This is a genomic window from Secundilactobacillus silagei JCM 19001 (assembly GCF_002217945.1).
Taxonomy (GTDB): domain Bacteria; phylum Bacillota; class Bacilli; order Lactobacillales; family Lactobacillaceae; genus Secundilactobacillus; species Secundilactobacillus silagei.
On record NZ_BCMG01000011.1, the window covers coordinates 1 to 115,343 of the forward strand.

A 115,343-nucleotide genomic window follows, 5' to 3' on the forward strand; every position below is an offset into this window, starting at 1 on the left:
TTTAAGAATTTCCGTTTGCGCGTCCTTGTTATGTTAAGGACAAAAACAAAACACCCAATCATCAAATAATGATTGAGTGCATTATGGTCGTTACCAACAACAGTTGACAGAGAACCTTAATTTTCCTCTGAAGGAGATTGATTCGGCTTTTTGTTTGCGTTTTCATTTTGAAGATGACCAAGTTTTGGAGGGTATATCTAATGGAACATAGTCAACCATTTAGCATTCGCCAGGTCGTTATCATGTCGTTATTTGCCGGTATCTCGTTTTTGCTCTACTTCATTTCATTTCCCATTTTACCGTTCGTCTCTTATATGAAGGTCGATTTTTCAGATATCCCGATTTTATTGGGGATGATCATGTTTGGTCCGCTGGGCGGCATCATCATTGCAGCTATTAAAGGATTGCTTTACTGGCTGCTGACCGGCGTGGACGTGGCTAACCTGATTGGGGTCGGTGCGGGTTTTGTCGCTTCGGTCAGCTTCCTGCTCCCAATTTATTGGGTGTTAAAGTACGTTCGTAAATATAGGACGGTGACCCGCTTAATCTTGGCGGTCATTGCGGGGACAATCAGTCTGTCAATTATCATGGCGTTACTGAACTCAACGGTGCTGATTCCGCTTTACATGGCGGTTTTGCACATGAAGATCACAATTCCGCTGTCCAAAATGTTACTGTTTGGCGTGATCCCGTTCAACCTGATCAAGGGTGTGCTGGTCGGCGCGGTGTTTGTTTTAATAGCTGACCGTATGAAGACGTTTTTGCGCCAGCAATCAGATCTGCTTTAAAAATGATTAATGTGATATGAATCGGTAACAACAAGGATGGCAATTGCGCCATCCTTTTTATTTGCCAATTTCTGCTACTAGACAGTCAAATTACGGTGTGGGAGAATGAATGCAGTTAGCAAAAAAACGGACTTTGAAGACGGGGGATATCGACGATGGATGCAGCACAGTTAATCATATTTTTATCACCGACAGCCCCAAGACGTTTACGGGTGATCGAAAATATTTTAGTGGGTAAGCGAACCGTTTCCACCCTTTACTGGGGGATGCGCTACCACCAACTATCCTGGTTAGGTTACGAAAAAAGGCTGACCCGCAAAGTGATGGATCAGACGGTTTTAGAACTGAAAAATAAGGGCCTAATCACCGTTGTCAAAACCGATGCCCAGTTAACTGAGCTTGGTGTGGCTGAGCAGCAGCGACTGTTTAAGCAGCAATATCAGCCCCAACACTTAAATATTCGGCTGGTCGTGGATGTTGAGACCTTCTGGCAGCGGTTGTTACTGGCAACCCAGGTGGTTTCGGAACAGGCCTACCAGAACAAGCACTATTATCCACTGCAGGTGAACTGGCAGGTCAAGCAGTTTATTAAACGCTGGTTTCGCCAATTTTACACGACCAATCTTAAAGGTGAATTTCAGGCTTTTTGGCAAACCTTTTTGACCCAGCTGCCTAATGACCAGGCGTTATTGATGAGTCGGCTATTAGTCGGTCATCAACGTCCAGGTGAGACGCTGATGCAGGTGGGACATGATTTTGAGTTGACTGAGACAGAGGTTAAGGTGATGACAACCGATTTGATCTGTCAGCTGGCTAAAATGGTTTCCCATACTAAGATTGATAGTTTCAGATCACTGTTAACGGGATTGAGCCGGTCACTGATCAGTACTAGCGCGCAGCAGACCCTGCACAGCTTTATGGCGGGAAAGTCACTAGAAGTTATCAGTCACCAGCGTCAGCTTAAGTTAAGCACGGTGCGGGAGCATTTACTGGAGGCGGCCATCATGCTGCCACCGGAGCAGTTTGATTTTCAGCGGATCTTACCGGCACAATTAGTAACACAGATGCAGGCACGGTTAGCAAAGACGCCGCTTGATCAGTGGCAATTTACGCAAGTAGCCGATCTATCAGTAGAGTTCTGGCAGTTTCGGCTGCTGGAGATTTTAAGGAGCAAACAAACGGATGATAAGCACTGAACAACTCTATCAGACCCTTCAAAAACGGTTCGGCTTTAGCCATTTTCGAGCCGGCCAGCTGGAAGCTTTGACCGCTTTAACAGCTGGTCAAAATACGTTAGCCGTCCTGCCAACAGGTGCGGGGAAGACCCTTATTTATGAGCTTTACGGGGCAGTGACTCAGCAGTTAGTCCTGATCGTGTCCCCCTTGATCTCGCTGATGCAAGACCAGGTGACGACTTTAAATGTGAAGGGTGAAAAGCGGGCGGCTGCCCTGACTTCGCTCATGACTTATCCGGAGAAAAACTGGGTCTTACAGCATTTGGCGGCGTACCGGTTCCTATTTGTGTCACCGGAAATGCTGAGCCAAGACGCGGTCCTCAGCGCGCTGCAAAACGTCTCGCTTGGGTTACTCGTCGTGGATGAAGCCCACTGCATCTCCACGTGGGGGCCAGACTTTCGGCCGGAATACCTGTTATTAGGACAAATTAGGCACCAGTTAAATGATCCGCTGACACTGATGACCACGGCGACGGCGACTCAGCACGTTAAAACCGATATTAAGCAAAAATTACAGTTGCCGGATGCCACTGAGGTCGTTTTACCGATCGACCGGCAAAATATTTTTTTGGATGTGGCGCAGTTTGAAACCCAGCCCGATAAGGATGATCGTTTGGTTGAACTGGTAACCACCCTTAAAAAGCCGGGCGTGGTGTATTTTTCCAGTAAAAAGAAGGCCAACGAAACGGCCGAACTGCTGGCATTAAAAACCCATTGCCGAGTAGCCGCCTACCACGCGGATCTTGATGCTGAGACGCGCTTTAAGGTGCAGCAGCAATTTATGCAAGACCAGTTAGACGTGATTTGCGCGACCAGTGCGTTTGGCATGGGCATTGATAAGAATAACGTGCGCTTCGTGATCCATTACCACGTCCCCAGTGACCTGGAAGCCTATTGGCAGGAAATTGGTCGGGCTGGCCGGGATGGCAAGCAAAGCATCGCCATTTTGCTTTATCAACCCGGTGACGAACAGATCGCGCAGTTTTTGAGCGATGCAACCGTCCCGCAGGAAAACGAAATTCACTATTACTTTCAGCAAAACGAACCGCAAGTAGCTGGTGATGAAAAGGCGAATTTGATCTGGTTTTACAAGCAGCATCACTACCGAGAAAACCAGGTCCAAGTCCTGTTTGAGCGTCGCCGCGAACAACGAATGGTGGCGTTTCAAAAAATGATGGGGTATTTGCGTACCCCAACTTGCAAGCGGCAATATGTTCAGCGTTATTTTGACCAGGCAGCCACGTTGGATGAACTGCCAAAAGACTGTTGCAGCAGCGATCAGCCAGACATTGATCTCGCAGCGTTAGGGCTGATAGCTGCAGATGACAGTGCAGCAACTGGTCAAAGCGAAGATTCAGCCAGCTGGCAAGCTATTTTGACCCAGCTGTTTAATGGTGACAGTGGCGCGGATGCAGTTTAAAAAAATTCCCACTCTCGTGCCAGCTATGGTACAATTCGTAATGAAAGTTTTTGAGGAGGTTACATGATGGATCCAAAAAAGGACGATCACTCATCCGAAACAAAACCTTGGGACCAATCGTTTGGGGACGATCGGGACGACCAGGGCAATTTGTCACGGACTAAGCGTCATAAACAAAGTCACAATAATCGGCTGGTCACGATTATCTTAGTGGCCATTATTATTCTCATTGCGGTAGGCTCTTTGATCTACGGCTTGGCACGTCAAAGTGCGATGAATAAGCCTGATAATTCAATGAGCGTTGCCAGTGAACGGACCAGTTCAGTCAGCCAGCCGCACCGTAAGAAAGCTGCTAAATCGGTCTCTAAAAAGTCGGTTTCTAAAAAGCCAGCTTCAACGTCTGTTTCTGAAAAAAAGACGCCCGCTGCCGATACTAATGCCAGCTCAAAGGTCAGTGAGCACAGTTCTGCAAAAGCAACTTCTGCGGTCACAACTTCTTCACAGACCCAGCAGACAAGTGAACCAGCAACCGCCAAGCAGCCGACTACGCACGCGAAACCTGCTAAGTCGACCGCTTCGCAGCATGCAACGAGTTCAACGTCGGGTTCCGGCTCAAAGTACGCGACTGTTGGCCAGGGCCAAGGTATCTATCGCGTGGCTGTGAATAACGGGATCTCAGTTGAGCGGCTGAAACAGTTGAATGGTGGTTTAACGGGGCAGACGCTGCGCCCAGGACAAAAATTACGCGTCAAATAAGTTGATACAGGTGGACAGAATGTCAAAAAAAGAGTTGCAAGTTGCAATTGATGGACCAGCTTCTGCTGGTAAAAGTACGGTGGCCAAGAAAATTGCGCACCGTTTTCGTTACGTTTACTGTGATACTGGTGCCATGTATCGCACGGTCACGTTAAAAGCGATGCAGCAAAACGTGGCGCTGGATGATCCGGCTGCTTTAGCAGCAATGCTGAAAACAACTGAGATTGCGTTTAAACCAGGAAATCCCGAACAATTAGTTTTTCTTGATGGTCAGGAAGTGACCATGGCAATTCGCCAGCCAGACGTGACCAATCAAGTTTCTACAGTGGCTGCGCAAGGCACTGTGCGGGCCGATTTAACGGAACGGCAGCGCAAAATTGCTGAGGCGGGCGGTATCGTGATGGACGGCAGAGATATTGGCACGTCAGTATTGCCAAAAGCCGAAGTTAAGATCTTTTTAGTGGCCAGCGTTGAAGAACGGGCTCAGCGGCGGTTTAAAGATAACGCCGAAAAGGGGATCCACACCCCAATGGATGTGCTTCGTGATGAGATTCAAACGCGGGATCATAAAGACTCCACGCGGGCAATCTCACCCCTGACGCAAGCAGCGGATGCGGTCCGTTTGGACACCACTTCATTGTCAATTGATGAGGTTGTTGACCAGATAAGTGCCATAATTACTAAAAAACAACAAGAATTTACATAAAACTTGGTCATGCTACTGGTATTTATGTTAATTTTCGGATAAAATATAAGTTAGAGTTGTCGCAAGGAGGAAAAGTTCGTATGAGTGAAAACAATAGTAATGATAACAATGATTTGTTAAATGCTTTAAATAGCATTGAAACGGTGAAAGTTGGTGACGTCGTTAAGGCTGAGGTATTAGCCATTGACGATGACAAACAAGCCATCGTGGGTATTGAAGGCACCGGTATCGAAGGTGTTGTACCACAAAAGGAACTTTCAACAAAACCAGTTTCAGATATCAATGATGTCGTTAAGGTTGGTGACACCCTTGATTTAGTTGTTATCTCAAAGATTGGTAGCGATAAGGAAGGCGGCAGTTACCTATTATCTGTTCGTCGTCTTGAAGCCCGTAAAGTTTGGGACGAAATCCAAAAGAAGTACGAAGCCGGTGAAACCATTGAAGCACCCGTTACCCAAGTGGTTAAGGGTGGCTTAGTTGTTGATGCAGGCGTTCGTGGTTTCGTACCTGCTTCAATGATCAGTGATCACTTCGTTGAAGATCTGAACCAATTTAAGGGTCAGACTTTAACCTTTAAGATTATTGAAATTGAACCTAGTGAAAACCGTTTGATCTTGTCACACCGTGCCTTAGTTGAACAAGAAAAGGCTGCTAAGCGTGATGAAATCATGAGTACCCTTAAAGCCGGCGAAACAGTTACCGGTAAAGTTGCTCGTTTGACCAGTTTTGGTGCCTTTGTTGACCTTGGCGGTGTTGACGGGTTGGTTCACGTTTCTGAAATTGCTTACGAACGGGTTGAAAAGCCTTCTGATGTTTTGAAGGTCGGCCAAGAAGTTAAGGTCAAGGTCTTATCAGTTGACCCAGACCGTAACCGGATCTCACTTTCAATCAAGCAGACCTTACCAGAACCATGGGACGGTATTGAAGAAAAGGCGCCTGAAGGTTCCGTACTTGAAGGAACTGTTAAGCGTTTGACGAGCTTTGGTGCCTTTGTTGAAGTCTTCCCAGGTGTTGAAGGTCTAGTTCACATTTCACAAATTGCCCACGAACACATTGCGACACCAAATGATGTTTTATCAACTGGTGAAACCGTTAAGGTCAAGGTTTTGGAAGTTCACCCAGACGCTCACCGTTTGGCACTTTCAATCAAGGCTTTAAAGGAAAAGCCTGCTGGTAGTGAAGAACGTCATGAACAACCAAAGCAGCAACAACGTGCACCAAGAAAGCAAGCCGCACCTACTCAGATGTCAACTGACGATGACGATGAAGGCTTTACGTTAGGTGATTTGGTTGGTGACCAACTGAAGAACGCTCAAAAGAAAGCCGATTCAGATAACAAGTAATCGATACAATGTTTCAAAACACAGATTTTCTTTAAATTAATTAAAATGTCATTTTGAAACGGAATGCCAGTTTCAAAATGACATTTTTGTTGTGATTAAACCGTTACTATCCAAGAACAGAAAAGAGGGATGTTGTATGAGTATGCCAACAATTGCCATCGTGGGCCGTCCTAACACGGGTAAATCAACCATTTTTAACCGGATTGCCGGTGATCGAATTTCCATTGTTGAAGATACCCCCGGTGTGACCCGTGATCGAATCTACGCGCACGCTGAATGGCTGGGAACCACTTTTAGTTTGATCGATACTGGTGGGATCGACATGGGTGATGAACCCTTCATCAAACAAATCACGCAACAAGCTGAGGTGGCAATCGATGAAGCCGATGTGATCGTGTTTGTTGTTTCAGTCAAAGAAGGCATTACTGATGCCGATGATAAAGTTGCGCAGATTCTTTATCGCGCCAATAAGCCAGTTGTCCTAGCCGTCAACAAGGCTGATAATCCAGAATTACGTCAAGAAATCTACGACTTTTATTCATTAGGTTTTGGCGATCCATACCCGATTTCGGGGGTCCATGGCTTGGGCCTCGGGGATCTATTAGATGCTGCTATTAAAGCCTTTCCAGATAAATCTGGCGAAGTTAAAGACGACTCCATTCGGTTTAGTCTGATTGGTCGGCCTAACGTGGGTAAATCTTCCTTAGTGAACGCTTTGCTGGGTGAAAACCGGGTGATCGTTTCTGAGATTGCCGGGACTACCCGTGACGCGATCGATACCAAGTTCATTGCCGACTCAACTGAATACACCATGGTTGATACCGCTGGGATCCGTAAACGTGGAAAAGTTTATGAAAACACGGAACGGTACAGTGTGATGCGTGCCATGAAAGCCATTGATAATTCGGACGTGGTTTTGTTTGTACTCAACGCTGAAGAGGGCATTCGTGAGCAAGATAAACGGGTCGCAGGTTACGCCCATGAAGCTGGTCGCGGGATCATCATTGTGGTAAACAAGTGGGACACCCTGAAAAAGAATAACCAGACGCTGCACGATTTTGAAGTGCACGTGAGAGAAGAGTTCCAGTACCTCGCTTACGCCCCAATCGTGTTCGTGTCTGCCAAAACCCATCAGCGGTTAAAGGAACTGCCAGCAATGATCAAGACGGTTGCGACTAACCACACTAAGCGGATTAAGTCATCAACACTGAACGAAGTGATCATGGATGCGATCGCGATGAATCCGACGCCAAATGATAATGGGCGCCGACTGCGGGTCTATTACGCGACTCAGGTTGCTATTCAGCCGCCAACTTTCGTACTGTTTGTCAATGATCCAGATCTGATGCATTTTTCATACGAGCGTTATTTGGAAAACCAGATCCGGGAACACTTTGATTTTACCGGGACACCAATTCATCTGATCGAACGTCACCGAAAGTAGTCTAAACCGTGATTGGGCCTTGGATTACGCTCATTTTTCGGATTTATACGGTGAAAATCGGTTTTTTGGTATAATTATTGGCCGTAAACCGCAAAAAACCTTGCTATGATAGGCTTTGTGTGCTATCTTGGAAACAGAAATGATACGGAACACCGCTATTATTTCAGTGGCCTGATTGACTTGTTGATCGGCTAGGTGAGATGAACTTGTACTCATCATATTTTATCCAAGGAGGCGAATCATTCATGGCAAATAAAGCACAACTTGTTAACGATGTCGCAGCTGCAACCGGCTTAACTAAGAAGGACGCAACTGCTGCAGTAGATGCAGTATTTGACTCAGTTCAAGCAACTTTGGCTAAGGGCGAAAAGGTACAATTGATCGGCTTTGGTAACTTCGAAGTTCGCGAACGTGCAGCTCGTAAGGGCCGTAACCCACAAACGGGTGCAGAAATTCAAATTCCTGCAAGCAAAGTACCAGCATTCAAACCTGGTAAAGCTTTGAAGGACGCTGTTAAATAATTTATTATTGACGGTGAGGCCAATCCTTAGGGGGTTGGCTTTTTTATTTGCCTATGAGTGATTAACCTCGCAGCCAGTGCGAATGCTTGTTTACCGACTTTTAAAGTGCTAACATATAAGCTTATGATTTAACGAAACGGAGGATCTCAATGAGTTACTCACAAAAAGCCCTTGACCAGCTAGAACGCGGTCAACTGGATGAATTTAAAAAAGCCTATGCCAGTGCCTTACGCCATGATGACGACGACACCCTCTATAACTTGGCAGAGGAACTCTATTCACTAGGGTTTTTAAACCAGTCAAAACGAATTTATAAAAAACTGTTAGAACGTTATCCAGATGAAGACGATATTCGGGTCAACCTGGCAGACGTGCTAATTGACGATAATAAAAATGATGAGGCACTCACCCTTTTAAGTGAAGTGCATCAGGGTTCAGAAGCCTATGTTCGCTCGCTGATGGTGGCGGCTGATCTGTACCAGACGCAAGGACTATTTGAAGTCAGTGAGCAAAAATTGCTAGAGGCGCGACGGCTGGCACCTGATGAACCAGCTATTCAATTTGCGCTGGCGGAACTTTATTTTGTGATGCGAGAATTCGAAAAGGCGATTTCACTGTACCTTGATTTGATCAAGCAGGGGATTCCCGAATTCAGTTCGGTTAACTTAGTGGAGCGGCTAGGCGTGGCGTACGCTAACGCGGGCCGCTTTGAGCAGGCCATTGGTTATTTAAAGCAGATCCATTCGGGTGATATGACGCCCGATGTGAAGTTTGAGACGGCCTTTACTTACTTGCAATTAAAGGACTATAAACCGGCGATCTCACTGTTTGAAGAACTCAAGGAGTCCGATCCGCAATACACCAGCCTTTATCCGTATCTGGGGCAGGCGCTGGTTGCTGAAAACCGGCTAGAAGACGCCCTGAAGGCCTTACAAGAAGGACTGGGGGTCGATCAGTACAATGAGAAACTCTGGTCATACGCGGCTGATATTGCGGCGAGATTAGAGAATGAATCACTGACTGAAACTTACCTCAAAAAGGGCCATGATCTGAACCCGGACGATTTAGACATTGTCATTAAATTATCGAACCTTTACGTCAAACAGGAACGCTTTCAAGAAACGGTGGACTTTTTGGCGGATTACGTGGGGCAGGACAACGTGGATCCGCAGCTGTATTGGAACTTAGCGGTGTCTTATGCCCGGCTGGAGAAGTATGAGCAGGCGGACCGCTATTATCAAGCAGCGGTACCGTACTTTATGGATCAAGCTGACTTTTTGAAACCCGCCGTTTACTTCTTCCGGGAAATGGGCGAGCATGAACCGATGATGAAAGTCTTAAAAGCCTACGTCAAAGTCGTTCCTGACGACATGGAAATGGCTGAAATGCTGGAAAATGAACAGGAAAATGATTTTTAACGAAAAAAAGGTCGTCAGATTGACGATCTTTTTTAATAAAAGCAAATAATAAGTTACTTTAACTTAATTAATAAAAACAAAAAAACACACCCCTAACCAGTGTGCTTGAACAGATTATGCGATGGCCGAGCATAAGTAAACCCTTCGCCAATGGCCTCGTTGACGTCAAAAATCGTCATAAAGGCCGATTTATCAAGTTCACTAACAATCATCTGCAGATCATGCAATTCACTGGGACTGACAACAACGTACAGCACGGGACGGTCTTTATGCGAATAGCCGCCTTCACCGTGGAGGATGCTGACCCCACGTTCCATGACGGTCATCACTTGATCAATAATTTCCTGTGACTTCGAGCTGATAATCAGCACACCCTTAGCGGCGTAGGTTCCGCTGAGGATGAAGTTGACCAGGCGTGAAAAGACGTAAGAATAAAGAATCGTGTAGGCCATGTGGCGAACGTCGATGTAAACCAGGGAGACTACCAGAACTAAAATGTCTAACCATAGAAGGGTCTGGCCCATTGGAATCCCCCGAAAGCGTTCAAAAATGCGGGCGATAATATCGGTTCCGCCAGTGGTTCCGCCATAGCGATACAGTAAGCCACTGCCTGCGCCACCGGTAATACCAGCAGCCATTGCGGCTAAAAATAAATCATGGTGGAGATCAATGCTTAAGGGGACTTGCTGCCAGATCCATAGGAATACTGACAGCATGACCGTTCCGTAAAGCGTATAAATAATTGCCCGACGTCCTAAAAACCGGTAACCGAATAAAATTAATGGAATATTGATCAAAATTGTGGAATAGGCCGGATTAAAATTAAACAAACCCTTTAAGATCAGTGTCACACCACTAATCCCACCATCCGCTAGCTGATTAGCAATGTTAAACTTGATGAGTGCAAACGCGTAAGCTGCACAGCCAATAGTGATCATCAGTAAATCAATGAAGCGCACTTTTTCTTCAACGTTATTGGTCAAATTAATGCCTCCAATTTTTTCAATTTTTATCTTGGCCCGCCAAGGTCGATCTCTTGATAATCATAGCATATCCAATTGAAGTGCAGTTGGTTATACTTAGGGATATCTGGTAAAATTGAATAGGCTAAAGATTGGAAATGCAGTATAACTCACACAAAAGGGTCGATCAAAATGAGAATTGAAACATTACCGGAAGAATTTATAAAAGCACAGCCCATCATTGACACTATCGAAGCGGCTGGCTATGAAGCCTACTATGTCGGTGGCTCAGTACGCGACACCCTGCTGAACTTGCCGATCCATGACGTGGACATTGCGACCAGTGCCTATCCGGAAGAGGTTAAATCGTTATTTAAGCGAACAGTGGATACTGGCATTGAACATGGTACCGTCATGATTTTAGACCACGGGACGGGGTATGAGACGACCACGTTTAGAACTGAATCCGGGTATCAAGATTACCGGCGGCCAGATTCGGTCAAATTTGTTAGATCGTTAAAAGAAGATCTGAACCGGCGCGACTTTACGATCAACGCGCTCGCATTAAAAACGGACGGGACGATCATCGACTACTTCGATGGTTTAGGCGATCTTAAAAAACACCGGATTCGCGCGGTCGGTGATCCCGAAAAACGGTTCAACGAAGATGCCTTGCGTATGATGCGGGCGGTTCGGTTTGCCAGTCAACTCAACTTCGATATTGATGCAGATACCGTTGCTGGCATTGAACATCATGGCCGTTTGCTGACCAAAATTGCGGTGGAGCGAATCCACGTTGAATTTGTGAAAATGCTGTTGGGCAATTGGCCGGCGAAGGGGCTTGATGTTTTCATGAATACGGGCTTATACCAATACTGCCCGGACTTTGAGCCGTATAAAGACCAGTTCAACCAGCTGCGGAGCCAGTTAACCCGTGGTATGAGTAATGAGACCGCGGTTTGGACTTTATTGGCAGCTGTTTTTGAGCTATCCAGTAAGCAAGTCAACCAACTGCTGAAAGACTGGAAGTCAGCCAATCAGTTGATCGACGATGTTCAGGTGGCAGTTAAAGCCTTCCACGCTATTACTACCCAGACAGTTGATGCTTGGACACTTTATCAAACGGGTCATGATCTGATTGCTATCGCTAATGAAGTGGCTGGACAGCTGGGATCTGCAACGTATCAAACAGCGGACCTGTTAGCGCAGTACGATGCCTTGCAGATCCATTCCAAAAAAGCGCTAACCATCACTGGTCAAGACCTCATGGCAGCGGGCATCAAACCTGGACCGCAACTAGGCCAGGCGTTAAATTATCTAGAACGACAAGTCGTTGAAGGTCAATTAAACAATCAAGAAGCAGATTTATTGACCGCAGCAATTAATTATTTAAACGAGAAAGCGTGACCAAATGCAAACACTAAGAGCAGAAGGATTGACCCGAACTTATGGCGAAAAAACGCTATTTGATAAGGTCGACTTCATTATTAATGAAAATGATCGAATTGGTTTGATTGGAACTAACGGCAGCGGCAAGACGAGTCTGCTGAATACCTTAGCAGGAATGGCGCAGTATGACGGAGAGATCATTACGCCAAATGAGTATTCCATCGCTTATTTAATGCAAGATCCCGAATTTAACGATCAGCAGACCATTATGGATGCCGTTTTTTCCGGATCGCAAAAAGTCTTTAAAATTATTCGTCGCTATGAAGATACATTAGCAGCTTACAGTACCGATCCTGAAGACAAGAAGAAACAGCAGCAGTACATGGATGCTGAAGCACAAATGAATGAAGCCGATGCCTGGACCGCGGAAAGTGACGTCAAAACGATTTTGACGCAGCTGCACATTACTGATCTGACCCAGCAAATGGGTACCTTATCTGGTGGTCAACGTAAGCGGGTCGGATTGGCACAGGTCCTGATTCAGTCACCAGACTTATTATTGCTGGACGAACCGACTAACCACTTGGACTTTGATTCCATTGACTGGTTAGAGAATTACTTAGCGAGTTACAAGGGTGCGCTGATCGTCGTTACCCATGACCGTTATTTCTTGGATCAAGTTGCTAACCATATCTGGGAGCTGTCCTTTGGGCGCTTATTTAATTACGATGGTAACTACCAAGACTACGTTGGCCAAAAAGCCACTCGGGTTGAACAGGAAGCGACTGCTGATCATAAGCAGCAACGGCTTTATAAACAGGAACTGGCTTGGATGAAGGCCGGTGCGCATGCTCGGACAACCAAACAGCAGGCCCGGATCAACCGGTTTAATAAAATCAAGGAACAAGTGGGGACGACACCCACGGAAGAAGACGTTTCCATTGATTTAGGCCAAACCCGGCTAGGCAAGCAAGTCATTGACGTGAAAGACGCTAATTTAAAGTTAGATAATCACGTTTTGCTAAAAGATTTTAACCTCTTAGTTCAGGCTGGCGACCGAATCGGTATTTCCGGTGAAAATGGTGCGGGAAAATCATCACTGTTAAACGTCATGGCGCAGCGGCTGCCACTTGATTCCGGTACCGTGACCATTGGTGAAACGGTTAAGATGGCATACTACACGCAACGCACGGAACCAATCCCAGAAGATAAGCGGATCATTAGCTACCTCAACGAAGTGGGGACTAACGTCACTGATAAAAGCGGCCATTCGATCTCCGTTTCCGAACTGCTGGAAGAATTCCTATTTCCAAGTTTTATGCATGGCACGCTGATTCGGAAATTATCCGGTGGTGAAAAACGGCGGCTGTACTTATTGAAACTCTTGATGGAACAGCCCAACGTACTCTTCTTGGACGAACCGACTAATGATTTGGATATTTCAACACTGACAGTGCTGGAAGATTACATCAAGCACTTTAACGGGACGGTCATCACCGTTTCTCATGACCGTTACTTCCTTGATAAAGTGGCCGACAAACTGCTGATCTTTGATGGCAACGGTCAAATTGAACGGTACAGCGGTTTATTTACGGATTATTTGGCGACCCAGAAAAAGGCTCAGTCTAGTCATAAAAAGGAACCGGCTAAGCAGCCAGCACCAACAGCAGAAACACCAACACCGGCTAAAAAGGCTAAAACTAAGTTGACCTACAAGGAACAGCTGGAATGGGACGGCATTGAAGACGAAATTGACGCCTTAGAAAAGAAAAAGGCTGATTTGCAGTCACAAATGACCAAAAATGGCAATAATTATGATAAATTAGCTACATTACAGGCTGACTTTGAAACCACCGATCATCAATTAGATCAAAAAATGGATCGCTGGGATTATTTGAGTCAATACGCGGAATAGGAGAGCTGTTCAATGCTAGAAGACGCATATTTAAACTTAGAACGCTATGTTTTGGAAAACGGCCATCGCAAAACTGACCGGACGGGAACGGGTACCATTAGTACCTTTGGTTATCAGATGCGCTTTGATCTGAGTCAGGGATTCCCGTTATTAACCACTAAAAAAGTCCCGTTTGGGTTAATTAAAAGTGAGCTATTATGGTTCCTGCATGGTGATACCAATATTCAGTTTCTACTGAAGCACCATAATCACATCTGGGACGAATGGGCCTTTAAAAACTTTGTTGAATCAGCTGACTACCACGGCCCGGATATGACCGATTTTGGCCGTCGTTCACTGGTTGACGAGGCATTTAATAAAGCCTATCAACAAGAAAAGAAAACTTTCTGCAAACGAATTGTCGAAGATGATGCCTTTGCTGCTAAGTATGGCTCATTAGGTAATGTTTACGGGGCGCAATGGCGTACTTGGAAGACCAGCAAGGGTGATACCATTGATCAGATCAGCAACGTTTTGGAGACGCTGCGGACCCATCCGGATTCACGCCGAATGATCGTTTCAGCGTGGAATCCGGAAGATATCCCGGGCATGGCGATTCCACCCTGCCACACGATGTTCCAGTTTTACGTGAATGATGGCAAGTTGAGCTGCCAATTGTACCAGCGTTCAGCTGATATTTTCTTGGGTGTGCCGTTCAACATTGCCAGTTACGCATTGCTGACGAATTTAATTGCCAAAGAAGTGGGGTTAAAACCCGGTGACTTTGTTCACACATTGGGTGACGCTCACATTTACAGCAACCATATTGAACAAGTGAAAACGCAATTGTCACGGACGCCGGCTGAAACACCGCAATTAGTGCTGAATCCGGATAAATCCAGCATTTTTGATTATGACATGGATGATATTAAAGTGACTAATTATCATCCAGCACCAGCTATCAAAGCGCCAGTAGCCGTTTAGGGGTGATCTGATGATATTTATTTGGGCCGAAGATACTCAGCACGCGATTGGTCATAAAGGGCAATTACCGTGGCATTTACCAGCTGATATGGCGTTTTTTAAACAGCATACGATCGGTAAAACACTGATTTCTGGTAGCCGGACGTTTGCCAGCTACAAGAAGCCGCTGCCGCATCGCAAAAACATTGTTTTAACGACCCGGACTGCTACGGATTATCCCAGCAGTGTTGAAGTGCTGCACAGTGCTTCAGAAGTGGCGGCCTATGAACAGGCTCATCCGCAAGAAACGGTGATCGTCAGCGGTGGGGCGAAAGTCTTTAAAAGTTTGTTACCCTACGTTGACACGTTACTACGGACCCGGGTGCAGCACACCTTTAAAGCGGACACCTACATGCCAAAAATCGACTATGACCAGTTTGAACTGATTTCGTCTACCACACACCAACCTGACGAAAAGAACCCATATAGCATGATTTTTGAGCATTGGCAACGTCGCTGATTTTAATGATTGAAAATGAGATAAAGTGAAAAGCCGACTTTCCTGAAACAGAGGAAGGTCGGCTTTTTGATTAATGGCAACGCTTGTCACGCTTTAAAACGCTTAGCATATTCTAAGAATATTATTCCAACAATTTATCAAAAAAATATATCAGATTTTAAAATAAATTTTTTAGTTAGATAATCGTTGATATAGAAGCAATTATGTGGAATCAGCAATAGCAAATCTTAAGCAAAATTAATTAAAAGTAAAAATAATTGTTGACGAATTATGAAATTATGATTATAGTTATTGCATTCACCAAGTTAAAAAATTCTGACAGGAGGTTACATCACATGACTAATTCAATCGTAAAACAATTTAACGTAACCTCTGCAAGTCAGAGTTTAGTCTTATTATTAAAATCCAAGGACGCAACGATTAGCTAGTAGCTTAGCCTACTAATTAAATTCAGTTGAGCCCTTATTTATGTATTTTAATGATGAGGGCTTGATGATCAAATTCTGACTTTAGACCTCATTCATTAAATTGAATGAGGTTTTTTTATTGCTTTGACACGGGGAGGGAAGCTCGTCAGGCAAGTTGTACCATACATAACACAAAAAAATATTTGGAAAGCAGGAGAAATTTATGAAGAAATCAACGATCAAACGCATTACAGGATTCGCCGCTATCGCAATGTCAGCCGCTATTTTTGCGGGGTGTACCACCGCTAAAACCACCACTCAAGGTAATGACCAAACCGGCAACACCGTTAAAATTGGGGTCAACATGGAGCTTTCCGGTGCCGCTGGTGGCTACGGCAACCAAATGAAACAGGGGATTCAGATGGCCACTAAAGAGATCAACAGCAAGGGCGGCGTGAACGTTAACGGGAAAAAGAAGAAGATCAAGCTGATCATCAAGGATGATAAGACGTCGACCAGTACATCCGCTTCGGTGGCCGCACAACTGGTCAACAACGATAAGGTCAACGCCATTATCGGGACTGCCACGACCAACGCCGGGACGGCTGCCATTCCAAACGAAACTAAAGCTAAAGTACCAGCTTTGAGTCCATCCGCTACCGACCCCAATTTCACTCTGCAAAAGGATGGCAAAGTTCAGCCATACGTCTTCCGGGCATGCTACCAAAACAACTTCCAAGGCGGTACCGGCGCCAAATTCATCTATAACAATTTGAAAGCTAAGCGGGTCGCCGTGCTTGGTGACAACTCAACGGATTATGGGACTGGCCTTGCTAAAGCCTTTAAACAGCAGTTCAAGGGTAAAGTCGTTGATACCCAGTACTTCTCAGGTGGTGATAAAGACTTCAACGCGATTTTGACCGCCTTTAAGAACAAGAAGATCGATGCCATCTACGCGCCAGGTTATTACTCCGAAATTGGCCTGATCATCAAGCAAGCGCGTCAAATTGGTTTGAACGTGCCAATCGTTGGTTCTGATGGCATGGCCGACGCTAAGCTGGTTCAAATTGCTGGTGCTAAGAACGCTTCTAACATCTACTACACCACACCATTCTCCAAAACGGTGGCTAAGCAAAACCCAGTCGCAGTTAAATTCATGAACGCTTACAAAGCCCGTTACCACACTGAGGCACCAACCTTCTCAGCCTTGGCTTACGATTCAACTTACATGATCAAGCAAGCTATCGAAAACGAAAAATCAGCCAACTCAGTTAAGATCACCAAGGGCCTCGCAAACATCAAAGACTTCAACGGTGTCACTGGTAAGATCACCATCGATTCTAAGCATGATGCCACTAAGCCAATTGCCGTTGAACACTTGAACAACGGTAAGGTCGTTGGTTCAACACAAATTAAATAATTAATCAAGAGCTGCCCACTAGGGGGCTCTCGTGAGCAAGCCAAGCTGTCTGTTGACGAGAACTTCCTAATTGGTACGCTACTACATAAAGGAGGGTGACACCTTGACAACACTCTTTCAACAACTAATAAACGGCCTGTCGTTGGGCAGTATCTACGCGCTGCTGGCACTGGGCTACACCATGGTTTACGGCATCATCAAACTGATCAACTTCGCTCATGGTGACATTTATATGCTAGGCGCCTTCTGGGGCTATTACACCATTAACTATTGGCATTTTAATTTTATCTTCGCTCTGTTATCCGCCATGGTCGTTTGCGCGGCCAGTGGTGTGATCATTGAATACTTCGCTTACCGGCCACTGCGCCACGCACCACGCATCACCGCTTTGATCACCGCAATCGGTGTCTCATATTTTCTGGAAAACGGCATGTCATACCTCTACGGTGCTGATACCAGAGACTTTCCGCAAGTGATCAAGCAGGTCAATTACAGTCTGTGGGGCGTTCGAGTATCTAATATTCAAATTTTGATTCTTGCTACTGCTTGTCTCTTGATGATCTTGTTGCAGCTGATCATCAAGAAAACCAAAATGGGGCGGGCCATGCGGGCGGTTTCCGTCGATCCCGATGCCGCTGAACTGGTGGGGATCAACATTAACCAAACGATTTCATTTACCTTCGCATTAGGGTCTTCAATGGCTGGTGCGGCGGGTGTTCTGATTGGCCTGTACTACAACTCGATTGACCCGCTGATGGGAATGACACCAGGTATCAAGGCTTTCGTGGCTGCGGTAGTTGGTGGGATTGGTTCAGTTCCAGGTGCTTCACTAGGTGGTTTCCTGATTGGTCTGCTGGAAACGGCCGTTCAATCGGTTGGCCTTTCAGCCTACAAGGACGCCGCGGTCTATCTGGTTCTGATTATTATCCTGCTGGTATTGCCATCCGGGATCTTCGGTAAAAACGTCAAAGAAAAGGTTTAGGTGATGATTTTGAAAGCAAATTGGAAATACAATCTTTGCTGGCTCATTTTGATGGTCGCTGGCTTTTACTTGATGAACACGCTGATCTTAGTTGGCGTCATCAATTCGTTTCTGGAAAACATGATGGTCACCATTGGCATCAATATTATTCTAGCGGTTGGTTTGAACTTAGTGATTGGCTTTGCGGGCCAGTTCTCGCTGGGTCACGCGGGTTTTATGGCTGTTGGCGCCTATGCCACGGCGATCATCATTAGTAAAACGCCCACGGCTGGTGCCTTTTACGGCTCAATTATTGTGGGAGTCATCGTCGCCATTGTCGCAGCCTTAGTCGTGGGAATTCCCACGCTGCGGCTACGCGGTGACTATCTGGCAATTGCCACTATGGGCGCTGCCGAAATTATTCGGATCATCATTAATAATCTGAAAATCACTAACGGCCCATCCGGGATGTTCAACATTCCCCAATTTGCCACTTGGCCAGTCATCTACATCATGGCCTGTGTGACAACGCTCATTATCGTGAACTTTATTCATAGTCGTGGTGGCCGGGCTGCCTTGGCGGTCAGAGAAGATGAGATTGCGGCTGATTCAATGGGCATTAACGTTTTCAAATGGAAGCTGGCCGCCTTCGTTTTAGGCGCGGCAACGGCTGCCGTAGCTGGGTCCATGCAGGCCTCCTATCTGCAGACCATTGCGCCAAGTAACTTCAACATCATGGAGTCCATCGCCATTTTGATCATCGTGGTTCTTGGTGGCGTTGGCAGTATCACGGGTAGCTTTGTCGCCGCTGGAATTTTAGGCGTGGTGGACGCAGCACTGCAATCCTTTGGGGCACTGCGAATGGTGATCTACGCTTTGGTCTTGATCTTGATCATGATCTTCAAGCCATCCGGCATTATGGGCGCCACCGAACTGTCATTTAAACGGCTCTTTAATCGCAAAAACAAAAAACAAGAAAGTGGGTGCTAAATCATGACAACCTTGCTCAATGTCGAAGAACTGGTAAAAAACTTCGGCGGACTAACTGCTGTTTCTGATGTTAATATGCACCTCAACGATGACGAATTGGTCGCCTTGATCGGTCCAAACGGGGCGGGGAAAACCACGTTGTTTAATCTATTAACGGGCGTGATTGGGCCTAGTTCTGGTTCGATTACTTTCCGCGGCACTGACGGTACCATTTCACTGAACGGGATGAAGGCTTATAAGATTGCTAACCTGGGCATGGCCAGAACGTTTCAAAACATCCGGCTTTTTAAGGAGTTAAGCGTTTTGGATAATGTGTTGATCGCCATGACCGCCCACTATAAAGAAGGTTTTTTTCAATCGGTTTTCCGACTGCCAAAATTTTATAAAACAGAGAGCCAGATCCGCAAAGAAGCCATCGAACTGCTTAAAATTTTTGATCTTCAAAATGACCTTGATAAATTAGCCAAGAACTTACCCTATGGGATTCAAAGACGTCTGGAGATTGTTCGAGGCTTGGCTATGAAACCTAAAGTACTGTTTCTCGACGAACCAGCCGCTGGGATGAACCCGGAAGAAACGGCGGACTTGACCCGGTTGATTCGCCAGGTTCAGCGGGACTTTCACATTACGGTCTTATTGATCGAACACGATATGTCACTGGTCATGAACTTGGCCTCACGCATCTACGTACTGGACCATGGTTCATTGCTAGCGGAGGGCACTCCAACTGAAATTCAGCAAAACAAGGCGGTTATCAAAGCCTACTTGGGCGAGGAGGCGTAACTATGACAATGCTTGAAGTAAAAGATCTCGCCGTCAACTACGGTGTGATCAACGCGGTAAAGGGCGTTAGTTTTCACATTAATAAAGGCGAAATTGTGTCTTTGATCGGCGCTAACGGTGCTGGAAAGACGACGATTCTAAAAACGATTTCCGGCCTGTTAAAACCGGTCAGTGGCACGATTACTTATGAAGGCAAAACCATTCAAAAACACAAGGCGCCGAAAATCGTGGCAGCCGGAATCTCACAAGTCCCAGAAGGTCGGCATATTTTCGCCGGCATGTCCGTACGGGAGAACTTGCAGATGGGGGCTTTTTTACAAAATAACCACGCTGAGATCACTAGCAGTTTCGAAACGGTGTATTCCCGCTTCCCGGTACTGAAAGAACGGATCAATCAGGATGCCGCCACGTTATCCGGTGGTGAGCAGCAGATGCTAGCCATGGGCCGGGCACTGATGTCCAAGCCAAAGTTGTTACTGCTAGATGAGCCTTCAATGGGACTGGCACCGATTTTCATTAACGAAATTTTTGAAATCGTTAAAGCCATCAAAGAGCAGGGCACTACGGTACTCTTGATCGAGCAAAACGCGAAAAAAGCACTGTCGATTGCTGACCGTGGCTACGTTCTGGCCAGTGGCAAGGTGAAGATGACGGGAACTGGTCAGGAACTGCTGGCCAATCAAGATGTCCAAAAAGCATACCTAGGGGGTTAAAAATATGAGTGTTGCAGATTATATGACAGCAAAGATCATCACGATTTCACCAGAGACGAAGGTCAACATGGCTATTAACCTGATGAAGGACCATCAGATCCACCGGTTACCAGTGATCGATGGTGACAAGTTAGTCGGAATCGTAACGGAAGGCATCATCCGCGCGGCGTCACCATCTAAAGCGACCAGCCTATCGATTTACGAGGTCAACTACCTCTTAAATAAAATGACGGTCGCAGATATTATGGAAAAAAACGTCAAAACGATTGCTAAAGATGCCCAGTTAGAAGATGCCATTTCGATGATGCGTCACCACGACATTGGCGTGTTACCGGTCATGGATACGGATCAAGTAGTGGGAATTATTACCACGAATGATATTTTAGACGGTTTCTTGGATATTACGGACTATTTTGTGGATGCCACCGTGGTGCAAGTCATGATCGAACATGACCGCACGGGTGTCATTTATGAGATTGGTAAGCTCATGGCGGATAACGGGTTTAATATTCAAACGCTGATTGTCACCCGTAACCTGGGTTCAATCATGATTGAAATGCACGTGGATAAAACGGCCGGTGATGGCGTTAAACAGGTGTTAGAGGATGCCGGCTATTCAGTCCGGCTAGTCGTCAATCAACAAGTCAATTAGCCAAATCAAAAGGGCGATAAACTCCTCAAAGTAGGAATTTATCGCCCTTTTGATATTTAATATTTTTAAGCGTACAGCAACACTGAAAAGTACATTAAGATCGTGCCTAACAACACAAACAAATGCCAGATCACATGGCCAAATTTAATCCCCTTAAAGCTATAGATCACGGCACCCACGGTAAAGGCAACGCCACCTAAAACGAGTAACGTGAAGCCACGGACGCCCAGACCGTAGAATAACTGTTTGAAGCCCAGCACGCAAAACCAGCCCATAACGACGTAAATAATGGTGGACAGTTTCTGAAATTTACCTAGCCAAAGACACTTGTAAATCACACCCAAGATAGCCATTGCCCAGATCACACCAAAAATCACCCAACCTAACGTGCCCTTAATCACCACTAGACAATAGGGTGTATAGGTACCCGCAATTAACAGGTAAATCGCACAGTGGTCAAAAATCTGAAACAGGTGGCTGGCACGGGTAAAATACAGACTGTGAAAAAGCGTTGAGGCTAAGTAAAAAATCACTAGGATAGCACCGTAGATCGTGTAAGATGTGATCCGCATGGCGCCACCTTCTTGGACACCACGAATGATCAGCAGCACTAACCCGGCAATGCTTAGACCAACGCCAATGCCATGGGTCACAGCATTCAGAACTTCATTGACGATCTGATACCTTCTTGAAGGCTGTGATCGTGTTTTAAGGTGTTTTGATTGAATCATGGGAAACCCTCCTTGACGGAAATAATGGTTTATTTTAAGTCTGAAAAAATCGCTAATAGTCATGAAATAAGCTGATTACAAGCGTTTTCGCGCCTTGTTACACATTGGTTCATCTGCTATACTATTATCGAATAGTTTTCATGCGCTGCAAATAATTGTAGCATGAAAACACCTACAATGGGGAAGAAAGCGTGGTTATAAATCAATCATGGCAACTGTCAAAATAGTAACTGATTCTTCAGCCGGATTAACCGATGAAGAGGAAAAAAAGTACCATATTACAATCGTGCCTTTAACGGTCATGATCGATGATGTGGTTTATGTTGAACGCCACACCATCACTAATGATGAATTTATTGATAAAATGGAACATTCCAAGGCATTTCCGAAGACCAGTCAGCCGCCATTAGGCGATTTCATTAAAGTCTTTGATGAACTGGGTGCAGATGGCAGTTCAGTCATCTGCATCAACATGATGGAATCCATCAGTGGGACGATCCATACCGCCGAACAAGCAGCGAAGATCTCAAAGACTGACGTTACCGTCTTTGACAGCGGCACAACTGACCGGGCACTGGCCTTTCAATGCATTGAAGCCGCTAAGTTAGCCCAAAAGGGTGCTTCCGTTGATGAAATTTTGGCGCGAGTTAAGAAGGTTTCCGACAACACCCGGCTTTACATGGGTGTGATGACGCTGAACAACTTAGTTAAGGGCGGCCGGATCAACAAAATGACCGGTGCTATTTCATCATTGCTGAACATTAAGATCGTGCTGCAAGTGGGCCAGGGTAATTTGAACATCCGGACCAAGGGCCGTGGCATGAAGACTATTGATCGGTTTTACGACAAGGTCTACGAACAAATGAAAAACACGCCGAACATTAAGGCTATCGGTATTTCACACGTTCATGCTGAAGGTATGGTGGATAACATTTTGAAGCATATCCAACCGATATTTCCTAACATCGATATTCTAGTCCGTGAAACGGTACCGATCATTGCGACTCATGGTGGCCCAGGAGCCTTTGCGCTAGTCTATTATTTTGATGATTAGCAGGTTTCAATCGAAATTTAATTAAAATTTAGTCCACTAGCGGCAGTTAGCCGTTTAGAATAAATGAGATGGCCCAGCTGGTCATCTCATTTGTCATTTTAACTGGTGAATCAGTAGCTTATACAATAATGCGTACGCGCTTAATAAGGGAGTTTTGATATGCAGCGATTTTTAAAATGGGTCTTAGCTCTGCTCCTAGTGGTGATTATCATTGGTGGCGGGTGGTTTTGGCTTCAGCGTCAGCCAAGTTCAGACAGTGCGTCGCCTAGAAGACCAATCATCCAAAAAACGGTCAGGGTAGTTGGCGTTGGCGATTCACTGACACAGGGAATTGGCTATGATGATGATCATCAGGGCTACTTACCGATTTTGAAGCAGCAGCTGCGCCGGGATTACTACGTGAAACCTAAGACCGCTAATTATGGCATTGGTGGCCAGCGCAGTGACCAGATCGATCGGCGGGTGCAGACAAATAAAAAGTTACGCCGTTCTTTACGGCATGCAGATGTGATCGCCGTCACGGCTGGCGGTAACGATCTGTTGCAGGGACTAGAGAAAAATATTTTAGTGAACAGCGATGAGCAGATGGCGCGAAAAATGCTGCCGCTGAAAAATGAGTATCAGCAGAAACTCACGCAACTGATTGCCGATGTCCATGAAGTGAATCCCCGAGCTCAAGTTTATTTATTTGGGATCTATAATCCCGTGTATGTCTACTTTACTAACGCCACGATGATCAGTACGGCAGTTGATCAGTGGAACCAAGTCAATCGCCGAGTGGCTACAGAGCAGTCGAAGACCCACTTTGTCAACGTGAATTCAACGCTGACGCATGGGCAGTACCGAACAGCTGATGCGCAGGCCAAGCTGAAAGCTGAAAATCAGTAAAATGATCAGGCCTTCATCGATCCCACCACGGTGGAAAAGCTGCTGAAGACCCAGAACAACAAAGAAAAGAACGCTTATTTATCAACCGAAGATCATTTTCATCCTAATAAAAAGGGTTATAATGTGATGGCAACTCGGCTGAGTCATGAGATTCAAAATAACGTGAAGTGGCAAAAACGGTAATGAGAGATTTTGAGGTGATGTTTTGAACACAGAAAGTCGTCAAGAACATGTTTCAACTAAAAAAAGCAGCAACCCATGGAAATGGGCGTTCATTGTGCTGGTTGCACTTTTATTGATCGGTGCTGGGACAACGGCAGTTAAGCTGTTTTCCGCGCCTAAAAATAACACCACGCAGACCAGTGCGCCAGCCACTGCTGCCAATTTTAACGTCAAGCTGGATAAAAAGCAGTTTAACGCGATGGCTGCGTATTATTTAGGCCAGTTTCAAAATGAAAGTAAGCAAAAGGTCGACTATCAGTTTGAGGTTCACAATGATGCAGTCTTGACCGGGCAAACCAAATTACTGGGGTTGCCAGTAAACTTTGGGTTGTCATTGACCCCTAAAGTGTTAGCGAACGGTAACGTCCAGCTGACCGCAAAAAAATTAGCTGTTGGTCAATTAAACGTGCCAGTCAGCGCGGTATTGGGCTACATTCGCTCACAGTATAATGTTCCCAGCTGGATTGAATTAGACGTGCATCAAAAAACGATTACGATGAACTTGAAGAAATTTAGGACGAATGGGGTACAGTATCGTGCCGAAAAGATCGATATGAACGGTGCTGGCCAATTCGAGTTTAAGGTGCTAGTACCAAAGCCGAAGTCATAAAGGGGTGATCATCAATGCGACAAAGTTTTTACCAATTTTTGATGACGCAGCGTAATCCTGAAGATTATGAACCAGTGGCGCAGTTTGCCAATAATGCCTTTTATGATCAGTCGTTTCCAAAACAGGAGACCCACTTTGAAACTTTGTCAAAGTACCTGGAAGAAAATGCCAGTTATTTACCGTCAATGACGATTTTTGACGATGCCTGGGCACTGTATCTGGAACAAGATTAAAATAGCGTCAATAAAGCCCCTAACTTTGGCTGATTCGTCCAAGGTTAGGGGCTTTATTTCGCTGTAAAAGACACTTTTAGTTTATAATGTGCTAGATAACTTACATTCCCACAACAAGTCTCAAAAAGCCTAGTGAGATAACACCAACTACCACGGTGACCAGTAAGTTTTTGGAAATTACCGCGCTCAAAACGGTTGGTAAGGAAGCCAGTAAGTTAGGCACGTTTAATGACGGCAGATGGCCTAAATGCTGGATAAATAAGTTTTCAAACCATAACACCGACATAATGGAAATCGGCACAAAGCTTAAGAACTCAACTACCCGGGCAGACAATCTAAACTTCTTTAAAATCACAAAGGGTATAATTCTTGATAGCCAAGTGGCGAGTCCGGAGCCTAAAATCGTCAATAGAATAAAGCTAGAAGAAGGCATGTTTGATCACCACCCCAAATTCACAAGCGATTAATGTGATGACTAACGTTAATAGATTTGCCGGAATAAAAATAATCCCGATAAACGTTGCGACTAACACAAAGCCGACCACGAGTAGCTGTAAATTAAATTTAATTGATTTATCACTCACCAACTGCAGGTAAAGCAGGCCAATAAACATGGCAACTAAGGCAAAGTCCAGACCGAATTTATCGGGATTACTAATAAAGTTTCCTAATAAGGCACCCACCAAAGAAGCAATTGCCCACACGATATAGGCAAAAAAGTTCACCGTATTGAACCACGTAAAATTCAATTTTCGGTCGGTATAATTGACCTTATTCATGCCCAGGGCAAAGCTTTCATCCGTTACCAGTCCGCCTAAAATAATATTTCTAAACAGGCTTTCCTTGCGAAAATAAGGGGCTAAAGTGGTACTCATCAGGATCATGCGAGAATTTACCAAAAAGGCTGATAAAATGATCGAGATCATCGGGCTATGTGTTACCAACATGCTAATAATGATAAATTGTGAAGCACCGCCATATGTAATCAACGACATTAAGGTGATCATCAAGGGAGTCAATCCGGAAGCCCTGCCGACGATACCATATGCTAGACCAATTCCGATATAGCCAAACACCGTTGGTAATGTTTCCTTTGCTGCGCTTGAAACCGTTAACTCATTGTCCACGTATCAATTCCTCCGTTCTTTAATTTATTGTTAAACAATAAGTTTGCCATAATTGACTTTGGTCTTGCTTATCGTTTAAAATACTATACAGACGTATAATATATTGAACACTAATAAAACTTTAATGCATTTTTAATTCTATGTCAATAACAGTTAGGAGGTTTTGTAATGGATATTGGAGTGATTGTGAGTAAGAATCTGAAAAGGATCCGTCATGAAAGAGGGTTAAGCCTAACCGAACTTGCTGAGCTTTCTGGTGTGAGCAAGGGGATGCTCTCGCAAATTGAAAATAATGGGACCAGTCCCACGATCAATACCATTTGGAAAATTTGTATTGGACTAAACATTCCTTATACAACGTTACTGGAGGGGGATAATAAGCCTACCAATAACGTGATTAAAAAAGCTGAAATTAATCAGCAGCAGTCGCTAGATGGCCACTATCGGATTTACGGCTACTATTCCGATTCGCCGCACCATAATTTTGAACTTTTCCAGATTGAATTGGATGAAGGGACTAGCTACACTTCAGTGGGTCACGCTAAGACCAGTCAAAAACTTGATTCAGAAGAATACGTAATGGTTTTAGCCGGCCAATTAACGTTGATAAGCGGTAGCAAACAATTAGTTTTAAACCAGGATGATGCCACTCGCTTTGATCCAACCAACCAGCATATTTACCAGAATTCTGGTCAGGGTACCTTAAAAGCGATGATCATTAACTTCTATCCAGTTTAAACCAGTCTAAAAATTAATAATGACTAAAGCTATCAAGTTTTCTGAGTTTTGGCACGCGATTAGACTATATTGAAGTATTGAATAAATAGACACTTTCTTGCTATCTTCAGTTAAGAAGTTAGTTGAAATACTTACCAATATCGACTTATGCCACAGGTCCATTTTTACGCTCTTGGTGGCTATGATATGACGATTCAATAGCAGGTTTAAAGAAATAACTGTGGTAGAATGGGAGTGCTGATTTTCAAAATTCATTAGTAAAAAACTGGATGATGAGTAGCAAAATATGATTTAAAAATAGTGTCTCTAAAAGTAAAAGCTAAGCAACAGGGTGTTATCTCCCTTGGTATGAAAGGAATTTAAACATTATGGCAACAATTCAATGGTTTCCCGGGCATATGGCAAAGGCCATCCGTCAACTGGAAGAAAATTTACACGTGGTGGATATTGTGTTTGAGCTGGTTGATGCCCGTATCCCGCAAGCGTCACGTAATCCTGAGATCGAACGTCTGATCAAGGAAAAGCCGCATCTGGTGATCATGACTAAAAGTGATCTAGCTGATCCAGAAGAGACGACTAACTGGATCAAGGCATTTAAAAAACAGGGTCTGCCAGCAATTGCGGTAGATTCCAAAGCCAATATCACCACTAAGACGATCACGCGCATTACGCAGTCTATTTTGGCAGACAAATTGGATAATGAACTGCAAAAAGGCCTGAAAGAACGGCCCATTCGTGCCATTACGGTGGGAATTCCTAACGTGGGTAAATCAACGCTGTTAAACCGGTTAGTCAATAAACGGGCGGCTCAAGTTGGTGACCGGCCTGGTGTCACTAAGGGTCAGCAGTGGCTGCGGTCATCTTCAAAATTACAGTTATTGGATACCCCAGGGATCCTGTGGCCTAAGTTTGAAGATGAAAGAACTGGTCAAGCGTTAGCCTTAACCGGTGCGATCAAAGACCAGCGCTTCGCCAGCGACGATGTGGCCCTGTTTGCCTTAAAATTCTTTCGCGCCTATTACGAGGGTGCCTTACGTAAACGTTATAAATTAACCGATGATGATCTAGTTTTAAGCGATGTTGATCTCCTGCTTAAATTGACCAAACAGTTCGGGATGAAGGATGATTACGACCGCGCCAGTGACCGGCTGATCTTAGACATTCGTAAGGGAAAGCTGGGCCGCTATACGGTAGATCGTACGGAGGAAGAGTAATGAGTAAACCATTATCAATTCGTGAATTGACCCGGTTATTTCATGGCATTACGGCGGAAACGGATTCTTTGTTTCAGGAGTACGCTGATGATCCACGGGCGGGCGTTCAAAAATTGATGCAAACCACTCATCATCGGCTAGCTAAACTGATCGAAGAAAAGCGCGCCTTTGAGCAGCGCTTTTTTTATGAACGCAAATACCGGCAAGAAGGGCATCAATTAATTGCTGGTGTTGACGAGGTGGGTCGTGGCCCGCTGGCAGGACCGGTGGTGACCTGCGCGGTGATCTTACCCGAAGATTTTGACGTGATCGAAGTCAATGATTCTAAGCAACTTTCAGACCATCAGCGAGAACAGTTATATCCGCAGATATTAGATCAGGCGATTGCAGTGGGCGTTGGGATGCAATCGGCCCAGCAGATCGATCAGTTGAACATTTATCAGGCCACCCGAGTAGCAATGCTTCAAGCGGTTACTCAGTTGCGGGTGCAGCCGGATCAACTGCTGATCGATGCCATGCAGATCGATAGTGATATTCCACAGCTAAAGCTGATCCATGGCGACGCTAAGAGTGTCTCTATCGGCGCTGCTAGTATTGTGGCTAAGGTTTTCCGGGATCATCTCATGCAAAGCTATGACGTTTTATATCCGGGCTACGAATTTGCTCATAACGCCGGTTACGGCACCAAAGCGCATTTGCAGGGTCTAAAAGACCTTGGGCCGTCTAAAATTCACCGCCGGACCTTCGCACCAGTTTCAAACTATTTTAACTAATTCACCGTAGTTTGCTGAAACTAACTATGAGGTGATCTAACCATGAATTTGAACCAATTTTTACTGCGTCTGCATTTAACTCCCGGCATTGGTATTAAAGGGGAATATCGGATCGTCCAGTGGTTAGCTGAACATCCGGGACAATTGAGAAATTTACTGCCAGCCAAAATGAGTGAAATTGCCGGCATCTTACCCCAGCACCGGTCAAAATTCGAGCAGGGGGTTATTTCTGATACAGTGAGTCAGGTATTAACGCGACACCAAAACGAGTCGCAGTACCTGACTTTTTTTGATCCCGAATACCCGTTAATGTTAAAGGAAAGCTGGTTGCCGCCGATTGTCCTGTTTTATCAGGGTAACCTGGATCTACTGAATGCACCACAGTTACTCAGTATTGTTGGCAGCCGTCGCAGCAATGCCTATGCTGAAACGGCGTTAAATACCATTTTACCCAAGATTACCGAAAACGGACTGGTCGTGGTTTCGGGCTTAGCCGCTGGGGTGGACAGTTTGAGCCACCAGTTCGCGCTTCGTAATCACGGCCACACGATCGGCGTGATCGCCACGGGCTTAAATCTCAGCTACCCGGCTAGTAGCCAAAAATTACAGCAGTATATGGCCCAGCATGAACTAGTGTTATCTGAATATCCGCTGGACGCGGTAGGTAAACGCTACCACTTCGTTGAACGGAATCGCATTATTGCTGGTTTAAGTCAGGCCACTTTGGTGGTGCAGGCACAAGAAAAAAGTGGCAGTCTGATCACGGCTAATCTGGCGCTGCAAAATAACCGGGATGTCATGGCGATTCCTGGCAGAATTGATGACCCGCTTTCCTGCGGGTGCAATCAGTTGATCCAAGCCGGTGCCAAAGCGGTTCTGTGCGCCGAAGATATTTTGGATGAATACCCATCACTAAAGACTAAATAACCGGCATGAGACCGTTTATAATTTGGTAAAACGACATCCATTTGACATATAATATAGTAGTTTTTGCGAACTTTTTCAGTTGACAATCTAATTTTTATGAAATATGATGTGAAAGATTTAGTAATCTCGCATCAATCAATATTTACAACTCGATAGAAGGGGTAATTAGATGGCAGCAACAACAACTAAAAAGACTAAAACCACTAAAACTAAAAGAAGAAAAAACCGTAAAAAGCTGGTTATCGTAGAATCACCAGCCAAAGCCAAAACGATTGAAAAATATCTTGGCCGAACTTATAAAGTCATGGCTAGTCTGGGCCATGTGCGGGACCTGCCCAAGAGCAAAATGGGTGTGGACGTTGAAAATAATTATGAGCCCCACTACATTTCGATTCGTGGTAAGGGTGACGTGATCAAGGAATTGCGTTCCGAAGCCAAAAAGGCCAAACAAGTTTACCTCGCAGCCGATCCGGACCGTGAAGGAGAATCCATTGCTTGGCATTTATCTCACTTGCTGAATCTGGATCCCACCGAAAAAAACCGGGTCGTGTTTAACGAAATCACCAAAGATGCCGTTAAAGACGCGTTCAAGACGCCCCGGACCATTGATATGGATCTGGTGGATGCCCAGCAGGCTCGCCGGATTCTTGATCGACTCGTGGGTTATTCCATTTCGCCACTGCTCTGGAAAAAGGTTAAAAAGGGGCTCAGTGCCGGCCGTGTACAATCCATTGCCTTAAAGCTGATCATTGACCGCGAAAACGAGATCAAAGTCTTCGTGCCTGATGAATATTGGACAATTGACTCAGAATTTAAGCTTAAACGGACCAAGTTTGCGGCGAGTTTTTACGGTCTAGCCGGTAAGAAACACGCGTTACCCGATAACGATGAAGTCCAAAAGATGTTAGCTAAACTGGATCGTGACCAGCCGTTTGACGTGACTAAAGTTACCCGTAAGGAACGTAAACGGACACCGCAACCACCATTTACGACTTCGGCGATGCAACAGGAAGCCAACAAGAAGCTGAACTTTAGAACCCGTAAAACCATGATGGCTGCTCAGCAGCTGTATGAAGGGATCAACATTGGTAAGGAAGGCTCTCAAGGGCTGATCACCTATATGCGGACCGACTCCACTCGGATCTCGGTGATTGCGAAGCACGAAGCGTCGTCCTTTATTCATGAAAAGTACGGGGCCGAATACGCGGCAACTAAGCCGATCAAAGGTAAGTTACCAGAAGGGGCCCAAGACGCCCATGAAGCTATTCGGCCATCATCCGTCTACCGGACACCAGCCGACCTGAAACAGTATCTGACCAATGACCAGTACAAACTCTATTCATTGATCTGGAACCGGTTCATGGCTAGTCAAATGACCAACGCCATGATGGACACCATGGCAGTCACCATTGAACAAAATGGTGTCACGTTTAGAGCTAACGGTTCTAAACTGAAATTTGAAGGCTTCTTGAAGGTCTATAAGGACGGTAAGGAAAAGGATAACCTGTTGCCTGATTTAAAGGAAGGCGACCAGTTGACCTTATCTAAGACTGATCCGGCGCAACACTTTACCCAGCCACCGGCACGTTTCTCTGAAGCCAACCTGATCAAAGCGCTGGAAGAAAATGGCGTGGGCCGGCCATCAACGTATGCACCAACCTTGGATACCATTCAGCGTCGGTACTACGTCAAATTAGTGGGCCGTCGTTTCGAACCTACCGAACTGGGTGAAATCGTCAATACGATTATTCAAGACTACTTCCCAGACATCGTTGACATTAACTTTACGGCGGGCTTGGAAAAGCAGCTGGATGGCATCGAAGAGGGCGAGCAGGATTGGGTCAAGGTTGTTGATACTTTCTACCAGCCATTCTCAAAGGAAGTCAGCCACGCCCAAGATACCATCGAAAAAATTCAGATCAAAGACGAACCAGCTGGCTTTGACTGTGACATCTGCGGTGCACCCATGGTGATCAAGATGGGCCGCTACGGTAAGTTTTACGCTTGCTCGCGGTTCCCAGATTGCCGGAATACTAAACCGATCGTTAAAGAAATTGGTGTGGTTTGTCCGAAGTGTCATAAGGGGCAGGTTATCGAAAGAAAATCCAAGAAGAACCGGCTGTTTTACGGCTGTTCCCGCTACCCTGACTGTGATTTTGTCACTTGGGATAAGCCAATTGGCCGTGATTGTCCTAAGGATGGTCACTTCTTAGTTGAAAAGAAGATCAAGGGCGGCGTTCAAGTTATTTGTCCAAACGGCGACTACGAAGAACCCGTTCAAAAATAGTTACAAGAAAATTAAGTTTGACCAACCTTGACCAAATGTATTGCATCGGGGTTGGTTTTTTGTTAAATTATCATCATGGAGGTGGTTAACATGGCAACACCAGTTGAATTGTTTATCACCTACCTGGAAAGCGAACGGCAATATTCACCAGAAACGGTTAAGGCTTATCGTGAGGATCTGGCCGCCTTTCAAAAATTCTTAACTGACACCGGTGGCACGACTGATCTATTAGCGGTATCAAAGCTGGACGTCCAAGTGTATCTCAGTCAGCTATATGATGAACACAAGGCCCGGACAACGATTGCCCGTAAAATTTCCAGTTTACGGTCTTTTTACGACTTTCTGATCCGCGAAGACCAAGTAAAGGTCAATCCATTTGCCTACGTCACGTTAAAGAAACGTCCGCAGCCGCTACCGCGATTTTTTTACGAAAAGGAAATGACGGCGCTGTTCAAAGCAGCTAAGGAAAATCCAGATGCCGCGTTAGCCAAGCGGGATTCCGCCATTTTGGAAGTCCTGTACGCCACCGGTATTCGGGTCAGTGAGCTGTGCGGGTTAACGTTAACGGCAGTTGATTTTGACGGTCAGCTGATGCTGATTCATGGGAAGGGTAACAAGGAACGTTACGTGCCCTTTGGCAACTATGCTAAGAACGCGCTGCTGACCTATTTAAAGTCGACCAGAGAGTCGCTAATGGCCCAGTACCATAAGCAGCATGAGCTCGTCTTTATCAATCATTACGGTGATCCCATCACGCCCACGGGAGTGGAATACGTGCTGAATCAAATGATTGACCGTAGTACTTTGACCGGTGACATTCATCCGCATATGCTGCGGCACACGTTTGCCACGCATTTACTGAACCATGGTGCTGATCTGCGGACGGTACAGGAGCTTTTGGGCCACAGCAGTTTGTCGACGACTCAGATCTATACTCACGTGACCAAGTCGCAGCTTCAACGGGATTATCGCCGTTTCTTTCCACGTGCTACTCATGATTAAAGAAAGCAGGGGTTTTATACATGCCAGTAAAATTTGAGGCAACCACCATCGTTGCCGTGCGTCATAACGGGCACAATGCCATGGCCGGCGACGGTCAAGTTACGATGGGTGAAAAAGTCATCATGAAGGGAACTGCACATAAAGTTCGCCGGATTTACAACGATAAAGTCGTTGTTGGTTTTGCGGGCAGCGTAGCAGATGCCTTTAAACTCGAAGAAAAATTTGAAGCCCGCTTGAACGAATTTAGCGGCAACCTGGAACGGGCTGCCGTGGAACTGGCTCAAGACTGGCGTTCAGATCAAAACTTACAAAAACTAGAAGCACTGCTGATCGTCATGAACGACAAGGACATGTTGCTGGTCTCCGGTTCTGGTGAAGTGATCGCCCCAGACGACGACATTTTAGCCATCGGTTCCGGCGGTAATTTTGCCCAGGCGGCCGCCACTGCTTTGCACCACCATGCCAAAGACATGAGTGCCAAAGAAATTGCGGAGACGGCGATCGGCATTGCCGGTGACATCGATATCTTTACCAACCACAACATTATTTCTGAAGAATTATAAACCCAACAGAAAGCAGGGATTTGATTGGATCCAATTACAAAAACACCACGCGAAATCGTTTCGCTTCTTGACCAGTACATTATTGGTCAGGACGCTGCTAAAAAGTCGATTGCGATTGCGTTACGTAACCGTTACCGCCGGATGCAGCTTTCACAAGACATGCAAGATGAAATTACACCAAAGAACATGCTGATGATCGGCCCGACTGGGGTTGGTAAGACTGAACTGGCACGACGGTTAGCTAAAATTGTCAAGGCACCGTTTGTGAAGGTCGAGGCCACTAAATTTACCGAAGTCGGCTACGTCGGCAGCGACGTTGAATCGATGGTTCGTAACTTAGTTGACGTTTCCGTGAAGATGGAAAAGGATTCCCAGTTCGAAAACGTCCGGGCAGAAGCCACCAAACGGGCAAACAACCGGTTAGTTAAGTTGTTAGTCCCAGGTAAGAAGCCCAAGCAAAACCAGCAGGCTGATTTCTCCAACCTGATGAACATGTTTTCTCAGATGCAAAAGGGGGATATGCCCACTGCTGAACAGCCTAAAGAAGAAATCACGGACGAGATCAAGAACCAGCGAATGTCCGTTTCTGACCAGCTAGCTCACGGGCTATTGGAAAACTCCGAGGTCACCATTGAAATGGATGATCCGCAGCAGTCAATGGCCGGCAGCAATCCTATGATGAACCAAATGGGGATTGATTTAGGCTCAACTTTAGGCCAAATGATCCCTAAGAAACGGATCAAGCGCACGGTACCGGTTTCTGAAGCGCGTGAAATTTTGATTCAAGAAGAGTCCGAGACTTTGGTAAACGATGCCGATATCAACCACGCTGCCATTGAACGGGCGCAAAACACCGGGATCATCTTTATTGATGAAATCGATAAAATTACCTCAACGTCAAAGCAAAATAGCGGTGAAGTTTCCCGTGAAGGGGTTCAGCGTGATATCTTGCCAATCGTTGAAGGCACTCAAGTTCAGACCAAGTACGGTGCCATCGATACGGACCACATTTTGTTCATTGCCTCCGGTGCCTTTGCCGAAAGTAAACCCAGTGATCTGATTGCTGAACTGCAAGGCCGCTTCCCAATTCGGGTGGAATTAGATGAATTAAGCCAAGAAGACTTTGTTAAAATTCTGACAGAACCGAATAACGCCTTGATCAAGCAGTACATTGCTTTGATCGGCACGGATAATGTGAAGGTCACCTTTACGATTGAAGCCATCAATCGAATTGCTGAACTGGCTTACCAGTTGAACCACGAGAACCAAAACATTGGTGCCCGTCGTTTGCATACCGTACTTGAAAAATTACTGGAAGACCTGCTCTATGAGGGGCCGGATATGCAGATGGGTGACATTACCATTACTGAAAGTTACGTGAACGATAAAATTGGCAACATTGTTAAGAACAAAGATCTGTCACGTTACATTCTTTAATTCTTGTGACTTTAAACTAAAAACGCCTAATTACTTCAAAAGAGTAATTAGACGTTTTTGTTAACTAATCAATTCAATTTTTTATCACTGAAACTTGGGACTAATCCTCTCCAATCTTCAAAACACAGGCACCGCGGATATCGCCCTTCTTAACGTAACGTAAGGCTTCATCCGCTTTATCGAACGCGTATGGTGTGGTTTCTGGATGAATGTCCAGCCGATCAGCTAGCTTTAAGAACTCCTCGCCATCGTGTCTAGTATTACTTTCAACACTGGTCAAGTTCTTTTCGTGGAAAATGTGGTTCTGATAATTCAACGGTGGAATATCAGTCAGGTGAATACCAGCTAAAGCGAGTGTGCCACCGGGTGCCAATCCTTCCAAAGCGGTAGGAACAATATCACCAACTGGTGCGAAGATAATCGATGAATCCAGTTTGACAGGTGGCAGATCATAGGCACCAGCAGCTGATTTAGCCCCCAGTGACAGTGCAAATTTACGGGCATCCTTACCACGGGTCAGGACATGAACTTCAATGCCTTGGTCAATGGCTAGTTGCGCGGTGATGTGCGCCGAACCGCCAAAACCATACAAGCCTAGCCGACCGCCAGTTGGTACGTTAGCTCGCTGAAAAGCCCGGTAGCCAATGATTCCAGCGCAGAGCAGTGGTGAAGCAGTTTGCGAATCGAACCGTTCTGGAATGCGATAGGCAAACCCTTCTGGCACCGTGGTATATTCCGCGTAACCGCCATCGTGATCCCAGCCCGTATACTTAGAGTTCGGGCAGAGGTTTTCACGCCCTGAACGACAGTACTGGCAAACGCCGCAGGTCCATCGCAGCCACGGCACACCAATCCGATCACCCAGTTCAAAACGATGGGCGTCAGGACCGATTGCGACCACTTCACCGACGATTTCGTGTCCCGGGGTCACATGGTCTTGATGGACCGGCAAGTCACCCTCAGAGACATGTAAATCGGTGTGACAGACACCGCAAGTCAATACCCGTACTAAAACTTCACCGCGCTGTGGGGTTGGAACCGGTTTCGTGGTAAATTCCAGTGGGCTTTTTTCACCATCGATGGGGCCTGGTTCAGTAACGGCCCAGGCACGCATGGTGGTTGGTAAATTAGAAACAGATGTAGTCATCATTATCGCCTCGTATGAAAGATCAACTTTCAATTTAGTTTAATTGTAGTCAGGTTGACACCCCCGCGCAAGCGATGCCATCGCCAACCCTAATTACGGCGGGCAAACTATGTTAATCGGTTGAAAGAAATTAGCCAATGGTCTATACTAATCTTGAAGATTGGTCAGAAATGGGGTAAAAAACGTGATTGAACTTAAAAATGATGATTTACGCGTTAAGGTAAATGAACATGGTGCTGAGCTAAGTAGCGTTCAGAGTGTGGACGATAAGATCGAGTATATGTGGCAGGCGGACCCGAAGTTTTGGGGCCGTCACGCACCGGTCTTATTTCCCATCGTTGGTCGCTTAAAGGATGATCAGTACACGGTTAACGGCAAGACCTACCATATGACCCAGCACGGCTTTGCTCGCGACATGGACTTTATGGTGATCGAACACGAAGATGATCACGCCGTTTTCCAGCTGAATGCTACTGATGAGACCCGCGAAAAGTATCCCTTTGATTTTGATTTAAGGGTATCCTTTACCCTTGAAGCACACACGCTGTCGGTTCATTATACGGTGACTAACCCCAGCAGCGATGTCACACTGCCATTTTCCATTGGCGGTCATCCGGCCTTCAACGTTCCTCTAGAACCGGGTCAGGGCGACTTTTCAGACTACTTTGTGACCGTGGCACCCAAGAAGGCTTACCCGCAAATTCCGTTAGTGGGGCCGTACAATGACGTGAAGCACGAAAAGACGTTGAATTTGACGACGCCCATGACCCTTGACCATGATCTATTCGACCGGGACGCTTTGATCCTCGATCTAGACCACGTTGAAACCACGTTAATGTTAAGCACACAGTTGAATGATCACGGGGTAGCCTTAACCCTTCAAAATGCGCCTTACGTGGGAATCTGGTCACCCTATCCTAAACGGGCACCATTCGCTTGTTTGGAACCATGGTGGGGCATCGCTGACAACGTTGACAGTGATGGTCAATTTACCCACAAGATGGATCTCCAGACGGCTGGACCGAAAAAATCCTTTAACGCCGGTTTTCAGATTCGTTTCTTCTAAAATTTAAAATTAACCTAAAAAAGGAGCTATGCCAAAAAATGATTTTGACATAGCTCTACTTTTGCCTATAAACTAGTAATTATGATGCTGCCGGCACTTAGTCTTGTTTTTGTTGTTGTCGCTGCCGGCGTTTGTTGCCTAGACCAAACGAGACCATACTTTCCGTTCCGTTCTTGATGCGTACGATGTTCGTCCGGTGTCGCCAAAACACGAAAATCGTGAGGCAGACGGCTAAGACTGACAGGTACCAATCTTGAATGACGAAGCATAAAATTGTGATAATCGTAAAACTAATCATTGACGCCAGGCTAACCATGCTGGTTAAATAGATAAGGCTAACAAAACAAGTTGCCGCGATCACAAAGAGCAACGGATTGTAAGCGAGTAACATCCCCGCACTGGTTGCAACGGCCTTACCGCCTTTAAAATGATCAAAGATCGAGACCGTGTGGCCAAGGATTGCCATCAGGCCAAACAGTAGCAGCATTGGTGAATGCGGACTAACGTGCAGAAACCAGACTGGTAATAGCGTGGCAACCGTGCCTTTGGCGAGATCTAAGACCAAAACGGCACTGCCGGCAACTGGGCCGAGTACCCGAAAGGTATTGGTGGTGCCAATGTTGCCGGAACCGGCTTTTCTGATATCGGTGTGAAAGAATCGTTTACCGATCCAGACACCGTTTGGAATCGCGCCTAAGAGGTAGGCAATTAATAATAAAAGTGCGAGTTTCAAGTTCCATTCCTCCATTGTTATAATGACGTGTCACGGCTAATATTTTAGCATGTTTCCCAGGACTTAACAGAATAATTTTAGCGGTCGCATGCTTTTAAAGTCAATCTCAAAATATAAAAATTGAAAGGGGTCTTTTTGGTGCCGAGTAAAAAAACAACTTATGATGATTCATCGATCCAGGTTCTAGAAGGACTTGAGGCTGTTCGTAAACGGCCAGGAATGTATATTGGTTCGACTGATACCCGGGGATTACACCATTTAGTTTATGAAATCGTTGATAACGCGGTCGACGAAGCCTTAGCTGGTTTTGGTAAAGAGATCAACGTGGTCATTGAAGCGGATAACAGTATTACCGTCACTGATCAGGGGCGCGGCATGCCAGTGGGGATGCACGCGTCTGGCAAGCCCACACCGGAAGTCATCTTAACGGTGCTGCATGCCGGCGGTAAGTTTGGCCAGGGCGGCTATAAAACGTCTGGTGGCCTGCACGGGGTCGGTGCCAGTGTCGTTAACGCGCTGTCTTCTGAACTGACCGTTAACATTGTGCGTGACGGCAAGATGTATGAGCAGCAGTTTAAAGATGGCGGCCATCCGATGACAACGCTGATCAAAAAGGGCAAGACTCGCAAACCGACTGGCACCAAGATTCACTTTAAGCCGGATAGTACCATTTTTACCACCACGGTCTTTAACTTTAATACGCTATCTGAACGGCTCCGTGAATCGGCCTTTTTGCTGAAGGGCGTTAAGATCACGCTGACTGATAAGCGAAAGGATCAAGAACGCGAAGAAATTTATCATTTCGAAGACGGGATCAAAGAGTTCGTCGCTTATTTGAACGAAGATAAGGAGACCTTGGGCGACGTCATGTACTTTGATGGCAGCAAACAGGGCGTTGAAGTGGAAGTAGCCGCGCAGTATAACGATGGCTACTCGGAAAACCTGCTCTCCTTTGTTAACAACGTTCGGACACCGGATGGCGGGACTCACGAAGCTGGGATGCGCAGCGCCTGGACTAAGGCCTTCAATGAATATGCCCGCAAGGTCGGTTTGTTGAAGGAAAAGGATAAGAACTTAGACGGCTCCGATGTGCGTGAAGGCCTTTCAGCCGTCATTTCATTACGGGTTCCTGAAGAGATCCTGCAGTTTGAAGGTCAGACCAAGGAAAAGTTGGGCACACCAGAAGCACGGGCCATCGTTGACAGTGTTGTCAGCGAACAGCTGGGCTATTATCTAATGGAAAACGGTGAATTTGCCCAGATGCTGGTTCACAAGTCTCTGCGGGCCCGAACTGCCCGGGAGGCTGCTCGTAAAGCCCGTGATGAGACCCGTTCCGGTAAGAAACATAAGCATAAGGAACGGTTATTATCCGGTAAATTAACACCAGCACAGTCTAAGAATGCTGATAAGAACGAGCTCTTCTTAGTCGAAGGTGATTCTGCCGGCGGTTCTGCTAAACAGGGCCGAAACCGTAAATTCCAAGCTATTTTACCCCTACGCGGGAAGGTTTTGAACACTGAAAAGGCGAAGTTGGAAGACGTCATGAAAAACGAAGAACTCAACGCCATGATCTACACGATCGGTGCGGGTGTGGGGTCGGAGTTTAACATTGAAGACGCTAACTATGACAAGATCATTATTATGACCGATGCCGATGATGATGGAGCCCATATTCAAATTTTGCTGTTAACGTTCTTCTACAAGTACATGCGGCCAATGATCAATGCCGGTCGCGTTTATATCGCGCTGCCACCACTGTACATGATTCAAAAGGGCAGCGGTAAAAAGCAAGCCGATGAATACGCTTGGACTGATGAAGAGTTAGCTACCAAGACGAAGAATTTGAAGGGTTACAAGTTGCAGCGGTTCAAGGGGCTTGGTGAAATGGATGCCGAACAGCTCTGGGCAACCACGATGAATCCGGAAGGCCGGACGCTGGTGCGTGTTCGAATCGATGACCCAGCACTGGCTGAAAGACGAGTCACGACGCTGATGGGGGATAAAGTTGAACCTCGGCGGAAGTGGATCGAAGCAAACGTGGCTTTCACCATGGAAGAAGACGGCAGTATCCTCGATAATAATTTAGCGAATGAGGCGCATCACGAGCCGACATCAACGACGAAATAGGTATGAAAGGAGTCTTTTGAGTGGCGGGAACTAAGATTCAAGAGCTCACATTAGAAGAAGTTATGAGTGACCGGTTTGGTCGCTATTCAAAATCAATTATTCAAGAACGGGCACTTCCCGATATTCGCGACGGCTTAAAACCGGTTCAACGGCGCATTTTGTTTGCCATGAATAAGGATGGCAACACCTACGATAAGCCGTTTCGAAAATCAGCTAAGGCGGTAGGGAACGTCATGGGTAACTTTCACCCCCATGGTGACAGTTCCATCTACGAAGCCCTTAACCGCATGAGTCAGGACTGGAAAGTGCGCGAACCGTTGATTGAAATGCACGGTAACAACGGTTCCATGGACGGTGATCCGCCTGCTGCCATGCGGTATACGGAAGCCCGCCTAAGTAAAATTGCCGGTGAAATGCTCCGCGACATCGATAAAGAGACCGTGGATATGGTCTTGAACTTCGATGACACGGAGTACGAACCAACCGTTTTACCAGCTAAGTTTCCCAATTTGCTGGTCAACGGTGCAACGGGGATTTCCGCCGGTTATGCCACGGATATTCCGCCGCATAACTTAGGTGAAGTGATCGATGCCTTGCTTTATTTACTGGACCATCCAAAAACTGACCTTGAGCATCTCATGCAGTTTGTGAAGGGCCCTGATTTTCCAACTGGCGGGATCTTACAAGGCATTGACGGCATCAAAAAGGCTTACGAAACTGGTCGTGGCCGGGTGGTTGTCCGGTCAAAGACCAGTATTGAAGAGTTACGTGGCAACAAACAGTTGATTCGGGTCAGTGAGATTCCTTATGAAGTCAATAAAGCCGTTCTCGTGAAGCGCATCGATGAGTTACGGTTGCTGAAAAAGGTGGACGGTATTTCAGAAGTGCGCGATGAATCTGACCGTGATGGACTATCCATTGCGATCGAACTTAAACGTGATGTGGATGCCCAGGGAATTTTGAATTACCTATTCAAAAATACCGACCTGCAGGTAACCTATAACTTCAACATGGTGGCCATCACCCATAAGCGGCCAGAACACGTGGGCCTAAAGACGATTTTGTCAGCTTATCTGGAACACCAACAAGATGTGATCACTCGGCGAACTAAGTTTGATCTGGACAAAGCTTTGAAACGCCAGCAGATCGTTGAAGGCCTGATCAAAGCTTTGTCAATCTTAGATCAAGTAATCGCCACGATTCGGGCAAGTAAAAACCGCAAAGATGCCCGTGACAATTTAGTCGCCAGCTACGATTTTTCCGAGACGCAGGCCGACGCCATTGTGGCTTTACAGCTCTACCGGTTGACGAATACCGACGTCACGGCGTTAGAAAAAGAAGCCGCGCAACTCGCGAAAAACATTACCGGCTACAAAGAAATTCTGGCTGATCCTAAAGCGTTAAACAAAGTCCTGCGAAAAGAACTGCGTGAGATCAATAAGCAATACCGCAATGATCGTCGGACCGAGATTCAAGCGGAAATTACACCGCTTAAAATTTCAACTAAAGTCATGGTTCCGGACGAAGATGTTGTTGTACTGGTCAGCCGCGATGGTTATTTGAAACGCAGCGGGGTCAGATCTTATAAAGCTTCTGATCCAGAAGATAATGGCCTTAAGGACGAAGATTATCCGATCTTTACGGAAAAGCTCAGTACGTTAGACCACTTGTTTATGTTTACCAATAAGGGTAATTTAATTTACCGGCCGGTTCACGAGATCACCGATGCCCGCTGGAAAGACACGGGTGAGCACATTTCTCAAACCATTGGCCTGGCTGATGATGAAGAAATTATTGCCACCTATGCGTTTAACACGCTGAAGGCACCTGGTGAGTTCCTGATTGCCACCGACGATGGCTACATCAAGCGCACGGTCTTTAAGAATCTATTACCAGGGCGGACGTACAAGTCCAGTGCTAAGATCTTTGAAAAATTAAAATCTGATCAAGCGAAGGTTGTCAATGTGACCTACCTGCCACAGCCGGCTAAAGCCTCCGTTTTACTAATGTCTCGATTCGGTTTTGCTTTACGCTACGATCTGGCAGAAGTATCGATCAACGGGGCTAGAACGATTGGCGTTAAATCGATGAACCTGAGTGAGGGTGATTCGGTAGTTGATCTGCAGTTGGTTAACGATGACGATACGGTTGCCTTGATTACCCAGCGGGGCGCCTTTAAGAAGATGCCAGCTAGTGAAATATCCGTGACGAGTCGGGCACGAAAAGGGGTACTAGCCCTGCACGCGCTTAAGTCTAAGCCGCACGAAATCGTTGATTTTATTAAACTTAAGGATGAGTCGTCACCACTAGAAGTCATTACTGATCGACGACGGCTGCACGATATCTTACCAGCGGAACATCCCATGAATAATCGTTATTCAAACGGGTCATTTGTGATCGATACCGAAGTAGAAGGAATTCCGGAAATGTTACGAAATAAGCCAACTATTTTAACTTTATCTTAATTTTTATTAGTAATTAGTTATTTTTAGATTACAATAATTGCGTATTTCGCCAAAGATGGTTATTATGGTTTTGATAATAAAACATTTAGGACAACCTATCTAGGAGGTTCCCACATGAAAAGTAAACAAGAAAGTATCTTTTCGTCTAAAACACTGACTTATTTCTTACAATTGTCGGAGACTATGAATTACACGCAGGCCGCACAGATTTTGGGTATTACGCAGCCGGCGTTGACCCAGCAGATCAAAAAATTGGAACGGACAGCTGGCGCTCGGCTATTTTATTCCGTGGGTAAGAAACTGCGGTTGACTGACGCCGGGTATACCATGTTAGATGCAACTCATCGAATCTACGATGTTTTAAACCAGGCATCGGATGAGATTCAGCAATCGACTAGTGCCACTCAGGGTGATATTAATATTGGGATGCTGGCATCGGTTGAAGATAGCGTTTTTGAAGACTTTATGATCCAGTCATACCGCGAAAATCCTGAAGTTAAGATTACGCTGCACATGCTGACCCGTAAGGAAATCTGGGACAAGCTGGAAAACAACCAGATTGATCTGGCCATCATGTACCTGCCGGATGAATCGATCAAGAATTGGAAACCATACGAATCTAAGCGCATTATCAGTGATGATCTGCTCTTTATTCACCATGATGAAAAACTCAGCAAGAAGAAACGGATCAAGTTTGCTGATACCCCCAACAAGCCGTGGGTCACTTATCCCGTTGATTACTACTTGAACCACGTAATGCGTGAATCCTTTAAGAACGCAATGGTCGATCTGCCAACCAGTGTGGCGCAATTTACCACACCGGGACAGCTATTGCAGTTCTCCGAACAGACCGGTGCCTACACGGCATTGCCGAACTCATTCGTGGTTGGTCAAGGCGAACAGCCCGATACTTGGACGGCTCGGTTTGAACCCAATATTCGGTTTGAATTAGCCTTTGTCTTCAGAACTGGGAAGGATAAGATTCCCCGTATTGGTCATTTCTTAGCACAATTTGATCAATATCTGAAAACCAAAGATTATTTGGCCCGTTTGCAGGAAATTCAGCAGAATTAATAGTATGATTAATATGTAAAATCATAAATCATAATTGATATGAGGAGCGATAATTTTATGTCAAAAGAACTTGTTTTTGGACACAAAAGTCCCGATACTGATGCCATTGTTGCCGCTATGGCATACGCATATTTACAATCAAAATTAGGCTATGATGTTGAAGCCGTTGCACTTGGCGAACCTAATATGGAAACTAGCTTTGTTTTAAAGCATTTTGGCGTTGCTGCACCACGAGTCGTCAAGACGGTTTCAAACGAAGTCGATTCTGTCATGTTAGTTGATCACAACGAACCACAGCAATCTGCAGACGACATTGATAAAGTAACGGTTACCCACGTGGTTGACCATCACCGGATCAATGGTTTCAACACGGCTGCACCATTGTATTACCGTGCAGAACCAGTTGGCTGTGTCAGCACCATCATTACCAACATGTTTGCTGAAAACAAGATCGACATCCCAGCTCAATTAGCCGGTTTGATGCTGTCAGCCATTATTTCTGACACCTTATTACTCAAGTCACCAACAACGACTGACAAAGATCGTGAAGCCGTTAAAGCACTGGCCCAAATTGCTGATGTGGATTATCAATCTTACGGGATCGAAATGCTTAAAGCGGGGACTAATTTATCAGCTAAGTCTGATGCTGAATTGGTCTCAGGCGATGCTAAGTCATTTACCATGGCTGGCAAGAACATTCGTATCGACCAGATCAACACGGTGGACTTGAACGATGTTATCAGTCGTGAAGATGGCATTAAAAAGGCGATGAGTGACGAAGCTGCTAAGGAAGGCTACGACTTATTCTTAGTCTTAGCTACTAACGTTTTGGACAGCAACTCTGAACTATTCGTCTTTGGTGAACCAAAGGACATCGTTGAAAAAGCCTTTAACACGACTTTGAAAGACGATCGTGCTAACTTGCCTGGTGTTGTCTCACGGAAGAAGCAAGTGGTGCCACCATTGCAAGAAGCTTTTGAAGGTTAATTGAAATCCTGAATCGTACGTTAAAAGAGCAGTCCAAGTCATTGGATTGCTCTTTTTGTGTTACTAAATGATGATTCAAAAGGGTTGTTATGAGGCAATAAATTGGTATAATGGGGCTAATAAATTGTACACAATTTATTTAAATTGAAAAGTAAAGGAGCTGCTAATAATAATGACAGAGAACGATAACAAATTACGTGAACAATTATCTCAGACAGCGTATGAAGTGACCCAGAACGCAGCCAGCGAAGCACCATTTAGCGGTGAATATGATCAATTTGATCAACCGGGAATCTACGTTGACGTGGTCAGTGGCGAACCACTGTTTAGTTCGCTTGATAAATATGATGCCGGCTGTGGCTGGCCATCATTTACTAAACCAATCGAAAAGAAAGCAGTCAAACGCCATTTGGATACGTCACATGGTATGTTTAGAACTGAAGTCCATTCAACGGATGCCACGTCACATTTAGGCCACGTGTTCACTGATGGTCCACAGGCTGCTGGCGGTTTAAGGTATTGCATCAATAGCGCAGCTTTAAAATTTATACCAGCCAATCAGCTGAAACAGGCCGGTTACGAGCAATATCAACCGCTATTTGAATCGTAACGATTACAACCGCTATTTGAATCGTAACGATTACAACCGCTATTTGAATCGTAACGATTAGTAGGACGGTTGCAAATCCCATAAAATCACCGATAATAGAATATAAGTAGGTATCTACGTTATTGGTTATTTAGGGAGCTGAGCCTTGTGTATAAAAAAACGGTTATTACGTCATGGATCACGGGCATCTGTCTATGTTTAATTACGGTAATTTCAGCATTGAGTCAACATCATTTATCGTATCAGAGCCTAGTGAGCGTTTTAAGTTACCTTGGCGTCTATGCAATTTCGCTGTATCTAGCAAAGCATAATGGGACTGAAAAAATCATTCTCACATTCGTTAACATTTTAGCTGTTGCCATGTTAACCGCAATGATGATCAACGCTGTAAGAAAGTATTCGGGATTAGTTACAGTGTCATTATTAGTGATTTGCGTGGTTGGTACGGTTACAGGCATCATGGCAATTTGGTTTAATAATCGGTTTGCAAAAGTTAATTCTGGAAAATCTAAAGAGCACTAATCATGGTGCTTTTTTATTTTGGCTATTTTGATTTAATTCAAGATGTTGAAATTAAGTTTGAAAAGATAAGCAAAGAAAGATTTATTACTGATGACATGTTAATGACTTGGTACGAGCATGAAAGTGACGACAAAAACGACGATATTAATTTGTAATCATTTAAGCGCACATTTAGAAGCTATTCAGGAGTAGTCATTTGCTCTTTATCACTACTTTGAATAATACATATTATGTAAAGTAGAGCAAGTAATCAATGAGGTAGCACTATTTAACGATTTAATAACTTCCCTATTTTGTTTACTGCTTTCTAATTAGTTAAATAAAAAATGCACACAGATTCGTTAAATGAACTCAGTATTTAAATCACGTGTCTGAACACACGACTCGTAGAACTACACATTAAATAAACGAACGTGTGTCGTATGAACGTCGAATAATAACCTATTTTGTGACGGTATCAGATCTGTCCTTATCAGATCTGTCCTTAATTGAAAGATTTAAGCAGCAAGCCGTTTTTTTAATTTGCTCACGATAGTCATTTTCTGTGACCCATATGATTCGAGCGATTATAGCTATGAAACTCGTTGATTTCTAGACGACCGGCAAATATTGATCTCAGACGCAACACGTCAGTAATCATATGCTTGCTGAACTTAGTATTTATAAATTTATGCTACTGGATACTATTGCTCATTTAAAACTTTGTTGATTTAGCGGTCATTAACCAGTTAAACCAGTTAAAAATACACTATTAATTAGTCATTTATTAGACTAAAGCAACCTCTAAAAGCTGATTTTACAGGCTTTCAAGCAATTAAACTCATTAATTAAATTAACTCCATTTACTAGCAATATAATCTTAAGAAACTACCTTTTATAGTCATTAAATACTGTTATCATGCACTTTCAAGCGCTTTTTATCTGATATGGTTAACCGCTATTTATCCCCCCTCAAAAGCATTTTACGCTAGGGGAAGGGTTAATCATCTTTTTTGAGTAAACTTAATAAAACCTATATTTTATTAAGTTTACTAATTAGCCTACTTTATCACTGATTTATAGCTAAATTACCTCCATTGTATTGAAACCGGTTGCAAAATATTCCTAGCATGCTAAGATATAGGTAATAAATCCTAGCTAGCTAACTATTCTGATTTATAATTTGCTTTTGGGGGGTAATGACTTGCTGAACCAACGGAATCGCATTGGTATCTACTTAAAAGAAGCGGCAATTGAATTTGATAAAAAGAGCAATCACCTCTTGGCACAGTACCATTTAACCCAACCGCAGTTTAACCTGCTCTCCTGCTTGTTTGTCAATCAGGACCGAGTTGTTCGCCAAGTGGATCTAGAAAAGCAATTTGGCCTTTCCAGTCCTACGGTGACTCGCCTTTTACATCAGTTAGAAACTAAGGGCTTCATTCAACGTGTGCCCAATCCGGACGATGCCCGTAGCAAACAAATTGCACTGACGCCGCAAGCATTAGCTAAACAGACGACCCTCCTTGGCTCAGCTGACCAATTAGAGGCTGAGATCAGAACTGGTCTGAGTGATTCTGAATTAAAATCGGGAATCAGCTTCATGAAGAAGATCTTGAAGAATCTCGAAAATTAATTAAGTCTAGGAGGAAGTTATTATGTTACTCATTACAAGTGCTTGTGGATCTGTTGGCCGCCAAATTGTCCCTTATTTGGCAAAGCATGGTGTTGATATCCGTGCAGTGGATATCAACCCTAAGGTAGCCGACTATAAGTCACAAGGTGTCAAAGAGACGATGGTCATCGATGCCACTAAAGCCGACCAGATGGAAAAGGCAATGACGGGTGTTGACCAAGTTGTTTACATCCCTACCCTGTTCTCATTTCAAGAATATGTCATGGGCAAAATTGCCATTGATGCTGCCATTAAGGAAGGCGTTAAGCAATTCATCGATATTTCAGTACTCTTCCCTAATCTGGATACTAAATTACACCACATGATGAAGAAAAAGGTTGAACATTACTTGTTATACCGTGGATTTGAAAGCCATATGTTATGGACAGTTCTGCAGCCATCGGGCTATAACCACGATGTCTTCTTGAATCAGTTTTACAAGTTGGGTAAGTTCCCGAACTACACCCCACTTGATAAGCGGATGTCTTGGTTTGATGCCTTGGATGAAGCTGATATTATCTTGAAGGTTATGGCTCGCCCAGAATACTTTGATAAGGGTGTTTACCAACTTTGCAACGAAAAACTAAACAGTTACGAAGTTGCCGATATGATGACTGAAGTTACTGGTAAAAAGATCACTGCTGAATATGTCGATGAAGATCATCTTGCCGATTACTTCCCACAGTATTTCCACGGCGGTGACAGTTATTCATACGAAGCCTTCATTCGTTTAGTACGTACCATGCGTAAATGGGGCTGGGACAGTTCTTCATTTACCTTGGAAGCCTTATTGGATCACAAGCCACGGACGATGCATCAATATCTGGAACGGGAATCAAAACGTCTGGGTATTTATCATCCTGCTACTAAGTAAAAAATAAGTAAAAAAATTTCTCAATGCTTGCTAGATAAGTTTATCTAACAGACATTGAGAAATTTTTTGTGTCATTTATTTATAGATTTTACAGAATTGGTGCTAACAAACGGGAAAAAGCCTGTTTAAACCGTAACCACAGGGACATATTTTCAAAGTCTTCCGCAGAAATTAATTGGCTCTTTTCGATATCAGCGTCAAAAATATCACGTAGTTCTTTGGCAACCTTAAAGTCGTAAACAAAGGCGTTGGCCTCGAAATTCAGTTTAAAGCTCCGGAAGTCTAAGTTAGCGGAACCCACTGACGAAATTGCGTCATCGATCATGACCACCTTGGCATGGATGAAGCCGTCTTGATAGAAATAGATTTTAGCGCCATCTTCCGCCAAAATCCGTGCGTAGTACTGTGTCGCACGATAGACGAAGGGATGATCGGGCATGTGCGGTACCATGATGCGAACATCAACGCCTGACAGAATGACACTTCGTAAGGCGTTTAAGACACTATCATCTGGAATCAAGTAAGGCGTTTGAATATACAGCCGTTTTCGGGCACTGTTGATCATGCGCAGATAGCCCATTTTAATTTGTTCCAAATCGGAATCAGGACCGCTAACCACGATTTGCATCATCGTATTGCCAACAGCAACATCATTGGCCTTAGGGAAATGCGTCATCTTGCGGTCCAGTTCATTTTCAGGGACTGTCGCGTTCCAATCGGCCACGAAATGCTGTTGCAGCGCTAGTGCTGCGTCGCCAGTAACCTTCATATGAGTATCGCGCCAATGCCCAAACTTCTTAGACCGATCGACGTATTGATCGCCGATGTTAAAACCGCCAATGTAGCCGGTCCAGCCGTCAATTGCCACGATCTTACGGTGGTTTCTAAAGTTCAACCGGAAATCACGCCAGTTGGAGTGAATGCCCAGGAAGGGTTCAGCAAACCCGCCAGCCTCACGCAATGGTTCGAAAAAGTCGCGTTTAGTGCCCATGGATCCCCATGAATCATACAGAACGCGGACAGTCACCCCTTCTTGCGCCTTTTCAACTAAGGTACTCAGGATTTCTTTACCAATTAAATCATTGTAAAAAGTGTAAAATTCAACGTACACCACGTGCTGAGCATTTAAAATTTCCTGCTGCATATTTTTAAACAATTTAGGACCATCAATAAACAGCTCAGTTTTATTATTTAAAGTCACAAAGGACTGGTCAATATTTTGAAACAGCCTGATCATATTCTTAACGGATGATTCCTCGTGAGTATCACCGGCGGAATACGATGGTAGAGAAGATTGCTGCAGTGCCAGAGCATCCGTTAATTCAACGGGTGGCTGCCGCTGAATTTTGTGTAATTGCCGGTGAGTCAGTTTACGGCCAAAGAAGGCGTAAAATAAGAACCCGATGACCGGTAATAGGTTTAAAACAAGTAGCCAAGCCCAAGTGGCCGCAATATCACGACGTTCACGGAATACCGTAAACACAGCCGCCACGGTGTTTAAAAGAATAATAATGATAAGAAACGAATAAAATAGCGTCCAGTTCATACGTTGTCCCCCATTTTTTTGATACTTTTACATTAACGCATAAATGGTTAATAAAACAGGGAAAATATCATTTTAACAACGAAAACTGGACGCTACGTTTAATTTTTTGATACGTTACCGAACCGTTTCAAGTATTTTTCGATTCGCAAGTTTAGTTAATTCAAGGGTCTGCTGCATGAGTGACGTGATCGTCATGGGACCAACGCCGCCTGGTACAGGTGTAATAGCACCGGCCACCGTTTTGGCGTGGTCGTAGTCCACATCCCCCACTAATTTACCATTTTCATCGCGGTTCATGCCCACATCGATTACGGTAGCCCCCGGTTTAATATCGGTAGCTTTGATCAAATGAGCAACCCCGGTTGCCACGATCAGGATATCGGCCGTTCGGGTATAGGATGATAGGTCTTGCGTCAAAATATGGGTGTAGGTCACCGTGGCGCCCGCGTTTAGCAGCAGAGCCCCCATTGGCCGGCCGACAATGTTGGAGTCGCCAACGATGACCGCGTGCTTATCCGCTGGATCAATGTCATAGTGTGTGAGCATGGTCATGATTCCTTTGGGTGTGCAGGATACGGAATAGTGTTCGTCGCTGTTGCTGAACAGCTTACCAACGTTTTCGGGACTGAAACCGTCAACGTCTTTTTTGAGGTCAATGGCCCGGATAACGGCAGATTCATCGATCTGTTTGGGTAACGGCAACTGCACTAAGATGCCGTGAACGGACTCATCTTGATTATACTGTTCGATTAAGGCTAATAGATCAGCCTGTGAGAAGTCTTCCGGCCGACGCTCGATAATCGAGGTGATTCCCAGCTTAATAGCTTTACGGTGCTTATTACGGACGTATATTTGACTTGCTGGATCATGGCCGACAATAATCACAACGAGTTTTGGTTCAATGCCTGCTGCGCGGAGGGCCTTGACCTCCGCTTTCATACCGCTGTCTAACTGATTGGACAATCCCTTACCATCAATAATCAATCTTCTCTTCACCCTTTCGGATTCTACGTTAAAAGCAATCTCACTTATGCCTGTAAGTTAATACATTAGTTAAAAATCGGAACAATGTTCTAATTAATATAGCTATTATTCGTATTATAACTGATTTTTAGTGAAAATGGCCTGTTATCGTGCTTAAACTTTTTTAATTTTTTGAAAAGGAGCTTAAAATTTGTATTCAAAACGGTTGATCTCGCTTATTTTAAGCTAAGATTAAACTGTTGCTAAAGCCATTTTATAGTTGAAAAAAGTGGCACAATATCAGATTATAGCTAATAGACATTTAAAATTCAACAGATAGGAACTGAGATGATGCACATGCGACAACAAGCCAACCGAGTTTGGTGGCTGATAGCAAGTTTAGCCTGGATTGGGTTTTTGATCTTAGCTGTCAGTGTTTGGATTCAGGCACCTTGGGTAAGTCATTTTGATCAAACCCTTCAGCAGATTGCGATAACCGTTAGGCAACCAAGTCGGACAATTTTTTTTGCGAAACTGGCCTTTTGGGGCACCGCCACGTTTAACTTGCTGATCTGCGGTGTGATTGCGCTATGGTTATGGTTAACGCATCATCATTTAGCAGCTGGTTTTGTACTAACAGCCCAAGTGGGCATCAATATGCTGACCACCATTTTCAAACTGCTTATTCAGCGTGCCCGTCCAGCAGGTAAGTTAGTCGCTCAGGGAGGGTATAGCTTTCCTAGTGGTCACACGACTGCCACCGCCATGCTGGTCTTAATCCTGCTCTTAGTTGTGATTCCACTTTGCCACCACCTATCCTGGCGATTATTATTAAGTGTACTAAGTTTAGCCTGGCTGGTGATGATCGGTTTTGACCGCATTTATTTGTTTGTTCATTATCCCAGTGACGTACTAGCGGGGCTATGCCTAGCATTAGGCTGGTGGAGCATTTTACAGCTGACGATTGGCAAAACGGTAGCAAAACAGCCAGAATATCTTTGATTAGGAGTTAATCATGCGAATTAAGAAAATCAGTATGACCGCCATTTTGGCGCTATTATTAGCCTTGATGATGGTCATCGGTATTATTTCAAATCTTTTAATGCCCGCCAATTTAAAAGCCACTTGTCTGGTATTGGCAGGCGTACTCATTATCTGGTACATCAAGCCCCGCTTCCTTAAATGGAACGAACGGCTTTCTGAAGCCAACACGACTCGGATCCTCACCGTCATCATGCTGTTGATCATGGTGATTCAGTTACTGGTCATCCGGTTCTTACCCGCTTCCGTCTATCATGATCCGTTCCGGGTATTGGTCCAGGCTGAGCAGCTGAGTCATGGCAACTTAAGCTGGAATGATTCAGTCTATTTTTGGCGCTTTCCCAATAACGTGTCTTTGACCATTCTCCTGAGTGGCTGGCTGAAGTTCACTAATCTGCTCCATCTGGATACGTATTGGGGTGTTCATTTATTATCCTTTACGTTATTAGATATTTTTATTTTTGCGATCTTACGTTCTGTGCGCCGCTTGAGCCATCAGCACGGTGTCACGCTCTTAGCTGCCCTGTTCTTTTTGGTCAGTCCGTTTGCTTACACGTATTATCTGCAGGTCTTTTATTCTGATCTGCCAACGCTGCTGTGTTTAGCCATTGTGTTTAACGTTCTGATTGGCTGGTCCACTTTTAGCCACGTGAAGAAAATCGTCACGGGTGTCGGCCTGGTTTTATCCGTCGTGGTCGGTGAAGTGGTTAAACCAAATTTGATTGTTTTATTGATAGCCGCGGTATTAGTGACGGTTTGGCTCCTTTTGAAGGATCGCCAACAGCTTAATTTAATTAAAATGCCGTTGATCCTGATCATTTTAGGTTTTGTTCTAGCAGTTCCCACTTCTGTAGGACTGAAGTCAGCCAGTCATTTTCATAATAATAATGAGTACGCTTTTCCGGCGACACATTGGATCTGGATGAGTTATAATCCGCAAGGTGACGGTCGCTACCAGTCTAGTGACGTGCAATTACTAAGCTCAATTCAAGGCAAGCAAGCCAAACAGAACTACCTTAAAAAGGCTTTGCCACAGCGGTTAGAGACATTAGGCCCCGTGGGTATTGGTCGGCGCTGGATTGAAAAAGCAGGGATTTTATTAAACGTGTCGTTAATGCCCCAAGCTTATACGGGTGGGTTTGTCGCCGCACCGAAACTCTACCAAAAATTTGAGCCCCAACTATCCGCGTTAGGAATGGTGATCATGCGGGTCGGGTTTATCCTGCTGTACGCCGAAACGCTGTTACGCTGTTTGCGGTTATGGCGCCGACGCTCACAATTGACGGATGATCCGCGGATTATGCTAACGGTGCTGACCGCTTTAGGGTACATCGCATTTCATACGTTACTATGGGAAACCGAAAGTCGTTATGGTCAGGTCATGATTCCCTTACTGGGGATATTGTGTGCGATTCCTAACCTAGCCTTAGATTCTGATAAACGTAACCAGTTCCGTACAAAATCAGAAAGTTGGCTGACCTTTGGTGCTTTGGTGTTAATCGTAGGAACTTACGCCACTGCGCCCCACGCGCTGTATAACAATAGGGGTCACGACGTTGCCGAGCAGCAGAGCCAATTATCACTGCAATTTGATGCCAAAAAAACTCAGATTCGGCCCTATGATACGCTCAGTCAGCAAGTTACACTGAACCATCAGGCCCGGTATTTTGAGGTGTCACTAGCCCCGGCTGCCGAGTTCAGCGGGACGCTTATCAATGAACGGACCCAGCAGCATTATGAACTGTTTCGCGCCTATAAAGCCCTCACCTTAAAGCGAACTTTACCGACCGGTCAGTACCGAATTCAACTGAGGAATGACTTGCAGCGTTCACAGTCGGTGCTCATTACTAAAACACAATCATACCGTCTGGCGCCCTATCCTCTGGAGATCGACCAGCATCCGCATCCTTACTGGTCTTTTGTTTATAAGTTTGCCCGGGCACGCTGATTTCTGTGGCGTAACATGCTATAATTAGAACGTATGTTCTTAGCTCTAAAGGAGGTGTCTGCATGGATCAGTCCGATTACGTTACCCATAATGAAAAGCTCGTGCATCAGCTACCGGATTACGTTGCCGATTATTATTTGGCAAAGTCCACTGTGCCGTTGTCACCAGCGACTTTGTACCAATATTTAAACGAGTTCAACCGCTTTTTTGAGTGGCTGATCGAAACAGGCGTTTCCTCGGCGACTTCAGTGAAGCAAATTAAGCTTCAGGAACTTGAAAATTTAAAAAAACAAGACGTTGAACTGTACAAGGCTTATTTACTTAATCGCGGTAAGCAGACCTCCCAGAATCCTAAGGGGGTTCTGTCTCACCGCACAGTGAACCGGTCTTTAAACGCGCTGTCAGCACTGTTTCGTTTCTTGACGGTGGAATCAGAAAACAGTGAGGGTGAGCCCTACTTTTACCGTAACGTGATGAAGAAGATTTCGCTGGTTCAAGACAGCGAGACCTACGCCACACGCGCCCGTCATATTAAGGATAAACTGATGTTAGGTGATCAGGATAAGGCTTATTTAAACTTCATCCAAGACGAGTACGGACAACACTTAGATGCCAAGCGACTGCGGTACTATCAACGTGACCGTGAACGGGATGTCGCCATTAACGCCTTGATGTTAGGGACTGGCATCCGAGTGTCAGAACTGACTAATATGGACGTTGCTCACTTAAGTCTCAAGGCCGCCAGTGTGTCGGTTCGGCGAAAAGGCGGTAAATGGGATTCCGTGCCGATTGCTAAATGGGTCCTGCCCTATTTAGCCAGCTATGTCAGTATCCGCCAGTCACGCTACCATGCGACTGCAGCCACCCCAGCGCTATTTCTCACTAGGGGGACGGATGAACCCCGGCGAATCACAACGGCCACGGTGGAATTACTCGTGGCAAAATATTCGACGGCTTTTAACCACGTCCGGATCACGCCACATAAATTACGGCATACCTTGGCTTCCAAGTTATATTTAGAAACTAAAAATGAACATTTGGTAGCGACTCAGTTAGGTCAAAGCTCGACTTCAGCTACTGGATTGTACACGCATATTATTGATACTAAGCAGCGTGAAGCGCTTAATCAGTTGCATGGTGATGAAGACGATAAGTAAAAAAATTTACTTTTATTTTGGCCTTTTTATAAGTAAAAAAATTTTTTAGCTATTTTTCGTCAAAAATGTACTTTATTTTGAATTTTATTTAAAATTATCGACCAAATTTTAGAAAAACCAGATTTCCTTATAAAAGGAGATCTGGTTTTTTAGTTTAAATTCGCACAATTATTGTGTGTTTTTCAGTTCTCAGATTAAATTAATAGGTCCTAAAACCCTGTATACCATAGAGAGTTGCCAGCGTCAGACTACTGCCATTAAAATACCGTAGCTCATATTTGAAAATTGAGTAATGGCTTGCTGCGAAACATGAAATTAAGTGTTACTTCAATAGCGAGTAGTTCAACTGAGACTTAAGAAGCAGTTGATAGTTAGATAGGTACTTTTTCTTGACTAAAGTATCTACATAGTAGATACTTTAGTCAAGAAAAAAGGAGGGTTTGCTATGGATCAAACTAGAAAACAAGAAACTAAGATCACCCAGTGGGGCCATTCAAAGGCAACTCGTATTCCCAGTAGTGTAATCAAACAACTCAACCTTGAGAATAATGACAAACTTTCCATCTCGATTGAAAATGGTTCGATTGTGCTCACACCGTTAAAGAAGAAACCCAATAATATTCATGAACTTTTCGATGGTTGGATCGATGATGGTGTCAGAGATACCGAAGTTGATTGGGGCAAGCCTAAAGGAAACGAATTTAAATGGTAAAACAAGGCGATATTTTCTACGTGGACTTCAATCCAAGTCTAGGGCATGAACAAATGAAGCGGAGACCAGCAATTGCTTTGAGTAACGACATACTTGCTCAAACAAGTGGTATGACGATTGTTGCCCCAATCAGTTCTACTACCCGTAATTATCCTGCATATTATAAGTTACCAAAGTCTCTCAAAACACATGGTAAGATTCTATTAGATCAAACAACGGCATTTGATTTAAAAGCCCGAAATGTTTTTGATGGTGATGTGGTTGAACACCTCGCTAAATCACAATTGAAAGATATTATTGATACTTATAAGCTCCTATTTAGTATCGATTAACTGCCTAAAGATTGAAAGTTAGAAAAATTTACTTTCCCATTTTTCGGTAAAAACGTACTTTATTTTGGATTTAGTTTAAAATAATCCTCTTAATTTTAGAAACCCAGATGTCCACTTTTAAGGATATCTGGGTTTTGGTCTGATTTAAATCCGGATGTCCATCACCCAAAAGATTGAATTTATATGTGTAACTTTGCAGGAAGCAAAACGAAGTACCCCGCCCAAGTTTAAAAGATTTAACAAACTTCAATCACTAGAACAGACTATTCCCTGAAAGTGTGAAATAATGAAGCTTCAAAAAGAAGGGACGAAATTAAAATGATTAAAGCTCGGTTGCATCATTGGACATTAATTCTTGGCCTAGTTTTTCTGCTTGCTGGCGTGATCTGTTTTATTATTCGACTTTTCATGCCTGGTTATGTTGGTGCGAACGGGATTTTACATGAACCCTTTTACTTGGTAATTCTTGGTTACTTCGGTCTGTTTGCCGGCGTGATTTTCTCGTGTATTTCATTTCTAACGCGAAATAATACAAAGTAACTAGTATTCAAAAAGGCATTCCAGCTGATATAGCTAGAACGCCAATATTCAAACAAGTACCCGATTAGACAGATACTTGAATGGTTAATTTAAATTGATTATTAGGCCCTGCCAGCTGGCGTATAGAAAAGATTGTGACTATTTCCAACCGAATAGACAAGAGGTGAATTTGTCACGTCCGCGGTTTCTATACCGTTGAAGTGCACGGTTAAACGATAGCGATAGTTACCCTTATTGCTAATTTTCTGATCAGGTAATTTGAGCATGTTGTTCTTGGCATAAACGTAAGTTGTATTACCGGAAGCCTTTGATTTAGTTACTTTAGTTGATGAGATAGGTTTTATATTAGTCTTGTCATCTTTAAAATATTCTACATACCCATCTGTGGTAAAACGAATTGTAGCAGCTTGGTACTGGTTAGCCTTTGTTCTAGGTTTCCACATGCCCGGTAACTGATCCATTGCTACGGCTTTAGATGCTTTAAAGTCATGGTTGACACGGACTTTTAGGTATTTAGCTGATGTTTCGTGTCTAATGCGATAGCGTAAAGTGCCTAATTCAACGTTAGCATATTGTTTGTTACCTTTTTTCGTAAAATAAGAGACATACACACGCGTATTAGCTGGAATGGTTACCCTACCAACTTTTATGGTTTTTGTGATTACTCGGTAATTACTCTTAGCAGTTGTTTTAGTTGCGGCATTGGCAGTGCCAGAAAAGCCAGCTACCCCTAACGCTAAACTAAGACCTACAATGATTAATCTTTTTAATTTCACTGTAATTCGCCCCTTCCACCCAAATTATAGCACTCAAGAAGGAATGAATAGATAATGTGATTTTAGCAGTGCTTCGAGGTTGATTCCAACATTTGAGGGTACACGTGATTACTGTATTCTTTATCTTATGAGTCCTAAGTATTAGATATTAATTTTGATACCTAAACTGGCATAAAAATAAAGAAGCGCCCTGGCATTGCTGTCGAGGCGCTTCCTATTGGCTGCTATTAGGCTTACTTTGCAAATACACGCTCGTTACACTTGGGAGCATATATAAGCTAACGTAGCCGCCTTTGAAATTAAACGTGGTTCGCTATTTTGAATCTCCAGTTTCTAACTGGTAATTACAATTTTTACACTCGCTCTGACAATTCAAATACATATTTTAAACAAGTTTTTATTGCGCAGTTGCCCCGCCATCAAGCACGAACTCGGATCCGGTTGAAAAGCTTGAATCATCAGAGGCTAAGAACAACACCATCTTGGCAACTTCTTCTGGTTCTGCAACCCGCTGTAGAGGCGTTTTAGCAATTCCAGCTTCAAGTACCTTGGCAACGGCGGGATCATCAAGCATTGGTGTTCTTACAGCGCCAGGGTGAACTGAATTAACCCGAATATTGTAATGACCGAGCTCAACCGCAGCAGATTTAGTCATCCCACGAACTGCAAATTTGGTATCCGTATACACCGGAAGTGCCCCAACTAAGCCAGCAATTGAGGAAATATTGATAATGCTGCCGCCGTGCTGTTTCATTTCCGCAGCTGCGTACTTGATTCCTAAGAAGGTCCCCAACTGATTAACTTTGATAATCTTTAAATAGTTATCAGCCGTAATATCAAATAAGCTCTTGAAGTTATCAATACCAGCATTATTCACCAATATATCGAGCTGGCCAAATTGATCAAGTGTCGCTTTAATAACTTTTTTCCAATCGGCTTCACTGCTGACATCTTGCTGTACGAATATCGCATTGTCGCCAAGTTCATCGGCCAGTTTTTGACCTTCAGTGACTTTAGAATCAGTGGTGATCACAACTTTGGCGCCTTCGTCAACGAATAGCTTTGCATCTGCCGCCCCCATACCTTGAACACCGCCAGTGATAATAGCTACTTTCCCAGTTAATTTTCCCATTTAATCGAGCTCCTTTTCTTGTGTAGTGTGTTTATCGTAAACGTATCGTTAATTAGAATTCTTTTAAGCGAAGAACCACTTGCTGGCATCGCTGTAAACTTTCTCAACCGTTTCCGGCTGGTCTTCACCAGGCAGATCTTGGCTGCTGGGCAGATTGGTGCGCTTGAGGACGTAGCAAAGTCCTTGGTAGCTTTCGCGGTACGATGCCAGTTCTTTAGTGTCGATTTGAATCGGTTGACCGGGCACCACTGGAATCAGTTCATCACGTTCGTAAATGCAATCGCCGTCAAGAATCTTCCAGGTACCATTCTTCTTTTCCAAACGCATGAAAATCCGTGCGTAAGAATGCAGATCAACTGCTTGACCGCCGAGTTTAACGCGTGGTGACAACATCATGACCGGCATTTCGCTGATGGCTTTGTTGCCGTTGACCCAAACAGCGGTGTAAAAGATCTTATGTTTAGCGCCGCCACCGTTAGCTTGAGCGACCTTTTCAAAATACCCCTTGGCAGGACCGTCATACCAAGAGACGTGCATCTGAGCGTCATCACTGTAACAGGCGCTTTCTTGGGCATAAAGGTTGTTATCCCGAGCGTAGCGCTCATACTCCAGCAGTTCGCGAATCTCCGCGCGGTCGGCGAAGGCCTGTTTATCCGTTTGATCCAAAGGTGCGTCATAGAATTTTTTATCAGTCATGATAATTCCTCCTTAAAAGTTAAGAACATGATATCTAGTCACAATAAGATACAACGTGTTTCTTATTTATGATTAGTATACACGCCTATAGCTTATTTTCAATAAGAAACAGGTTGTATCTTATTTGTTTTACGGTACAATTAGGCTAACATCGTTTCTAAGGAGGAATTTTCATGCCAAAAAGACGTCGCGGTGATAATCTTGATGAACAAATATTTCAGGCAACTTATGATCTAATGACTGACATTCCACTAGAAAAACTGACTTTCTCAGCCATTGCCAAACAGGCTAACACCAGCCGTTCGGTTCTTTATCGCCATTGGGATACACCGTTAGACCTGATTATCGACGCAATTATGTACGAAATTAACCAAACGGAGCACCCATTCGGAACACCCACTTTCGATTACGGGTCGCTCAAGAATAACCTCGTGCATTTAGGAAAAGAATTCATGACAACGACGCAAACACCGCCGGCTAAATATATCCGCCCACTTTTCAATATGGCACAGGAAAAACAGCAGAAGCGTGCCAGTAATCAAATTTTAAAAGCAGTCGAAGTTTCTAACCTGCAACTGATCGACCACGTCATTGAACTTGCTATTCAAAATCACGAACTGAACCATGAACCTTCACAGACGGTCAAACTCGCCTTTTTCGATCTTTTGCGCTCTTCATCTATGACCGGTGAACCCGTGTCGAATGATTGGGTCACGCGCTTAGTTAACGAAGTGATTTATCCTGCTATGCGTTTTCAGGATGAACAAACCAAGGATTAACAGTATTGCATCGGACTCATATGTCAGGGACCTATGTGACGGACACTTTCTAAAATGAAATAGACCCGAATTGTTAAATCAAGTGCGATACCCGTAGCTACAAGATAAGAACTGGAGACTCCTAAAACTGATCACAGTTCAATTGGTGCCAAGCTAGTAACTCAAAGGTTGCTTGCGCACTTAGATAAATAAAACTCTTACGTAAACGATTGTTGAGCACCATTTGAATTTAGCAATATAGGCATCAGTGAGACCGCTCCTTAGGGAGATAATTGTTCTACATTTTAAATAGCCACTAAATAGCTCCAGCCAGATTCACACTAATACACGTGTGAATCTGGCTGGAGCTTTCTTAATTTTATAGAATTGCAACTCAGGGTGATCCAATTCAGCTGCGAATTCTCTATTTTAATCCATTTAATCGCCTAAACTCTCGCAAGAACGCTGCAGTTCTATTACCGGGAAATTTGGTGCTCAGTAGCCCATATGGCACCGTGATATCTGTCTTCAAGGGTATTGTCACTAGATTCGGGTGAATCCTTTTCCAAGGTGTAAGCGAGATTAGTGCGATGTTTTCTTCAACTGCTTTATTGAACGTATTAATATCATATCGGCCTTCCGTATCGATTGCTTTAATACTTGGGGTAGCAGCCAATAACTGTTTACGTAACAGATCATTTTTCTCACTGATTCCCCGTGGCACCATTAAAATTTTTTGATTAACTAAATCCGAAAACGTAATTTCGTCCAATTGAGCCAGTGGATTATCACTGCGGACGGCAATACCAAAATGATATGCACCTAATTTAATTGCACTAAATGATTGCTTTAGCGTGGTGCTGTCGAACGTTCCTACAATCAAATCACTACTCCGACCAAGCATTGCATACTCTCGATTACTAGAATTCAAGTCTTCTGTTAGCTGAACTAGGTGAATCTGAAATTCTGGCATTTTTGGAGAAAGCTGTTTCCACAATAACATGAAAGGATCAGCTGGGTGTAACAGCGAAGTCCCTAGCCGAATCAACAGCTTGTCATCGATGCGAACACGCCTAGTTTCTTCAATTGCCGTATTCAGTATGCCCAATATTTGATTGACGTATGGCTTAAATTTTTTGCCTTGTGGTGTCAGCGTCACACCGTTAGCGGTACGAACAAATAGTTTTAAGTTTAGTTCACTTTCTAATCGGTTCATCTGTTTCATGACTGCCGTTCCAGAGATGAAACCTTGTTCACCTGCCTTGGTAAAGCTACCAAATTGACTAACTCGCAAAAAGGTTTGTAATTGATTGATATCCACTTCAACACCCCCTCTCGATTAGTATAAACCAACAGTTGATACTGTTACAACTGAATGACGCTTCTCAGACACATTTATCCGCCATATACTAAGACTCGTAAACAAGACGTAGCCACATAAACATTATGAGCTACCGTCACATTTTAAACAAACTAAATTAAGGAATGGAGCGGATTAATATGACAATTGAAAACAAGATCGTAGTTATCACCGGAGCATCATCAGGAATTGGTGAGGCCAGTGCCAAACTGTTAGCGAGTCATGGTGCCAAAGTGGTACTCGGTGCTCGGCGCAAAGAACGGTTGGAAAACATTGCAGCTGACATTCAAGCCCAGGGCGGTCAAGCGGCTTATCGGGTTACCGATGTCACAAAACCAGCGGATCTTATCGCTCTGGTTGAGTTAGCTAAGCAAGCGTTCGGCGGCATCGATGTCATCTTCAACAATGCTGGTATTATGCCAACATCACCGATCAGTGCACTAAAAATTGACGATTGGAACGCCATGATTGACGTCAATCTCAAAGGTGTGTTGAATGGCGTTGCCGCAGTGATGCCGAGTTTCACCCAACAAAAGCACGGACAGATTATTACCACTTCTTCGGTTGCCGGGATTAAAAGCTTCATTGGTTCTGGGGTGTACGGAGCCACTAAATTTGCGGTTCGCAACTTCATGGAAGTTATTCGAATGGAGAGTGTCAAAGAGCAGACCAACATCCGGACAACTAGCCTGTACCCTGCCGCAATCAATACAGAATTGTTGAACACGATCACCGATGCCAATTCTTTAAAAGGAATGAACGCACTCTATGAAGCAGTTGGTATTAGTCCGGAAGCTGTAGCTCGGGTAGTTGACTTTGCGATCGCTCAACCAGACGATGTCAACGTCAATGAATTTACTATCTATCCAACAGCACAAGCCTAGTCACCACTGAAAAAATAGAAGCCAATCAAACAACATATAAGAAAGAGGATTTTAAATTGAAAAAAGTTATTTTATTAGGCGCTACCAGTAACATTTCACGATATCTAATTCCACGTCTCTTAAAAGAAGACGATATTGAACTAACGCTATTCGCCCGGCAGGCAACAAGTCGTCTTGCCCAGTACGCCAATCAACCAAGAGTAACCCTTGTCAACGGTAACTGGAACGACGAGCAAGATCTAGTGACGGCAATTGAGGGCCAAGATATCGTCTATCTGGCAACCGGTCACTTTACCATTGCCAACCAGAAAATTGTTACTGCCATGAAGCAGACCGAAGTGGACCGGATTATCATTGCCGGTGGCCTTGGCATCTACGATGAAGTAACTGGTAAATTTGGTTCCTGGAACGCCCGAATGATGGGCGATTATACCGAGATAAAACGGGCAGCTTTAGTATTTGACGATAGTCATCTCAACTATACGTTTCTACGCATGGCCTGGTTGTACAACAATGATCAGCATCTCGACTACAAAATAATTCCCAAAGGTGCAGACTTTGTCGATACCCAAGTCACCCGACAAGCGGTTGCCAGATTGATCACTGAAATCATTTTGGACCCCACACTTTACGAGCGAACCAGCATTGGTGTGGCCGAGCCCAATACTGCTTGGGACAAACCATCATTTTACTAGGAGGTGCAAAATGAAAATCAAAGTTGCACTTGAAAACGGGTATTTACCACAAATTTACACCCGCAAAGCATTAATCAAACAAAGCGGTCAGCCAATTGTCTCCTTTCCAATTTCCTGCGTTTATTTGCCGAAATAGACCAACTCATTGGCAATCAGTCTGATTGACTATGATGCTGTTCCGAGAACTGGCTTCCCCTTCATTCATTGGCTTGCTGCAAACATTCCAGTGAGCCAAGAAATATCCGCGGATTTTAGTCGCCGGTATAAGGGACCACAAGGCCAAAATTCCTGGATGTCTCGCTTTTATGCTTTAGATGATTCATACTTCATGGACCATTATGCTGGACCAAATCCGCCAGAAATCCCTCATCGTTATACCCTAACTATGTATGCACTAAGCAGGAACACAACTCTGAAAAACGGATTCTATTACAACGAATTTTTAGACCAGTTAGAAAACTGTGTGCTAGATGAAGCACGGCTACAAATCCTTGCTTTATAGCATCCGAAAGGAAAAATAATATGAACAACAAAACAGAAGTCACTCATGGACTATTTGATATAGGCAATTTAAACACCGCATTTGTCAACAACTTTGTCGGCGATAGTTATCATAACTCACTGGTGAAAGAGACCAATATTCCGGTCACTGTCAGCAATGTTTTCTTCGAACCGGGAGCGAGAAATAACTGGGATATCCACCATAATGGCTACCAGATCTTACTGGTTACTGGCGGTGAAGGCTGGTATCAAGAAGACGACCATTCAGCACAGAAACTGCATTCTGGTGATGTGGTAATTACGCACGAGGGAGTTAAACACTGGCATGGTGCAACCCAGAATAACTGGTTTAGCCATGTCGCTATCACGGCGGGTACACCAATTTGGCTGGAACCAGTTAACAACGAAGACTATCAACAACTAAACTAGGAGGCTACACAATGGTTAAAATTAAAATGATCGTAAACGGTAATACTCTGATTGCTGATTTCGAAAATAACGCGACAGCAAACGCCCTACTTAATTTAATGCCCACGCAATTACCGATGCTTAATCTGTATTCACGTGAATTAACTTATCGGTTTAAACAAGCTTTACCAGCAAATGACACGCAACGGAAAGGCTATCGAGTTGGTGATATTGCTTATTGGGCGCCACGACACAGTTTTGTGATCTTCTATAAGCAGACTGGTGAAATTATTAGTGATCTACAACCTATTGGACATATTGATAGTGGTGACCTCAACCAATTTCAATCGTCTGGGAACGTCACCGTTAGTTTTGAAAGGGTTTAGGGACAGTGATGAAAAAAGTTCTAATTTTAGGTGCAAATGGTCGCATCGCTAGAATCGTCCGCAGCAGACTGCTTGCCCAACACGATGTTCAACTCACATTATTTCTGCGCAACGCAGATCGGATTACGGTTTCGAATCCTAATCGAGAAAGTATCATCGAAGGCGACGTCAATAATACTGCTTTACTCGATACCGCCATGGTCGGTCAAGATGTTGTCTATGCTAACTTAGCTGGTAATATGGAACGGATGGCAGCCCAAATCGTTAATGCAATGGTCCAACAGCACATTCATCAGTTAATCTGGATCACTGGGTCTGGTTTATACCACGAAACACCTGAACCCTTTGGATCATGGGTTGAACGAACGGTTGGTCATGTTTCTAAGGAAGATACCCGGCGTGCAGCAAAAGTTATTGAAAGTTCAAACCTAGACTACACTATTATTCGTGCCGCTTACATGACCGACAACCCTGAGATTGATTACGAACTGACCCAAAAAGGAGAATCGTTCAAAGGTACCCTGGTTTCACGGGCAAGTATTGCCGACTTGGTGTTAAAAGTGATTGGTTCAACCAACAAATACACTCGAACCAGCCTAGGTATAGCAAAACCGGGAACCGACAATTCACTTCCACTTATAAAACAAATGGAAAATAAGCGGATTTAATCAAAAAATCCGTTTAGCTGAACCACTGATGCGTTATGCTCAATGCGGTAATCTATCCTTCGGCAGTCGAATAGTTTGTCTGGTACGAGACATATGCATACAAATCGCCTTTTTGCAGAGAGCAAAACTCAGCGCTTCACATGAGTTTAAAAGATTTAATAAGCTTCGGGCACTAAAAAGATTATTTTCTTAAAGTGTGAAATAGTGGAGTTTCAAAAGGAAGGGACGGAATTAAAATGGTTAAAGCACGCCTGCATCGTTGGACATTAATTCTTGGCATAGTTTTTTTGCTTGCTGGTGTGAGTTGCTTTATCATCCGATTTTTCACGCCTGAATATATTGGTGCGAACGGGGTTTTACATGAGTCTTTTTACTTGGTGATCCTTGGTTACGCCGGCCTGTTTATTGGTCTGATTTTCTCCTTTATTTCATTTTTAACGCGAAGTAAATCGTAGTTATAATATTTCAATGTTCCTTGATATTACATGGATATATCAATACAATACGACAATACGAAATTTGAAATGATGCGGTTGATTCTGATGAAGTACCATTTAGTCGTATCATGCATCATCATTTAGAGTCATTTTAAAATAAAGCAAAAGAATCGACCTTGGCCGATTCTTTTGCTTTATCCAATTATTTAGCTGTTTGAGAACTATTTTGACTGGGCGCTTTAAGTCTGACAATGGTTGATACAGCATTTTGGAGTGATCTTTAAAAAATTACCAAACATCTACCAAACATTTACAGCGAGTCGTGTCAATGCAACAAACGAATCAAATATCTCTATAAAGTAATAACAAGTTTACCCGTTGTATGCCTGCCAGCAACACGATTCTGTGCTGTGGTTACCGATTCGGCACTGAATGGAAGTGTCTCTATTGATTGTTTGACCTGCCCCTCAGCCACTAATTTGCCTAGTGCTTCAAGCATAGCCCCGGTACCCTGAGTAAATTGGAAAGCGACCTGTTGTGGCGCTGCCAGTTCTTCAGGAGTCGGCTGGGCCGCAACGGTAATGAGTCGGCCGTTGGTTTGCAACGTTGCTAAACCACCATCAATATCACCAACCGTATCGAAGACCCCATCGAAATCATGCAGAACATCGCTTGGTGTAACTTGATGATAGTCTATCACTTGGTCAGCACCTAAGTCCGTCAGCAATTGAGTGTGGGCCGGGCCTGCAGTCGTAGCAACGTATGCACCACGTAATTTTGCGAGTTGCACGGCTAGTGAGCCCACACCGCCAGCACCGCCTTGAATCAGGATCTTTTCTCCAGATTGCACGTTCAAGCTCTTGGTAATTGCCTGATAAGCGGTCATCCCCGCAATCGGTAAGGCCGCTGCTTGAGCATCAGAAAGATCAGTTGGTGTATGCGCCAGTTCATCTAAGGGGGCAACACAGTACTCAGCGTATGAACCGTTATTTCCTGCATGATCACTTGGTAAACCACCGAAGACTCGGTCACCGACTTTGAACGTTGTCACACCAGCGCCAACCGCAGCCACAACCCCTGCCATATCCCAGCCTAAAATTAGTGGGTAAGACCAGTTATCAGTAAAGGGACTGCCCAACATACCTAGTTTAGCAGCGACGTCCATTGGATTGATGCTAAAGGCCTTGATATTCACCAGCACCTGTCCGGCTGGTAAAGCTGGCTGCTGCACGTCTTGCAGAATAAATTTGCTATCAACACCTAATTTATCGATTGTAATTGCTTGCATGTAATTCCTCCTAAATTCTAACGTTGTTCATTGAAATGTGTAGGAGTATTCTAGCACTAGATAATTGTGAATGCGCAACCGGTTTCCACTGGCTGTAGTGCAATCCAACAGATAGAAAGAAGTGTCGGAAAAATGGCTTCTCAACAAGCAGCACGTATGGAAAAGAATTTACAACAGGCATTACTAAACTTATTGGCACAATACCCTTTTGAGAAAATCACCATTCAGCAGATTGCTGAAGAAACAATGGTGAATCGTACCACGGTTTATGCGCACTATGAAGATAAATTTGCATTACTCAATGCGACACTTCAAACTCAATTTACAGCAACTGAAATTGCACCCGAAGATCTAAAGACTAAACCGTTCACCAGCCTATCACTGCTCTGCAAAGGTACACTAACGCAAGCGGTTGAACGGCAGCGCAATGATATGGCTTTCCAAACGGCGATGATGCAGTTGTTTTTCCATCAATTAAAGCAAACAGATGTCGTGCCAACCGGGTTACCAGAATATATGCTGATTTGGCGCGTCAAAGCCGTGATGCATTGGGTGCGTGAAACCCAGCAACCGTATAACCTGTACACTGCTGGTTCAATTCTGGATGGGTTAACGGTGCATGCTAATGAACTTTTAGACTCGAGGCTTTGATCGTACCAGTCCATCTGGGAGTGTTAAATACTTTTGTGTAAATGGAATTTCTCTCCCATTAGCTAGCCGTTAATACATTGATCCTAACTTTTTAGGAGGTCTTATGCGTTATCAAAATCAGTATGACATCAAAAGGATTCATTTAAAGTCTAATTCATGCTCTACTATTTTTGTCAAAGAAAGGACTGATCAAAATGACTGATACAACTGTTACATCATTGCGTTTCAACAAAGACCAATATCGCAAAGTAAAAGAACTTGCTGATTTTAATGGTGTTTCAGTCACAACGTATATGCGGCAAGCCGTCTTAGAACATGCTGAAGACGAAACTGATTACCAAGACGCGGCTGCAAATTTAAAAACCAGTCACGGTGAAACTGTCAGTCGAACTGAAATTATGACTCGTCTTGGACTACGACCATGACTGCTTATCATTGGAGCTTTGACAAGCATACCGAAAAAAATTTCCAAACTGAATCTACAAATTCAGCGCCGACTTATTCACTGGTTAGACAGCCATATTGAAGGCTATGACAATCCTCGTGCTTGGGGAAAAGTCTTGGAGAGCGATTTAGGAACATTTTGGCGCTACCGTGTTGGTAGTTATCGAATCATTGCTGATATTAATGTTGGACATTTTAATGTGCTAGTTGTTAAAACGGCTAAGCGTAACGATGTCTATAAATAATTGCACTAAAGAAGGGCCATCTCATTTTGAGGTGGCCTTCTTTTCGGAATTATTCATCCTTTAGAGAATGGTGTGATTGTAGAGAATTTCTGGCAACGGCCACGCAATGATATGGCTTTCCAAACCTATAACCTGCACACTACTTTTTGATCTAGCGCGTATAGATCTGGTTGACGTACTTAGATGGTTGCGTTAAATCTTTAAAATACATCTTGTGTGAACTATAGCGTTTTACTTTGTACTTCCAAGCCATTCCACCAGCTGGCGCATTATTATATATCCGGCCTACTAAATAATAAGTATGATGACCAAGGTACTTGTACTTCATTTTATAAGTGGGTGTGGAATTCATTGCGCCAACGGGATTGGACTTTAACGTTTTGTTATAAAACGTGACTGTTGAACGTAGGGTCATGCCACTCATATGGAACTTCTTTGAATGCCATTTAGTATGTCTCAAAACACTCGGAATGCCAGAGTGAACTTTTGCGGCATTGGCAGTTGTGCTAGTTGTCCCCATTGCCCCTATTAAGCCAACACTTAAACCAATTGTGACTAAAATCGATTTTTTCATAGCTGTATCCTCCCTATTTGCCTACATCATACGCGTTTACGACTATAACGCAAAAAAGCTTTCACATGACGTGAAAGTTTTCCCGAATTGTCAAGTCAAGTGCAACACCTGTAACTACCAGTTAAGACTGAAGACACTAAATAAAGAACCACGATTAATTAGCAGGGTAGTAGTGAATCAAAAGCTTCCTGCGAACTCAGATAATTGAGACTCTTGCGTGGGCGATTATTGATGACGGTTTGAACTTTATCAATGTAGTCTTCATCATATGAACGAAGCGAAACGCCCTTAGGCAGATACTCACGTATCAAGCCATTGGCATTCTCATTACTGCCACATTCCCAAGGTGAATATGGATGCGCAAAGTAGATCTGTGAACCACTAACCTGATTCAGCATTGAGAATTCACTGCCGTTATCAAACGTGATGGAGTTAAAGATATTAGCACCATAGTGATCAATGACTTTTTGGAGCGTATTAAGGCAGGTAGAAGCGTGAAAGTTGGGAATCTTCACCACAATCTCAAACCGAGTGAGACGCTCGGTGAGTGTCATGAGTGCTGGCTCGCTAGCAACCTTTTTGCCTTTCACTAAATCACCTTCCCAATCGCCGAAGGTAATTCGGTCATCGATACTAGCTGGTCGATCTTCAATTGATGTTCCCAGCGATTTTTTGTTCAAACGATCATGGTGAACATGGCTGCCTTTCACTCGCCGACGTAGCTTCTTAGAAAGGTCACTATTATCTAACGATAATAGTCCGGCATCAATGTAGCGATAAACAGTCGGTGTTGAAGGGCATCTCAATGTAGGGTGCATGCGGTGAAAACGGTGAACAAAGCTGTCTACACTATCAGTCCTTAGGTGCCTCTTTAAGGCTTTAACTAGCATCTTAAAGAACAACCAACAACGATTCAGGAGGTCATAGGAATGACACTTTAAACGGTGTTTCTCATAGATTGCCTGACCAGTATCAGCAAAGTAGCGGTAATAAGGTAAATAGTCGCTATTGAGCTGGCGAACGGTTCCCCGCTTAAGCTCGCGGCAAATTGTGCTAGGATCCCGATGGAGTTTGATCGCAATCTGTCGAATAGAATAGTGATCTTCATGCCAGGATTGAATCTGACCTCGTTCTTCAGCTGAAAGTTGTTGATAATGCTTGGCAGTGCTAGTATTTAATTGGGTCATGGAGATGTCCTTTCTTTTTCGTGGTAGTTAAAGTATAGGTCTCCATGGCCTATTTGTGTATTTACTGGGTGTTGCACTTAGATCTTAAATCGGGCTTTTAAATTCTGTTTCATATTTAGTCATAAAAATACCCCCAAAGTTGGAAACAACTTTGGGGGTACACGTCATCTTGTCTAACTATTATGGGGCATTTCTTTTAGAAATTATTTGTTGGTTGATTTCAATGATTTCTAGGTGGCTGACTAATGTCCAGTAACCACTTTTTTAACTAATTTCATGCCACCAAAGCGGATAACTGTTTTACCCTGATGATTATGCTTGTCCAGAATCACGTTGACCACCGAACCAGCCCCATCTTCAACTGAACGCATGAAGCGGTTATTCATATGATGATTCAAATCAGTTGTGACACCACCGGGTACCACACCAAAAATCTCCACTGGAATGTGTTGAGCTTTGAAAGATTTAGCAAACATTGAAATCATTTGGTTTAAAGCCGACTTGCTGGTACAGTAGCTGAACGGATGAAAGAATCTGTTAGGAGCGGGAATCGTCATATTGACGATTCGCCCGTGATTTTTCTGCAAGATTGGCGTAAAGGCTTTGATCAGTTCAAAGTTACCGATGACGTTAACGTTCAACGTGGCCTGTAGATCCTCAGTCTTAGTTGCTAAGGGTTCTGCGCTCATATCGCCGGGAATACCGGCGTTATTGACCAACACCCGTAACTCTGGATGCATTTTCGCAACGTTGGCAGCTGCAAAATGGATCGTCTCAGGATCATTGAGGTCAATTGGAATCCATTCTACAGTAATGCCCTCTTCCTGTAACTTTTGAACCGCGGCCATTCCCCGCTGTTTATTGCGGGCACCTAACAGAATTGTCCAGCCTTTTTGACCTAACTGCCGTGCCATTTCAAAACCGATACCCTTATTGGCACCGGTAATTAATACTGTATTTGCCATTTTTAGCCCTTCTTTATTGGAAAATAATCGTGTTTCTAGTTTAACACGTCATAACTGATGTACTACAGTTTAAAATAATATGATTCGATTAAAAAGACCAATTCCATAATTGAATTGATCTTCCAGTAAATTAACTTTTTATACTATTTTTACAGTTGAATACAGACTGATGTTTTAGTAACGCTGAACTAAAAATTGATGCAGCGGATGCGTAAACTGGGTGTATTTAATGGCATCAGCAAAGTTACCAGTGACCATATCTGCGTCATGACCCGTGATTAATTTTTGAACCCAGGTCGGATCAACTAACAGCTGCTGGCCAACCGCCGCAAACTCGGCGTGCTTTAGCAGCCCTTCAACATCTGAACGGGTCCGCACCCCGCCAACACCAATTAGTGGTTTACGGCCGGCGATGCGTTCGTGTAAGTAAGCCATAATCGATTTTTCTTGGTAGGCTTTGGTCCGTGAGACCCGGTCAAATTTATCCAGTGAAACGTGCAGATAGTCTAGCGGCCTTTGCAACAGCTGATCAACGAGATAAAAGGTATCGTCTAAGTTGATACCCGGCGTCGTGAATTCTTCAGGCGAGAACCGGTAACCAACGACAAATGGGCGGTCAGCGTACTGATCAACTGCGGCAAATACGCTGTCTAAAACCTGCTTGATAAACGTAAAGCGTTTCTCACGGGTACCGCCGTATTCATCGGTACGTCGGTTAGAATGCGGTGAATAGAACTGCTGCAGCAAATAGAGGTTAGCACCGTGCAGTTCGACCCCATCAAAGCCGGCTTCAATGGCCCGCTTAGTTGCTTGACCAAAAGCGGCAATCGTTTCGTGAATCTCGTTTAGCGTCATGGTTCTTGGAGTAGCTGTTTTGGGTGAGCCATCACGGTGCTGTCCCGCAACGGCACTGGCACAGAGCGCTTGTTGCCCGTTTAACGCATCCGAACGGCTCATGCGGCCAGCATGAAAAATCTGAACAAACGCCTTGGCACCCTGCGCCTGAATTGCACTGGCCAATTTGGTCAGCCCTGGTAAATCGTCATCATGAGCGATACTGAGCTCGCCAGCCCAGCCTTTGCCCATGTCAGTGACGTTAGCAGCACCGGTGATTACCGCACCAACACCGTGTGACCGTTCAGCATAGTAATTGATTTCATCGTTAGTGATCGTGCCATCATAGAAGCTCTGTAAAGTCGTCATTGGGGGCATGATCAGCCGATTTTTAACTGTAACGCCCGATTGAAATGTAAATGGTTCCTGATAATTTGTCATGGTTTCCTCCTATCCATAATAGTGATGTTCATTAGATATTAATTATTTAATTCCAGCCTGATTGGTGCATGATCAGCCCGTTTGCCGGTGTCAATCACGGTAACGTCCTTAATTTGTTGAATGAGATCATGATCAACTAAGAAATAGTCTAACCGCCAGCCGTGATTATTAGGCTTGGTTGTTTTGTTACGCTGTGACCACCAGGTAAAGACATCATCCTTATTGGGATATAGATAACGGAAGGCGTCCACATAGCCATCCTTAAAGAAGTTAGTAAAGCTGTCGCGCACGACCGGTGGGAAACGTTTAACCATCATGTCAAACTTTTTGGGTTCATAGATATCTAATCGAGTAGCTGGCCGATTGAAGTCACCGAACAAGATCACTTGCTTTCCTTGTTGATGATACTGTCTTAAGGTTTTTCTTAAGTCAGCCGTCCAGTTGACCCGTTGTTCCCGCCGTTCAGTGGAATGACCAATCGGGACGTACACGGATAAATACACCGTGCTATTGATTTCGATACCAGTGATACGGCCTTCTTCTAAGGTATCTAAATCTAAAATTGGCTTACCCTGATAGCTGTTCTTATACAAGATCAGTGTCCCGGCGTAGCCTTTTTTCTGCTGACTATTCGTATAGACGAAGGTATACTCTGGAAAATATTCCTGTAACTTAGCCGTATGTTTTGGCAATAACTGACTTAACTTAGTTTCTTGTAACCCAATAATATCTGGCTGTAATTCAGCAATTTTATTCAACGTCTGCCTGGATAGCTCGGCCCGTTCTGAATGACCGACGAGTGCGGCGTTTAAACTATCGATATTCCATGAAATAATTTGCATCTGCCGTTTTCCCCTCCCCAGATTAACTTATTTAAACTGACGTCATATAGTCTAACATATTCCATTTCAGTACCAAAAAAAGACTAAGCAGTTTGCCTAGCCTTTTTACGTGATTTCGTGTCCCTTAATTCAGAGTCTTAATCTTTTATTTGCGCTTTAAGAGAATAGCTTCTTAGTGGCTTTTGCTAACGTCTTTAAGTCCTTATCATAACGCGGTGTATGAACCAATTTACTCATTGGAATACCCGTGAAATGATAGGCAGCAATTTCACCGGAACGAACGGCACTTTGTTCAGTGAAGACCATTTGATATGGCTGTTCAGCAAATTCACCGGTGAAGGCCAAATTAGTGCTGTGGTCTGGGATGACTTTTGGTCGATCCGTTTTAGCCCGGTTATTGAACAGTGCCGAAGCGTATGGCATGTAGACTGGAATACAGTTGACGATGCTATCCATGATATCGGCTTTCTTGTCCATAATGTTACCTGGACCCGGATCAACTTTTGAAAGCTGACCAATTAACTCTTCAGCCATTTCTTTACCGTTCATCTTGATGTATGGCTTGTCGACAAATTCACCGTGACGTCTCGGGTACAGGAAATAGCCCCAGATGACGGATTCATTCGGCTTTTGAGTGGTAAAGTGCGGCTGATGGTGAACCACGATGGACATGTTAACGTCCTTTTGGCCAAGGTCAGTAATCGGTGTGGTCGAGATAAAGGAGTTCAAAGCGTTACCGGGTACCTGCGTGGTGATCCGGGTAATTTCATTTAACAGTAAGTGATTCTTAGTGGTCAATGTGAAACTGCTCCACTCGCAGGCGTTTCGGTCGGCAAAGAACTTGTCGGGGTTACCCAGGTTGTAGAAGTGTTCCGTGGCTTTCTTCCACAAACCGGATGCGGCCCCGTAATCCATGTTTTCAGTGACTGGCGTATCGTAGTCACCCATGGTTGCTGAATCGGTGATGGAACCGTTGGTAAAGATCACTGCGGTCTGTTCATCAACGTCCACCGTTTCTTCTTCGCCGGTTTCCGTGTTGGTCATGACTAAGCCGGTGACGGTAATTTCATCTTGCAGCGGCGTGTCTTTAAAGTGCCAGTCAGTAACGCGCCGGTTCAAAACGAAAGTGCATCCTTGGTCTTTGAGATAGTTGATTAACGGCAGCATCATGGATTCGTATTGGTTGTAACGGGTCCGGTTAACACCGACTAAGTGTTCAATTTGCGTAAATTCATAGATCATTTGATGCATGTAGCGCCGGAGTTCCTGGGCTGAAGATTGAATCCGGAAGGCAAAGGTGGTCTCCCACATGTACCAGAAATTAGTTTGGAACATATGCGGATCATTCTTGAAGTAGTCCGCAATCATCACGTTGTCCAGTCGCTGTTCCTGGTCATCAGGCATCAAGATCAGTTTGGTCAGTAGCGAACGGTCCTTGTTGTTCAACCCCAGTTTACTGCCGTTAACAATGCCTTTGCCACCCTGTAGCAAGCGTGCTTTATCAAACGTTTGGTGACGCGCGTCAAATTCATGGGTGTCTGCTGCGGCCGTCATGCCGGTTTCAGTACCGGACGGAATCCGTCCCAGCAGATCCATGAGGTCAACGTATGTGCGGTAGTTAAGCATCCGACCGCCACGTGCAACGTAGCCGGCCTGGTTTTCAGTGGGATGATTTTTATTCCAATAATCATCCTTGGCATACTTCACTTCATCACCGTCGTTTGAACCATGGTCATCAATTGAATAAAACGTGATCTGATCACCAGACCAGTGAGCCTCTTGAATCAGATACACTGCACTTGCCATGTTGGCTAAGCCAGCACCAATCATCATCGCTTTTGTTTTAACCATGCAAAAGCCTCCTTTATCTTTTATACCGAATCATCCTTATTATAAAACGCTTTCATGAAAATCAAAAGCCCCAGAAAATTTTTGCATCAAAAAAGGACCCGCAAACTTTTGCGAAGTCCTTGAATATCAATCTAATATGATAGCAAAATCAAGCTTTATCGGTGTCCATGAGCCAAGCTAAGGCTAAGGATTTTTCACCTAAATGAGTCCCGATAACCGGGCCAAAGAAACTGCGTTCAATGGGAATTTCGGGAAATTTATTTTTGATCTGTTTCATCCAGTTATCGCCGCCTTCAGGATCGTTACCATCGATAATGATCCCCCGGAGCGGATAATCCGCGTTAGCCACAGCTTCGGCAAAAAGATCTTCAACCCGCAGCAGCGCTTTTTTGCGGGAACGTACCTTTTCAAAGGCCACGATTTCGTGACTTTGGTCGTCAAAGGTCAGTAGCGGTTTGATTTTCAGCAGGCTGCCAACAAACCCGGAAGCGTTTGAAAGCCGACCGCCACGAACCAAATTTTGCAGGTCATCCACCACAAAAATTTCATCAATGGTGGCTCGAACAGCGTTTAAACGGGTAATAATCTCATCAACGTTCTTACCCGCGTGCGCCATCTTAGAAGCTTCAATGGCCAAATAACCCATTAGTTTAACCGTGATCTGTGAATCGTAAACCACCACATGGGTATTGGTTAGATTTTCATTCACTTGTCTAAGTGAGTTCACAAAGCCGGAAATCGTGCTGGCTAAGTGAATGCTGATGATGGTGTCATAGCCCTCATCACCCAGTTGCTGGTACAGCTGAATCATTTCACCCAGCGGTGGCTGAGAAGTACTTGGAAATGATTTCGAGGATCGCAATTTATCCCAAAATTCTGCGGTGCTAATATCGACACCTTCATTGTAGGAACGGCCGTCAATGATCACTGGGATCGGAACGACGTGGATCTGGTAGCGCTCAATGTCTTCTGTTGACAAATAGCTGGTACTATCAGTGACGACAGCTATTTTCATTGTAAACACCCGTTTCTTTTTTCAATTTAATTAACTTACTTTTTAAGTCTGAGATTAATTGTAACTAATCCCGGAAGTGAAAGCAAGCACTCACCAAAACGTAACGATTGTTTAAATTTTAAGCAGTTTGGCGGCTATTGAGTGTCTTCTTCTAAAATACTATCAGCCCGGTCAAGACTGCGGCTCAGCCGGTTCAGCATGATCTTCATCATTTGCTGCTCATCTTCCGGCCAATAATGGAAGACCGCATCGATCAACGCCTGGTAGTCGGTATCAATATTGGTCAGTGTGCCGTGCCCCGTTGCCGTTAAGGCGTATTCCAACTGGCGGCGGTCTTTACCAACCGCGGTTTTGGAAACCAGTTCTTTGCTGGTCAAACTCTTTAACTGCCGACTTAGCGTTGACGTATCCAGTTGCAATGCTTCAGCCATAGCATCTTGCGTGATGACTTGATTCTGAATTTGGCGTAAAAGTCGCCACTCAGCAATGGTCACGTGGTAATGTTTCGTAATTTTCGTGGTTTGCGTCTGCAATGATTTGGCGGCTAAACTTAAATTATCTAAGATTCCTTCCAAGGCACGTCTCCCCCTTATAAGACTAATTTACTTGTATTATACATCTTTTTAGTTAAAATGCGGCTAATTTGCGCTATTTTACGCTATAATATAGAACCAATCGGTTTACTAAGCCTGTGAACACCGTTATACTAGTAGCCGTGCGAAAAAACGAACGAAGGAAGTGAGACCATGTCATTTGATGGTGCATTCACCCACGCGATGGTTGGCGAATTAGGTCAACAACTGGTTGGCGGTCGCGTTTCAAAAATCAACCAACCCTATAATAATGAAGTGATCTTAACCATTCGGGCTAACCGTAAGAGTCTGCCGTTACTGTTATCAGCAAACCCCGCTTTTGCCCGGATTCAAATTACCGATATTCCCTATGTTAATCCGGTCACCCCGACTAACTTTACGATGATGATGCGGAAATACTTGAGTGGTGCAATTTTAACCGCAGTTTCTCAGGCTGCTAATGACCGTGTCGTTCACTTGGACTTTACCAGCCGTAACGAACTGGGCGACCAAGTGACGCTGCGCTTGATCATTGAAATTATGGCCCGTCACAGTAACGTGATCCTGATCGATCTAGCAACGGCCACGATCTTAGATACGATCAAACACGTCGGCTCCGATCAAAACCGTTACCGAACGCTGTTACCTGGTGGCCATTACATTAATCCACCAGCTCAAGATCTCATTGATCCCTTTGAAACGGCTGCGAGTCAATCCGTTGCAGCACTGGTCCGTGATTATCCCAACGAAGATGTGCTAGCCAAACAGCTGCGACATACTTATCAGGGACTGGGTCAGGATACGGCATTGGGATTAGCTCGGGCACTGCATCAGCCCGGGCAGCCCGATACTAACTTTAACGCCTTTTTTGACCGGTTTGATCAGCCAGAGCCGGTTTTAGTCACAACGGACAAAGGGAAGACCGGCTTTAACGCCTTTCCTTACGGTCAAGAACACGTTACCAGCAAGTCATTTGACAGTTTAAGCGCCATGCTGGACTTTTACTATCAAGACCGTGCCGAACGTGACCGGGTTCAGCAGCAAGGCAGTACCTTGATTCACGTGGTTCGCAATGAATTAAAGAAAAATAAAACCAAGCTCAAAAAACTGCAGTCAACGCTTAAATCGGCAGAAGACGCGGATGAGTACCGGGTCAAGGGTGAATTGCTGACCACCTATCTGAATAAGGTTTCCCGTGGGATGACAGAGATTTCTTTGCCCAACTTTTACAATGACGAGAAACCGTTAAAGATTGCCTTATCTAATCAAATCAGTCCCTCTCAAAACGCGCAGAAGTATTTCAAACGCTACAACAAGTTAAAGGCTTCGGTGGCTTACGTTAACGACCAAATGGCCAAAACGAACGCCGAAATTGATTACCTGGATAACATCAGTTCACAAATTGAACTGGCGGCCCCCAAAGATCTGGCTGATATCAAAGCTGAATTGCAGCAAGGCGGTTACCTGCGTGATCACGAGCATAACCAGCGCAGCGGCAAGAAGAAGCGCCGGCAAGTTTCCAAGCCAGAAGTTTTTGCAGCCAGTGATGGGACCAAGATCGAAGTTGGTAAAAATAATCTGCAAAACGAAAAATTAACGCTGCATAGCGCGGCCAAGACGGATATCTGGCTGCACGTCAAAAACATGCCAGGTTCACACGTGATCATCCATAACCCGGCGCCAACTGATCAGACTCTTTTGGAAGCTGCCAATATTGCTGCTTACTATTCCAAGGCGCGGCAGTCCAGTTCGGTGCCAGTTGACTATGTACAAGTCAAAAAGATCCGTAAACCCAATGGCGCTAAGCCCGGTTACGTGATTTATGAAGGCCAGAAAACCCTGTTTGTGACACCGGATAGAGCGTTTGTAGAAAAATTAAGTACTAAGTAATAGAGACAATAAAAACCATGCGTTCAGCCAATAACTGACAGCATGGTTTTTTAAGTTTACAGCGTTTCAAAACTAATTCTAGCACCCACTTCTTGCGTTGTGAGCCCTAACTGATCAGGCAACTGCAGCTGTTTGAACGGGAAGGTCCCACGAACTTGCGAGCGCCGGTCCGACCGAATATCCACTGCTAACTTCGCAATCAGATCTTCATCGATCTCACCTAGGGCTTGCCGGACTAACATGCGTACCCAGTTAATCCCGGTCACCTTATTTAAGTAAGCAATGGTCGTCAGCCGCGTTGGCCGTACCCCCGCAAACTGAGGCGCCTGCTGACCATTAGTTGTATATAGCATTTGGACCATGCCAGTCCGTTTGTGGGCACCAAGATAGTCCTTAGCATGGGCGATGATCGCCGTTAACTGCTGATCCGTTAGAGTGGCCGGCGTACGCATTAACGTGATCTGATCCAGCGTTGTTGCAATACCCTGATCCGAACGCAGGTCACTGGCTAAAATCGGTACAATGTGGCCCTCAGTGACGAATAAATCAAGGCCGATATTGGCGTGGTCATTGAGCAGTTCACTGCGCTTTTCCTGGTCTGGCGGCAAAATGGAAATCGCGTAGTTGCGCTGACGTAACTCCCGCGTGAGGTAGTGCCGGTTGCCAGGAACAAAAATTTTGACGGGATGCTCAATGGCAATAACGTTCATAATGTCCCCTAATTGCACGGGATCAATGATCTGTTTATCCGTTAGCGTAGCCGTTAACGAACCGGCATTCGGATTGGTATTCATGATCACCGTTTGATAGCCCGATTTGCGCAGCTGTTTGAGCATTTCGGTCGTGAAATAATCCGCTGAAGCATTCGGCCCCAGCTGATTGCCGCCACGGCCTAAGACCAGCACGGTTTTGGCCGAGATCTGCTGACTTTCGTTTTCCAGTTCAAAGGTACTGTAATAGGCCGTTGGCGAATTGAGCAGTTCACCAGCAGATGGCTCAATACCCTTGTAGGTTGGCGAAATGTGGTTATCCTGACCGAGCCTGCGGACAGTTTCAATATCGGTATGCCAGATTCGGGCGATCATTCCGTCACCAAAACCGTAGTAACGGCCCTCGTGAAGCGCGTCGACCGCCATGGGGTGCGTCTTGATCTGCTCTTCGATCTCTAAAATATGTCTTAGCTTCACAAAGTAAAACGGGTCAATTTTAGTTAATTCGCTCAGTTCATCGACCTGATACCCCCGTCGCAGTGCTTCAATCAACACGAGAATACGGCTGGATAGCGGATGAATCAGCTGTGAAATTAACTGTGAATCCGTTAGGTCGCTCATTGACGGCAGTTCATCTTGCGGACTGAACTGTGATGAGCGCAGGGCCTTTAAAATGGCCTCTTCAGTACTGCGGCCCACCCCGATAGTTGAACCCACGGACTTCATGACCGTGCTTAAGTGCTGATCTGCATTTTTGACATCTTCAAACGGCCACAGTGGGATTCGGACGACCACGTGATCCAGACTTGGCTCTAATAGCGCCGTCTGTTTGAAATGATAGATCTCTGGTAAATGCACGTCGGTCAGTTTTTGATTTAAGTATAAATTAGCGGCCACGTAAGCAATCGGATAGCCGGTAGCACACGCAACTAATGATGTCCCCCGATCATTATAGGGGGTGACTTTAGTCACGTAGTAGCTGTCTTCAGAGCTGCCTAACGCAAAATGGGTGTGAACTACGCCAGTAAACTGAAATTGATTGTTAATGGCAAAGGCAGTGTCGCGCAGTGTTTCGTATTCTTCGTTGCTTAAAGTCAATGTGGGGGTGACGACCATTGAATCACCCGAGTGGATCCCGATTGGATCAATGTTTTCCAACCCGGCAATGAGAACTTGGGTGCCCATGGCGTCACGCATGGAGACCAGTTCAATTTCCTTATACCCCACGATACTTTGCTCGATCACGCACTGTTTAAAGCGCGACCAGGAAAAGCCCCGGGAAACCGCGCTGATCATGTCCTGTTCATTTTCGCACAGCATCCGGTTGGTATCGATGCGCGGTGCGATCGGTTTGACGATCACGGGATAGCCGATCTTAGCGGCCACGTTGATAGCTTCATCTAACGTACCGACCGTTTCCGAAGCAATCACGGGAACGCCGACATGGCGCATCACGTCATTGAGCCGATCTGGATTATTAATATCCATCAAAGCATCGGCAGGAATACCCAGCGTTTTCACATCATTGTCAGCCAGTACACCATTTTCCTGCAGTTCTTGAACTACACTGATCGCCGTTACGCCACCTACTGAGGCTAAAATTGCGTCGGGCTGTTCTCGTTCAATGATACGCTGAACGTTATTTGCCGTGACCGCCTGGATGAACATATTGGTTGGCTGAACGTCCTCCAGCGCGACTGAAAACGGGTTATTATCAATTAAGAGTGAGCGGATGCCCTGTTTCTTAAAGGCCTGAATGACTTGAACGCAAGCCGCGTCTAATTCCGTTTCATGGCCAATTTCAGTTGGTCCGCCACCGATTATAAGTACTTTTTGAATTTCATTATCCATCTGATCACTCCCGTGTCCCCATGATTTCAACAAATTCATCAAATAGGTCCACCGAGTCGTCAGGACCGGGTGCACCATCGGGGAAAAATTGGACCGAAAACGCTGGATAATCTCGGTGCCGTAACCCTTGAATCGACCCGTCGATCAAATCTAAGTAAGTCGTAATTAACCGGTCACGGTCCACCGAATCTGGATCCACAACGTATTCTTCACTTTCCATTGCATAAATAATTTCATTGGTGATGATTTTTCGAATCGGGTGATTAGCGCCATGGTGAGACAGCTTTAATTTAGTGATCTCAGACCCATTGGCTAACGCGAATAACTCGTGGCCTAAACCGATCGCAAATAACGGGATGCGCTCTTGAATCGTCCGAATCATGTCTAAGACACTTTCCGGCAGGTCAAGCGGTGAGCCCGGACCAGTGGATAACAGAACGCCATCCGGATCCAAATTAATAATGTCTTGTGCACTGGCATTCCACGGTAAAACGGTCACGTTGCAATCCCGTTTAGATAACTGCCGTAAGATCCCGTGTTTAAGGCCAAAATCGATCACGACCACGTTGTAGCCCTGATTCGGGTTTGGGTATGGCCGCGGCGTAGCAACTTGCGCCACTTGCTGGTTCGTTAACACCGTGGCGTGCAACTGATCGAAGGCGTGGTCGTCGGCAACGTCCACGATACTGCCCTTAATCGTTCCGGTCTGATTGATCTGGCGGATGAGATGGCGGGTGTCGATTCCGCTAATTCCCGGAATATTATGCTGCTTTAAAAATTGGTCCAGTGACAGTGACCGTTGCCGATTCTTCGAAATATCAGTGATGTCACGGACTACCATACCCTTAGCAGTTGGCAGAATGGATTCATAGTTGTCATGCGCAATACCGATACTGCCAATGATCGGCTGTGAAAAAACAATGATCTGGTTGTGGTAGATCTGATTTGTCACGATTTCTTGATAGCCCAACATACTGGTGTTAAAAACGATCTCGCCAGTGGTCGTTGCGCCAGCACCAAAACTGTGACCTGGGTAGATTGAACCGTCTTCCAATATTAAAAAACGTTGTGCCATTTATATCTCATTCCAATCCTGATTACTGGACTATCTTTCGATGATCTCAACGCTGTCTTGACCGTCGATCTCACTAACGGAAACTTTAATCCGTTCCTGCTGAGAACTGGGAATGTTCTTGCCCACAAAATCGGCGCGAATCGGCAGTTCTCGATGGCCACGATCAACTAGTACTGCTAAGTTGATCTGCTTTGGCCGGCCAAGATCCATGATGGCACTCATCGCAGCCCGAATGGTGCGGCCAGTGTACAAAACGTCATCTACTAAGATCACTTTCTTATCGGTAACCGGAAAATCAATTTTGGACACAGTGACCGTGGGATCAACATCTTGCGCGTCGTGTTCAATATCATCGCGGTATTGGGTCACGTCTAATTCGCCCACTGGTACGCTGGCGTTTTCTAATTGTTTTAACCGGCTGGCGATGCGCTGTGCCAAATAGACACCACGGGTCTTAATACCGAGAATCACCAGCCCGTCGATACCCTTATTGTGTTCAATAATTTCGTAAGTAATGCGTGTCAGTGCCCGTTGCATTGCCATTGCGTCTACAACTACTTTTGCCATGAGTGGCCTCCTATTTTCTAATCCTATAAATGCTCAAAATCTGTTATAACTTTACAATATGCTGGAATGGCTGGACTTGCAAGTTCGATTACTTTAAGCCCGGTGTCTGTTCTCTGAGGCGATTGACTACCCGTTGAAAGTCATCAGGCAGCGGTGCTTCAAAAACTAATTGCTTACCCGTCACGGGGTGTTTAAAGCCCAACTTCTTTGCGTGTAAGAACTGACCGGAACCGGCAATGGTTTTACGCGGTCCGTAGAGCGGATCGCCGGCTAGCGGATGGCCGATGGATTTCATATGCACCCGAATTTGATGGGTTCGGCCGGTTTCCAGCCAGCATGAGATCAGCGTATAGTTCAAATAGCGCTCTAAGACCCGGTAGTGGGTAACGGCGTGGCGGCCATCGGCTACGATCGCCTGCTTTTTGCGATCTTTCGGTGAACGGCCAAGCGGCGCATCAACCGTTCCGCTATCTTGTTTGATCACGCCATGAACCAGCGCGATATATTCCCGGAGATTAGTCTTATTTTTGAGCTGTTGGGCTAGTGACCGGTGCGCGTTATCGTTTTTAGCGACCATCAAGAGCCCCGAGGTATCCTTATCGATGCGGTGCACGATGCCGGGGCGGTACGTCCCGTTAATGGTGGACAGCGGTGAATGATATAGCAGTGCATTAACCAGCGTGTGATCAGGATGGCCGGGTGACGGATGCACCACCATGCCTGACGGTTTGTTGACGACAATGACGTCATCATCTTCGTAAACGATATCTAGGGGAATATTTTCCGGTTCCAAGTCCAGCGGTACGGGATCTGGAATCGTCACTTCGATCTGATCACCAGCCTGAACTGGATATTTAGGCTTCTCAACGTGACCGTTGACCAGTACCCGCTGTTCATCAATGGCCAGTTTAAGCTGCGAGCGGCTTTCATCGGGCATCATACTGCTCAGGACCTTATCTAAACGACCCGTCTGATCTGTAATCGTCAACTGTTCTTTTCTAGGCATGATTAGCCTCCGCTTTATCTTCCAAAAATAACACGATCATGATCCAAATAACGCCAACGGTAAGACACGTATCGGCAAAGTTAAAGATTGGGAAGTTGATGAAGTCTAACTGAAACATATCCACGACAAACCCGTTCACCAGCCGGTCGTAAAAATTACCGAGGGTGCCGGCAATCATGAATGAAAGTCCGATCTCATACTGCCAGTTGTAACGGTAACGGACAAAAAACCAGATCATTACGGCTAAAGCTGCCACCGAGATCACTAGAAATAGCCATTGCTGACCCGCCAGCATGCTCCAGGCCGCCCCGTTATTGCGCAGGTACGTCAGCGACAAGACGCCGGGGAGCACGGTATGGGTACCGCCTAAGGCAATACTGGCCACAACCAGGTGTTTGATCCATTGATCGATGAAAAATAATAAAATAATAAATACGGTACTTAGCCCAATTAACAAGTTGGCAACTCCCTTTATTCTTGTAGTGTGTGAACCACCTGCTCAATTTAAACGACAGGTAGGGTTCGGATAGTATTATTATATCAAAAAAGCGGCTGATAAACTTAATTGTCATCAATCCGCTTTGTTTGATTTAAACTTTAATTTAAAATAGGCCGGTAATCTTGCCGTCAGCATCAATGTCCATATCTAAGGCTGCCGGATGTTTTGGCAGCCCTGGCATGGTGAGTACGTTACCGGTCATGGCAACGATAAAGCCAGCACCTAGCTTTGGCACAAATTCGCGGACGTGGATAGTAAAGTCAGTTGGTGCCCCAAGGGACTTCGCGTTATCCGATAGCGAGTACTGCGTTTTGGCCATGCAGACTGGTAATTTATCCCAACCGTATTTAGCAAAGCGCCGTAACTGCCGCTTAGCCTTGGATTCCAAAACCACGTCCTTGCCGCCATAAATTTTTTGGACGATGGTCGTCATCTTGGTGACGAGGTCATCGTCTGGCTGGTAAAGCGGCTTGAAAGTACTGGACTGGTTAGTTGCATTAACCACGGCATCGGCTAAGTCCAGCGCACCGCCACCGCCATTGGCCCAAACGGTCGTGTCAAAGGCTGGCACTTGCAGGTCGTTTTTAATGTAAGCTAATAATTGCTTGATTTCAGCATCAGTATCTGAGTTAAAGCGGTTCACAGCAACGACGACCGGTACGCCGTAACGCTGCATGCTCTCCACGTGGCGCTTCAAGTTAGCAGAACCAGTTGCTAAGGCGTCTAGGTTCTCAGTTTCCAGGTCCTTTTTGTTAACGCCGCCGTTGTACTTCAAGGCACGGACAGTTGCGACGATCACCACGGCATCTGGCGTCTTGCCTAAAACCGGTGTCTTAATATCCATGAACTTTTCGCCACCCAGATCGGCACCGAAGCCCGCTTCAGTGACCACGTAGTCAGCTAATTTCAAAGCGGTTTGGGTTGCCAAAACGGAGTTGCAGCCGTGGGCAATGTTAGCAAATGGTCCGCCGTGAATGATGGCTGGGGTGTGTTCCAAAGTTTGGACCAGGTTAGGCTTGATCGCGTCCTTTAACAGCAAAGTAATGGCACCGCCGACCTTTAGATCAGCCACGGTCACGGGCTTTTTATCATACGTATAGCCGATCACAATGCGATTGATACGGGTCTTTAAGTCAGCGAGGTTTTTGCTGAGGCAAAGGATCGCCATTAGTTCACTGGCAACCGTGATATCAAAACCGTCTTGACGCGGTACACCGGATGTCCGGCCACCCAGGCCAATTACCGTTTGCCGCAGTTCCCGGTCGTTAATGTCTAAGACCCGCTTCCAGATGACCTGGCGCGGATCAATGTTAAGTTCATTGCCCTGCTGAATATGGTTATCGATCAGGGCTGCCAGCGTATCATGGGCTTCAGTCAGCGCATGCATATCACCAGTAAAGTGAAGGTTGATGTCTTCCATTGGCACAACTTGGGCGTAACCACCACCCGTGGCACCGCCCTTCATGCCCATCACTGGGCCTAAAGAAGGTTCCCGCAGTGCGATAGCGACTTTCTTACCCTGGCGTTTAAGCGCATCGCCTAAACCAACGGTCACCGTTGACTTACCTTCGCCAGCCGGTGTGGGGTTGATCGAAGTCACTAAAATTAATTTAGAATGCTTAATGTCTCCTTTAACGGGCAACTTAATTTTGGCTTTGACCGCACCATAGGGTTCAATCTGGTCGGCAGACAGGCCAAGACCAGCAGCAACATCGGTAATTGGGTCTTCTTTTGCAGCTTGTGAAATTTCAATATCGTTCAAGTTAACAACCTCCAATTTATTTAACAATTCCCTTTTGGGTCTCACTAATGATATTACTCAGTTCGATGGTAGAATTCAATGGCATTAAAAATTGATAAATTTTGCCACCGTAAATAAAGCCTAGGCGATACTTGGAAACGGTCACTTCTTGAACGTCTTTTAATTTTATGTTGACCCAGTTATGATTAATAACGCGACTGACCCGAATGCTGCCATTATCGAGGTAAATGTGACGAAAATGAATCTGCGCCCAGGTCAGTATGAGAAAGGTAGCGCCTAATACGTAAGCCACCCACTGTAATTTAATGGAAAACTCTAACCCCCAGATCAGGGCTAAAAAGAGAACGCAAAACGTCCAGGACCAGAGGATGATGCTACTTAACGGCGCTGGCTGATATAAAAATTTACGTTTTTGATTTATGATAGAAATACCTCATTTCGAAAGGTTTGATCACATGTATACGTTATACACAGATGCAGCAACCAATATTGACACCCAGCACAGTGCCGCCGGAATCTTGATTATTCACGCGGGTAAGCAGCAGCAGCTGCATGCCCAGTTACCCGATGGTGATAATCATCATGCGGAATTCTACGCGGCACTGGCAGGTTTTAACGCCCTATTAGAGACTGTAAATGACGCGGCAAAAAACGTTACCGTGCAATATTTTACCGACTCTAAAATCGTGGCAGAGAGCGTTGAAAAACGCTATGCTAAGCATTATCAGGACCTAGTGGACCAATTATTAGCGAAACAGGCCCAATTTGGTCTAGTGATTACCCAATGGCTGCCGGAAAAGCAGAATCAAGGGGCTCATAATTTAGCTCAGCAGGCCTTGCATGAAACGAATTAACTCAGGTAATCCGCCAGTGGTTTTTCGTAGTTAGACCAGTCGGGGATCCCACCGTAGATCAAGGTACCGGCTAATAACCGGCCGATGAGCGGTCCGGTGGTTAACCCAGAAGCGCCTAATCCACTGGCCACTAATAGCTGCGGATGTGCCTTTAAGCGACCGAAGAACGGTGCAAAATCAGTGGAATAAGCACGGGTACCCACTTTTACCTTGGTAATGTTGTCTGCCGTTAAGTAATCCGCGAACTGCTTGGCACTATCCAGTAGATCCTGAGTCGCTTCAGGAGTGGGTGTTAGGTTAAAGCCGGCTTCGTCATCATGAGTAGCGCCCACGATCAGCTTGCCGTAGCCAAACGGAATAAAGTCCCGCTCACCTTCTGGCATGAGTGCTGGCATGTTTTCCTGCGTATTATAATCAGGGACCGACAGTTCGATCAATTGTCCCTTTTGCGGCCGAACCGCCGTCTTGATACCCAGTGGCTGCAGCAGGTCATTGAGCCGTGGACCAGCAGCAATGATCACGTTATCAAAGTGCTGCTTACCCGTTGAAGCTTGCAGATTGCCGTCGCTATCAAGAATCACCCGTTCATGTTTGACCGTTAAATTCACCTGCTGGGCCTGTGCTAACAGTTCGTTAACTAAGGCTTCACCGTCAATTCTGGCACCGCCGCTGACAAAAATTCCCGGTTGCGGGTTAGTCAGTAACGGAATCCGTTGTTGAACCTCTTTAGCAGTCAGTAATTCAACGTCACCCATATCGGGTGCGTCAATTTGCCGTTCCTGCGCCAATACATACAGGTCATGCAGATCTTTTTCATTGGTTCTGGTAATAATAGTCCCCGTTTGATGGTAGATATCGGTGGCCAGGTTGGCCCGCCGAGCTAATGTCATTAAAGTCGTTGCCCCATCCTTGGCCAGCTGATACCAGCGTTGATTGCGGCGCTTGGATAACCACGGTGAAATGATGCCGGCCGCGGCTTTGGTTGCCTGACCCGCACCATCATCGTATAACGTCACACTGATTTGGCTGCCCCCAGGTAAACTACTGAGATAATAAGCAGCACTTGCCCCAACGATACCGCCACCAATAATTGCTACTTTTTCGTTCATGATATTGACCACACTCCTGATATCAATTTTATTCTCATAGCGTAATTCTAGCATACTATCGCTTTCAAGATTAAACTAGGAAATTCTGTAAATTTATGTAAATCTTGTGAAAACTGGTAGCTAAAAAGGGCTCGTCATCATGGCGGGCCCTTTGGTGTTAGTTATTAATGTTTGGCTTACTTCAGAACCTTAAACCGATCGTCATCAGCCATAAATTCTTTATCACCGGCTGGGGCTTCAATGGAGCCGAAGTCCATTTCGGCCCGTAACTTCCAGCTATCCGGAATGTTGAAGGCCGCTCTGACTTCATCGTCGATCAGCGGGTTGTAATGTTGCAGGTTAGCGCCCAGACCGTTTTCGGCTAACGCGGTCCAAACTGCAAACTGGGCGTTGCCTTGGCCCTGTTCTGACCAGTCATAGAAGTTATCAGCGTAAAGCGCAAAATCATTTTCAAATTGGTGCACGATGTTCATGTCAGTAAAGTACATCACGGTACCATAAGCAGCCTTGAAGCCGTTGATCTTCTGCAACGTTTTTTGGTAAGCTTCTTCGGTCGGTACTTCGGACTTTAAGCGTTTAGCAACGATGTCCCATAACTTTTCGTGGCTGTCACCAAACAGGATCACGGCACGGGTGGTTTGGTTGTTAAATGAGGTCGGTGCCCATTTAATGGTGTCTTTGATCAACGCTGCTAATTCATCTTGGCTAGCGGTCACGTTGCGGCCTAATGCGTAGATTGAGCGGCGGTTCTTGGCTAAATTTAATAGTTGTTCTTTCATTTGATTAACTCCTCCAGTTATGTAAGCTAGTTGTTTTTGTTTACAAGAATTAGTATAACAGCTTACTTTTTGTAAGTAAAGCACAATGTTGATTAAAAACCGGTTTGTTCTCTTACAGGCAGCATGCTAAACTGAGAGCATTGACTAATATGAAGGGCGTGACAACATGTTGCATCAACGAGCTGGCCGTCAACTGCTCGGCCAGTACGGCTACTTTTGGGTTTTATGGTTTGTGATCCAGGTCTTTGTGAATGTACCAATTCTTAATTTAACCCGTGGCTGGACTCAGGAATTACTAACGGATGCGGTTAAAACGCTGATTTGGCTCGGTGTGGGGTTATTTATGATTCACCATACAAAAAAGGACCAGTTCGCTATCGAACGGCCCTTTCAGGTGAATTTAAAGTTTAAACCACTTTATATCACGCTTTTAGTAATCGTGGTTTATATGCTAGTAACAGCGTTTATTCAACGTCATAGTGTCGGCATCGTGGCCACGTTTAAACCCACGATGCTGCTGCAGGATTTTTTGGTTGTCGGCATCTGTGAAGAAACGGTTTTTCGGGGCTATCTGCTGAATCGCTTGCGCAAGTTAGTCCCCTCAGAACAAACGGCATTGATCATCCAGGCCATTTTATTTGCTCTGATTCATTTACCGCGCTATCTGACCACGTATCCGGCACTTTCACCGCTCACGATCATCAGCCAGTTAGTCACCGTTGCGCTGCTTGGCTACCTATTCGGCTGGCTGTTTCTCAAGAGCCGCTCACTGTGGCCGGGAATCATCGTGCACTCCGTCTGGGACCTATTGATCGTCCTTTTGATCGGCAGTTAAGTGTAATTGACCATTCATCACTGAAGACACCGCTGAAACGGTGTCTTTTTTTGTAAAAATGGCAAGCATTTCCATAAAGCTTTCAGCCGTATTTGTGGCGTTCAATGCCGTTAGCGGTAACCAGAAGATGCGGCCTTCATCGCCCTGTTTAATGGTACCCGAAAAGTGACTGGTACGGTACAAGAACCCAATTTTTCGGTAATCGGCTTGCTGGTCGAACCATTCGACGCAGCCACAGGCTTCAAGCTGGCTGATTCGCAGCCCAGTTTCTTCAAAAACTTCACGAATAACGGCATCAGCCACGGGTTCACCAGGTTCAACGTGGCCACCAGGAAACGTGTGACCAAACTTCCATTTGATATCCGTTTTATCTTCAACTAAGACCTGCTTAGTTGCCGTATCGTAGATCATGCACATATTCACTAATTCAACGCGCTGCGTGCGATCCAGTCCCATGTAACCACCTCATTTAATTTAATAGTTTCATTATAAGGTAGTTGCTTATTTACGTAAATGAGCTGTTTGGCCCTTAAATTCAGTGGCGTAGAGTTTCATATCACTTTGAGCTTTAGCCATGTCTGCGCTGAGCCCAATGGTGTAGTCAGCTTCTTCACCATGTTCACCAATGTCTAGGCCCAGAGCTTCTTCGTTGCGGTCGACCCGCATTGGCATGACGAGCTGGAGCGCTTTAATGAGAACAATACACATGATTGCCACAAAGAGAATGGTCAACGCCGTGGCGGCCAGCTGAACTAAAAACAGGTGTGCCCCGCCGCCATAGAACAAACCGTTTCCGGTTAAACTGCTGTTCACTGATTTGGTGGCAAATAAGCCGGTGGCAATACTGCCGATAATGCCGCTGACCCCGTGACAGCCAAAGGCATCTAGCGCGTCATCTACGCCGATACGGTCCTTTAAAACGTTCACAAAGAAATAACTGCTGCAAGTGGCAATCAGCGCAATCCAGAAGGCACCGGCGATGGTCACATAACCGGCTCCCGGTGTAATCCCAACTAACCCACACAACGTCCCGGTACAGACACCGACCAAGGTTGGCTTGCCTTTAGTGAAGATGTCCAGAAACATCCAGACGACCATGGCCGTAGCGGTGGCTACCGTTGTGGTTAAGGTTGCTTGAATCGCCACGTTGTTAACGCCCAGTGCTGACCCCGCGTTAAAGCCGTACCAGCCGATCCACAGAATCGTGGTCCCCAGTAAGACCCACGGTAAATTATAGTGGGTGTGCGGAATATCGCCGAACTTGATGCGTTTACCAAGAAAGGCTGATAACACGAACGCCGTGACACCAGCATTAATATGGACCACGGTCCCACCAGCAAAATCAACGGTTCCTAATTTAGCTAGAAGTCCAGAGGGGCTCCAAACCATGTGCACCATCGGGTAGTAAATGAAGATGGACCAAACGACTAAAAAGGTTAGCAGAAATTTAAACCGGATCCGCCCGACCACGGCGCCTACGAACAAAGCGGGGGTAATAATGGCGAACATCATTTGAAATAATGAGTAAAGACTAGTTGGAATATGAGTGCTAGTTAACGTATTTAAATTTAAGTGACTCATGAACGGATGCGCAAAGCTGCCAAAAACACCGCCATGATCACCCACAAATGACAAAGAATATCCAATTAAGATCCATAACATAATGGCAACACCGGTCATAACAAAGACTGACAGCATCGTATTGACAACGTTTCGCTTTGACACCAGACCACCATAGAAAAAGGCTAACCCAGGTGTCATGAACAAGACTAGGATACTAGCTAGAACCATGAACGAGACGTTAACGAGACTCATAGAATCACTTCTCTCTTTTATTATGTTATGAATACTAACATGCTTTTAAACGCTATTCCAGCAGTATTTTGCTGATGTCAGCTCAAAAAAATTAATAGTTTACCAGTAAACAGCGTCGACTATACATGAGGATAGCATTAAATTTTTTTAATATTTTTCATAGTGATGTGAGCTTTTAATACGTTGAAAGATCATAAGTAGCAAAAAAGCAGCAGCCGACATGATTCGGCTACTGCTTTAGTATTAGATACAGTTAGTTTTTACGGTGACTAGCCCAGAATTGGAAGTAGTCCGTTCTTAGCGCCCCGTTATAGAGCTTCCGGCGCTTAGTGGCTTTTTGGCCGTAGAAGGTTTCAAATTCGAGGTCAGCTGTCAAAATATATTTTGACCAAGTTGTCAGCGGTTTGAAGACGTGTCCCATTTGTTCGTATAACTTCCGGACACTCTTTTGATCGCCCATTCGTTTCCCATATGGTGGGTTCACGATGATCACGCCGTCTTCCTTATCGGTCTTGAAATCTTTGACCGCCACTTGCTTAAAGGTGATATCGTGCAGTACGCCAGCGCCATTAGCGTTGAGCTTAGCGATATCGATCATTGAACCATCAATATCACAGCCAGTAATATCAACTACGTCATCGTTTTGCTTCGTCTTAGCTTCTTCTTTAAGCTCATTGGAAGCCTTTAGATTATCAGGATGCCAGTTCTCACATGAAAAATGACGGTTGATCCCTGGCGCAATATTACGTGCCATGAGGGCTGCTTCGATAGGTAACGTCCCAGAACCGCACATCGGGTCAACAAACGGCATATCGGTATGCCAGTTCGTCAGCATGATCAGGGCAGCCGCAAAGTTTTCCTTTAACGGTGCTTCACCTTTTTCCTGACGGTAGCCCCGTTTAAATAAACTGTCACCAGTGGTATCAAGGGTTAAGGTCGCTTCATCCTTATTCAGCGCAATTTCTAGTGAGAATAGCGCGCCCGTTTCTGGGAAGCGGCTCTTGCGGTGATAGGCACCGGCCATTTGATTAACGATCGCCTTTTTAGTGACCGCTTGAATATCGGGGACACTAAAAAGTTTGGAATTTTTTGATCGGCCGTTCACCGGAAATTTAGCATCCATTGGGAGTAATTGATCCCAATCCATGGCCGTTACCGTGTCAAAAATATCATCGAAGGTCGTTGCCTTAAACGTCTTTAAAATAATTTTGATGCGGTCTGCCGAACGCAGCCAAATATTGGCCCGCAAAATATCGGTCATATCACCTTCAAAATAGATCCGGCCATTATCGACACGCACCTTGTATCCTAAATCCCGTAATTCTTGACCCGCTAACGCTTCAAGTCCACTGGCGGTTGCTGCATACAGTTGAAATTGTTGTTTTGCCATGATTTGCCTCTTTCTTTTATGGTGAGTGGCCGTTTAAGTGCAAAAAAAAGGTGAGAGTCGCCTCTCACCAATCCTGAACTGTAAATCTCTATAAGCCATGTTCCGTACTTTACTAGATGTCAGGGACAGTCTAATAAAGCGGTAATCATCTATCTCGAGAGTTAAAAACTCTCCCCCCACATTTAGTTCATTTCCAGATGTGAAGCTCCCCTACCATAGTTTGGGTTGCCCGCTCGAGGGGTTTACCAACGTTCCACCGCATCAGTTTTCCAATACGTCATCGTCGCTGTGGCACTTTTCAGGGATATTAACGCATAGCCGAAACCTTAGCGCGTTTTCCCGCCGTAACTTCTTGCGAAGTCCCCCGGCTTATTTTTTCACCGAGCACGAACACTACAAGCATCTCAGCTTGTGCGAGCATGGACTTTCCTCAGCCGACATAAGCCGGCCGCGATTACCCGAGATTTACAAGTTACTATCAAATTGTTAAAGACGGTGTGATGTGTTAGCACCACTGTCTATTTGAGAACCAAACACGTGACGTTCCAAGTTAGAAAGACGCTTCAAAATATCCATGTTAGTCACATTGGTAGCTGGCTGGCTCGGTTGAGCCGTTGTTGTGCCACCGACAGATAATTGTTTCGTCAATTCATCAACCTTTGCACGCAGACGCTCGTTCTCGTCTTGGAGGTGCTGATTTTCCTTCGTGAATGCTTCATAGTCCTTAATCACATTGTCTAAAAAGCTGTCAACGTCAGCAGGATCATAGCCCCGCATCTTCTGACGGAATTCTTTTTGAAGGATGTCTTTTGGATTATAATTAATGGTTGCCATTTAAATACACCTCATCATTTTTCAACACCAACATTTAAGATGTTATCAAATTTTAGTTTGAATTGAAACCCTTTTTTGAATTTTCTTTTGAATTTTCTGCAAATTCGTACGAAAACTCCTGTAATTGATCGAAATCAACGAGTTGCAGCGGATAATCATGCTCATCTTGCCATTTCACAATTGCATTATAATCGTACCTCGATTTGCCTTCGTTGTCTACATCGTATACTAATATTGCGCCATCGGTGTGCGTTAACATGAATTCTTGATAATTTCTTAATTGTTGCGGCGACGAATAATCGTGGTTGCTGACACTGGCATGAAAGTCAACCTGTGAGATCAACGTGGCTAATTTGGCTTGATTATCCGGTTTCCAATTGTTACCAAAGTGGGTAAAGGGCGTCATCATGGCAACCTGAAGTTCCGGATAATCTTTTTTTAACGCCATACCGACCTGGGCTGCCCACTGTTCGATCCCCATTTGACCACCCGTGATCAGCCAGTTCGTGCCGTCTTCAACGGCCTGTATCATGAGCCGTTTCAAAGCGTATTGCAAAACTAAAAACTTAGGTTCTTTTTCAGAAAAAACACCTAATTCATAGGCGCGATAACCTGTTATCCACACACGTTGCATACCTCTAAATCCCCTTTTGTGGTATCATTTCAACCATGAGTATGATGTAAGAACTGATTTTCTTACATCATCCTTAATTTAATAGTTTCATATTCCAGTTTTTATTCACTAGCCAACTTGGTATAATAACCCTAACTGGGTATGCACTTTTTTTCAATATTTTACGATAGAAAAGAGATGATCCAGCTAGTGACAATTCATTATCCTAACGGGACACAATACCGACCGCAACCGGTCAATCAGCCTGAGCATGCCAAATCTGCCTTAGTCAAACATGGTGGCCGTGGCATGACGTTAGAACAGGAAATAAACGAAAGTAATCAATATTATCTTGCTCACGACATCGCAGTTATTCATAAGAAACCGACTCCTATTCAAATCGTCAAGGTTGATTACCCTAAGCGGAGTGCCGCAGTGATTCGAGAAGCTTACTTTCGACGGCCCTCTACTACTGATTATAACGGAATTTATCGCGGCCGGTATATCGATTTTGATGCCAAAGAAACCAAGGAAAAGACCCGTTTTCCATTGGATAATTTTCATCAGCATCAAGTTGAACATATGCGTAGTTGTTTAAAACAAGGCGGAATTTGTTTTGGTTTGATTAAATTTGTCACACTTGATCAATTATATTTATTGAAGGCAACTGATTTAATCAACTATTGGGATGCGCAAGGTAGTGCGAAGGGTCGAAAATCGATTCCACTCACCGCGTTTCAAACACTGGCCATTCCAATTAAATATTCACTCAACCCCACCATCGCTTATCTTGATGCGGTTGATCAACTCATCTAACGCCTTAATCAAAGGAGTCTATTTATGTCAAGTAATCAATCCGATCCACAACCGACCCGTTCAGAACTGCGAACGAAACGAAAGGGCAGTTCTAATAATGGTCACCACTATATACGGCGGATAATTAAATGGGTGATCGGCCTTTTCTTAGCGGCCATCCTAGTAGGTGCCGTTGTGTTCTTCTACTATGCACAGGGGGCACCGGACATCTCGCAGTCCTCACTGAAAAGTGACACCTCTACTAAGGTCTACGATGCTAATAACAACGTCATTTCAAGGTTAGGCGCCCAAAACCGTGATTACGTTAAGTCGAAACACATCCCTTCACAGTTAAAGGGAGCCGTTGTTTCCATTGAAGACCGGCGTTTCTATAAAAACCATGGTGTTGACCCCATTCGGATCATCAGTGCGGCAATGCATAACGTCACTGGTTCTTCACTGGGACTTCAAGGTGGTAGTACGCTGACGCAGCAACTCGTTAAGTTGTCCGTCTTTTCAACCGCTAAGTCTGACCAAACTTTGAAACGTAAATCGCAGGAAGCCTGGTTGGCAATTAAAGTTGACCAGAAGTATAGCAAACAGCAGATCCTTGAATTTTACATTAATAAAGTTTACATGGGTAATGGTGTCTATGGGATGCAGACTGCTGCTCACTACTACTATGGTAAATCACTGTCTAAGCTGAATTTACAGCAGTTGGCCATGCTAGCTGGGATGCCGCAAAGCCCGACTAACTATGATCCAATTCATCACCCTCAATATGCGAAATATCGGCGTGATCAAGTGCTGACTGCCATGGTTGCTAATAAGCAAATTACGGCTAGTCAAGCAGCCACTGCTAAAGCTACGAGTGTTCAGACCGGCTTAGCAACAACTCACCCAGTAAGTACGATTAATTTGACTAATCAAAAATACATCGACGCTTACCTCAAACAGGTTTATGCCGAACTGAAAAGCGACGGATATAATACCAATACGGATGGATTGCGAGTCTACACCAACCTTGATATGGCTGCTCAAAAGCACCTTTATAACATTGCTAATAGTAATAATTACGTGGCTTACCCAAGCAATAAGTTCCAAGTGGGTGCCACGATGGTCAATCCACATAATGGTCGCGTGGTCGCGATGCTGGGTGGCCGTAAAACTGGTAAGGTGACTTTCGGACTTAATCGCGCGGTTCAAACTGACCGTTCCAGTGGGTCAACAGCTAAACCAATCGCTGATTACGGGCCAGCCATTCAGTACCTGAAATACCCGACGTATCAGCCGGTTCAAGATACGCAGTACTACTATCCAGGATCTAACCGCCAGTTAAATGACTTTGATAATAAGCATGAAGGCACGATCACCATGCGTAAAGCCCTGGTTGAATCACGAAACATTCCAGCGGTAAGAACGTTAGAGGCGGTTGGTATCAATCGAGCCACCAATTTCTTAGGTAACCTGGGCATGACGTTTAATGATAAGTTGACGCTTCAAAATGGGATTGGCCTTTACATTTCCACGGAACAGGAAGCTGCCGCCTACGCTGCTTTCGCTAATGGCGGTACCTATTACAAGCCGCACTTGCTTAATCGTGTAGTGACCGCCGATGGTAAATCACATTCCTATGGGGCTAAGGGCACCCGGGCAATGTCACCCGCTACGGCGTTTATGATTACGGATATGCTAAAGGGTGTCATGACCAGCACGAATGGCTCTGGTACCGCAGCCAACATCTCTGGTCTGTACCAAGCCGGTAAGACTGGAACCACTGCTTATCCTGATGATTATGCATCACAAGTTCCTGCTGATGCAGCGATGGATTCCTGGTTCACTGGTTACACCAAGAATTACTCACTTTCAATATGGACTGGCTACGATAAACAGTTCCAGACTGGTCACTACATTCCTGAAGCGCAAACCAGAATCGCACAAGAGATCTATCGTTCTGAAATGAGCTACGTTCAGCAAAATGCAAGTAATACTGACTGGACTGCCCCATCGGACGTAGTTGCTACGAAGCGTGGTAATTCAACTGAGTATTACGTTGCTGGGTATCCTGGCGATGCGTCGACCCCAACTAACGATGGGAATAGCAGCAGTACCAATACCAACGATACAACCGGTAATAACCAAGCCAACACCAATAACTCATCCAGACCGACGACTTCAAGTGAACGGCCAAGCACCTCTACTGAACAACGTCCAAGTGGTGGTAACGGTGGTAATGGCAACGGCAATGGCGGTGGAAATGATAACGATAATAATTCGCGAAACACTAATTCCGCTTCTACTGAAAGTTCCCGAACCGGTAACAACAATAATAACGACAGTAATAGTAATAGCACCACTGCTAATTCCAATGCTAGTTCTGGCAGGTCAAGCACATCAGCACCCAGGGCTGGTCAATAAACAAGCAACTAAAAAAGTTCTGGTATTAATCAATGAAAATTGGTTAATACCAGAACTTTTTGTTTTTCGAGACAATATGAAATATCACCATCAACGCGATTGATTAAAGCTGATTATTGGCATTGACGAATTTACTGATCAACCCGGCTTCTTGTTTTAAATACTTGGCATCCTTTAGATCAACGATATCTCCAATTACCGATATCAGCGGTATGGTGCCCGTTGAATGGTTAATATGGGCGTCAATAGTCGGATCGTACACGAACTCAAGACTGGCGCTATACATGATTTCCATCTCAAAGGGGTCGTTGATCGGTGTGTCTAAATAACTGGCCATGATTTTAGCAATCTTTGAAATAATCGTTTCGCCAGTTAGTTTGGCATTCTCATTACACCTAATAAAGAAATGCAGGGCATCACTATCAGGCATGCCAACGGTGATGTTGGTTAAGCTAAGACTGTCGGCATCGCCCGCTTCATGAGTGACGATAACTTCCCTATTCAACATGTTAAAAACTTCTTCAAGAAAGCCCTTTAGTTCACTGGGCGAATAGTTCTGAAATAGATTCATATCCTTTACCACCTTTTTTCAAACAGTGAGAAAGTACAAGTTTATAAGTCCTTAAATATAAATCATATGAAAGGGTTTGTCTATTCTAATGTTTATTGTTTTGTTGGTGGTTTTGGGTTTGAGTTTTTGACAATAAGTTGACAATAAGTTAAAGTAACTTATTATTTATTTACTTCATTAAAAAAAAGACCAATTCTCAAATAAATTGATCTTTCCCAACTTGATATTAAGTACAACTAGCCTACTTTTCAGGCTTTTGCGGCTGCTCCCCAATCTTAAACATGGGAATATCTGGCAGTCCCTTCTTTTTGGCACCCTTATTCGCTTTATTTGCGCTTGTAGGCGTCTGTGCTTGACGGTGCTGTCGTTCCTGCTGAATCTGTTCAGGCGTCGTCAGGTGCCGTTTTTGCCAGTTAAGCAGAATCCGGTCCATGTACTTTAAACTGTAAACTTGATTTAAAACTGCCTCTTTTAATGCTAAGCGAATAATTTCAACTTGATAATGGTCTTCATCCAGCCATTGAGAAATCATCTCTAGTTCAATGGGCGAAAGTGGCCGGCCAAATTCAGTCTCAATCTGGTTAAAAATCGTTTCACGGTTATTTTCAACCTGACTGGTCACTGCTTGCGTTTCAGCTTTTTTGACGTACTGGGCTAACTTTTCGTACAGTAAGGTAAAATCATACGAATCACGCGCTAATTGGCCTGGCTGCTGCACCGTATCGATCTGCATTAAGCGTTTGGCAATCATTGTATGCAGCTCTTGGAAGATCTGGTTATCGGTTAAACCGACCGCTTTGGCAATCGTTTCAGTCTGCGGGAAGCTGATGCCGCGGTCATTATAGCTTTTGATCTGCAAATAAATCAGAAATTCAGTATTGCTCATGCCCAGTTCGCGATAATGTTCCAGCAGCAGGGTCGAAAGACTAGTATCGCCCGATTTAAGTAACGCCTTCGCAAATGCATCCATATCGACTCCTCCAATCATTTTAAACTGTTCTAAACGTGAAGAAACTCCCCCATTGCACTAAAGATTAGGCACTGGAGAAGTTTCTGCATCAAAAATAATTGTCTATGGTCTACGGGTAGATCCGGTTCAATAGACGTGGGAATGGAATGGCTGCCCGAACGTGGTCTTCACCAGTGATCCAGGTAATGGCCCGTTCAAGTCCCAGACCAAAGCCTGAGTGAGGCACACTGCCGTACTTACGTAAGTCTAAGTACCAGCTGTATTCCTTAGGATCCAAACCGTGCTTGACGATTTGATCATACAGGTAGTCGTAATCGGTTGCCCGTTCAGAACCGCCAATGATCTCGCCGTAACCTTCAGGGGCTAATAAATCAGCACAGATTACAACGTCTTTACGGGTCGGGTGTTCTTTCATGTAGAACGCCTTGATTGCCTTCGGATAGTTCAGAACAAACACGGGTTGGCTAAAGTGATCTGCCAAGAAGGTTTCTTCTGGTGAACCGAAATCAACGCCCCAGTCAACATCAAAGCCGTTTTCCTTCAGCATATCAACGGCTTCATCATAACTGATTCGTGGATAAGGCAACTGGGTGTAACGCTTCAAGACATTAATGTCTCGACCCAGTGTGTCCAAGGCGTCTTTACAGTGATCGATCACGTTTTGAACCAAGAAAGCGATGTATTGTTCTTGAATTTCCAAACTTTGTTCCTGGTGCATGAAGGCCATTTCTGGTTCGATCATCCAAAATTCAATCAAGTGACGACGGGTCTTGGATTTTTCAGCACGGAAAGTTGGGCCAAATGAGAAGACTTTGTCAAATGCCATGGCACCAGCTTCTTCGTAGAGCTGACCAGATTGTGACAAATAAGCATCACGATCGAAATATTCCGTATGGAACAGATCAGTGGTTCCTTCAGGTGCGCTACCAGTCAGGATTGGGGCATCAATCTTAGTAAACCCTTCCTTGTTGAAGAATTCATAGGTTGCCCGAATCACTTCGTTGCGAATAACCATCGTGGCGTGCGGACGTGATGACCGTAACCATAAATGACGGTGATCTAACAAGAAATCGATCCCGTGTTCCTTAGGTGTGATCGGATAGTCTTCGCTTTCGCCAATGACTTCGATAGATTCCACAGCAATTTCGTAGCCGAACTTAGACCGGCTATCTTCATGAATCACACCGGTGATCCACATACTGGTTTCTTGCCGCAGTTCTTTAGCAGTTTCAAAGACTTCCTCTGAGACGTTGTTTTTTAACACAACGCCTTGGAAAAAGGCGGTGCCGTCTCGTAACTGCAAGAAAGCAATTTTCCCGCTGGAACGCTTATTAGTCAGCCAAACACCGATTTTGACTTTTTCGTCAACATGGTCTTTGGCGTTGATGATGTTAATCTGTTGCACAATGTAACCCCCAATAAATAATTAGTCTTTAAATTGTACCATGAACTTGTTGATTCTAGCCATAGCTGTTTTTAAGGCGTCCATGTCAGTTGCGTAACTGATACGAACGTGGTTTTTAACACCGAATGCAGAACCGTCGACTAAAGCCACGTGGGCTTCAGATAATAAACGGCTAACGAATTCACCAGTTGTGGCAATGCCCGAGATCTTCAACGCACCACTCACGTCTGGGAAAAGATAAAAGGCCCCTTGCGGTTTAACTGGCAGGTCGAATCCAGGAATCGCTGTGAGCAACGGATAGATCGTGTTTAAACGGTCTTCAAACGCTTTGCGCATCACTTCAACCTGGTCTTGATTACCCGTAAAGGCTTCTAGCAGCGCGTATTGACTAACCGCAGTCGGATTCCCGGTCGCGTGGGACAGAAAAGCCGAGATCTTACTGATCAGCTGTTCATCCGCCACAACGTAGCCCATCCGCCAGCCAGTCATGGAATAGGTCTTGCTACCACCGGAAATGATAATGATTCGTGGATCTAACTGGTCATCTAATTGCGCAATGGAAGTGAAGCTCGCCCCGTTATAAACCAGCTGGCCATAAATATCATCCGTGATCACCATGACATCGTGAGCCTTCGTCCAGTCATTCAGAGCTGTCAGCTCCTGTTGATCATAGATCACGCCAGTCGGATTTTCAGGACTGTTCAGCACGAAGGCCACCGTTTTATCAGTTAACTTCGCTGCTAAATCAGCTGGTGTTACCTTAAAACTTGACCCCACTGGTACTGAAATTGGTACCCCGCCAGCCAGTTTGATCTGTTCAGCATAACTGACCCAGTATGGTTCCGGTAATAAAACTTCGTCTCCCGGATCAAGGATCGCCTGAAACGTGCTGTACAGTGCCATTTTGGCACCAGTCGTAATGGCAACGTTTGAGGCTGACAACCCGGTCAGGCCGTAGTCACTCGCCATTTTATCCGCCACGGCAGTCCGTAATGGTAAAATTCCGGCAGCCGGGGTATAAAAGCTGGTTTTGCCTGATTTAATGGCGTCAATAGCAGCTTGTTCAATATTTTTGGGCGTTTCAAAGTCCGGTTCACCAATACCAAGGTTAATCACATCAATCCCGTCAGCAATCATTTGTTTTGCCTGAGCAGAAACTTTCATGGTAGCAGACGGCTGAAGCTGTTGTGCACGCTGCGAAATCTTCAAAAGAATGGCCTCCTTGAATAACTAGATGTTTTCGATAGACTGCAATACTTTACCAGATTTAAAACCTAACGTTTCATAACATAGTTGACCCTTATGATTCATATAACTAACGACCCATGCTGGGTGGCCGTTAAATACGCTGAGTGCCGCTGAGAGTACCTTCTTAGGATTATGCTTGGACCAGACTCGGCTGAGAGCTTGATTTCGGGATAAGCCATTTTTTTGCTGCAGGACTCTCACGTTGCCACCCTTTTGGGGAACAATAATGTACACTGACTGATTCTGAGCGTTTTGACCAGCAACGGTGTAGTAAGTATCGTCTAAATTAGTCCAGTAAAAGCCGTCAGTCGTTTTTAAACCAGCATACTTTCTGGCAATCGAAACGGACTGCGCTTTGGCTTTGGTCACTGGAGAAGTAGCATGGTGAATTCCCCCAAAACCGACCAAGATTAAAACGATAATGATGCCAAGTAACGTCAGCATAAGCCGACTACCAAACCGCTTTCGGCTTGCATGTTCCCTTCTCATGTTCTTTCACACGCCTTCTTTCAGTTATCACCGCGAACAATTATATCAAATCTTAGCTGTCGTGGCTGATACTTTTGTGTTTTTTAAAAAATTTAGTCATATCGCTAAGTAATTGCGGCACCGTCCCGGTCATTGTTGGCAAGCTGGCCGGTAAGGTCTTCAAAATGGTTTGCCCATAGTGCCGTGAAACTAACCGGCTATCTAAGACGATCACCGCACCGTAGTCCTGTCGTGTTCGAATCAGCCGGCCTACACCCTGACGCAGTCGCAGCGTCGCTTTAGGCAGTGAGAGGTTGTAAAACGGATTTTTACCCTTGGCTTTCATCCGTTCGTACTGGACCTTCGTTTCCAACTGATCAGGCGAATCAAACGGTAATCGGGCAATCACCAGCAGCTGCAGTTTATCCTGCGGCAGATCAATGCCTTCCCAGAAGCTCGCTGCCCCCAGTAAAACGGCATTATCTTCATCCATGAACCGTTTGATGAGTTTTTCCTTAGACCCCGAAATTCCCTGCGCTAAGATCAGCCGCTGCTTGGGATGAATGGCGTCCGTTAGCCGTTCATAGACAGCTTCGATCGCTGCCAAGGAATTAAACAGGACCAGTGTTGGCCGGTTAACCTGAGACAGTGCTTGAATCAGCGTGTGTGAGACGTACTGGTTATAGGCGTCCTCGTCTTTAATGTCGGGCGCGTCATTACTAATGTACATCTTGGCCTGAGCCGCGAAATCAAAGTCCGATTTCAACCGGCGCATCTTCACGGCAGCCCGGTCAAGGTCTAACTGATCATACAGATACTGTGAACGGTTGGAAGAAAAGAGCGTCGCACCCGTAAACATCGGGGCTTGAAAATGCGAGTAGATCTGCTGTGATAAAAAGCCTTCCACGGTCATCAGGTTAGACGCCACCATAATATGACTCAGATCATTACTGATCGTCAGCCAGTAGAGATAGCTGCCCGTGCCGGCTTCTTCATGTTTGGGTGCCTGCCGAATTGCCGACAGCGTGTCCCAGGCATCCGTGATGGCGTTGACCGCGTGACTAAAGCGTAAGAACAGTTCTTCATCGCTCTTCAGCCAGCGGTTAGACTGCTTGTAAAAGGAATCGGTGATCTTAGCTAACCGATCCTGAAATTTACCCACTAAAATGTCTAATTGTTCAAACAAGCCTTCACGCTGGGTGAGAAAACCGACCCAGTCGTCCTCGGAGATCACGATCTCCTTGTATGGCTTGGTAAATTTGCCACCAAACTGGGCTTTAAAGTGATTGGTTAAATAATCGCTTAAAGCGCGCAGCTGGCGACTAAACTCAATTAACCAGCGATAAAAGGTATTCAGATCATCATTTAAGGTTAACCCGTCAGTGGCAGCCGTCAGCCCGTACTCGTTTTCTGGGTCCAATAACTCCATTAAGCGGCGGCTGGTTGAAAGTGACACTTGAAAATCAAATTTTTGCCGCTGGGTCTTTAACGCGTAATCCGCTAGATGCTGGGCTTCATCAACAACCAAGTACGGCTGATGAAAATTATCGCCTAGTAGATCAGCATGCTGAATTAAAAACGCGTGATTCACAATGATAAACCGTGTGTATTTCAACCGCTGATACAGCCGACGGAGAAAATCGTCTTCGTAAAAGGGATCCGTATCCGTTAAGTCGGCCATACCATGGTGGTAAACACTGTCCAGATACGGCGGTTCATTTTTAAAATGCAGTTCATCTAAGTCCCCAGTAGCGGTCTGTGTTAACCAAACTAACAGTCTGAGTTTAATTAACTGCGTCTGCTTGGAATGGTCAGTTTGGCTCAACGAGATCTTAAACCGTGATAGATCCAGATAATGGGCGTTGCCCTTAACCACTTCTGCGTGGGTCTCAAAGGGCAGCATCCGTTCTAGTAGCGGCATGGTCTGATTGATCAGCTGATTTTGCAGCAGTACCGTATCGGTAGCGATGACCACCTGTTTATCAAATTTTTGAGCGAGGTACGCCATTGGCAGTGCATAGCCCAAGGTTTTCCCGGTACCAGTCGGCGCTTCAACGATCAGCGGCTGATTGGCCGTTTGCGCATCCGTGTACTGCCGGTAAACCAGGTTCATCATCTTGGCTTGATCAGCACGCCATTCAAAGTGTTCGGGGAAGCGTTTTAACTTATTCTTTTTCGTCCGTGGATAGGTATATTCCCGGTCATCAGTCGCCGTGATCACCGGTGTCTTACGCAGAGCGATCCCGTGTGACACGTACAAGTAATCTGGCAGACTGCGAGGGTGTCTGCGGACTTCCGCTAAGCCCCACTTGAACACCTCACCGGTATCCCGCGGTAGTTCAGCCTCTTCTGCAACCATCTGCTGCAGCGTCACGATCGGTAATTCCAGCATCCGCTTGAACAGCACGATCAGCAATTCACCGGTCACTAACGCATCGTCGTTAGCCGTATGCGGGTGATCATGAACGATATTTAAGTATTGGGTTAGATCATGCAGCCGATAACTCGGCACGGTCGGCATTAAGATTTGACTCAGCGTCACCGTATCGATGGCCTGAATATCAAGCCGCGGATACCCGACCCGTTCCAGTTCAGCGTTGACGAACGGAAAGTCGAAGTTGACGTTATGCGCCACAAAAACCGTGTCAGACAGCAGACTAAAAATCGTCCCAGCAACGTCATCAAACAGCGGTGCCCGTTTGACCTGGGCTTCTGAGATCCCGGTCAAAGCCTGAATCGACTGCGGAATTGAAGTTTGGGGATTAACGTCCGTGTTAAAGTGGTTAATAATTTCACCATTTTGCACCAGGACGCACCCAAATTGAATCATTCGGTTGCCTTCAGCAACGTTAGTACCGGTCGTTTCAATATCAACGACGGCATAAATTGTATTTGCATCCATTAATTTCACCAAATTCTCTATTAGCTTTCTTTGTTTATCATACTACACTTGGTTCCTAGGCGGAAGCAGGCGTTAACAGATGACCCGTTTTAACTGTAAAATGACTACTTTTTCAAAGCTTAGTAGCCGTTTAATGCACCTTAATAATGATAGTTAAACATCAATAACCAGTAAACCATTCTTAACAAAGCATTAAATTTAGCGTATTTCCAGCGCTACAGCCCCGCACTATCTTGTAACCACGGGCTATTTGTCGTATGATACCATGTGTTTGTAATCATTAGAAACACTACTAATTTTAACTTGAAAATTAACACTAACTATTTGAGGGGAGCAGTTGCAGTGGAAACATCGGCTAGTGGCAGCAGTCACGCAAAAATCATATTAATTGGTGAACACAGTGTGGTTTACCAGCAGCCTGCAATTGCACTGCCCTTACCTGCTGTCCGTGAAAACGTCATTTTGACGCCGCGCGCAGACGGGGTTCAGCAGCTGGTCAGCCGCTATTATACGGGTAATCGGCAGTCGGCCCCTGCACAACTGCATGGCATCAATGAATTGATCGACGAACTACTGGTGCGGTTTGGCGCCCAAAAGATCGGTTTTGATCTCACCATCAACAGTCATTTACCGGCTGAACGCGGCATGGGCTCATCCGCAGCAACCGCAGTGGCGGTCATCCGTGCCCTGTACCGCTTCTTCAAACAACCGCTCTCCCACGCCCAATTATTAGCAGATGCCAATATTTCAGAAAAAATTATCCATGGTAATCCCAGCGGCATTGACGTGGCAACTGCTAGTGCCGACAATCCGATCTGGTTTGTCAGTGGCACGCAGCCGGTCACGCTGCCCTTTCACCTGCACGGCTATTTAGTCGTTGCAGACAGCGGGGTTCATGGCCAAACTGGCTTAGCCGTCAAAGCCGTCGCCCAATTGCGTACCGCTGACCCGCAGTCCGCCAACCACGCCATTAAGGGTCTCGGCCAGTTAACGTACACTGCTAAGGACGCGCTGGCTAACGATCGGCTATCTGAGTTGGGGTCGATTTTTGATCACGCTCAGGTGCTGTTAAGACAGCTCGGCGTCAGTCATCCGCGGTTAGACGAAATGATCACGGTGGCCAGACAAAATGGCGCGCTGGGCGCTAAGTTAACTGGTGGCGGCATGGGCGGCTGCATGATCTGCCTGGCAGAAAATGAAGCTACCGCTACCAAGATCCGTTTAGACTTAGCCAATCACGGCGTGGCCCAATCATGGGTTCAGCCCTTAAAAAGTGAGGAAACCAAATAATGGCAATCACAGATCACCCGATTACCGCTAAAGCCCATACTAATATCGCTTTAGTGAAGTACTGGGGAAAATTAGACGATCAGCTGATCATTCCGCAAAATGACAGTTTATCGATCACACTGGATGAATTTTACACCCAAACGGCGGTGCAGTTTAGTCCCAGTTTAGCCGCAGACAAAGTCGTTTTTGACGATCAGACTTTATCCGCTACTGACAGTCTAAGAGTGCGAACGTTCTTAGATCAGGTCCGTGCTTTAGCCCACATTGATTATCGGGCAAGCGTGACCACCCAGAATTTCGTGCCAACCGCCGCTGGATTAGCTTCTTCAGCTTCTGGGTTTGCTGCTTTGGCTGGTGCTGCCAGTCGTGCGGCAGGACTTCATTTAAACCGCCAAGACCTGTCTCGATTGGCACGGCGCGGTTCTGGCTCAGCTACCCGCTCCATTTTTGGGGGCTTCGTGGCTTGGCAGCAAGGCCATGACGATGCGACTTCCTACGCCTACCCCATCGACGAACAACCGACTTGGGATATCGCGGTGGTGGCCTTGGTTTTGACCGCCAAGCAAAAGAAGATTTCCAGCCGGGTCGGGATGAAACGGGCCGTTGAGACCAGCCCCTTTTATCCGGCCTGGATCACCGCCAGTCAGACTGATTTTAAAACAATGAAAACGGCCATTGAAACGCAAGACTTTGAACTCCTTGGTCACACGGCCGAACAAAACGCCATGCGCATGCACGCTTTGACCCTGAGTTCTGACCCCACCTTTACATACTTTAACGCCGATTCGATCAAGGCAATGAACATGGTGAGAGACCTTCGTTTGCGTGGTATTTCGTGTTACTTTACAATGGACGCTGGTCCCAACGTCAAGATCATCTGCCACGGCAGCGACGCTAAGCGCATTGCTCAGCATTTTCAAACGGCATTCGGTCAGGATCACGTACTTGTTACCCGACCCGGTGCGGGTATTTCAATTTCAGATTAAAAATTTAAATGAGTTATCAATTAGCAGCGGCTTCCTTTAGCCTGCTAGTGAAAGGACATGATGTTTTGATTTCTGTGAAAGCCCCAGGCAAACTTTATATTGCGGGTGAATACGCCGTCGTTGAGACTGGTTTCCCCGCAATCATTGTTGCCTTGGATCAATTTGTAACGGTGACGATTCGATCAGCTGATCAAATTGGCAGTATTGTTTCCAGTCAGTATCAGGAGAATTCCATTTATTGGCGTCGTGAAGAGGGCGAAATGGTCTTTGATAACCGTGATAACCCCTTTCACTATATCTTATCAGCGATTAAAGTCACTGAAGATTACGCCAAGACTGTGGGCAAGGATCTAGGAATTTACCACTTAACTGTAGAAAGCGACCTGGATAGTAAGGACGGCCGTAAATATGGTCTGGGTTCATCCGCCGCCGTGACTGTGGCCACGATCAAAGCACTCTGCGAATTTTACGCCCTGCCAGTCGACCATGATAAATTATTTAAACTCGCTGCCATCGCCCACTTCCACGTCCAGGGCAACGGTTCTTTAGGAGATATTGCCGCCAGTGTCTATGGTGGCTGGATCGCCTACCGCTCATTTGACCGCGACTGGTTAAAACTAGCCGAAAAGAGCTATAACTTTGCTGAATTGCTGGATATGGATTGGCCGGGACTCGACATTGAGTTACTGACCCCGCCGAAGAGCTTAAAGTTACTCGTTGGCTGGACGGGTTCGCCGGCCTCCACCTCTCATTTAGTGGACCGGGTCGCCCTCAACAAAGCCAAGCGCCAGCAAGCCTATCAAGACTTTCTTAATAACAGTCAGGCCTGTTTGAAACGGATGATCGCCGGTTTTCGCAGCCAGGACCTGCACGCCATTCAGACGGAAATTGCGATTAATCGCAAATTACTGAACGAATTGGATCAATTTACCCACGCCCACATTGAAACGCCATTACTGACGAAACTGTGCGACATTGCTGAAGAGTTTGGCGGCATTGCTAAAACTTCCGGTGCCGGTGGCGGTGACTGCGGTATTGCCATCATCGATTCTCACAAACAGTTAAACCAGTTGATTGAAAAATGGGCCGCTAACCAGATTATTCCCTTAAGTTTTAACGTGCACCACGTTAAGGAGTGATAAGATGACTTCGCAACAATCCCATCGTAAGGATGAACACGTGTCACTCGCTGAAAAATTCCACCAACCGGTCACCGACAGCAGTTTTAATCAAGTGCGAATTCTCCATCAGAGTCTCCCTGAACTGGGCTTATCTGATGTGGACACCAGCACTGTCTTTGAGGGCCATCGTTTGGCTTACCCCATTTTGATTGAAGCCATGACCGGTGGCAGTGAACAGACTGGTCGGCTCAACGCGCAAATTGCACGGTTAGCTGCCGCAACTCACCTGCCAATGGCGGTTGGTTCGCAAAGTGTCGCTTTAAAACAGCCGGAATTAGCCCCGACCTTTTCCGTAGTGCGGCAGTATAATCCCGATGGCCTGGTGATTGCTAACATGGGTGCCGGTCATAGCGTGGCTGACGCGCAGGCGGTAGTTGAGATGGTGGCAGCCGATGCGCTACAGATTCACATCAATGCCGCTCAAGAAATTATCATGCCAGAAGGCGACCGGGAATTCTACTGGTTAGATCAGCTGGCAGCCGTCGTCGCGAAGCTTGATCTGCCCGTCATCGTAAAGGAAGTCGGCTTCGGTATGACGGCCAAAACAGTTCAAAAATTAATGGCCATCGGCGTTAACAACGTTGATTTAAGTGGTCGTGGCGGGACTAGTTTTGCTAAAATCGAAAACTTTCGCCGTCCCGAAAAGGAAATGGCCTACCTCGATAACTGGGGATTGACTACCACCGAATCACTGCTTGAGATGCGTAAATTATCAACGCGACCGTGGATCTTTGCCAGCGGCGGTATCAAAACCCCGCTGGATGCCATTAAAGCCTTGGCTTTAGGCGCGGATGCAGCTGGTATGGCCGGTGAAGTGCTACACCATTTGATTACCACTGACTACGCTGCTACTGAAGATTGGCTGCGTCATTGGCTGCAAGGGTTTAAACAACTGATGCTGCTGACTGGCAGTCAAACCGTTAAGGACCTGCGCAAGCAATCGATGGTCTTTTCGCCAGAGCTAGAGTCATTTGCTCGACAAAGATTTATTTCACTTGAATAACTTTGAGATAATAAATAAAGGACTAGCAAATTAACGTTAATTTTGCTAGTCCTTTTTAGTTTGGTTTTGTTTTGATTGTGTTTATATATAAGTTAAAGTAACTTTTGTCAATTTAACTTTCTCAATCAAAAAAACAGCCCTTTACATCAGGCTGCCTTGCTAAATTTTTAATGCACGTTAAACCTTAATCCCTTGGGGAAGAAGTTTTTAACCGTCTGATTAACTGCCTTGCCAAAGGCCACTGGCTGTCCGTTACAAAACAGTCGGACCCAGCCTTTTTTAAGCGGGAGATCTGTTTTGGTGAAAATGTCACCGTGAACGACTTGTTTCCAGTCATCCTCCGAAATTTCGGTTTCATACTTAAACTGACCGGGACGTAAAGCCAACGCCATGGCGTAACTGGGTTCAAAGCGGTGCTTTTTAAGGGTCCCCAAGTGCAGCCCTGGCCGAACGACTTTTAACCCTCTGAGTGACGGCGTACCAGCCGGTAATAAGTAAAGCTGATCACCAAACGCCACTAAGCGGTGCGAATCCACTTTAAAGTTTAAGTATTGCTCGGCAAATGCTTCAAACAAGTTCGATTGGTCGCGAGAAACGTTTGACGGCTGCTGATGGTATTTTGTTACCCTGCCAATGGCCTCTTTCAATTTTAGCTTGGCAACAAAGTGACCTTCACCGCGCATCAAATGTGGGAACAACCGTGCAGCCCCCTTCAAAGCGGGATCACCATTGCCCCACTCCGGTTTAGCATCAATGATCCCGGCCGTTTTTTGAATCGGCACCACTTCAAACTGTGGGTAAGTTTCCAGCAGCCAAGAGATCATCTGCTCATCTTCTTCGGGCGCAAAGGTACACGTCGAGTAAACCAGTTCACCACCCGGTTTAATCACTTTCACCGCTTCAGTCAGAATTTCGCGCTGCCGCTTGGCACAGGTTGCCGGATAATCGGGGGTCCAATAGCTGACAGCATCCGGATCCTTGCGAAACATCCCTTCACCCGAACACGGTGCGTCCACTAAGACTTGGTCAAAAAAAGTGGGAAAGGCTTTCGCAATCGAGGCTGGATCTTCATTAAGAACCAGTGTGTTGCTTAACCCAAAACGCTCGGTATTTTCTGCCAGTACCTTGGCCCGTTTTGGCATGATCTCGTTGCTGACGAGCAGACCAGTCTGCTGCAAAAAGCTGCTAAGATGCGTCGTTTTGCCTCCCGGAGACGCACACAGATCAAGCACGCGCATACCTTCACTAGGATGGGCAACTTCTCCCACAAACATTGCGCTGGGCTCCTGGCTATATACGGCACCGGATTGATGATCCAGCGTGTGGCCGCTGACTTTGCCATAATACCCCCATTTGGTGTAGGGTACCGGATCCGTTAAATCAAGGTCATCCGGGGTTGGTCGCAGCGGGTTGATTCGAAAGCCGCTATTTTCTGATTGGTCGAAGCTGGCAAAAAAGGCTGGCGCCTGATCACCAAGTAATTGCTGATATTTAGTTTTAAATGCTGCTGGTAATTCCATGATCTATCCCTTTCATTGCGCAAAATTAACTGAAAAAAGTATACCTTTTCAAAGCCTAACGGTCAATTCGAATCACCCTTGCACCTTCACCGCGTAATGCAAGCTATCTTGCTCTAACCCCATTGATTGTGGTAAATTAGGGCTATTAATCTTACAGAAACTAATCGACAAGAACGGATGTGTAAACTTGAATCAAAAATTAATCGCACTAGACCTAGACGGCACGACCTTAAACAATGAAGCAAAACTCTCTCAAAAAACAATTGCCACCATTAGGGCAGCTATTAAAGCCGGCCACATCGTTACTATTGTAACGGGGCGGCCAAACCGGCTGTCACAGACCTATTACGACCAATTAGGACTCACTTCTCCAATGATCAACTTCAATGGCAGCTTGGGTCACGTGCCGCATCACCACTGGCAGTATGAATATCAGTATACTTTCGATCGCGGTATCGTTTTCGATTTACTGAAACATCAGCAGGAGTTTAACATTTCCATGATTGCCGCGGAGGGTAAGCACCTGTTCTTAGCGCACCAAACGGCAGCCACTCAAGTCGGCTTCTTCCCCACTGTGCTAACCCACGACCAGCAGTTGAGTCCGGCTACCTTGACCCAAAACCCAACCAGTATGACGATTGCGGTTGACCGGCCACTGCAGAAAAAACTGCAAACCTACATTGAAGCCCATTTCGGCAATGACGTCGACGTGGCCCCGTGGGGCGGCCCCAACAGTGTCCTTGAAATTGGCACTAAGGGTGTCCAGAAAGCGGTTGGCCTAGAGCGTCTGGCCAATTACTATCAAATTGACCGTCAAAACGTGATCGCCTTTGGTGACGAGCATAACGACAACGAAATGATCGCCTATGCTGGTCAAGGGGTGGCCATGAGTAACGCCACCGATAAGTTAAAGGCCATTGCCGACGATGTAACGACCCTTAATAATGATCAGGACGGGATGGCTGACTACCTCGCTAAAACATTGAAATTAGCTTAAACTAATAATCGCCTAGCACTACTATCTTTTAGTAATGCTAGGCGATTTAAATAGCGTCTGTTTACTTCCAAAGTGTCTTTTCAACGCGTTGAATGGTGTTCAGGTAGTCCCCGTTTGCTTGGTGCTGTGACTGACCGAAATACACGTATTTGCCCAACAGTGCGATACCCGTTAGCACCGTGTTTTCTGGTAACTGATCGATTGGCTGATCATGGAAACCATTTTTCAGCAGCCAGAATCCTTTGCTGACGGCATGTTCGTCGCCATAACTCTTAGTCGCGTAAAGCGCTCTGCCGTTTGAAAAACTGATGCTTTGAATACTGCCGATCGTTTCGGGTGCCAGTTGCTTAGTATTAGGCTTAAAGGATTGGTAAACCGTGGCCATCATTTTTAGATTGCCCGCCTCAATGGTCGTTTGGCCATGAGCCGTCAGCTGTCGGAGTAAGTGACTCATCTGCGCCAGATTATAGACCGTACCTTGCAAGTGCTGGCCCCGATCTAATACCATGACGGCCAGTTCGCTGCGATCACTGGATAAGGCCGAAACAGCGCCAATGACTGGACCTGGCAGCGGTGTCCCCGTAATGTTGGCACTTTCTAAATGGGTTATCTTAAAAATCTCCAGCTGCTGGTCTTGAGTACCCGTATCAACACTCACGCGCCATAGTTCGGGAGCGTTTGGCTGACCATTGGCATCAGTTGGCTGACCGCACAGCAACAAGCTTAATTTGGGCGCACTGGCAATCAGTGCTAAACTATGCACGTTAACCAAGTTTGGCAGGGTGATCTGTGCCTTTAAATCAGCCGTAGCACTGGCTGTTGAATCATCTAAATGACATGCCGTGATCACCGTAGCTTGCTTAACTGTTTGCGCGACGTAGCTTGTCTGATGGTCAATACAAAAAGCGGTCACAGGCGATTGGTGTGCTAATCCCTGGATCGTATAGGCTAAAGTTGACTGCATTTCAAAAAACTCCTTTTCTTTACAGGTGTTTATCAAGATATAAGTAAAGCGTCTGTATAATTATTAACATAATTATACCATAAGAATTTAAAGTAAATGGCGGTGACAAAATTGACCCATCAAAAAAATCGTTTTACAAGCTCTCTGATTGACGGCCAAATTCTTCATCAATCAGGCAGTTTCACGCCTAACCGTTTCTTGGTCAGCCGCAAACAGCCAAATAGAATCAGTCCGCGGCAACAGCTATTTCCGACGCACCAACCGGTTCACTATCGCGGCAAGCTGAAAAGTGACGGTCGCTATTGGCTGATACTGAATGATGGCTATCTTTGTGTAGCGACTATGCGACACGTGTTATATGGCCATGATGATCATCCCAATTGGCAGGCAGTCACCAGTTTCCCCATAGACTCTAAACTTAAGCTGCGGTTATCAGCCGCTGACTCACAATCTGAAACCCATGAATTTATCGCTGCTGAACCACTCGCTTTTCGAACCGTACCGGAGTGGCCAGCAATCCGAAAAGGCGGTCAATTGTTACATACAGGAGGTCTAATTGTATATAGCAAGATCGTACGAAATCAGTCAATATCCTATCTACAGACTCAACACGGCTTTTTACCTTACTACAATCATCAAACGGGTAAACGGTATGGCGTCCTGATCAATTCGAGTTTGGGCCTGCCGCTTAAACCTCGGCGAGAGCGACCCACCTTTTTCAAAATGAACGGCCAATTTTGTTTCAGTCGGCGAGGTGTTAGTTGCTATCAGCATCCTGACCTGCACGCACCGATCATCGGTCACCTTAACCAAAATACGGTGGTCAATTACACGGGTAAATTAGCTGATCAGCACCGTGGCTGGTTACAGCTCACCCATGCTGGCCGCCAGACTTACGTACCCTTTATGAGCAGATATCCCCACTTTGAACACTATTTTGGCTATGAAATAACCGGTTCAAAAAACGTCTCTCGTTTACGGGAACCCTGGACGTTTGATCAGGCTGATACGCCGGTTACCCTCAAACCAACTTCATTAGAAAAAACGACACTGCTTAAACTCACCCACCAGCTTAAACAGTTACGGCAGCCAGGAGACATCGTCATCGGCCTCATTAACGACACCCATTACGATTCACACCAGTCAACGTATAGTCAGCGGTCATTACGTGATCTGCAGCTGATCAGCACCATGGCACGTGACCAGCAATTTGACAGTTTAGTTATGAACGGCGATCTTGTTGATGGTAACCAACCGCTTAGTCGGACAATTATCGATACGGGCGATGCGGTGTCTGCGTTACAGCAAAGTCAGGTGCCGACCTTTATCACCCAAGGCAACCACGATGACAATTCCGGTTTCGCCCGTTACCTAAATGGCTATCGAACGGAACAGGTCATGACCGAAAAGCTCGCTCATAATCTCCGTAATCGGCATCATAATAACTGGTTAGCAGCTCAGAACAACTTTTACGGCAAATACCGTGTTCCTGACACGAAGGTAAGCCTGATCATGCTCAATACCTTTGACATTCGGGATTCAAGCACTAACGGCTATTTTAGCCGCAATTATGACGACCAGCCAAACGGCATTCATTGGACGGGAATTTTGCAAAATATCCGCCACAGCCGGTCACGCATCGCGCATCAGCAAGCTACTTGGCTCACAAATACGTTGGATCAATTAGCCCCAGACGAACAGGTCATCGTGTTTACCCACGATTCCATTCGCTCTGCTACCGATAAACAAGCTGTCCGCCCCTTTTGGACTTACGACTGGTTTGCTAATAATCAGCAGGGGGACTTTGCCTGCGTTTACAACAGTTTAGTCCAACACCGCCGGCAGATTATCGCCGTGATGTCCGGCCACACCCACGTGGATGACTGGTCGCACCAGGACGGCCTCAATTGGATTGCCACCACCAGCGACATTGCCGACCGGCGGAAAACCAGTCGCCTAAACAGCAAGACACTGGGCGCCTGGGACGTCTTAGTGCTTCGCCCTCAGCAGCACCAGTTGTTCCGCTTACGCTACGGCTGGCAGGATCGTGCTGGCCGGCTGCGTCACTGGCAGTACCGCTTGTTTGGTGATGGCACCGATACTAGGCACCGTTCGTTAAAAGAAATCTTAAAACGCCCCGATTCACGGCCGCTAACTGGCAACGCACGCTACTATCGCAATCAAAATAAACAGGCCGATCAAGTTTGGCGTGGGTTCCGCGGTTATTTTAAATATTAATTGGCTGAAAACACAAAAATGGACTAATCCGGTGGATTAGTCCATTTTTGTATCATACAAATTTAACCATCAAGCTTAACTTTTTACGCCCTCACCAAGGACTGCTTGCCATTTTTGCCAAATTGATTCAGTACTAAAGGTCTTGGCTTTATTCACTGCAGCTTCGGCCATTTGATCAATATTAGGATCTGTGAGTACTGCCACGATCTTATCAGCCAACCCAGAAATATCACCACTTCGAACGAGATAGCCGTTCTTACCTGGATCGATCATTTCATTTGGGCCGTAGTTAATGTCATAAGCAACTTGAGGGATACCATGCGTTTCCCCTTCCAAAATAGTCTGACCAAAACCTTCAGAAGTACTTGCCAGTACAGCAACCTTACCGCCATCGTAAGTGCCGTTAAGACGTTTTTTATCAGTGGTATACGGTCGTTGAATTACCTTATTCTTTAATTTAAGCTCATCCAACAATTTCAAAATCTTTTTGCCGGTGTTGCCACTTACGTACCCCCTAAATTCAAGGGTTGCATCGGGAACCTGCTTAATCACCAGACTCAATGCCCGCACGATATCTTGTGGCCGCTTTTCATCTGAAA

General features: G+C 45.2%; 114 protein-coding genes and 1 other RNA gene (1 of these 115 running past the window's edge). 70 read left to right on the forward strand and 45 right to left on the reverse strand.

Annotated elements, in window-relative coordinates; translation table 11 throughout:
* Positions 1-200: 200 nt before the first annotated feature.
* The 9 genes from CES79_RS09930 to CES79_RS09970 all read left to right on the forward strand — a co-directional run bounded on the left by CES79_RS09930 (position 201) and on the right by CES79_RS09970 (position 9,631).
* Positions 201-788, forward strand: a complete 588-nt coding sequence (locus CES79_RS09930; RefSeq protein ID WP_054655233.1) for an ECF transporter S component — start codon at positions 201-203, stop codon at positions 786-788.
* 155 nt (positions 789-943) lie between these two features.
* Positions 944-1,984 (forward strand): helix-turn-helix domain-containing protein, encoded by a 1,041-nt coding sequence (locus tag CES79_RS09935; protein ID WP_089137078.1) that lies wholly within the window; start codon positions 944-946, stop codon positions 1,982-1,984.
* Positions 1,971-3,443 (forward strand): RecQ family ATP-dependent DNA helicase, encoded by a 1,473-nt coding sequence (locus tag CES79_RS09940; protein WP_089137079.1) that lies wholly within the window; start codon positions 1,971-1,973, stop codon positions 3,441-3,443. Before CES79_RS09935 ends, CES79_RS09940 begins: the two co-directional genes overlap by 14 nt.
* 66 nt (positions 3,444-3,509) lie before the next feature.
* Positions 3,510-4,199: a LysM peptidoglycan-binding domain-containing protein gene (locus CES79_RS09945; RefSeq protein ID WP_089137080.1), complete on the forward strand. Its 690-nt coding sequence runs from the start codon at positions 3,510-3,512 to the stop codon at positions 4,197-4,199.
* Positions 4,200-4,218: 19 nt separating this feature from the next.
* Positions 4,219-4,905 (forward strand): (d)CMP kinase, encoded by a 687-nt coding sequence (gene cmk, locus CES79_RS09950; RefSeq protein WP_089137081.1) that lies wholly within the window; start codon positions 4,219-4,221, stop codon positions 4,903-4,905.
* 80 nt (positions 4,906-4,985) lie between these two features.
* Positions 4,986-6,248, forward strand: a complete 1,263-nt coding sequence (gene rpsA / locus CES79_RS09955; RefSeq protein WP_089137082.1) for a 30S ribosomal protein S1 — start codon at positions 4,986-4,988, stop codon at positions 6,246-6,248.
* A 136-nt stretch (positions 6,249-6,384) separates the two neighbouring features.
* Positions 6,385-7,692 carry a ribosome biogenesis GTPase Der gene (der, locus tag CES79_RS09960; RefSeq protein WP_089137083.1) on the forward strand — a complete coding sequence of 436 codons (1,308 nt, stop codon included), beginning with the start codon at positions 6,385-6,387 and terminating at the stop codon, positions 7,690-7,692.
* 245 nt (positions 7,693-7,937) lie between these two features.
* Complete coding sequence (hbs, locus tag CES79_RS09965; RefSeq protein ID WP_054655222.1) at positions 7,938-8,213, forward strand: non-specific DNA-binding protein Hbs; 276 nt, start codon at positions 7,938-7,940, stop codon at positions 8,211-8,213.
* 149 nt (positions 8,214-8,362) lie between these two features.
* Positions 8,363-9,631 carry a tetratricopeptide repeat protein gene (locus CES79_RS09970; protein WP_089137084.1) on the forward strand — a complete coding sequence of 423 codons (1,269 nt, stop codon included), beginning with the start codon at positions 8,363-8,365 and terminating at the stop codon, positions 9,629-9,631.
* 92 nt (positions 9,632-9,723) lie between these two features.
* Here CES79_RS09970 and CES79_RS09975 read toward each other — a convergent pair whose 3' ends face one another.
* Positions 9,724-10,614, reverse strand: a complete 891-nt coding sequence (locus tag CES79_RS09975; protein ID WP_408005815.1) for a YitT family protein — start codon at positions 10,612-10,614, stop codon at positions 9,724-9,726.
* 171 nt (positions 10,615-10,785) lie between these two features.
* On the opposite strand from CES79_RS09975, the gene CES79_RS09980 reads away from it, so the two are divergent.
* The 10 genes from CES79_RS09980 to CES79_RS10025 all read left to right on the forward strand — a co-directional run bounded on the left by CES79_RS09980 (position 10,786) and on the right by CES79_RS10025 (position 21,285).
* Positions 10,786-12,000: a CCA tRNA nucleotidyltransferase gene (locus tag CES79_RS09980; RefSeq protein ID WP_089137085.1), complete on the forward strand. Its 1,215-nt coding sequence runs from the start codon at positions 10,786-10,788 to the stop codon at positions 11,998-12,000.
* A gap of 4 nt (positions 12,001-12,004) precedes the next feature.
* Positions 12,005-13,897 carry an ABC-F family ATP-binding cassette domain-containing protein gene (locus CES79_RS09985; RefSeq protein ID WP_089137086.1) on the forward strand — a complete coding sequence of 631 codons (1,893 nt, stop codon included), beginning with the start codon at positions 12,005-12,007 and terminating at the stop codon, positions 13,895-13,897.
* Between the two features lie 12 nt (positions 13,898-13,909).
* The gene (locus CES79_RS09990) at positions 13,910-14,860 is read left to right on the forward strand and encodes a thymidylate synthase (RefSeq protein ID WP_089137087.1); all 951 of its coding nucleotides are present in this window, start codon (positions 13,910-13,912) and stop codon (positions 14,858-14,860) included.
* Positions 14,861-14,870: 10 nt separating this feature from the next.
* Entirely contained in the window at positions 14,871-15,359 is a 489-nt protein-coding gene (locus CES79_RS09995) for a dihydrofolate reductase (protein ID WP_225362394.1), read from the forward strand.
* Positions 15,360-15,989: 630 nt separating this feature from the next.
* Positions 15,990-17,186: an ABC transporter substrate-binding protein gene (locus CES79_RS10000; protein WP_089137088.1), complete on the forward strand. Its 1,197-nt coding sequence runs from the start codon at positions 15,990-15,992 to the stop codon at positions 17,184-17,186.
* A gap of 103 nt (positions 17,187-17,289) precedes the next feature.
* The gene (locus tag CES79_RS10005; RefSeq protein ID WP_054655217.1) at positions 17,290-18,168 is read left to right on the forward strand and encodes a branched-chain amino acid ABC transporter permease; all 879 of its coding nucleotides are present in this window, start codon (positions 17,290-17,292) and stop codon (positions 18,166-18,168) included.
* Positions 18,169-18,171: 3 nt separating this feature from the next.
* Positions 18,172-19,137 carry a branched-chain amino acid ABC transporter permease gene (locus tag CES79_RS10010; protein ID WP_191983081.1) on the forward strand — a complete coding sequence of 322 codons (966 nt, stop codon included), beginning with the start codon at positions 18,172-18,174 and terminating at the stop codon, positions 19,135-19,137.
* Between the two features lie 3 nt (positions 19,138-19,140).
* On the forward strand, positions 19,141-19,920 hold the full coding sequence (locus CES79_RS10015; protein ID WP_089137089.1) for an ABC transporter ATP-binding protein: 780 nt from the start codon (positions 19,141-19,143) through the stop codon (positions 19,918-19,920).
* 8 nt (positions 19,921-19,928) lie between these two features.
* Positions 19,929-20,633, forward strand: coding sequence for an ABC transporter ATP-binding protein (locus tag CES79_RS10020; protein WP_170173474.1), 705 nt, complete (start codon positions 19,929-19,931; stop codon positions 20,631-20,633).
* A gap of 4 nt (positions 20,634-20,637) precedes the next feature.
* Positions 20,638-21,285, forward strand: a complete 648-nt coding sequence (locus CES79_RS10025) for a CBS domain-containing protein (protein ID WP_089137091.1) — start codon at positions 20,638-20,640, stop codon at positions 21,283-21,285.
* 65 nt (positions 21,286-21,350) lie between these two features.
* Here the strand turns inward: CES79_RS10025 and trhA are convergent, their stop codons facing one another.
* The gene (gene trhA, locus CES79_RS10030; RefSeq protein WP_054655216.1) at positions 21,351-22,016 is read right to left on the reverse strand and encodes a PAQR family membrane homeostasis protein TrhA; all 666 of its coding nucleotides are present in this window, start codon (positions 22,014-22,016) and stop codon (positions 21,351-21,353) included.
* A 208-nt stretch (positions 22,017-22,224) separates the two neighbouring features.
* Here trhA and CES79_RS10035 point away from each other — a divergent pair, with 208 nt between their 5' ends.
* The 5 genes from CES79_RS10035 (at position 22,225) to CES79_RS10050 (ending at position 25,023) form a co-directional block, all read left to right on the forward strand.
* Positions 22,225-23,070: a DegV family protein gene (locus tag CES79_RS10035; protein ID WP_089137092.1), complete on the forward strand. Its 846-nt coding sequence runs from the start codon at positions 22,225-22,227 to the stop codon at positions 23,068-23,070.
* A 159-nt stretch (positions 23,071-23,229) separates the two neighbouring features.
* On the forward strand, positions 23,230-23,958 hold the full coding sequence (locus CES79_RS10040; protein WP_089137093.1) for a GDSL-type esterase/lipase family protein: 729 nt from the start codon (positions 23,230-23,232) through the stop codon (positions 23,956-23,958).
* Positions 23,959-23,988: 30 nt separating this feature from the next.
* Positions 23,989-24,141 carry a hypothetical protein gene (locus CES79_RS12865; RefSeq protein WP_159459489.1) on the forward strand — a complete coding sequence of 51 codons (153 nt, stop codon included), beginning with the start codon at positions 23,989-23,991 and terminating at the stop codon, positions 24,139-24,141.
* Between the two features lie 22 nt (positions 24,142-24,163).
* Positions 24,164-24,790 (forward strand): YpmS family protein, encoded by a 627-nt coding sequence (locus CES79_RS10045; RefSeq protein ID WP_089137094.1) that lies wholly within the window; start codon positions 24,164-24,166, stop codon positions 24,788-24,790.
* A gap of 14 nt (positions 24,791-24,804) precedes the next feature.
* Positions 24,805-25,023 (forward strand): YozE family protein, encoded by a 219-nt coding sequence (locus CES79_RS10050; protein ID WP_054655208.1) that lies wholly within the window; start codon positions 24,805-24,807, stop codon positions 25,021-25,023.
* A gap of 100 nt (positions 25,024-25,123) precedes the next feature.
* Here CES79_RS10050 and CES79_RS10055 read toward each other — a convergent pair whose 3' ends face one another.
* Together CES79_RS10055 and CES79_RS10060 are read right to left on the reverse strand one after the other, a co-directional pair.
* Positions 25,124-25,456 carry an AzlD domain-containing protein gene (locus CES79_RS10055; protein ID WP_089137095.1) on the reverse strand — a complete coding sequence of 111 codons (333 nt, stop codon included), beginning with the start codon at positions 25,454-25,456 and terminating at the stop codon, positions 25,124-25,126.
* Entirely contained in the window at positions 25,443-26,150 is a 708-nt protein-coding gene (locus CES79_RS10060) for an AzlC family ABC transporter permease (RefSeq protein WP_089137096.1), read from the reverse strand. The genes CES79_RS10055 and CES79_RS10060 overlap by 14 nt, the downstream gene beginning before the upstream one ends.
* Before the next feature lie 168 nt (positions 26,151-26,318).
* On the opposite strand from CES79_RS10060, the gene CES79_RS10065 reads away from it, so the two are divergent.
* From CES79_RS10065 to hslU, 8 genes are all read left to right on the forward strand, one after another.
* On the forward strand, positions 26,319-26,888 hold the full coding sequence (locus tag CES79_RS10065) for a helix-turn-helix domain-containing protein (protein ID WP_089137097.1): 570 nt from the start codon (positions 26,319-26,321) through the stop codon (positions 26,886-26,888).
* Between the two features lie 368 nt (positions 26,889-27,256).
* Positions 27,257-28,102 (forward strand): ribosome biogenesis GTPase YlqF, encoded by an 846-nt coding sequence (gene ylqF / locus CES79_RS10070; protein WP_089137098.1) that lies wholly within the window; start codon positions 27,257-27,259, stop codon positions 28,100-28,102.
* On the forward strand, positions 28,102-28,875 hold the full coding sequence (gene rnhB, locus CES79_RS10075) for a ribonuclease HII (protein ID WP_089137099.1): 774 nt from the start codon (positions 28,102-28,104) through the stop codon (positions 28,873-28,875). The genes ylqF and rnhB overlap by 1 nt, the downstream gene beginning before the upstream one ends.
* A gap of 42 nt (positions 28,876-28,917) precedes the next feature.
* Entirely contained in the window at positions 28,918-29,802 is an 885-nt protein-coding gene (gene dprA / locus CES79_RS10080) for a DNA-processing protein DprA (RefSeq protein WP_089137100.1), read from the forward strand.
* A 169-nt stretch (positions 29,803-29,971) separates the two neighbouring features.
* Positions 29,972-32,089, forward strand: a complete 2,118-nt coding sequence (gene topA, locus CES79_RS10085) for a type I DNA topoisomerase (RefSeq protein WP_089137101.1) — start codon at positions 29,972-29,974, stop codon at positions 32,087-32,089.
* Positions 32,090-32,179: 90 nt separating this feature from the next.
* On the forward strand, positions 32,180-33,091 hold the full coding sequence (xerC, locus tag CES79_RS10090; protein ID WP_054655200.1) for a tyrosine recombinase XerC: 912 nt from the start codon (positions 32,180-32,182) through the stop codon (positions 33,089-33,091).
* A gap of 20 nt (positions 33,092-33,111) precedes the next feature.
* Positions 33,112-33,654 (forward strand): ATP-dependent protease subunit HslV, encoded by a 543-nt coding sequence (hslV, locus tag CES79_RS10095; RefSeq protein ID WP_054655198.1) that lies wholly within the window; start codon positions 33,112-33,114, stop codon positions 33,652-33,654.
* Positions 33,655-33,678: 24 nt separating this feature from the next.
* Positions 33,679-35,091 (forward strand): ATP-dependent protease ATPase subunit HslU, encoded by a 1,413-nt coding sequence (gene hslU / locus CES79_RS10100; RefSeq protein ID WP_089137102.1) that lies wholly within the window; start codon positions 33,679-33,681, stop codon positions 35,089-35,091.
* Between the two features lie 100 nt (positions 35,092-35,191).
* Here hslU and CES79_RS10105 read toward each other — a convergent pair whose 3' ends face one another.
* Positions 35,192-36,238 carry a zinc-dependent alcohol dehydrogenase family protein gene (locus CES79_RS10105; protein ID WP_054655196.1) on the reverse strand — a complete coding sequence of 349 codons (1,047 nt, stop codon included), beginning with the start codon at positions 36,236-36,238 and terminating at the stop codon, positions 35,192-35,194.
* Between the two features lie 184 nt (positions 36,239-36,422).
* Here CES79_RS10105 and CES79_RS10110 point away from each other — a divergent pair, with 184 nt between their 5' ends.
* On the forward strand, positions 36,423-37,304 hold the full coding sequence (locus CES79_RS10110) for an aldose 1-epimerase family protein (protein ID WP_054655194.1): 882 nt from the start codon (positions 36,423-36,425) through the stop codon (positions 37,302-37,304).
* A gap of 97 nt (positions 37,305-37,401) precedes the next feature.
* On the opposite strand, the gene plsY is transcribed toward CES79_RS10110, so the two are convergent.
* Positions 37,402-38,052 (reverse strand): glycerol-3-phosphate 1-O-acyltransferase PlsY, encoded by a 651-nt coding sequence (gene plsY / locus CES79_RS10115; protein ID WP_054655192.1) that lies wholly within the window; start codon positions 38,050-38,052, stop codon positions 37,402-37,404.
* 123 nt (positions 38,053-38,175) lie between these two features.
* On the opposite strand from plsY, the gene parE reads away from it, so the two are divergent.
* From parE to CES79_RS10155, 8 genes are all read left to right on the forward strand, one after another.
* The gene (gene parE / locus CES79_RS10120) at positions 38,176-40,164 is read left to right on the forward strand and encodes a DNA topoisomerase IV subunit B (RefSeq protein ID WP_089137103.1); all 1,989 of its coding nucleotides are present in this window, start codon (positions 38,176-38,178) and stop codon (positions 40,162-40,164) included.
* A 20-nt stretch (positions 40,165-40,184) separates the two neighbouring features.
* On the forward strand, positions 40,185-42,629 hold the full coding sequence (gene parC / locus CES79_RS10125; protein ID WP_089137104.1) for a DNA topoisomerase IV subunit A: 2,445 nt from the start codon (positions 40,185-40,187) through the stop codon (positions 42,627-42,629).
* Positions 42,630-42,743: 114 nt separating this feature from the next.
* Complete coding sequence (locus tag CES79_RS10130) at positions 42,744-43,703, forward strand: LysR family transcriptional regulator (protein ID WP_089137105.1); 960 nt, start codon at positions 42,744-42,746, stop codon at positions 43,701-43,703.
* Between the two features lie 57 nt (positions 43,704-43,760).
* The gene (locus CES79_RS10135) at positions 43,761-44,690 is read left to right on the forward strand and encodes a manganese-dependent inorganic pyrophosphatase (protein WP_054655190.1); all 930 of its coding nucleotides are present in this window, start codon (positions 43,761-43,763) and stop codon (positions 44,688-44,690) included.
* 172 nt (positions 44,691-44,862) lie between these two features.
* Positions 44,863-45,300, forward strand: a complete 438-nt coding sequence (gene msrB, locus CES79_RS10140) for a peptide-methionine (R)-S-oxide reductase MsrB (RefSeq protein WP_054655188.1) — start codon at positions 44,863-44,865, stop codon at positions 45,298-45,300.
* 147 nt (positions 45,301-45,447) lie between these two features.
* On the forward strand, positions 45,448-45,822 hold the full coding sequence (locus tag CES79_RS10145) for a hypothetical protein (protein ID WP_054655186.1): 375 nt from the start codon (positions 45,448-45,450) through the stop codon (positions 45,820-45,822).
* Positions 45,823-47,005: 1,183 nt separating this feature from the next.
* Positions 47,006-47,437, forward strand: coding sequence for a MarR family winged helix-turn-helix transcriptional regulator (locus CES79_RS10150; protein WP_054655184.1), 432 nt, complete (start codon positions 47,006-47,008; stop codon positions 47,435-47,437).
* Between the two features lie 22 nt (positions 47,438-47,459).
* The gene (locus CES79_RS10155; protein WP_089137107.1) at positions 47,460-48,350 is read left to right on the forward strand and encodes an NmrA family NAD(P)-binding protein; all 891 of its coding nucleotides are present in this window, start codon (positions 47,460-47,462) and stop codon (positions 48,348-48,350) included.
* Positions 48,351-48,438: 88 nt separating this feature from the next.
* Here the strand turns inward: CES79_RS10155 and cls are convergent, their stop codons facing one another.
* Positions 48,439-49,896: a cardiolipin synthase gene (gene cls, locus CES79_RS10160; RefSeq protein WP_089137108.1), complete on the reverse strand. Its 1,458-nt coding sequence runs from the start codon at positions 49,894-49,896 to the stop codon at positions 48,439-48,441.
* A gap of 114 nt (positions 49,897-50,010) precedes the next feature.
* Positions 50,011-50,880 (reverse strand): bifunctional 5,10-methylenetetrahydrofolate dehydrogenase/5,10-methenyltetrahydrofolate cyclohydrolase, encoded by an 870-nt coding sequence (locus tag CES79_RS10165; RefSeq protein ID WP_225362395.1) that lies wholly within the window; start codon positions 50,878-50,880, stop codon positions 50,011-50,013.
* Positions 50,881-51,210: 330 nt separating this feature from the next.
* On the opposite strand from CES79_RS10165, the gene CES79_RS10170 reads away from it, so the two are divergent.
* From CES79_RS10170 to CES79_RS13210, 6 genes are all read left to right on the forward strand, one after another.
* Positions 51,211-51,861, forward strand: coding sequence for a phosphatase PAP2 family protein (locus tag CES79_RS10170; RefSeq protein WP_054655180.1), 651 nt, complete (start codon positions 51,211-51,213; stop codon positions 51,859-51,861).
* 13 nt (positions 51,862-51,874) lie between these two features.
* Complete coding sequence (locus CES79_RS10175) at positions 51,875-53,848, forward strand: glycosyltransferase-like membrane protein (protein WP_089137110.1); 1,974 nt, start codon at positions 51,875-51,877, stop codon at positions 53,846-53,848.
* 62 nt (positions 53,849-53,910) lie between these two features.
* Positions 53,911-55,005: a tyrosine recombinase XerS gene (gene xerS / locus CES79_RS10180; protein ID WP_089137111.1), complete on the forward strand. Its 1,095-nt coding sequence runs from the start codon at positions 53,911-53,913 to the stop codon at positions 55,003-55,005.
* Between the two features lie 445 nt (positions 55,006-55,450).
* Positions 55,451-55,717 (forward strand): AbrB/MazE/SpoVT family DNA-binding domain-containing protein, encoded by a 267-nt coding sequence (locus CES79_RS10185; protein WP_054655172.1) that lies wholly within the window; start codon positions 55,451-55,453, stop codon positions 55,715-55,717.
* Positions 55,711-56,049, forward strand: a complete 339-nt coding sequence (locus tag CES79_RS10190) for a type II toxin-antitoxin system PemK/MazF family toxin (protein ID WP_054655170.1) — start codon at positions 55,711-55,713, stop codon at positions 56,047-56,049. The genes CES79_RS10185 and CES79_RS10190 overlap by 7 nt, the downstream gene beginning before the upstream one ends.
* A gap of 318 nt (positions 56,050-56,367) precedes the next feature.
* A complete protein-coding gene (locus CES79_RS13210; protein ID WP_054655168.1) occupies positions 56,368-56,589 on the forward strand; it encodes a DUF3955 domain-containing protein in 222 nt (73 codons plus the stop codon).
* A 101-nt stretch (positions 56,590-56,690) separates the two neighbouring features.
* On the opposite strand, the gene CES79_RS10200 is transcribed toward CES79_RS13210, so the two are convergent.
* The 3 genes from CES79_RS10200 to CES79_RS10210 all read right to left on the reverse strand — a co-directional run bounded on the left by CES79_RS10200 (position 56,691) and on the right by CES79_RS10210 (position 59,193).
* A complete protein-coding gene (locus CES79_RS10200) occupies positions 56,691-57,365 on the reverse strand; it encodes a hypothetical protein (RefSeq protein WP_089137112.1) in 675 nt (224 codons plus the stop codon).
* A 397-nt stretch (positions 57,366-57,762) separates the two neighbouring features.
* Positions 57,763-58,497, reverse strand: coding sequence for a glucose 1-dehydrogenase (locus CES79_RS10205; protein WP_089137113.1), 735 nt, complete (start codon positions 58,495-58,497; stop codon positions 57,763-57,765).
* Between the two features lie 63 nt (positions 58,498-58,560).
* Entirely contained in the window at positions 58,561-59,193 is a 633-nt protein-coding gene (locus CES79_RS10210; RefSeq protein WP_089137114.1) for a nuclear transport factor 2 family protein, read from the reverse strand.
* 173 nt (positions 59,194-59,366) lie between these two features.
* On the opposite strand from CES79_RS10210, the gene CES79_RS10215 reads away from it, so the two are divergent.
* Entirely contained in the window at positions 59,367-59,972 is a 606-nt protein-coding gene (locus CES79_RS10215) for a TetR/AcrR family transcriptional regulator (protein ID WP_054655162.1), read from the forward strand.
* A 403-nt stretch (positions 59,973-60,375) separates the two neighbouring features.
* On the opposite strand, the gene CES79_RS10220 is transcribed toward CES79_RS10215, so the two are convergent.
* Entirely contained in the window at positions 60,376-61,272 is an 897-nt protein-coding gene (locus CES79_RS10220) for a LysR family transcriptional regulator (protein ID WP_089137115.1), read from the reverse strand.
* 179 nt (positions 61,273-61,451) lie between these two features.
* On the opposite strand from CES79_RS10220, the gene CES79_RS10225 reads away from it, so the two are divergent.
* The 8 genes from CES79_RS10225 to CES79_RS10255 all read left to right on the forward strand — a co-directional run bounded on the left by CES79_RS10225 (position 61,452) and on the right by CES79_RS10255 (position 65,308).
* Positions 61,452-62,195 (forward strand): SDR family oxidoreductase, encoded by a 744-nt coding sequence (locus CES79_RS10225; protein ID WP_054655160.1) that lies wholly within the window; start codon positions 61,452-61,454, stop codon positions 62,193-62,195.
* Positions 62,196-62,251: 56 nt separating this feature from the next.
* On the forward strand, positions 62,252-62,890 hold the full coding sequence (locus CES79_RS10230) for an NAD(P)H-binding protein (RefSeq protein WP_089137116.1): 639 nt from the start codon (positions 62,252-62,254) through the stop codon (positions 62,888-62,890).
* A gap of 10 nt (positions 62,891-62,900) precedes the next feature.
* Positions 62,901-63,026 carry a hypothetical protein gene (locus tag CES79_RS13155; protein ID WP_263851329.1) on the forward strand — a complete coding sequence of 42 codons (126 nt, stop codon included), beginning with the start codon at positions 62,901-62,903 and terminating at the stop codon, positions 63,024-63,026.
* A 9-nt stretch (positions 63,027-63,035) separates the two neighbouring features.
* Positions 63,036-63,392 carry a YbhB/YbcL family Raf kinase inhibitor-like protein gene (locus CES79_RS10235; protein ID WP_225362398.1) on the forward strand — a complete coding sequence of 119 codons (357 nt, stop codon included), beginning with the start codon at positions 63,036-63,038 and terminating at the stop codon, positions 63,390-63,392.
* Positions 63,393-63,412: 20 nt separating this feature from the next.
* Positions 63,413-63,820, forward strand: a complete 408-nt coding sequence (locus CES79_RS10240; protein ID WP_054655158.1) for a cupin domain-containing protein — start codon at positions 63,413-63,415, stop codon at positions 63,818-63,820.
* Positions 63,821-63,831: 11 nt separating this feature from the next.
* Positions 63,832-64,185, forward strand: a complete 354-nt coding sequence (locus CES79_RS10245; protein WP_054655156.1) for a cyclophilin-like fold protein — start codon at positions 63,832-63,834, stop codon at positions 64,183-64,185.
* Between the two features lie 8 nt (positions 64,186-64,193).
* The gene (locus CES79_RS10250) at positions 64,194-64,853 is read left to right on the forward strand and encodes an NAD(P)H-binding protein (protein ID WP_089137117.1); all 660 of its coding nucleotides are present in this window, start codon (positions 64,194-64,196) and stop codon (positions 64,851-64,853) included.
* A 236-nt stretch (positions 64,854-65,089) separates the two neighbouring features.
* Positions 65,090-65,308 carry a DUF3955 domain-containing protein gene (locus tag CES79_RS10255; protein WP_089137118.1) on the forward strand — a complete coding sequence of 73 codons (219 nt, stop codon included), beginning with the start codon at positions 65,090-65,092 and terminating at the stop codon, positions 65,306-65,308.
* Between the two features lie 334 nt (positions 65,309-65,642).
* Here CES79_RS10255 and CES79_RS10260 read toward each other — a convergent pair whose 3' ends face one another.
* Positions 65,643-66,578 (reverse strand): NADP-dependent oxidoreductase, encoded by a 936-nt coding sequence (locus CES79_RS10260; protein WP_054655154.1) that lies wholly within the window; start codon positions 66,576-66,578, stop codon positions 65,643-65,645.
* 132 nt (positions 66,579-66,710) lie between these two features.
* Between CES79_RS10260 and CES79_RS13235 the strand changes: the two genes are divergently transcribed.
* The 3 genes from CES79_RS13235 (at position 66,711) to CES79_RS10275 (ending at position 67,918) form a co-directional block, all read left to right on the forward strand.
* Positions 66,711-67,229, forward strand: coding sequence for a TetR/AcrR family transcriptional regulator (locus CES79_RS13235; protein ID WP_054655152.1), 519 nt, complete (start codon positions 66,711-66,713; stop codon positions 67,227-67,229).
* A 194-nt stretch (positions 67,230-67,423) separates the two neighbouring features.
* The gene (gene relB / locus CES79_RS10270) at positions 67,424-67,654 is read left to right on the forward strand and encodes a type II toxin-antitoxin system RelB family antitoxin (RefSeq protein WP_054655235.1); all 231 of its coding nucleotides are present in this window, start codon (positions 67,424-67,426) and stop codon (positions 67,652-67,654) included.
* An 18-nt stretch (positions 67,655-67,672) separates the two neighbouring features.
* Positions 67,673-67,918 carry a type II toxin-antitoxin system RelE family toxin gene (locus CES79_RS10275; RefSeq protein WP_225362401.1) on the forward strand — a complete coding sequence of 82 codons (246 nt, stop codon included), beginning with the start codon at positions 67,673-67,675 and terminating at the stop codon, positions 67,916-67,918.
* A gap of 151 nt (positions 67,919-68,069) precedes the next feature.
* Here the strand turns inward: CES79_RS10275 and CES79_RS10280 are convergent, their stop codons facing one another.
* The 8 genes from CES79_RS10280 to CES79_RS10315 all read right to left on the reverse strand — a co-directional run bounded on the left by CES79_RS10280 (position 68,070) and on the right by CES79_RS10315 (position 76,202).
* The gene (locus CES79_RS10280; protein ID WP_089137119.1) at positions 68,070-68,492 is read right to left on the reverse strand and encodes a hypothetical protein; all 423 of its coding nucleotides are present in this window, start codon (positions 68,490-68,492) and stop codon (positions 68,070-68,072) included.
* Between the two features lie 158 nt (positions 68,493-68,650).
* A complete protein-coding gene (locus CES79_RS10285; protein ID WP_089137120.1) occupies positions 68,651-69,679 on the reverse strand; it encodes an IS30 family transposase in 1,029 nt (342 codons plus the stop codon).
* Between the two features lie 242 nt (positions 69,680-69,921).
* On the reverse strand, positions 69,922-70,644 hold the full coding sequence (locus CES79_RS10290) for an SDR family NAD(P)-dependent oxidoreductase (protein ID WP_089137121.1): 723 nt from the start codon (positions 70,642-70,644) through the stop codon (positions 69,922-69,924).
* Between the two features lie 174 nt (positions 70,645-70,818).
* Positions 70,819-71,919: an NADH-dependent flavin oxidoreductase gene (locus CES79_RS10295; protein ID WP_054655149.1), complete on the reverse strand. Its 1,101-nt coding sequence runs from the start codon at positions 71,917-71,919 to the stop codon at positions 70,819-70,821.
* A gap of 38 nt (positions 71,920-71,957) precedes the next feature.
* Positions 71,958-72,761 carry an exodeoxyribonuclease III gene (locus CES79_RS10300; protein WP_054655147.1) on the reverse strand — a complete coding sequence of 268 codons (804 nt, stop codon included), beginning with the start codon at positions 72,759-72,761 and terminating at the stop codon, positions 71,958-71,960.
* A gap of 156 nt (positions 72,762-72,917) precedes the next feature.
* Positions 72,918-74,612 carry an oleate hydratase gene (locus tag CES79_RS10305; RefSeq protein WP_089137122.1) on the reverse strand — a complete coding sequence of 565 codons (1,695 nt, stop codon included), beginning with the start codon at positions 74,610-74,612 and terminating at the stop codon, positions 72,918-72,920.
* A gap of 148 nt (positions 74,613-74,760) precedes the next feature.
* Positions 74,761-75,627, reverse strand: a complete 867-nt coding sequence (locus tag CES79_RS10310; protein ID WP_089137123.1) for a DegV family protein — start codon at positions 75,625-75,627, stop codon at positions 74,761-74,763.
* Between the two features lie 134 nt (positions 75,628-75,761).
* Positions 75,762-76,202 (reverse strand): MarR family winged helix-turn-helix transcriptional regulator, encoded by a 441-nt coding sequence (locus CES79_RS10315; RefSeq protein ID WP_054655145.1) that lies wholly within the window; start codon positions 76,200-76,202, stop codon positions 75,762-75,764.
* A gap of 171 nt (positions 76,203-76,373) precedes the next feature.
* On the opposite strand from CES79_RS10315, the gene CES79_RS10320 reads away from it, so the two are divergent.
* Entirely contained in the window at positions 76,374-78,089 is a 1,716-nt protein-coding gene (locus tag CES79_RS10320) for an NFACT RNA binding domain-containing protein (protein WP_089137124.1), read from the forward strand.
* 56 nt (positions 78,090-78,145) lie between these two features.
* Here CES79_RS10320 and CES79_RS10325 read toward each other — a convergent pair whose 3' ends face one another.
* From CES79_RS10325 to CES79_RS10355, 7 genes are all read right to left on the reverse strand, one after another.
* On the reverse strand, positions 78,146-80,650 hold the full coding sequence (locus tag CES79_RS10325) for a carbamoyl phosphate synthase preATP-grasp domain-containing protein (protein WP_089137125.1): 2,505 nt from the start codon (positions 80,648-80,650) through the stop codon (positions 78,146-78,148).
* A gap of 4 nt (positions 80,651-80,654) precedes the next feature.
* Positions 80,655-81,725: a carbamoyl phosphate synthase small subunit gene (locus CES79_RS10330; protein WP_089137126.1), complete on the reverse strand. Its 1,071-nt coding sequence runs from the start codon at positions 81,723-81,725 to the stop codon at positions 80,655-80,657.
* 30 nt (positions 81,726-81,755) lie between these two features.
* Complete coding sequence (pyrR, locus tag CES79_RS10335; RefSeq protein WP_089137127.1) at positions 81,756-82,292, reverse strand: bifunctional pyr operon transcriptional regulator/uracil phosphoribosyltransferase PyrR; 537 nt, start codon at positions 82,290-82,292, stop codon at positions 81,756-81,758.
* Positions 82,293-82,380: 88 nt separating this feature from the next.
* Complete coding sequence (locus CES79_RS10340; RefSeq protein ID WP_054655143.1) at positions 82,381-83,298, reverse strand: RluA family pseudouridine synthase; 918 nt, start codon at positions 83,296-83,298, stop codon at positions 82,381-82,383.
* The gene (lspA, locus tag CES79_RS10345; protein WP_089137151.1) at positions 83,291-83,749 is read right to left on the reverse strand and encodes a signal peptidase II; all 459 of its coding nucleotides are present in this window, start codon (positions 83,747-83,749) and stop codon (positions 83,291-83,293) included. The genes CES79_RS10340 and lspA overlap by 8 nt, the downstream gene beginning before the upstream one ends.
* A gap of 151 nt (positions 83,750-83,900) precedes the next feature.
* Positions 83,901-85,559, reverse strand: a complete 1,659-nt coding sequence (locus CES79_RS10350; protein WP_089137128.1) for a formate--tetrahydrofolate ligase — start codon at positions 85,557-85,559, stop codon at positions 83,901-83,903.
* A gap of 16 nt (positions 85,560-85,575) precedes the next feature.
* The gene (locus CES79_RS10355; RefSeq protein WP_089137129.1) at positions 85,576-85,989 is read right to left on the reverse strand and encodes an EbsA family protein; all 414 of its coding nucleotides are present in this window, start codon (positions 85,987-85,989) and stop codon (positions 85,576-85,578) included.
* A 25-nt stretch (positions 85,990-86,014) separates the two neighbouring features.
* On the opposite strand from CES79_RS10355, the gene CES79_RS10360 reads away from it, so the two are divergent.
* Positions 86,015-86,413: a ribonuclease HI family protein gene (locus CES79_RS10360; RefSeq protein ID WP_089137130.1), complete on the forward strand. Its 399-nt coding sequence runs from the start codon at positions 86,015-86,017 to the stop codon at positions 86,411-86,413.
* Here CES79_RS10360 and CES79_RS10365 read toward each other — a convergent pair.
* Together CES79_RS10365 and CES79_RS10370 are read right to left on the reverse strand one after the other, a co-directional pair.
* Positions 86,410-87,522, reverse strand: a complete 1,113-nt coding sequence (locus tag CES79_RS10365; RefSeq protein ID WP_054655139.1) for an NAD(P)/FAD-dependent oxidoreductase — start codon at positions 87,520-87,522, stop codon at positions 86,410-86,412. The genes CES79_RS10360 and CES79_RS10365 overlap by 4 nt on opposite strands.
* 176 nt (positions 87,523-87,698) lie before the next feature.
* Positions 87,699-88,301: a nitroreductase family protein gene (locus tag CES79_RS10370; protein ID WP_089137131.1), complete on the reverse strand. Its 603-nt coding sequence runs from the start codon at positions 88,299-88,301 to the stop codon at positions 87,699-87,701.
* A gap of 166 nt (positions 88,302-88,467) precedes the next feature.
* Here CES79_RS10370 and CES79_RS10375 point away from each other — a divergent pair, with 166 nt between their 5' ends.
* On the forward strand, positions 88,468-89,136 hold the full coding sequence (locus tag CES79_RS10375; protein ID WP_089137132.1) for a CPBP family intramembrane glutamic endopeptidase: 669 nt from the start codon (positions 88,468-88,470) through the stop codon (positions 89,134-89,136).
* Here CES79_RS10375 and CES79_RS10380 read toward each other — a convergent pair.
* The 6 genes from CES79_RS10380 to CES79_RS10405 form a co-directional block, all read right to left on the reverse strand.
* Positions 89,107-89,592 carry an 8-oxo-dGTP diphosphatase gene (locus tag CES79_RS10380; protein WP_089137133.1) on the reverse strand — a complete coding sequence of 162 codons (486 nt, stop codon included), beginning with the start codon at positions 89,590-89,592 and terminating at the stop codon, positions 89,107-89,109. The two genes, CES79_RS10375 and CES79_RS10380, sit on opposite strands and share 30 nt — an antisense overlap.
* A 45-nt stretch (positions 89,593-89,637) precedes the next feature.
* On the reverse strand, positions 89,638-90,951 hold the full coding sequence (locus CES79_RS10385; protein WP_054655133.1) for an ammonium transporter: 1,314 nt from the start codon (positions 90,949-90,951) through the stop codon (positions 89,638-89,640).
* A gap of 253 nt (positions 90,952-91,204) precedes the next feature.
* Positions 91,205-92,341, reverse strand: coding sequence for a THUMP domain-containing class I SAM-dependent RNA methyltransferase (locus tag CES79_RS10390; protein WP_089137134.1), 1,137 nt, complete (start codon positions 92,339-92,341; stop codon positions 91,205-91,207).
* Positions 92,342-92,427: 86 nt separating this feature from the next.
* Positions 92,428-92,807: RNase P RNA component class B (rnpB, locus tag CES79_RS10395), an RNA gene on the reverse strand.
* A 20-nt stretch (positions 92,808-92,827) separates the two neighbouring features.
* Positions 92,828-93,175: a cell division regulator GpsB gene (gpsB, locus tag CES79_RS10400; protein ID WP_054655131.1), complete on the reverse strand. Its 348-nt coding sequence runs from the start codon at positions 93,173-93,175 to the stop codon at positions 92,828-92,830.
* Between the two features lie 52 nt (positions 93,176-93,227).
* Positions 93,228-93,809, reverse strand: a complete 582-nt coding sequence (locus tag CES79_RS10405) for an SLOG family protein (RefSeq protein WP_089137135.1) — start codon at positions 93,807-93,809, stop codon at positions 93,228-93,230.
* Positions 93,810-93,998: 189 nt separating this feature from the next.
* On the opposite strand from CES79_RS10405, the gene recU reads away from it, so the two are divergent.
* Both recU and CES79_RS10415 read left to right on the forward strand, forming a co-directional pair.
* Complete coding sequence (gene recU, locus CES79_RS10410) at positions 93,999-94,604, forward strand: Holliday junction resolvase RecU (protein ID WP_054655129.1); 606 nt, start codon at positions 93,999-94,001, stop codon at positions 94,602-94,604.
* A 24-nt stretch (positions 94,605-94,628) separates the two neighbouring features.
* Positions 94,629-97,001, forward strand: coding sequence for a transglycosylase domain-containing protein (locus CES79_RS10415; RefSeq protein ID WP_089137137.1), 2,373 nt, complete (start codon positions 94,629-94,631; stop codon positions 96,999-97,001).
* 103 nt (positions 97,002-97,104) lie between these two features.
* On the opposite strand, the gene CES79_RS10420 is transcribed toward CES79_RS10415, so the two are convergent.
* From CES79_RS10420 to CES79_RS10445, 6 genes are all read right to left on the reverse strand, one after another.
* Positions 97,105-97,572 (reverse strand): hypothetical protein, encoded by a 468-nt coding sequence (locus CES79_RS10420; RefSeq protein ID WP_054655127.1) that lies wholly within the window; start codon positions 97,570-97,572, stop codon positions 97,105-97,107.
* Between the two features lie 241 nt (positions 97,573-97,813).
* A complete protein-coding gene (locus CES79_RS10425) occupies positions 97,814-98,542 on the reverse strand; it encodes a DnaD domain protein (protein WP_089137138.1) in 729 nt (242 codons plus the stop codon).
* Between the two features lie 109 nt (positions 98,543-98,651).
* Positions 98,652-99,947 (reverse strand): asparagine--tRNA ligase, encoded by a 1,296-nt coding sequence (asnS, locus tag CES79_RS10430; RefSeq protein ID WP_153188469.1) that lies wholly within the window; start codon positions 99,945-99,947, stop codon positions 98,652-98,654.
* Positions 99,948-99,968: 21 nt separating this feature from the next.
* Positions 99,969-101,156 carry a pyridoxal phosphate-dependent aminotransferase gene (locus CES79_RS10435; protein WP_089137140.1) on the reverse strand — a complete coding sequence of 396 codons (1,188 nt, stop codon included), beginning with the start codon at positions 101,154-101,156 and terminating at the stop codon, positions 99,969-99,971.
* Positions 101,157-101,177: 21 nt separating this feature from the next.
* A complete protein-coding gene (locus tag CES79_RS10440) occupies positions 101,178-101,639 on the reverse strand; it encodes a cell wall elongation regulator TseB-like domain-containing protein (protein WP_225362404.1) in 462 nt (153 codons plus the stop codon).
* A 97-nt stretch (positions 101,640-101,736) separates the two neighbouring features.
* On the reverse strand, positions 101,737-104,565 hold the full coding sequence (locus CES79_RS10445; protein WP_133286355.1) for a helicase C-terminal domain-containing protein: 2,829 nt from the start codon (positions 104,563-104,565) through the stop codon (positions 101,737-101,739).
* A gap of 342 nt (positions 104,566-104,907) precedes the next feature.
* Between CES79_RS10445 and mvk the strand changes: the two genes are divergently transcribed.
* From mvk to fni, 4 genes are all read left to right on the forward strand, one after another.
* The gene (mvk, locus tag CES79_RS10450) at positions 104,908-105,855 is read left to right on the forward strand and encodes a mevalonate kinase (protein WP_089137143.1); all 948 of its coding nucleotides are present in this window, start codon (positions 104,908-104,910) and stop codon (positions 105,853-105,855) included.
* The gene (gene mvaD / locus CES79_RS10455; protein WP_054655118.1) at positions 105,855-106,841 is read left to right on the forward strand and encodes a diphosphomevalonate decarboxylase; all 987 of its coding nucleotides are present in this window, start codon (positions 105,855-105,857) and stop codon (positions 106,839-106,841) included. Before mvk ends, mvaD begins: the two co-directional genes overlap by 1 nt.
* 65 nt (positions 106,842-106,906) lie before the next feature.
* The gene (locus tag CES79_RS10460; RefSeq protein WP_089137152.1) at positions 106,907-107,980 is read left to right on the forward strand and encodes a phosphomevalonate kinase; all 1,074 of its coding nucleotides are present in this window, start codon (positions 106,907-106,909) and stop codon (positions 107,978-107,980) included.
* A gap of 4 nt (positions 107,981-107,984) precedes the next feature.
* A complete protein-coding gene (fni, locus tag CES79_RS10465; protein WP_054655116.1) occupies positions 107,985-109,025 on the forward strand; it encodes a type 2 isopentenyl-diphosphate Delta-isomerase in 1,041 nt (346 codons plus the stop codon).
* Between the two features lie 167 nt (positions 109,026-109,192).
* Here the strand turns inward: fni and CES79_RS10470 are convergent, their stop codons facing one another.
* The gene (locus tag CES79_RS10470; protein ID WP_089137144.1) at positions 109,193-110,545 is read right to left on the reverse strand and encodes an RsmF rRNA methyltransferase first C-terminal domain-containing protein; all 1,353 of its coding nucleotides are present in this window, start codon (positions 110,543-110,545) and stop codon (positions 109,193-109,195) included.
* Between the two features lie 187 nt (positions 110,546-110,732).
* Between CES79_RS10470 and CES79_RS10475 the strand changes: the two genes are divergently transcribed.
* Complete coding sequence (locus CES79_RS10475; protein ID WP_089137145.1) at positions 110,733-111,542, forward strand: Cof-type HAD-IIB family hydrolase; 810 nt, start codon at positions 110,733-110,735, stop codon at positions 111,540-111,542.
* A gap of 61 nt (positions 111,543-111,603) precedes the next feature.
* Here the strand turns inward: CES79_RS10475 and CES79_RS10480 are convergent, their stop codons facing one another.
* Positions 111,604-112,506 carry a helveticin J family class III bacteriocin gene (locus CES79_RS10480; protein ID WP_054655114.1) on the reverse strand — a complete coding sequence of 301 codons (903 nt, stop codon included), beginning with the start codon at positions 112,504-112,506 and terminating at the stop codon, positions 111,604-111,606.
* A 111-nt stretch (positions 112,507-112,617) separates the two neighbouring features.
* Here CES79_RS10480 and CES79_RS10485 point away from each other — a divergent pair, with 111 nt between their 5' ends.
* Complete coding sequence (locus CES79_RS10485) at positions 112,618-114,744, forward strand: metallophosphoesterase family protein (protein ID WP_159459490.1); 2,127 nt, start codon at positions 112,618-112,620, stop codon at positions 114,742-114,744.
* Between the two features lie 75 nt (positions 114,745-114,819).
* Here CES79_RS10485 and CES79_RS10490 read toward each other — a convergent pair whose 3' ends face one another.
* Positions 114,820-115,343 carry the 3' end of a glycosyltransferase gene (locus tag CES79_RS10490; RefSeq protein WP_089137147.1) on the reverse strand. The gene runs 1,006 nt beyond the window's last position, so the window shows 524 of its 1,530 coding nt (coding positions 1,007-1,530); its start codon lies off the right edge, out of view; its stop codon occupies positions 114,820-114,822.

Coding starts and splice junctions, on each gene's coding strand:
- CES79_RS09940 (WP_089137079.1), top strand. CDS start 1,971: ATGATAAGCACTGAACAACTCTATCAGACCCTTCAAAAACGGTTCGGC.
- CES79_RS10310 (WP_089137123.1), bottom strand. CDS start 75,627: ATGAAAATAGCTGTCGTCACTGATAGTACCAGCTATTTGTCAACAGAA.
- CES79_RS10020 (WP_170173474.1), top strand. CDS start 19,929: ATGCTTGAAGTAAAAGATCTCGCCGTCAACTACGGTGTGATCAACGCG.
- CES79_RS10040 (WP_089137093.1), top strand. CDS start 23,230: ATGCAGCGATTTTTAAAATGGGTCTTAGCTCTGCTCCTAGTGGTGATT.
- CES79_RS10415 (WP_089137137.1), top strand. CDS start 94,629: ATGTCAAGTAATCAATCCGATCCACAACCGACCCGTTCAGAACTGCGA.
- CES79_RS10305 (WP_089137122.1), bottom strand. CDS start 74,612: ATGGTTAAAACAAAAGCGATGATGATTGGTGCTGGCTTAGCCAACATG.
- CES79_RS09930 (WP_054655233.1), top strand. CDS start 201: ATGGAACATAGTCAACCATTTAGCATTCGCCAGGTCGTTATCATGTCG.
- CES79_RS10285 (WP_089137120.1), bottom strand. CDS start 69,679: ATGACCCAATTAAATACTAGCACTGCCAAGCATTATCAACAACTTTCA.
- CES79_RS10295 (WP_054655149.1), bottom strand. CDS start 71,919: ATGACAAATTATCAGGAACCATTTACATTTCAATCGGGCGTTACAGTT.
- CES79_RS10360 (WP_089137130.1), top strand. CDS start 86,015: ATGTATACGTTATACACAGATGCAGCAACCAATATTGACACCCAGCAC.
- CES79_RS10015 (WP_089137089.1), top strand. CDS start 19,141: ATGACAACCTTGCTCAATGTCGAAGAACTGGTAAAAAACTTCGGCGGA.
- CES79_RS10255 (WP_089137118.1), top strand. CDS start 65,090: ATGGTTAAAGCACGCCTGCATCGTTGGACATTAATTCTTGGCATAGTT.
- msrB (WP_054655188.1), top strand. CDS start 44,863: ATGACAGAGAACGATAACAAATTACGTGAACAATTATCTCAGACAGCG.
- CES79_RS10205 (WP_089137113.1), bottom strand. CDS start 58,497: ATGGGAAAATTAACTGGGAAAGTAGCTATTATCACTGGCGGTGTTCAA.
- CES79_RS10025 (WP_089137091.1), top strand. CDS start 20,638: ATGAGTGTTGCAGATTATATGACAGCAAAGATCATCACGATTTCACCA.
- rpsA (WP_089137082.1), top strand. CDS start 4,986: ATGAGTGAAAACAATAGTAATGATAACAATGATTTGTTAAATGCTTTA.
- ylqF (WP_089137098.1), top strand. CDS start 27,257: ATGGCAACAATTCAATGGTTTCCCGGGCATATGGCAAAGGCCATCCGT.
- CES79_RS10385 (WP_054655133.1), bottom strand. CDS start 90,951: ATGAGTCTCGTTAACGTCTCGTTCATGGTTCTAGCTAGTATCCTAGTC.
- CES79_RS10470 (WP_089137144.1), bottom strand. CDS start 110,545: ATGGAATTACCAGCAGCATTTAAAACTAAATATCAGCAATTACTTGGT.
- CES79_RS10225 (WP_054655160.1), top strand. CDS start 61,452: ATGACAATTGAAAACAAGATCGTAGTTATCACCGGAGCATCATCAGGA.
- CES79_RS10425 (WP_089137138.1), bottom strand. CDS start 98,542: ATGGATGCATTTGCGAAGGCGTTACTTAAATCGGGCGATACTAGTCTT.
- trhA (WP_054655216.1), bottom strand. CDS start 22,016: ATGATTCAATCAAAACACCTTAAAACACGATCACAGCCTTCAAGAAGG.
- CES79_RS10325 (WP_089137125.1), bottom strand. CDS start 80,650: ATGGATAATGAAATTCAAAAAGTACTTATAATCGGTGGCGGACCAACT.
- der (WP_089137083.1), top strand. CDS start 6,385: ATGAGTATGCCAACAATTGCCATCGTGGGCCGTCCTAACACGGGTAAA.
- CES79_RS10480 (WP_054655114.1), bottom strand. CDS start 112,506: ATGCAGTCAACTTTAGCCTATACGATCCAGGGATTAGCACACCAATCG.
- hbs (WP_054655222.1), top strand. CDS start 7,938: ATGGCAAATAAAGCACAACTTGTTAACGATGTCGCAGCTGCAACCGGC.
- dprA (WP_089137100.1), top strand. CDS start 28,918: ATGAATTTGAACCAATTTTTACTGCGTCTGCATTTAACTCCCGGCATT.
- fni (WP_054655116.1), top strand. CDS start 107,985: ATGACTTCGCAACAATCCCATCGTAAGGATGAACACGTGTCACTCGCT.
- cls (WP_089137108.1), bottom strand. CDS start 49,896: ATGAACTGGACGCTATTTTATTCGTTTCTTATCATTATTATTCTTTTA.
- CES79_RS10210 (WP_089137114.1), bottom strand. CDS start 59,193: ATGACTGATAAAAAATTCTATGACGCACCTTTGGATCAAACGGATAAA.
- CES79_RS10190 (WP_054655170.1), top strand. CDS start 55,711: ATGGTAAAACAAGGCGATATTTTCTACGTGGACTTCAATCCAAGTCTA.
- CES79_RS10290 (WP_089137121.1), bottom strand. CDS start 70,644: ATGGCAAATACAGTATTAATTACCGGTGCCAATAAGGGTATCGGTTTT.
- hslV (WP_054655198.1), top strand. CDS start 33,112: ATGCCAGTAAAATTTGAGGCAACCACCATCGTTGCCGTGCGTCATAAC.
- CES79_RS10405 (WP_089137135.1), bottom strand. CDS start 93,809: ATGCAACGTGTGTGGATAACAGGTTATCGCGCCTATGAATTAGGTGTT.
- CES79_RS10245 (WP_054655156.1), top strand. CDS start 63,832: ATGGTTAAAATTAAAATGATCGTAAACGGTAATACTCTGATTGCTGAT.
- CES79_RS10330 (WP_089137126.1), bottom strand. CDS start 81,725: ATGGCACAACGTTTTTTAATATTGGAAGACGGTTCAATCTACCCAGGT.
- CES79_RS10155 (WP_089137107.1), top strand. CDS start 47,460: ATGTTACTCATTACAAGTGCTTGTGGATCTGTTGGCCGCCAAATTGTC.
- mvaD (WP_054655118.1), top strand. CDS start 105,855: ATGGCAATCACAGATCACCCGATTACCGCTAAAGCCCATACTAATATC.
- CES79_RS10365 (WP_054655139.1), bottom strand. CDS start 87,522: ATGAACGAAAAAGTAGCAATTATTGGTGGCGGTATCGTTGGGGCAAGT.
- rnhB (WP_089137099.1), top strand. CDS start 28,102: ATGAGTAAACCATTATCAATTCGTGAATTGACCCGGTTATTTCATGGC.
- plsY (WP_054655192.1), bottom strand. CDS start 38,052: ATGGAGGAATGGAACTTGAAACTCGCACTTTTATTATTAATTGCCTAC.
- CES79_RS09970 (WP_089137084.1), top strand. CDS start 8,363: ATGAGTTACTCACAAAAAGCCCTTGACCAGCTAGAACGCGGTCAACTG.
- CES79_RS10135 (WP_054655190.1), top strand. CDS start 43,761: ATGTCAAAAGAACTTGTTTTTGGACACAAAAGTCCCGATACTGATGCC.
- CES79_RS09945 (WP_089137080.1), top strand. CDS start 3,510: ATGGATCCAAAAAAGGACGATCACTCATCCGAAACAAAACCTTGGGAC.
- CES79_RS09935 (WP_089137078.1), top strand. CDS start 944: ATGGATGCAGCACAGTTAATCATATTTTTATCACCGACAGCCCCAAGA.
- CES79_RS10320 (WP_089137124.1), top strand. CDS start 76,374: ATGTCATTTGATGGTGCATTCACCCACGCGATGGTTGGCGAATTAGGT.
- CES79_RS10065 (WP_089137097.1), top strand. CDS start 26,319: ATGGATATTGGAGTGATTGTGAGTAAGAATCTGAAAAGGATCCGTCAT.
- CES79_RS10215 (WP_054655162.1), top strand. CDS start 59,367: ATGCCAAAAAGACGTCGCGGTGATAATCTTGATGAACAAATATTTCAG.
- CES79_RS10170 (WP_054655180.1), top strand. CDS start 51,211: ATGCACATGCGACAACAAGCCAACCGAGTTTGGTGGCTGATAGCAAGT.
- CES79_RS10390 (WP_089137134.1), bottom strand. CDS start 92,341: ATGGCAAAACAACAATTTCAACTGTATGCAGCAACCGCCAGTGGACTT.
- CES79_RS13155 (WP_263851329.1), top strand. CDS start 62,901: ATGAAAATCAAAGTTGCACTTGAAAACGGGTATTTACCACAAATTTAC.
- CES79_RS09995 (WP_225362394.1), top strand. CDS start 14,871: ATGATATTTATTTGGGCCGAAGATACTCAGCACGCGATTGGTCATAAA.
- pyrR (WP_089137127.1), bottom strand. CDS start 82,292: ATGGCAAAAGTAGTTGTAGACGCAATGGCAATGCAACGGGCACTGACA.
- cmk (WP_089137081.1), top strand. CDS start 4,219: ATGTCAAAAAAAGAGTTGCAAGTTGCAATTGATGGACCAGCTTCTGCT.
- CES79_RS10055 (WP_089137095.1), bottom strand. CDS start 25,456: ATGCCTTCTTCTAGCTTTATTCTATTGACGATTTTAGGCTCCGGACTC.
- CES79_RS10340 (WP_054655143.1), bottom strand. CDS start 83,298: ATGCCTAGAAAAGAACAGTTGACGATTACAGATCAGACGGGTCGTTTA.
- CES79_RS13235 (WP_054655152.1), top strand. CDS start 66,711: ATGGCTTCTCAACAAGCAGCACGTATGGAAAAGAATTTACAACAGGCA.
- CES79_RS09980 (WP_089137085.1), top strand. CDS start 10,786: ATGAGAATTGAAACATTACCGGAAGAATTTATAAAAGCACAGCCCATC.
- CES79_RS10440 (WP_225362404.1), bottom strand. CDS start 101,639: ATGCTGACGTTACTTGGCATCATTATCGTTTTAATCTTGGTCGGTTTT.
- CES79_RS09985 (WP_089137086.1), top strand. CDS start 12,005: ATGCAAACACTAAGAGCAGAAGGATTGACCCGAACTTATGGCGAAAAA.
- CES79_RS10010 (WP_191983081.1), top strand. CDS start 18,172: ATGATTTTGAAAGCAAATTGGAAATACAATCTTTGCTGGCTCATTTTG.
- CES79_RS10420 (WP_054655127.1), bottom strand. CDS start 97,572: ATGAATCTATTTCAGAACTATTCGCCCAGTGAACTAAAGGGCTTTCTT.
- CES79_RS10370 (WP_089137131.1), bottom strand. CDS start 88,301: ATGAAAGAACAACTATTAAATTTAGCCAAGAACCGCCGCTCAATCTAC.
- CES79_RS09990 (WP_089137087.1), top strand. CDS start 13,910: ATGCTAGAAGACGCATATTTAAACTTAGAACGCTATGTTTTGGAAAAC.
- CES79_RS10280 (WP_089137119.1), bottom strand. CDS start 68,492: ATGAAAAAATCGATTTTAGTCACAATTGGTTTAAGTGTTGGCTTAATA.
- CES79_RS10050 (WP_054655208.1), top strand. CDS start 24,805: ATGCGACAAAGTTTTTACCAATTTTTGATGACGCAGCGTAATCCTGAA.
- CES79_RS10380 (WP_089137133.1), bottom strand. CDS start 89,592: ATGGGACTGGATCGCACGCAGCGCGTTGAATTAGTGAATATGTGCATG.
- topA (WP_089137101.1), top strand. CDS start 29,972: ATGGCAGCAACAACAACTAAAAAGACTAAAACCACTAAAACTAAAAGA.
- CES79_RS10445 (WP_133286355.1), bottom strand. CDS start 104,565: ATGGATGCAAATACAATTTATGCCGTCGTTGATATTGAAACGACCGGT.
- CES79_RS10300 (WP_054655147.1), bottom strand. CDS start 72,761: ATGCAAATTATTTCATGGAATATCGATAGTTTAAACGCCGCACTCGTC.
- CES79_RS10105 (WP_054655196.1), bottom strand. CDS start 36,238: ATGACTACATCTGTTTCTAATTTACCAACCACCATGCGTGCCTGGGCC.
- CES79_RS10130 (WP_089137105.1), top strand. CDS start 42,744: ATGAAAAGTAAACAAGAAAGTATCTTTTCGTCTAAAACACTGACTTAT.
- CES79_RS10260 (WP_054655154.1), bottom strand. CDS start 66,578: ATGCAAGCAATTACAATCGATAAATTAGGTGTTGATAGCAAATTTATT.
- relB (WP_054655235.1), top strand. CDS start 67,424: ATGACTGATACAACTGTTACATCATTGCGTTTCAACAAAGACCAATAT.
- CES79_RS10375 (WP_089137132.1), top strand. CDS start 88,468: ATGTTGCATCAACGAGCTGGCCGTCAACTGCTCGGCCAGTACGGCTAC.
- CES79_RS13210 (WP_054655168.1), top strand. CDS start 56,368: ATGATTAAAGCTCGGTTGCATCATTGGACATTAATTCTTGGCCTAGTT.
- gpsB (WP_054655131.1), bottom strand. CDS start 93,175: ATGGCAACCATTAATTATAATCCAAAAGACATCCTTCAAAAAGAATTC.
- CES79_RS10035 (WP_089137092.1), top strand. CDS start 22,225: ATGGCAACTGTCAAAATAGTAACTGATTCTTCAGCCGGATTAACCGAT.
- CES79_RS10175 (WP_089137110.1), top strand. CDS start 51,875: ATGCGAATTAAGAAAATCAGTATGACCGCCATTTTGGCGCTATTATTA.
- CES79_RS10240 (WP_054655158.1), top strand. CDS start 63,413: ATGAACAACAAAACAGAAGTCACTCATGGACTATTTGATATAGGCAAT.
- CES79_RS10000 (WP_089137088.1), top strand. CDS start 15,990: ATGAAGAAATCAACGATCAAACGCATTACAGGATTCGCCGCTATCGCA.
- xerS (WP_089137111.1), top strand. CDS start 53,911: ATGGATCAGTCCGATTACGTTACCCATAATGAAAAGCTCGTGCATCAG.
- CES79_RS10185 (WP_054655172.1), top strand. CDS start 55,451: ATGGATCAAACTAGAAAACAAGAAACTAAGATCACCCAGTGGGGCCAT.
- CES79_RS10250 (WP_089137117.1), top strand. CDS start 64,194: ATGAAAAAAGTTCTAATTTTAGGTGCAAATGGTCGCATCGCTAGAATC.
- xerC (WP_054655200.1), top strand. CDS start 32,180: ATGGCAACACCAGTTGAATTGTTTATCACCTACCTGGAAAGCGAACGG.